Below are 92,302 nucleotides of genomic sequence, written 5' to 3'. Positions count from 1 at the left end.
AACGCTTTGGGCATATTCCCAGATGTGCTTCAACTGCTGTTTCATCTTCTCCTTATTGGTCGCAATCGCTTTTCGCCAAACAAAAGTATAGCGGTTAGCATTGGCTTCAATCTTGGTACTGTCAATGCAAATCTCCTCAATGCTTAATAAACCTTCCTGCGCCAAAAGTAGAACCACTTCTTCAAAAACGCTTCTGAGTGCCTCTTTTAAACGAATACCTCTAAAACGGTTGATCGTGTTATGATCCGGATAGCTCATACCGCTGACCCACATAAAGTAGATGCTCTCTTTACAGGCAGCTTCTAATTTTCGGCTGGAATACACATTACTTACATACCCGTAAACCAACACTTTGAGCAGCATCTGTGGGTGATAACTTGAAGCTCCTGTTGTTTTGTAAGCTGAATTTAGAGGGCCCAGGTTGACTTTGTTAATCACCTCGTTAACAACACGAACCGGGTGAGATTTTGGAACCAACTCCTCCAAACTGGGTGGTAACAGCATGATTTGCTGCTGGTTGTATGGTTTAAAAGTAGGCTGTTTTCCTGCCATTGTTCATAATTATTTATACCTAAAGATATAAAAATCAAGCAAATAGACAAAAAAATAAGTCAGAATTTTGGAACCATAATCTAAAATATATTAATATATAAAACAAGCAAAGAGGATGCCTTTCTGAGACACCCTCTTTGCTTTGATGTCCTGACAAGTTTAAAACTCGCCAAACTGGGTATACATTTCTTTGAGTTTCGGTTCTGTTTCTTTTGCCCGGATATCTTTTCTGATCGCCGCTACACCTTGTATATCGGTGAGCAGTCCCAGTGCCTGATAAGCGCCGAAACGGACGAAATAAGACGGGTTGTTGCGGGCCATCCCTTCCAGTACAGGGATACTTTTGCGCTGAACATCCTGCTTGGATTTAATCAGATATTTTCCGAACACCTGTAAGAAATTATACTTCTCACTCGGTTTCATACGCTTCATCTTTTCCAGGAACCAGTCATAACGTTCTGGCTGGGCCAGTCCTGCGTAATAATTACCAACGGAAGTTACGATCGCATCATTCGGTGAATTTTCAAACTGTGCGGCAACATCGTTGGCGTCTGCGGGCTGGCCTACCAGATATTTGTCGATGGCGACAGAAACGACCTGATAAGAGCTGTCACCCAGTGCTTCACGGAAAACAGGATCATTATTATTATCACCAAAGGATGCCAGCGTTATAATGGCCTCCGCTCTTACCTGTGGATGGCGATCGGTACGGGCACGGCTTTGAATGATCTTTTCAATTGCGGCAAAACCTTCCCCGTCATATTCAGCAAAGTTTGATATTGCCATCTGACGCAGTTTCCAGAAAGGATCCGTCATGGCTTTGATCAGTACATTTCTGACCGTTGAGTCCTGTAATTTGCCTTCCAAAGCGGCCAGCGCTTCATACTTTGGCAGGAACTGTTCTGCGTGGTTGTACTGGTAAACAAGTTCAGGCCGGTCTTTATCCTGCTCGATATTGGCTAGAAGTTGAGACTCCGCATCGAAAATGACCAGGTCAGGTTTCTTAGCTGAAGGAAATTCAAGGGTCTGATTTACCTTATCCACGATCACATCATACCGGGTTTTTTTGCCACCTGCCCAGATGTCCACTTTAAGCGGCAATCGGTAAACCGTTGTCGTAAGCGTGTCCTGTGCCTGTGTTATTTTCAACTGAATCTTATTGGTAGCCGTAGAATATTCCTGTTTGATTTTCAAAAGGGGATGCCCCGGACGTAAAAACCACTGATCAAAAAACCAGTTCAGATCCTCACCGGTCACCTTTTCAAAAGACATCCGCAAATCATTGATTTCAGCGGTACCCAAAGCATGTGTTTTTAGATAATATTGCAGCGATTTGAAAAATGCATCGTCACCAACATATTTTCTCAGCATATGCAAAATCCTTCCGCCTTTGGCATAGGAATGGCTGTCAAACATATTTTCAGCATCCTTGTAGAAATAACGGATCATCGGAACCTGTTTCGCTTCAGCTTCCGTCAGGTATTGTTTTAGCTCCTGCAAGTTTTGCCAGTCAGCCTCATTTTTACCAATGTAATATTCGCTCCAAAGGTATTCTGAGTAATTGGCAAAGGATTCATTGAGCGGTAGTTGTCCCCATTCCTCGGCTGTTACATAATCGCCAAACCAGTGGTGAGCCAGCTCGTGGGCAATAACGGCGTCTGAATTGCCATCCAAAATAGAACGTGAATCTGTTTGGACACCTTCTTCATGAACCGTAGCGGTGGTATTTTCCATCGCACCGGCCACAAAATCCCTTACCGCAATCTGAGCATATTTTTCCCATGGATATTCCACCCCAAAAATGTTGGAAAAGAAAGCCATCATTTCAGGCGTACGTCCAAAAATGGCATGCGCATCACCGCCATATTGCGGTTCGACGTAATAGCTAAGTTCCATGCCGTTTGGCATCATATCTTTGGCCACCGCAAAATCACCAACGGCGAGCATGGTCAGGTAAGGCGCGTGGGGAATTGACTGCTTCCAGTGGTCTGTTCGCTGTCCGCTTTGATCCGGTACCTGCGAAACAAGTAAACCGTTCGATAAAGTCTTATAGGTACTGTCGACCGTGATGTAGACATCCTGCGTAAACTTTACATTCGGTGCATCAACGGTTGGAAACCAGCATGAGCTGCCTTCTGTTTCTCCCTGTGTCCAGATTTGTTTTGGTTTTCCTTCTTCCAGCCCATCTGCATTGATAAAATACAAACCTTTGTCATTCGGGTTATCGCCCGCCTGGTCTCTCGGGATTTCATTCGGTTTGGCAACGTAATCTATTTTTACATAAATCGTGTCTTTTACGCTGTATTCGCGGCCAAGTTTGATGGTTATCTTACGTTTGTCGTAAGTATAGTCCAGTTTTTTAATGGTTCTTTTGGTCAATTCTTTTGTGGAGACAGACCCGAAATTATGAAGCGTATCAAGCTGTGATATCCCTTTGATGTCAAAACCCTTTGCGTCCAGCTCAATGGTATTCTGAGCGTAAAAATGTGGTTTAAACTGAATAACGGCTGAGCCATGGACCTGCTGACGCAGCCAGTCAAATTCCACATCCAGGCGGGTATGAATGAGGTCGTGTTTTAAAGTCCGGGATGGACGATAAGGTCCCTGTTTGGAGACAACACCCGGATTTCTTCTGGAAACGGTGTCTCTTTCAATAAAATGATCGCGTGCATTTACGTTGAAAGCTACAAATAACAGTGCTATTCCAAAAAATTTGCAGAAACCGTTACGCATTAATACGTCATTTTTCTTTTCGGTCATTTCTGCTTGTGGTTTGGACATAATTTAAATTTAGTCAAGTGTTTTGGTATTAAGTCGGATTATTTATTAACCGGTTTATTCGTCAAACGATTAGGGCCTGACCGGATAAAGCAGCCCTTCGTGCCGGGATATAAGACACAGCCAAGGTTATGATAACGATAATGATACCGGTAAAGAATATATCCTGCCAGATTAATTTAACCGGATAGGCATCAACAAGGGCGGTTGTCATACCCATTGAGACTAATCCGTAGGTGGTTTGCAACCAACAAATGAGCACGCCGAAAACAATACCCACGATCGCACCGGACAATGCAACGATCGCTCCTTCTGCAAGAAATATTTTTCTGATCAGCGAAGGCGTAGCGCCAAGGGCATACAACATGGATACATCTTTTTTCTTCTCGATGGCTAACATGCTGAGCGAGAAGAAAATGTTGATTGCAGCCACTAAAATAATAAAGGATAATGTAACCGCAACAAACAATTTTTCCACCCGTATCGCACGGAGCAGATCTGCATTCATCGCATCGCGGTCGCGCACAGTATAATTTTTACCAAGTTTTTGGGCAATATCTTCTCCGACCTGCCGCTCCGTAAAGCCAGACGATGCTATTTTAACTTCCAGTGAAGAACGTTGGCCATTGTATTGCAGTAGCGATTCAACGATTGGCAAGGGTGCAATGACATAATCATCATACCGGTTCTCAATAAAAAACACGCCACCCGGACGAATGACCGTCTGGTTAAAAGCTTCTGTCGAAGTAAGATTCAGCGTTTTTGTCCCCGTTCGCGGATACCACAATTCCAAAGGAGTCAGGATATCTTCCAATGAAACCGACAAGGCATTTCTTACCCCCTCGGAAATCACCGCGAAAGGCGTTCCGTTGGCACCATACAATTTCAGTGATCCTTCGATTAAAGCGGTGTCGAGCTGGCCGCGTTGTGAAAAAGTACTGTCAACGCCTTTTAACCGGACAATGGTCTGCTGATTTCCGTATCGGGCCAACGCATTGTCTTCAATAACCTGCGTGATCAGTTTTACGCCGTCAACAGATTTAATCGCTTTCAGGACTGAGTCTGAAACCGGGAAGCGCTTTCCTTCCGAAGGCGTGATCGTAACATCAGCATCAAAAGTTTTAAACATTTTCCGGTTGAGATCTTCCATGCCGTTAAATACAGAAAGAACCACGATCATCGCCATGGTTCCGACAGCGACGCCGGCCATGGCGATGCGTGCGATCACGCTAATGAAACTACGTTTATTACGGGAAAAGAAATAGCGAATGGCAATTCTATACGAAAGATTCATTGTCAGTTACGCTAAAGATCAATTCGTTTCGTCTTCGTCTGGTTGAGCCGGAGGAATAATCAAATCCGCAAACAGAAGATCCATCTTCGCTGCATACTCGGCAGTATCATCAATGTAAAATTGCAGATGCGGCACGATACGAAGCTGATGGCGAACGCGTTCGGCTAGTTTTTGTCTTATAAACTTGGTGTTTTCTTTGATCGTTTCCAGTAAAAAACTCTTATTCTTATCCGGCAAAAAGCTCAGATAAGCACGCGCTATGCCTAAATCCGGCGAGACGCGTACGGCCGTGATCGTCACAAACGAGCCGCTTATCAAATGTTTTGCATCTTGTTGAAAAATTTCCCCCAAATCCTTCTGGATTTGTCTCCCTACCTTTTGTTGTCTCTTCGATTCCATCTTGTTCTGATTGCGGATGTTGATTCTGAAATTTTGGATTTATTCCACATTCCATACCCAATTCCCATACCTTCCTTGTTCTATTTATTCTTCTATCCCTTGTTGACGAAGCAACTTGCCTGATAACTAAAATTTCACGGCTTTAACTCCTCTTAGCTACTATATTTAACACAAATATCCATACTTATTTTGTTTTTGTAGACCCCTAGGTTGTAATTTCGTGAAAGTATTCATGTCATCCTATCTAACCATCCAGTTTCTTGCTTAGTTTTTTTCGGGTAAATGCGGCTTATCAAATGATCAGTCTGGTGGTATTTTTTCTGCTGCTGAGGCTACCATTCTTTTTTGGTGGAATCCCTTTGCTGATACCGGAATTGAGCTGGATGCTTGTTGGAGAGCAAATGAACCATGGTTTTATGCTTTACCGGGATGTCTGGGATAACGTCAGTCCGTTTTCCGGGCTCACGTATTGGCTGATCGATTCGCTCTTTGGCCGTGCGCAATGGGCTTACCAGCTGGCTGCCGCCGCTCTGGGAATTATCCAGATTCTTTATTTTAATTATGTCATTTATTCGAGGGAAGTTTTTCCGGAGCGGACTTACATTCCGGGTGCTTTGTATGCGATCTTCCTCAATATTTCTTTCGACCTGGGGACGCTTTCTCCGATGCTCATGGCAAATACATTTTTGCTTTTTGCCTTCGGTCTTATCGTCAAAATCCTGGTAAGGCGTGAAGCCACCAACCAGGTTTTTGAAATGGGGCTGTACATCGGCATCGCGACTTTGTTTTACCTGCCGGCATCCCTGTTCATGGTCTGGGGATTTTTAGCTTTATTATTTTATACGGGAGCCACCATTCGCCACCATTTACTGGGGTTTTTCGGCTCGCTGTTTCCGTTGTTGATGGTGCTGCTGTACTTTTATATGAATGATGGTATTGAAAGCTTAAACCGCAATTTGCTGACTTCCGTTTTTCAGGTTAAACAGTATAACCTCACCGACTTTTCTTCCCTGCTGGCATCTTTGCTTTTACCGCTGGGGTTTGGGATTTTAGGTTTTACACGGATTTTTACAACGTTGCGTTTTGTGAACTACCAGACAAGAATTCAGCAGGTGATGGCCCTGTGGTTTATCGTTTCTGTCTTCACCATACCGTTAATGCAATATCTGGCACCGATGCAATTTGTGATTTTCATTCCGCCGGCAGCATTTTTTGCGACACATTATTTTCAGAGCTTTAAGCGGAAAAGTTTTGGGGACGAATTGCAATTCATGCTGATGACTGGGGCCATTGTGTTTATTCAATATCAGGGAACGAGGGGGATATTACCGGGAATCTCCATGGGGAAACTTGAAAATTTGCGTTCTAAATCCGCATCCTTGCCCGCTGAAATTAAGAATAAAAGGATTTTGGTGCTTGGCCAGCATGCAGGTGAATACATGGAAAACTTTACGGCCACACCCTATCTGAACTGGGATCTTGCTAGTTATGACCTGAAAAATCTGGACAACTTTGACAGCGTGATACATGTCTACGATAATTTTCGCAAGGATCCGCCAGATTATGTTATCGACAAAGCCAACATCATGCCAAAGCTTTTAGACCGTGTTCCCGCACTGAAAAGTCAATACAAACTGAGCCAGTGGAAGGGGATTTATAAGAGGAATTAATTTAGTTGAAAGTTAGTGGAGTGACGGAGTCTATCCGATCACTCCACTAACTTTCAACTCTCCACTTTCAACCGCGCGGACCGCTCTCAACTAAATCAGCATGCAATTTTATCAACACGCAACTGGTGTCTTCCACCTTCAAATTCTGTATTTAGGAAAGCTTCCACGCTTGCGATGGCTGTTTCCAATGTGATAAAACGCACCGGGATGCAAATGACGTTGGCATCGTTATGCTGACGTGCAAGGGCCGCCAAAGGCAGGTCCCATACCAAAGCAGCACGGATTCCCTGGTGTTTGTTGGCAGTAATACATACGCCCTGGCCGCTGCCGCAAAGCAGGATGCCTTTTTCAAATTCTTTATTTTCGACGCCGCTGGCTACCGGATGTGCGAAATCTGCATAATCTGCTGAATCGGCGCTATACGTTCCAAAATCTTTTACTTCATAACCGTTATTGGTAAGCCAGGTGGTAATGGGTTCCTTGTATGGAAAACCAGCATGGTCGGAACCGATAGCAATTTTTTTCATTACTTTTTTGTTAATTGTGTCTTGGTGGATAACAATTCCGTTTAAGGTTTTGTTAAATTTTTCAGAATTATTTAGACTGGAAAACAAAGGTAACAGCAAATCAATGAACTAAAATTATTTTCAAAATATGAATGACGAATTAAAGAATGAAAGTTCGAAATTAATTGACGTATCTCTACTGAATCCCGCGGTACCCGAAGATGAAAAACAAATAAAAGCTGCATTTGAAGACCGCAACTGGAGTGAAATTAAAAGTGCAGATTCCTGGGTCATATTTAAAGTGATGGCCGAGTTTGTCGAAGGTTTCGACAAGCTGGCGAAAATCGGCCCCTGCGTTACCATTTTTGGTTCTGCGCGTACAAAACCCGATAACCCATACTATAAAATCACGGAAGAAATCGCTGCCAAACTGGTACGCCACGGCTATGGTGTGATTACGGGTGGTGGACCGGGTATCATGGAAGCAGGTAACAAAGGTGCGCACACACAAGGTGGTAAATCAGTTGGTTTGAATATTAAACTTCCCTTTGAGCAACACAGTAACCCGTATATCGACCACGATAAAGACATTAATTTCGATTTTTTCTTTGTTCGTAAAGTAATGTTTGTCAAATACTCTCAGGGGTTTATTGTCATGCCTGGTGGGTTCGGAACCCTGGATGAATTGTTTGAGGCGATGACCTTGATTCAGACCAAAAAGATCGGCCGTTTCCCGATTGTTTTGGTTGGTAGTAAATATTGGTCGGGTTTGATGGACTGGATTAAGAGCACAATGCTTACCGAGGGAAATATTAATCCGGAGGATTTAAAACTTATGAGTATTGTCGATACCCCGGATGAAGCGGTACATGTGATTGATGAATTCTATTCCAAGTATTTGCTGAAACCGAACTTCTGATGAATTTCAAAGAAGTCAACTTTTCAAAAGTTGACTTCTTTAAGTTGTTCCGACCGATTTTGATAATGATCAAAGGAATTCGTTTTCTTGAACTGATAATTTGTCATGACGTAAAAGTAACTCATGGAAGCTCTTTTTATCTTATTGCTGATCTATTCAGTCTTTCTCGTTTGCGTGACAATAGGTTCATGGAGGAAGCTGTTGCGTGCTGCAAAACGCAATGGAGCCCGAACCATCGGGGCAGTAGCAACTGCAATTTTTGTTGTCGGTATCGCTTGGGAGTTATTTGGATTTATCAAAAATGAAAATGGTAAATCTTTTACAGTCGGATGGTTTGCGTTAGGCTTTTTTATGATTCAAGTCCTTTCGATTTATACGTTTTTATGCTGGCTACTCGTCAGGTTTTCAAAGTAAGATCTGCTCGAAACTTATTGTAAAGGAATAGTTCTTTCCATATGTTCAGTCGATTTAATCCTTGTTGAAAGACACTCAAAACACCAAATAAGGCCCAATCTTCTCAATCATATTTTCATCCAAAACCTGTATTTTTTTCAAATCATCAACAGATTGGTAAGGCCCGTGTTGGGTCCTGTAATTGATAATGACGGCATTGATCTTTTTATTTCTCAGGTAAGGATGCTGGCCCAATTCGTCTGCGGTGGCTGTGTTGATGTTAATTTTCTTAACCGGGCTTTGAATTCTCGCAAACCGATTCAGCTCAGATAAAGCCAGCGAATCCAGCCCGAAGATTTCAGAAAACTGACTGGTGGAGTGAAAGCCACCCAAAGCTTCTCTGAATTTTAAAATACGTAGGGATAATTTGCTGCCAATACCTTTCAACTTAATCAGTTCAGTTGTATCGGTGCTGTTGATATCAAAAGGGACGATAACCGGCTTGTTGTAAGCTTTGATTTCTTTGGGTAGCGGATTATTGAGGAAAGTTTTTTTAGGAAAATTTGGGACATAGGTTTTAGGATTGTGTGCAGGTAACGATATGTATGATTCCAGTTTTTTGTAGACTTCAGTTGGGAAATCGTAAATGTGCAGCAAATCTTCTTTTTTCCTGAATTTACCACCCTTGAATCTGTACTTATCAATTCGTTTGGCTATAAATTGCGGAATCCCGAGTTCCTGTAACTGATCCACTGAGGCGGTGTTGGGGTCAAAAGTAAAAAGGCGGACAGGGCGATCTGGCGTATTTTTATATTCCTTTTTTGAATAATTATTTTCTCTTTCAACCGCTTCGGTTGAGGCATCTTTTTCCAACTGCGCCGCAATGCTGTCGAGTTTTTGTGTATTAACGGGTTCGGATGAGGTCGGGAAGTAAGGCAGAATCCAGCGCCGGAAAACGAATGGCGTCCAGACCAGCAGAAACGAAAACGTCATCAGGACGAAGGCGGCGCGGGCTTGTTTCCTGGAAATGCCGAAATAATCTTCAAGCTGATCGAGTATCCGCCGGATCATAAGTCAAAAGTTTAAGAGATAAATAGCAGTCTTGCTTTTGACGTGAGAAAGTTAAATTGGTTTCCAGATTTTTAAAGAAGTATTTTCTGTGATTTGCTCAAAGTCAAAATCGGCATGGCAGAGTTCCATGTCAAAATGAATGCAATAATGAGCAATCAGGCAATCGTTTGCTTTGCGTATGGTAATTCCTTTTTTGCGAAGAAGCCTGTATAGTTGCGCGGATCCATCATACAATTCGAAGGTGGGAGCAGGTAATGATGGCAAATTTTTAAAATGACTTTTAATTGAATCGTACTTAGAGTCAATTTTAACGCCTTGCAAAACTTCCTGAACAATAACCCCGATCATGCAAACCTGGTCATTTTCAAGGCAATAATCAAGAAAGTCGGTCCTGTGATCTTTTACACCATTAAAATAACCGATCCAAACGGACGTATCAAATATCCTGTACATCTTGTGTTCTCATATCATCTAAGTTCCCTTCCCATTCTACCTTTCCACGTAGCGACCTTAATTGTTTACGATGGGTTGCCGAGATAAACTCTTTCAAGGCCGATTCTATGACCTGTTTTTTTGTTTTGATTTGGGTGAGTTGCATGGCTTCTGCCATTAAGGAATCATCAATTTCCACATTTGTTCTCATAATATCGGGATTTTGAATACACACAAATATACAAAATTTATACACATGGTTATGCTTTGCCATCAAATTCCCTAATTTTGCGAACCGATTGCAAAACATGTAAAATTTGCCGTCTCAAAACCTTACGTTTATTAATCAATTGTCTGAATCAATAATGAGCCAATCACCTGCTACCTCTTTACAAGACATTGTAGGGCATGCCAAAGAATACGGATTTGTGTTCCCTTCTTCTGAAATATATGATGGATTGCAAGCCGTTTATGACTACGGTCAGAATGGTGTGGAATTGAAAAATAACCTGAAAGCAGTGTGGTGGAAGGCCATGACGCAGCTGAATGACAATATCGTTGGTATTGATGCTTCCATTTTCATGCATCCGCTTACCTGGAAAGCGTCGGGGCACGTTGACGGGTTCAGTGACCCGATGATTGATAACAAGGATTCGAAAAAACGTTATCGTGCTGATCAGCTTCTGGAAGCGAAAGCAGAACAATATGAAGCGGAAGGCCAGCCTGAAAAAGCGCAGGCTTTGCTTGCTGAAATGGGGCGTCTGTTAAGTGCGGAAAACCTTGAGGCGGTTCGTGAGTTAATTATTGCTGAAAATATAAAATGTGCTGTTTCTGGCACGGCTAACTGGACAGAGGTTCGTCAGTTTAACCTGATGTTCAGTACACAGGTTGGTTCGGTTGCAGAAGATTCAAGTTTGATTTATCTGCGTCCTGAGACGGCTCAGGGAATTTTTGTAAACTTCTTGAACGTGCAGAAAAGCGGTCGTATGAAAGTTCCTTTTGGTATCGCCCAGATTGGAAAAGCTTTCCGTAACGAGATCGTTGCGCGCCAGTTCACTTTCCGTATGCGTGAATTTGAACAAATGGAAATGCAGTTTTTCGTACGTCCTGGTACTGAAATGACCTGGTATGCAGCATGGAAAGAATCCCGTATGAAATTCCATAAAGCCATTGGCTTACCGGCCGATAGCCTTAAATTCCATGATCACGAAAAGTTGGCGCATTATGCCAATGCAGCGGTCGATATCGAATATAAATTTCCTTTCGGTTTCCGCGAAATGGAAGGAATTCACTCACGTACTGATTTTGACCTTCGTAACCACCAGGAATTGTCCAAGAAAAAGCTTCAGTATTTCGACGCGGACCTTGACGAAAATGGCAAACCTTATGGAAATTACATTCCTTATGTTGTGGAAACTTCGGTTGGAGCGGACCGCCTTTTCCTAGCCACTTTCTGCAATGCTTACACCAAGGAAACAGTAGGCGAGGGAGATGCTGTAAAGGAGCGCACTTATTTGAAACTACACCCGGCTTTGGCGCCATTTAAGGTTGCTGTTTTGCCTTTGGTGAAAAAAGATGGTCTGGCTGAAAAAGCACAGGCGATTACCAATTCCTTAAAATCGGCTTTCCGTACAACCTACGATGATGGGGCTGCCATCGGAAAACGTTATACCCGCCAGGATTTGATCGGAACTCCTTTCTGCGTCGTGGTTGATTACCAGACCATGGAAGATGACACCGTTACGATCCGTCACCGTGATTCGATGGAGCAGGAGCGTGTTGCGATCAGTGCACTGAAAGAGAAAATCGGATATGAGGTTTCTATCGAGAGAATTCTTGAAGCGATCTGATAAAACGTATAGCTTTATAAAGTAAAAGAGGATTTCCGATATCGGAAATCCTCTTTTACTTTATATTAAGTCCTGATTACGCAAGCTTAACATTAACGGCGTTTAGTCCTTTGCGACCTTCCTGAAGATCAAAGGTAACATCATCGTTTTCGCGAACTTCGTCTACAAGACCTGAGATATGTACGAAATAATCTTGCCCTGTTTCTGCGTCTTTAACAAACCCGTAACCTTTTGCGTCATTAAAGAATTTAATTGTTCCTTGATTCATAAAAATATTAAATTGGATTTTTTGAAGCAAATATAATGATAAGGGTTACTTATTTACAATACTTAATAATAAAATAATGAAGTATTTTCTTTGCTAAGCCATAGTGTTGAGGAATATTTCATTTGTTTTTTGAAATTTTTCTTTCTCTCACAGTAAAACTTTACCTTTGCGGTTTATATCGCATTTTCTATGACTGAACAGATTCTTATTCTAGATTTTGGCTCACAGTACACGCAATTAATTGCGCGTCGGGTTCGAGAACTCAATGTTTATTGTGAAATCCATCCATACAATAACTTCCCGGAGATTACTCCGAATATCAAAGGTGTTATTCTTTCAGGTAGCCCCTGTTCCGTGAGGGACGAGAATGCGCCTTATGTTGATCTCGAAAAATTCAGGAAAATTGTTCCTGTTTTGGGCGTTTGCTACGGAGCTCAGCTTATGGCGCAATTGCTTGGCGGTGACGTGAAAGCATCGCAGCACCGTGAGTATGGAAGGGCTCGCTTGGAAATAGACGATGAAGATTCTTCATTGCTTGCTGGACTTTCGACGACGTCTCAGGTTTGGATGTCACACGGGGATACGATTGTCAGCATACCTGAAAATTTCCGGATCATTGCTTCTACGGAATCTGTAAAAGTGGCTGCCTACAAACTTGAAGGCGAGCTAACGTACGGTATTCAATTCCACCCGGAAGTTACGCACTCTACTGAAGGTAAGAAGCTGATGCATAACTTCGTAGTCAATATTTGTGGCTGCAAGCAGGACTGGACTTCTGAATCATTCGTTGAACAGACAATCCATAACCTTCGTACCAAACTGGGTGATGACCGTGTGGTGATGGCCCTTTCAGGTGGTGTAGATTCTACCGTAGCGGCAACATTGGTTCATCAGGCCATCGGAGCGAATCTGTTCTGTATTTTTGTAGATAACGGTTTGTTAAGAAAAGACGAATACGATCAGGTACTTCACTCGTACCGTGATATGGGTCTGAATATAAAAGGGGTGGATGCAAAAGACCTTTTCTATGGCGCACTGGACGGCTTGACCGATCCGGAAGCAAAAAGAAAAGCGATCGGTAAAGCATTTATCGATGTTTTTGATCAGGAATCGCATTTAATTGAAGACGTTAAATGGCTGGGTCAGGGAACAATTTACCCGGATGTGATCGAATCGGTTTCGGTGAAAGGTCCGTCTGCAACGATCAAGTCTCACCACAACGTAGGTGGTTTGCCTGATTTTATGAAACTTAAAGTGGTTGAACCGCTGAATACTTTGTTCAAAGACGAAGTACGTGCAGTGGGTAAAACTTTGGGTATCGATCCTAATATTTTAGGCCGTCACCCATTCCCGGGGCCTGGTTTGGCGATCCGTATTTTGGGTGATATTACACCTGAAAAAGTAGCGATTTTACAGGAAGTTGATGCAATATTCATCGGCGGATTGCGGAAATGGAACTTGTACCATGAAGTTTGGCAGGCCGGTGTTATGCTTTTACCTGTTAAAAGTGTTGGGGTAATGGGCGATGAGCGTACTTACGAAAGTGTAGTAGCGTTGAGAGCAGTTACTTCCATTGATGGCATGACCGCCGACTGGGCGCATCTGCCTTTTGATTTCCTTGCCGAAGTTTCAAACGATATTATCAACAAAGTGAAAGGCGTTAACCGCGTCGTTTATGATATTTCGTCGAAACCACCAGCAACGATCGAGTGGGAATAATAGCATTTAGTTTGTAGATATAAAAAGGAAAGCGGACTGAACAGTCCGCTTTCCTTTTTAGCATGATCTATGTAAAAGTCCGTCAGGATCGCCCGATTCCACGGCTGATCAGACTTAAAACGAATAAAACTAAAAAGACGAAAAAAAGTATTTTAGCAATTCCGGCAGCACCTGCTGCAATTCCACCAAATCCAAGTACTCCGGCAATGATGGCTACGATCAGAAATATTACTGTCCATCTAAGCATAATTGACAAATAGTTAGTTGATTAAAAGTATAATCAAATTTTACTAATTATGTGCCAAACTGCATGGGGGCGGAATCAGGTTATTTTGCATGTTTTATGTAGAGATTGCTACCCAAATTTATCCTATTTTAACCATATCAGTGACAAGTGATATCTGATTCAATCAATAATTGAAATATTTTAATTATTGATAGGATTTTAAATTGTAATTAATGCGATTATTCGGCTAGTTGGCTGATTTGGGTTAATTTGCAGGATATTTTAAATGAAATTTTAGTTTTTACGAATGAATAGATTGCTTTTTGTTTTATTGGCTGGTTTGAGTTGTACAGCCGCATTTGCTCAGTCGGACAGATGGCAGCAACGTGCCAAATATCAGATGAATGTAGATTTTGATGTTACTACAAATCAGTATAAAGGCGTACAGAAACTGGTTTACAGTAATAATTCCCCGGATACGCTGACCAAGGTTTTTTATCATCTCTATTTAAATGCATTTCAGCCGGGCAGTCAGATGGATGTTCGTTCCAGGACGATCAGTGATCCGGATCCTCGTATGAAAGACCGTATTTCGAAGCTTTCACCGAGTGAAATCGGTTACGAAAAAGTCCTTTCTTTAAAACAAAACGGCAAACCGTTGCAGTATGAAGTGGTGGGGACAATTCTGGAAGTTACGCTCGCGGAGAAAATTCTGCCTAAAACACAGCATACTTTCGACATGGAATTTGAAGCGCAGGTTCCCATCCAGATTCGTCGTACGGGTCGTGATAACAGTGAGGGCATTGATTATTCGATGGCGCAGTGGTACCCGAAATTGTGTGAGTATGATTACGAGGGATGGCATTCCAACCCGTATATCGGGCGGGAATTTTATGGCGTTTGGGGTGATTTCGATGTGAAAATTACACTTGACAATGCTTACGTTGTGGCAGCGACGGGTTATTTGCAAAATCCTGAAAAGATCGGATATGGTTATAGTAAGAAAGAGGTGAAACATAAAGCCGGCGAAAAACTTACCTGGCATTTCATTGCGCCGGAAGTACATGATTTTATGTGGGCTGCCGACCGTGATTACAAGCACGACGTGGTGAAAGTGGATGACAATCTTGACCTGCATTTTTTCTACCAAACGGATACACTGGCAAATGTCTGGAAGGAAATGGAGCCTTTGGCAGTGGAGGCGTTCAAGATCATGAACGAGAAATTTGGCCGTTATCCTTACAAGCAGTATTCTATCATTCAGGGCGGTGACGGCGGTATGGAGTATCCGATGGCTACGCTGATTACAGGTCGTCAGAATTTGTCAGGTTTGCTGAGTGTGGCGGTGCACGAATCGATTCATAGCTGGTTTCAGATGATCCTGGGAACGAATGAATCCAAATATTCGTGGATGGACGAGGGTTTCACAACCTATGCGCAGAACATCGTTTTGGCGGAATTGTTTCAATCAAGACTCGATCCTCAGCGCGGTACGACCAACAGTTACCGCAATCTGGTGAAATCAGGATTGGAAGAACCGTTGACTACCCATGCAGACCATTACAATACCAACCGGGCTTACAGCATCGCGAGTTATTCCAAAGGCGCTGTGTTTTTGAACCAGCTTGGTTATATTATCGGAAAGGATAAGCTGGAAACGGGTATGAAACGTTATTTCAATGAATGGAAATACAAACACCCAAACCCGACGGATCTGAAACGTATCATGGAAAAAGAATCTGGCCTGGAGTTGGACTGGTACTGGGAGGATTTCATAGGAACGACCAAAACGATTGATTACGGTATTAAGGAGGTGGTTTTAAATGCAGGAAAAACGGATATCGTATTGGAACGCATCGGGCAGATACCTATGCCTCTGGACGTGGTTGTTAGCTACAAGGACGGAACGCAGGAAAATTTTTACATTCCGTTAGAAATAATGCGTGGTGAGAAAAGTGAAAAAATATATGCCAAAACCACTTTACTGGCAGACTGGGGATGGACGTATCCGGAATATACTTTCAGAATTGACCGGGCTGATATTGATCGCGTCGTGATTGATCCCAGCCAGCGCATGGCCGACATCAATCTTGAAAACAATACGTATCCTTCGTTGCCTAAAACTTTGCCAAGGATGAAAGGCGAGAGAACGAAGTAGCAAAACAGTATCATTTGAAAAACCGGATAACTTTCAATCAACGAAGGCTATCCGGTTTTTTGTTAAAAGGTTATCGCAAATCGGATAATCTGAACGTAGTACCGATTCGGAATTCAACCTTGTGTAATTTTGAGCCGTCAAACTGGGCAACCGTCTCCACTCTGAAGAAACGCAGAATATCATCCAGTCCATATACGATTTCCGAATAATGGCGGGAGGTTGGGGAGAACAAGTAATGGACCTGTACTGTTTCTTTGAGCCCAGATAAGCGAAATACGGGTAATTGCGTAACCAAAAAGCGTTGCATGGACCATAAGGCGTGGCCTTCGATAAACCAGGATCGGGTGCTGTGCGCATAATAAGGCAGGCTGCGGAACTGTGCCAGCGGGTCTCCCATTCTGAAAAAAGATTCGTTCCCGAGGAAATGACGGAAGTCGGGGAAATAAAGCTCTTTTTTACTCAAAAATCCCCCTCCCTTAACCGAATAACGTATTGTGTTTCTGGGACCTAAATCAATCGACTGACGTATCCCGCCCTGAAGGAACTTATAATCCACATCACCTGCAAAAGGCAGTCCGCTCTTATAAAGAACACTAAGTGCCGGTTTTGTACTTTGTAAATATCGTTTTTCGCCGTTCCTGACCAGATATCTTCTCCAAGGACGGATATCCGCGCTAAACTGGAAAATCAGGGCATCATGGTTCGGGAAGCCTGTGTTTTCAAGTTCGTCATTAAGCGGACGGTTGGGGGAAAATGTTCTGTTTGACCAGTTGACGTACGATTTCAGGTTTTCCATATCAAACAATTCCTGTCGTTTTTCATATTCCAGACTGGAGTTAATGCTGAGTATGTCAAAAATATTACGGAAGGAATATTCCGCTTTCAAGAACTTCGATTGGTATAATTTCGCGCGGTTACGTTCAAAAATCAGGGTTGAAATCGTATTGCCAAAAGGCGCTATCGGGTTGTCCCGGTTAATCTGATTAACCATTTCTCCGCCTGTGAGCAGCAGGTTGGATCTTTTATTGCCAATATTTGCCTGTAAATTTCCATTGAAGCGGTTGCGGCCGAAGGTGTACCGCGCATAAGGACGAATATTGAAATAACTTGATTTTCCCCATCTCTTCTGATATTCCGCAGCCAGGTTAAGGGCATAACCTTCCACGGTGTTGTAATAAAAAGCCAGGAGCGGACTTTCGATGTGTAATGAATTTTGTTTTTTGAAATGGTACGTATTGCCGATCAGCAGGTGATATCCTTTAAAGTAAGCAGAATCGGGCCGGCTCTTTTCTTTTGCTGCATCCTTAACGACTTTAATGCTGTCCTGCATGGCATAACTCTGGACCTCTGAGTTGGTCAGTGGAATAGGACGAAGATTTTCCCAATAAACCGTGTCCCTTTTGTTTGCCATGGAATCAATAACAATGGAATCTTCGCGGACGACCCTTGTATTTTCACCGTTCTTTTTGCGTTCTTTTTTTAATTCCTTTTCATATTCTTTGGTGAATTTTTTCAGGTTTTTGGTCGAAAATTCCTTCTGGTCACGAATCATTTTTTCCAGATTTTTCTTTCTGATTTTTTCCGATTCCTCGGCGTCGACTTTGGGATCGTGCACGACAATCTCTTCTTTTAAACCCGGATCGATATCCATCTTCTGATACGTAAGCGAAACCAGGTATTTGAATTCACCGGCAAACCCCAGATAACTTCCCTTGATCCTGAACTGCTGATTAACGGGTAACCAGATATTTTGAACAGGATTGAAGAGCTGTTTGGCAGAAATATCGAGCCCGCTCGTTGTCGTTTCGAGGTCATAGCTATGAATGGCCCAGCGCTCGTCGATGATGTACAAGCTGCCGCGGAAAATGCCTTCGCCATAGGCTTTCGGGATCACTTTGATTTTGTTAATGATCTGCCCACGATCCTCGAAGTAACCTTCGTACTCAAACTTGTAATAAGCAAAAGATTTAGGCGAAAGTGGGGAAATGGTGCCTGCAATTTCAGGGCTGTATAGGCTGGCTAAAATGTATTCATTGGGCGAAGGAATACTATTGTCCAAACTATTGCGGGTCGAAATAATATGCTGTTTGAAACTGTTTGGCCGACGGTACTGAATTTCGGCAACACTTTCATTGATAATGGCTTTTCCTTCCTGAACACCTTCTTTTTTCAACCGCCGTTCCACGAGATAAGGGATTTTTGTAGGCAAAGCGGTGCTTCTTGAATAGACTTTCGCCGTGTAAGACCGGACTTGTAACTGGTGAAAACGCGCCTTGGAAATGGCTTTCCGCATGATGGTGTAGGCAGGATCTTCCCGTTTGTTGTCGACTTTAACTTCTTCCAGATTAAGTGCCTGCTCTTCGAGGGTAATGTTTAACTCCTTAAAATCATTGCCGACGACAACGTTTTGGGTCAATGTTTTAAAACCAAGATATTGAAAGATAACTTCATAAGAACCAGCCGGTAAACTGAACTCATACAATCCTTCCTCATTGGCAATGGTGCCTTCGCCCGTGCCTTTGACTAAGATTCCCGCATAGGGCAAAGCTTCTCCTTTTTGATTGGCAATACGGCCTTTTATCCCTCCCGCTTGTGATAACGAAACGATGAAACAAAACAGAAAGGAAAAAAGGAAAAAGCGCATACAGTTAAGTTCGGGATGTTCAGGTTTTTATCAGATACGCAAATGAAACTTTATTCCTTGAGGGAATGGCCGCAATTGCTGCAAAAATTTGCATTCAAGGGCATTCTTTTTCCGCAAGACAAGCATTCCGTAAGATCACTTTTCCTGGGAAGCGGCTGGGATCTTGACATTTCCACCGTCACAATCCCTGTCGGGACTGCAATAATTGCATATCCCATGATCATCACCAGCGAAGAAATGACCTGACCAAGCGGTGTTTGCGGGGTAAGATCGCCATAACCTACGGTGGTTATCGTTACAATTGCCCAATAAATGCTTTGTGGGATGCTTGTAAAACCATTTTCTTCCCCCTCTACTACATACATAACCGTGCCTATGATTAAAACCAGGGCCAGAATAAAGAGCATGAACACCGTGATTTTTTGCAAACTGGCCGCTATGGCGGTTTTTAGAACCTGCGCGTGATGGACGAAACTGCTTAATTTGAGAATTCTGAAAACACGTAAAAGTCTTAAAATTCGTATCGTGATCAGATAATGCCCCGACGGCATGAAATAGGTAAGGTAAAACGGAATAATCGAGAGAAGATCGATGATACCGTAAAAACTCAATAGATATTTTAATGGCTTGGGATGACTGTAAACTCTTAGAAAATATTCTATCGTGAATGCGATGGTGAAGAAGGTTTCAAGATAGAAAAAAATGGATTCATAACTGGCTCTGATTTTAGGGACACTTTCCAGGCAGACAACCAGGATACTAAGCAAAATAAACCAAAGCAGGACGACGTCAAACAATCGTCCTTTTCTTGTATTTGCTCCAAAAATGATAATAAAAAGTTGTCCCCGTAACGAATTACGATCTATGGCCATGACACTACAATTGAGATGTAAGCCGGCAATGTAGTAAAAGCCCGGGTCTTGCACAAAATGCAAGGGCCCGGGCTTTGGGTTTTATGTTGGTCTGAAAGCTGTTTTAACAGTTCCCGTCGGTGGTGCAGCTATCTCCTTCGGCGTAGGTCAACAGAGGAGCTGGGTTTTCCTTTTCCCATTCCTGAAATGATTTTTGCAAAGCGCCCAAAAATGTTTCGGTCTGTTGCGCGCCCGAAACCGCATATTTTCTGTCGAGTACGAAAAAGGGAACACCTCTGGCGCCAACCTGCTGTGCTTCGTAAACATCCTTACGTACATCTTCCGCAAACTGGTTACTGGTTAACACATTTTTTACATCCGTCGCTTCCAGGCCAATTTTTGTTCCAAGGTCGGCTAAAACGTCGTGATCCGCCGTGTTTTTCCCTTCGGTGAAATAAGCGTGGAACAAGGCTTCTTCGGCTGCCGATCCCAGTTTATTTTTCTTGGCAAACTGAATAAACCGGTGACTGTCAAAGGAGTTGGCCAGTACGGTTTTATCCATATGATATTCCAGACCTACCTCCTCGGCAATGCTTGTAACATGGTCGAGCATTTGCGTGGCGTGGTCGGACGTAATGCCTTTTGCTTCAATCAGATATTCGACAATGCTCCGATCCGGATCGGTTTCCATGTCGGGATTTAACTGAAAACTTTTCCATTCTACTTCAATCCGGTCTTTTTGTGGAAATTGTTCCAGTGCTTTTTCAAACTTGCGTTTGCCTATATAACACCAGGGGCACATCACATCACTCCATATTTCAACTTTCATTGTTGTTGTGTTTTAGTTTTGGCCATGTTTACCATCCAAAATCAGATGGTAACAAAAAGCGCTTCATGTGTTTTTCTTACTTTTTTGGCGCTGGCCAACGGGTCGTTTTCACTGTCGCGATAGCCCAACGTCATGATCACAACACTGTTCAGCCCTTTTTCGTTTAAGCCTAAAATTTCATCCAGGCCTTTTGCGTCAAATCCTTCCATGGGTGTTGCGTCAATCTGCTCAGAAGCCGCTGCGACAAGCGCATGGCCCAAAGCAATGTACGCCTGGCGAGCAGCCCACTGTGCATTTACTTCTTCGCTGCGACTTAGCAAGCCCGCACCGATTGAATTTTTGAAACCGTCAAGCGACGCAACGGGTATGCTGCGCGTATCGGCGATCAGATTCATGTAATCGGATACATTTTCAGAGGTCAGTTTATTGTAAGCCGCAAAGACCAAAACATGTGAAGCTTCGATAATCTGGGGCTGAGAATAGGCCACTTTATGGATTTTTTCTTTTACTTCCTGATCTTCAATAACAAAGACGGTGTAGGGTTGCAGGCCGGCCGAAGATGGGGAAAGTTTGATGGCTTCCAGAATTACATCCAGCTTTTCGGATGGAATTTTATTGCCATTCATTCTTTTTGTAGCGTAACGCCAGTTTAATGTTTCTATCAGGTTATTCATTGTAGCAAAATTTTATTTAAATTTGGTGATGCAAACTTAAATAAATAAACTATACATTTGTAAGTACTATACAAAAGGATAGTAATAAAGTTTTTAGACAACCATCATGGAAGCGAAAGAAGCATTTTTGGAGAAAAGATTGAGTCACAGTGATTGCACGAAAAGCCTGCTGCCTGTTCGTGATGCACTGGACGCGTTGAACGGCAAGTGGAAATTACAGATCATCATTTCGCTGATGTTTGGAAACAAGCGTTTTACCCAGATTGCGAAGGAAATTCCGAATATTACGGACAAAATGCTGTCAAAAGAATTGAGAGATCTGGAAGCAAATGAGCTTGTGAAACGTACTGTTTACGATTCGATACCGGTTGTTGTGGAATATACGCTGACGGAACATGGCCATTCACTGCGGGAGTTAATCGATGTGCTGCGGGTATGGGGCGTTAAGCACAGGAATATGGTAATGGGACGGGAGGTTGTTGAAAGTTGATGGGTTTAAAATAAACTGAGAGTTGAAAATTGAATGTGAGCAACCTCACCGCGCGGCGGACCGCTTTCAATTCTCAACTCTCAACCGCGCGGCGGACCGCTTTCAACTAAAAAACTAAGCCAAACGGTTGATGCAGTTCAAGTCTTCGAAAGCTACTTTCAAACGAGCGATCATGCTTTCTTCACCTTTACGCAACCAAACGCGTGGATCGTAATATTTCTTGTTTGGAGAATCAGCGCTTTCAGGGTTTCCTAATTGAGACTGAAGATATCCTTCTTTGTCTTTGTAATATTTAAGAATTCCTTCCCAGGTTGACCACTGAACGTCAGTATCGATGTTCATTTTGATCGCACCGTACTCGATCGCTTCACGAATTTCTTCACGTGAAGAACCTGAGCCACCGTGGAATACGAAGTTAACCGGAAGTTCACCTGTTCCGAATTTCTCCTGGATATAATGCTGAGAATTACGAAGGATTTTCGGCTCCAATTTCACGTTACCTGGTTTGTAAACACCGTGAACGTTTCCAAATGCTGCTGCAATGGTGAAGTTAGGGGAGATTTTGCTCAATTCTGCGTAAGCATAAGCAACTTCTTCAGGCTGCGTGTAAAGTTTCGAGCTGTCAACATCGCTGTTATCAACACCGTCTTCTTCTCCACCAGTTACACCCAATTCAATTTCAAGTGTCATGCCTAATTTAGACATACGTTCGAAATATCTGCTGCAAATTTCGATGTTTTCTTCAAGCGGTTCTTCAGACAAATCGATCATGTGCGAGCTGTACAAAGGCTTGCCATATTGATCAAAGTGACGCTCACCAGCATCCAAAAGACCGTCGATCCAAGGAAGAAGTTTTTTAGCGCAGTGATCCGTATGTAAAATTACAGGAACGCCATAAACCTCAGACATAAGATGTACGTGCTGAGCTCCTGAGATACTTCCTGCAATAGCAGCTTTTTGATTCGTATTTGATACACTCTTTCCTGCGTAAAAAATTCCACCACCATTCGAAAATTGAACAATAACGGGACTGTTTACGGCCGCAGCCGTTTCCAATACTGCATTCACTGAGTTAGTGCCTACAACGTTAACAGCCGGAAGGGCATAATTATTTTCGTTGGCATGACGGAAAATTTCGCTAACTCCGTCTCCGGTAATAACACCGGCAGGAAAGCGCTTTGTTGTTTCGCTCATAGTAAAATAAGATATTTTATCAAGAAATAATTTTACAATTCGGGCATTGAAGCCCAATTGTACAGGAATTGCTGCAAGTTAACGATTTTACAGAAAATGGGAGGGATATGTAAAGGATATTATAGCGTCGGCAGATCATTTTAATGACCGTGACCATTTTGATTCATTCTGTGTATATTTGAAAAAAGAATAGCATAGAACGACGTCTTGAGTGTCACCAGGCGTTATTAAGTTACAAAATTAAAATTGCATGTCTCCAAAATTAACCCGAACCATTCTTCTTGCCGGCACCGTCGGTTTTTTAATTGTATGGGTTCTCGAATTTCGCCGCACCACGTTGTTTGATAGCTACTGGCTTTTATTATTGAGTATTACTTGCCTGTTGTTTTTCCAGTTTAACCGGTTAAAATCGTCATTGGCTGCGAAGAAAAAAGCAGAGGAAGAGGAGCTGTCAAAAACGGCGAAAAAAGCAGGTGTATCTAAAACGATCAAAAAATGAATGTTCTGTTAGTCGGTTTTGCAATATTTTTCTTCGTGCTGGCGGGTTACTATGGGGCGGTTCGCGCCGTGGTGCTGGGTGTTTCGATTGACCGGTATTCGTTGAGAAATGAAAATGCAACGCAGATTTTTCAGGCGCTGTACTGGCGCCGGATTTTGCGCATGATCCGGCTGGCTTTTGTAGCGCTCGGCTGTTTTTATGCAGTCGCTTTTGTTTTTCCGATTTTGCGGGATTCTCTTGGTCTTGCTGAGGAGCTTACGGTGGCGGTGCTTTTTGTAGGGCTTGTCATTTTATGGATATTCTGTTATGCCTCCTGGGTAAGGATCGGGCATAGTTTTCCCAAAGTGCTGGATCTGAAATCTTTTCCGGTTCGTTTTGCCGAATGGGTAATGACACCGCTTTACTGGTTTGTTGAGCCTTTTGTGAAGGAAAATGCCTTGTCATACTATTTGCGGGATGAAGCAGCCTCAGCCGATGATCCGGATTTCGACGATCATAACATTGAAGAAAGGATGTTTATCAATGCGTTGGATTTTAAGGATCTGCGGATTCGTGATTGTATGATTCCAAGAACTGAAATTTCGGCAGTCAATGTGAATGATACCATTGAAGATCTGAAAAGAGCGTTTCTGACGAGCGGGCATTCCAAAATAATTGTTTACCGCGAATCCGTGGACGATATCCTGGGTTACTGTCATGCCTTGTCTCTTTTTCGTAAACCTAAGGAAATCAGCAGCATCGTAACGCCGATTTTAATCGTGCCGGAAGCCATGCCTGCCAGTGATCTTATGCTCCGTTTTCTGGAAGAAAGAAGAAGTCTGGCTTTGGTGGTGGATGAATTTGGCGGAACCTCGGGTCTGGTGAGTGTGGAGGATGTTGTGGAGCAGATTTTCGGTGAAATTCAGGATGAATATGACTCAACGGAAGACTGGACGGAGCGTAAAATAGACGAGAATACCTACATCCTGAGCGCAAGGCATGAGGTTGACTATCTCAATGAAAAATATGGCTGGGAGCTTCCGGAGGGAGATTACGATACTTTGGCAGGGATGCTGATACAGGTGCACGGGGATTTGCCGGAAGTGAATGATGAAATTGATATGCCGCCATACTCTTTCCAGATTATATCCATGCAGGATACCAGAATTGAATTGGTCAAGCTGACCCGTGTCCGAAATGGAAGCGGACCGGTGAGTGTAGAAAGTAGTGAAATTTAACGATAAATAACGCCCAGAAACTTATCCCGATGACCACCCGCAGCCAATTTAAAGTACTCTTTTTATCCGCCGTTGTTTTACTGTCAATAGCCGGTCGCAGCGTTTTCGCTCAGAAGCAGGCTGACGATTTTCGCAGGAAAATTGAAAAGATTATTCCCGAAGCAAAAGGTACGGTCGGAGTGGCCATTATGGGCCTGGAAGACAGGGAGACGTTTTTATTTAACGAAAGCCTGAGATATCCCATGCAGAGCGTGTACAAGTTTCCGCTGGCCATGGCCGTATTGGATCAGGTTGACAAAGGTAAATTATCACTAAATCAGAAAATCCGTGTTACGCCTAAGGACTTACTGCCTAATACGTGGAGCCCGATCCGGGAAAAATATCCGAAAGGAAATGTAGATTTGAAACTGTCAGAAATTCTGTCATACACGGTTTCGCAAAGTGATAATAACGGTTGTGACATTTTGTTCCGTTTGCTGGGAGGTCCTAAAAAAGTGGATGCCTACGTGCAAAGTATTGGGGTTAAAAGTATTGTTATCGCTGCGACGGAGGAAGAGATGCACAAGGCATGGAATGTACAGTTTACCAACTGGTGTAAACCGCGTGCGATGCTGCGTTTGCTGGATATACTTTATAAGGGAAAAGCACTATCAAAAACCAGCAATGATTTTCTTTGGAGGATCATGACCGAAACGACTTCTGGCCCCAATAAAATCAAAGGTTTATTACCCAAAAATGCATTGGTTGCGCATAAAACGGGTTTGTCGGATACAAAGGACGGGATACTGGCTGCCACCAATGATGTAGGAATTATGACGCTTCCAAACGGTGAGCATGTTGCCATCGTTGTATTTGTGTCCAATACACCGGTAGATGAAAAAACGCGGGACGGTGTGATCGCGCAAATTTCAAAAGCTGCCTGGGATTATTTTTTAGCTAAAAAGTAGCGTTTGAGTCACCTCATTCACTGCTTACTCATTGATTAAATTGTGCAAATAATAGTAGAAAACATAGGTAAAAAATTCATTCAGGAATGGATTTTCCGTCGGGCGAATTTTGTGTTGGAAGGGGGGCAGAAATATGTTTTTGTCGGTCCGAACGGAAGCGGAAAATCAACGTTGCTACAATTGCTGACGGGTATGACCCCGGCGACCGAGGGCACGATCCGTTATCTCGGAAAATCCGGAAAGGAAATTGATGTTGAAAAATGGTATAAACATCTGGTGATTGCGGCGCCTTATCTGGAATTGATTGAAGAGTTTACATTGAGGGAGCTGATTGATTTTCACAAAAAATTCAAACCGTTAAAAAACAATATTTCAACGGCTGATTTCGAAGATTTTATACAATTGCCTCATGCCAGTAGCAAAGTGATCCGTCATTTTTCATCCGGCATGAAACAGCGGGTAAAATTGGGACTGGCCTTTATGTCCGATGTTCCGGTTATTTTTTTGGATGAGCCTACGACAAATTTGGATGTAACCGGTATAAACTGGTATCTTGACAACGTTATTTCTGCCACTGAAAATCAGCTCGTTTTACTGGGCTCCAATGTGAAACAGGAATATGAGTTTTGTGAAAATATCATCTCGGTTTCTGCGTTCAAATAGAAACGGAATAAGTTCGGATTATGGCGAAAACTATACAATGTCTTTTGATTTTGGTACTGGTTTTTTTTGGAGCGATCACAACATCGTCCGGTGCCGGAATGTACTTTATCCAGAACAAAGGTCAATGGGAGGCCGATATTTTATTCCGTACAGAAATCCCCGGAGGTTTTTTATTCCTGAAAAATAAATCACTGGTTTATGTACTTTACGATGCTTCAAAAGTATCAGCCCTACACGCCAAGACACCCGTTTCGTCTTCAATAGCAAAAGCCCCGGCACCAAAAGGTTCTGTTATTGATGCCCATGGCGTGGAAGTCCGGTTTGAAAACTGCAATACCGAGATTAAGTACATCACAAAAAATCAGGTCAAACCCCGTTTTAATTATTTTCTTGGCGGAAATGCCTCGCTTGCCGGTGATGCCGGTGCTTATGAAGAAGTGATTTATCAGGGCGTTTATCCGGGTATTGATCTGCGTATCTACATTTACGACAGCACACTGAAATATGAGTTTATTGTCCATCCCCAGGCAGATGCTTCGCGGATCCGGCTGAAATATGAAGGAGCCAGCGACATTAGTATCAATGAATCCGGGCAGACGATCGTAAAAACTTCTGTTGGACAGTTCAAGGAGGCTCAGCCTTATTCTTACCAGATCATCAATAAAAAAACGCAGGACGTAGCGTCCAAAATAATTCTGACCGAGAAGAATAACATTCAGTTTTCTTTGCCCAAAGGGTATAACAAGTCAGAAATGCTGACGATTGATCCGGAGCTTATTTTTTCAACCTATTCGGGTTCAACGGCAGACAACTGGGGACACACCGCAACTTATGATGCTGCCGGAAATCTTTATTCGGGCGGTACTGTTTTTGGCGTGGGTTTTCCGGCGACTACCGGTGCGTTTCAGGTGAAATATTCAGCTGTGATTGATGTAGGTATCCTCAAATTCAGTCCCGATGGAAGCCAGTTACTTTACGCGACTTATCTGGGAGGAAACAATACGGAAGTTCCCAATAGTCTGATCGTAAACAGTAAGAATGAGCTGCTGATTTTTGGAACAACATCTTCGACCAACTTCCCGACTAGTACAACGGCCTATCAGAAAGTATTTGGCGGAGGCGTATCTGTGGAACCCGTCGGGGGTATTGAATTGGGAAATGGGAGTGACATCTTTGTCTCAAAATTAAGCGCGGATGGGAAACAACTCACGGCGTCCACCTATGTTGGCGGGAGCGGCAATGACGGATTAAGCAACACGGATATTGTTAAAATCAGAAATTACGGCGATAGTTTTCGGGGGGAGATCGAGCTGGATGACCAGGATAATGTCATCGTGGTCACATCGACCAATTCAGAGAATTTCCCGCTGCAAAATCCTGACCAAAATAAGCTTTCGGGTATTCAGGATGGCGTTTTGATTAAACTTTCACCGGAATTAAACGCCATGTTGTGGGGGACTTATGTTGGCGGAAACGGTTTTGATGCTGTTTTTTCGGTTAAGCCGGCGAAAAACGGAGACGTTTATCTGACGGGAATAACCCAAAGTAATAATTTACCGGCAAGCAGCACGTCTTATCAGCCTAAATTAAGTGGTGTGGAAGATGCTTTCGTTGCCATTTATAGCAACGGAAAGTTGAAGGGACTGACTTATCTGGGGACCAGTGCCGCGGATGGGGCTTATCTTTTAGATCTGGATCCTAATGAAAATGTCTTTGTTTACGGACTTACTTTGGGCGAATATCCGGTTAGCAAAGGCGTGTACAGCAATGCCAAAAGCAATCAGTTTATTCACGCGCTGGATCATTCACTTTCTAAGTCTATTTTTTCTACTACCATCGGGGCGGGAAGAGGAGTCCCGGACATTTCTCCAACCGCGTTTCTTGTTAGCGAATGTGGTAATATTTACATTGCGGGCTGGGGTGGTGATGTGAATATTACAACAAGATATAATCTGACGAGCAGCACTTTGGGCCTGCCCGTTACTGAGAATGCGATGCAACCCATAACGACGGGTAATAACTTCTATATCGCGATACTTGAAGAAGGGGCGAAATCACTTTTGTATGCGACTTTTTTCGGTAGCAGCGACCGCCAGGCCGAAGGCGACCATGTGGATGGCGGAACGAGCCGGTTTGATAAAAACGGTATCATATATCATGCGACCTGTTCCTGTGGAGGTAGTAATTTTCCGATAGCCCCGCAAGCCTGGTCGAAGACAAACAAAAGTCCTAATTGTAATAATGCAGCATTTAAAATAGATATCGACAGGCTGAAAGCAGACTTTGATGTTTATGCAGGAGAGAAAAAAAATGTTCTGGCCGGATGCGTGCCATTAACACTGGATTTTATCAATGCCAGCGAAGGTGGTGTGGAGTATTTTTGGGAGATTAATGGGAATGGTATATCAAGGGAAGAGGATGGCGGGAGTTATACTTTTACGGAAGCTGGCGAGTATAAGGTGACGCTTAAAGCCTACAATAAGCTGAGTTGTAAGCGTATGGATATGGCTGAGAAAATCATTAAAATTGAAAGTGTAAATGCCAGGGTAATTGCGGATACAACGGTTTGTGAGAACAAAACCATAAGCCTTTTTGCGAGCGGGGGCACAAAATATCAATGGTCGCCGGGGACGGGATTGGATAACCCGGCAAGTGCAACGCCTAAGGTTACGACTGATAAAACAACGGAATACAACGTAACGATTAGTACGGCCAATGGCTGTTCGGTAACAAAAAAGGTGGTTGTTCATGTGGAAGAGAACAGGGACTTTGTAGCACAATCGGGTCTTACTGCCTGCGCCGGTGCTTCGGTTGCTTTGACGGTTTCGGGCGAGGCATCGGAATATCATTGGACGGGCGATTCTACATTAAGTGAGACGAGCGGGAAATCGGTTACGGTCAGCCCTATGCAAACAACGACTTATACGATTGAAGGTATTTATTCAAATGGCTGTCACCCGAAAAGACAGATTACGGTAACGGTTGACAAAGGGCATGCACCGGCTTTCGAAATTGTGAGGTCGGGTGGAGAATGCAACAAGCCGGTAAAATATTCCATGTTGAACAAAACGGCGAATGCACAGCGATATGAGTGGAATCTGGGTGCTGCGGGCGGTATTACAACGGCCAGTATCGAAAATTATACCTATGAAACGCCGGGGAAATATATTGTCACGTTAACTTCCTTTAACACTGCTGGTTGTTCTCTTTCTGTGTCCAGGGAATTGGCCGCTGAGCCTGCACTTGTCATTGCCAATGTGATAACTCCAAACGGTGATGGCAAAAACGATACGTTTGTAATACCAATGCCGGGATCTTCTCTGGAGGTTTATAACCGATGGGGGAAAAGTATTTTCAAGACGACAAATTATAAGGACGACTGGGGGAAAGGAATCGCCAATGGAACCTACTTTTATGTCGTAGATACACCCGGTGGTAACCATTGCAAGGGATGGTTTGAAGTTTTACAGTAGTCATGAAAGTTTTTAATTGAAAATAATTAGCTTTTAATAGCATTTCCCGACAGTGAGATCCGGCGGCAGAGCCGTTTGGTTAAATCAGTAATTTTCAGATATTCACAGGCGGCTCCGACGGAGCCGTGATCTTGATGTATTTGTCGTTTTTCTATAAACAGGTAGCTCTGATGGAGCAGTCACTACCGGCGGCATCGACGCCTCCTGTTTCTAGCTATCGTTTTCTCTCTCTCAGTTTTGACTCTGTGAGGAGTCCCCTGTTTGGAATCGATCATTTTAGGATATTCACAGGCGGCTCCGTCGGAGCCGTGATCTTGATTTACTTGCCGTTTTTTCTATAAACAGGGAGCTCTGACGGAGCTGTTGCTACCGTCGACAGCACCGTCGCCTGTTTCTAGCTATTATTTTCTCGCTCTCAGTTTTGACTCCGTGAGGAGTCACCTGTTTGGAATCGATCATTTTAGGATATTCACAGGCGGCTCCGTCGGAGCCATGATCTTAATGTATTTGCCGTTTTTTCTATAAACAGGGAGCTCTGATGGGGCTGTTGCTACCGGCAGCATCGCCGTCTCCTGTTTCTAGCTATTATTTTCTCTCTCCCAGTTTTGATTCCGTGAGGAGTCACGTGTTTCGAATCGATCATTTTCGGATATTCACAGGAGGCTCCGTCGGAGCCGTGATCTTGATTTACTTGCCTTTTTTTCTATAAACAGGGAGCTCTGATGGGGCTGTCACTACCAGCGGCAGCACCGCCTCCTGTTTCTAGCTATCATTTTCTCTCTCAGTTTTGATTCCGTGAGGAGTCACGTGTTTCGAATCTATCATTTTCGGATATTCATAGGAGGCTCCGTCGGAGCCATGATCTTGATTTATTTGCCGTTTTTTCTAGAAACAGGGAGCTCTGATGGGGCTGTCACTACCAGCGGCAGCACCGCCTCCTGTTTCTAGCTATCATTTTCTCTCTCAGTTTTGATTCCGTGAGGAGTCACGTGTTTCGAATCGATCATTTTACGATATTCACAGGAGGCTCCGACGGAGCCATGATCTTGATTTATTTGCCGTTTTTTCTGTTAGCAGTGAGCCCCAAGGGAACTGATCAATGGATCTTTTATTATTTTTTCGATAAAACCTCAATAAAACAATTAACGGTTAAGTAAGAAATACCACAGTAAGCTCTTTTGTAACCATACATCCTGTTCTTTTTCCCTCATATGAAAACCAGACTTTTTTACCTCCTAATATTTTTCTTAACCGCTCGATTATCTTTTGCGCAAACCACACAATTCACATGGTGGAACCCTGCCAGCAGCACGTTTCCCGTTATTGAAGGACAAGCCTGGGCCAACGAAGTTAAAAACCGATACGACCGATTGCCTGCGCGGGCGGAAAAACTGGTAAGAGATCAGGTCTGGAATTTGTCGATGCAGGGAGCCGGGCTGATGATACGTTTCAGGGCAAACTCCGGAGAAATTAAAGTCAGATACCAGGTAGGAGGCAAACTTTCTCTGCCGCACATGCCATCAACCGGTGTAAGCGGGGTGGATTTGTACGCCATAACCAACGATGGCGACTGGCGCTGGTCAGCCGGAAAATATGCCTTTGGCGATACAATTACGTACAATTTTAAGAATATAGACCCGGTCGACGGGGGACATAAGCTGGGAAGGGAGTACCGTTTGTTTTTACCATTGTACAACAATGTAAAATGGCTGGAAATAGGCGTACCGGAAGGAACGAGGTTTGAGGCACTGCCTGTTCGTCCTGATAAGCCAGTAGTTATCTATGGCACTTCCATTGCTCAGGGGGCCTGTGCCTCGCGTCCGGGAATGGCCTGGACATCCATTTTAAGCCGGAAACTGGATGATCCGCTGATCAATCTGGGCTTTTCAGGAAACGGTCGTCTCGAAAAAGAGGTGGTGGATATGGTTTCGGAAATTGACGCAAAAATTTATGTACTGGATTGTCTCCCAAATCTGGTTTCCAGCGTCAATATTCCATTGGAGGAAGTGAAAAAACGCATTCTGGATGCGGTGCATGGGATCCGAACCAAGAGGCCCGTGACGCCAATTTTACTGGCGGAACACGACGGATATACCGATGAGGCCATAAATCTGGTAAGCCGTAAGAGTTATCAGGACGTGAATGTTGTCATCCGGGAAGCCTTTGGACAGTTGAAATCAGAAGGAGTAAAAGATATTTATTTATTGCCTAAAGAAGATTTTCAGCAGGATATCGAAACGATGGTGGATGGAGTCCATCCCACCGATCTGGGTATGATGCGATATGCGGAAGCTTATGAGAAGCATATCAGAAGTATTTTGCATGAGCCTGTTGGCGTTGTTTCGACGACCAAACCAACTACACAATTGAGAGAGCTTAACAACTATGATTGGGAAGTTAGGCACAAAGAAATTCTCAATTTGAATAAAATCGACCAGCCTAAGATTCTCATCATAGGTAATTCTATTACTCATTTTTGGGGAGGAGCGCCAAAAGGACCCAGAGCGGCAGGAGAAGAATCGTGGAATAAGACTTTTGGTGAGATCGGATCAAGAAATTTGGGTTATGGCTGGGACAGGATCGAAAATGCGCTGTGGCGGGTTTATCACGGAGAATTGGATGGCTTTAATGCAAAACAAATATTTGTTAATATCGGTACTAATAATCTTCATCTCAATACAGATGAGGAAATTATGGCTGGCTGGCAAGTGCTGATTGAAGCGATCAAATTCAGGCAGCCCAATGCGGCTGTGACAATGGTGGGAATTTATCCGAGGAGAGAGAAAGAAGAGCGCGTGGCTAAATTAAACGCACAATTAAAGCAGCTGGCCAAAACGACCAAGGTGGGTTATGCGGACCCGGGACTGGTCTTGGCAGGGAAGAATGGGAAGATTGACGAGTCGCTTTTTTCGGACGGACTGCATCCTAATGCGAAAGGATATCAAATGCTGGGAAAAGCTTATGAACCATTCATTAAATAAATGGTTCATAAGTTTCATTTATAAAATCACGCCGATGCCAAACAGGATTACAAACAGCAGCGTCGATAATGCCATCTGTTTAAGATAAGGATCCAGTTCGCTGGCTTTTTGTAATTTTGAAACAGCCAGTCCGTTTTTGATAAAGAACGGAAAACTCAGCAAAAAGATCAGGCTGGTATAGCCGGAAAAGTGCTGAACGGTGTAAACAAGGACGCAGGACATACCGATCAAAAGTATTGCCCAATGGTAAAGAATTGCTTTTTCCCGACCCAAACGGACAGGGATTGAGTTTTTGCCTGTGGCTCTGTCGGAATCAATATCGCGGATGTTGTTGATGTTCAATACACCCACAGCAAACAGTCCGCAGCTCGTGGCCGGCAGCAATAAATCCCAGTTCCAGACATGGGTATGCAGATAACTGCTTCCCAAAACGCCAACCCAGCCAAAGAAAATAAGTACTGATAAGTCGCCAAGTCCGACATATCCGTAAGGACGTTTTCCGGCTGTGTACGTAATGGCCGCAATAATACAGGCAATCCCGATTCCTAAAAACACCCAGAAAGCATTTGCAGGGGCGTTTTTTAAAGCGATATACAACAGCGAAAGTCCTGAAACCAGTGACAGGATTGAGAACAGAATGATTGCCTTTAACATCGTTGAGGCTGGGATGCTTCCGGAATGAACGGCTCTGCGTGGTCCTTCGCGCAGCTCGGTGTCTTTCCCGTTTACCGCGTCGCCATAATCGTTGGCAAAGTTGGAAAGTATCTGCAAAAGTGTTGTTGTCAATACACTTAACAAAGCAACGGGCCAGCTGAACTGACCCGTTGATGCCGCTAAAAAACAGCCCATTAAAATACATGAAAGCGCCAAAGGCAACGTACGTGGTCGGGCTGCTTCTATCCAGAATTTCATTTTTACTTATAAACTTAAATTAAGCCCGGGCCTTTTGTTCAACCCAGGCAATTATTTTTTCGGCATCTGCACCGGATTTTACGATCAGATACCTACCGCTTTCAGGAATTCAGGATCTGTCGGCAATATTTTTGACGCGAAGAAGTTTGTAAGTTCTCCTTTTTCGTTCACTACATATTTGCAGAAGTTCCAGGTTGGTACTTTATCATTCCATCCGTTCAATTCTTTGGTAGAAAGCCACTTGTAAATAGGGGCCTGATCGTCGCCAAGAACTGAAACTTTCTCAAACATCGGGAAAGAAACACCGTATGTTTTTGAGCAGAATGTAGCAATTTCTTCGCTTGTACCTGGTTCCTGGCCACCAAAATTATTGGCAGGGAAACCCAGAACAACTACTTTATCACCATGGTCTTTGTTGAATTTTTCCCAGTCGGCATACTGTTTTGTATAACCGCATTTGGAAGCAACGTTGAGAATCACCACTTTTTTTCCTTTGTATTTGCTCAAATCAACGACCTGATCTCCCACAAGGGATTTGACTTTGAAATCATACAGCGATTGTTTGGCAACAATGTGCTCGGCAGGTTTTTGTGCAATTTCACTCTTGTCGGCAAAAAGGCCTGCGATAAGCGAGGTAATCATAATGAATACTGATTTTAATAAGTCCATAACAAATTGATTTGGTTAAGCAATAGGTGGAAAACGTGAGTTACAATATTGGGTACTGACCAGATTGAATGCTCGCTATAAAATTAAACGTAAAAATATGCTTTTACATTCTTTCAGGTACATTTATTCCTAACAACCCCAAAGCTTTATGAATCGTTTCGGCCACCACTTTGGACAACGCCACGCGGAATTTAACGGCTTCCGGATCGGGATCCGCGAAAATCGATACTTCGGCGTAAAACTGGTTATAAACCTTTGCCAGCTCATAGGCATAAAATGAAACGACAGAAGGAGCAAATTCATTCCCCGCAGCCAGCACGCGCAACGGGAATTGCGACAATGTGAAAATCAACTCACGCTCTGCCTGGTGCAATTGATAACCAGATGCCGGCAACTGGATGTTGATACCCGATTGTTCTGCCTTGCGGATGATGGAACGGATACGGGTGTAAGTATATTGAATGAATGGTCCTGTATGTCCTTGGAAATCAATGGATTCTTCGGGGTTGAAAAGCATACGTTTTTTAGGATCCACCTTCAGTAGAAAATATTTTAATGCGCCCATCGCGAGCGTATGGTAAAGCTGAGTCGCTTCTTCTTTTTCGAAATCGTCAATTTTACCTAATTCCTGCGTACGGTCGGCCGCCGTTTGCGTCATTTGGCTGACAAGGTCGTCGGCATCCACCACGGTACCTTCACGAGATTTCATTTTACCCGAAGGTAGATCCACCATACCGTAACTGATGTGGTAACATCCCGACGCATAAGGGCGTTCCAGACGTTTCAGAATGGCAAACAATACATTGAAATGATAATCCTGTTCGTTTCCTACTACCCATAAATAACGGTCGTTGTGGAAGTCGCCGAATTTAAGTTCCGTTGTGCCAAGATCCTGTGTGATGTAAACGGATGTGCCATCGCCACGAAGCACCAGTTTCTCATCCAGCCCTTCGGCAGTGAGGTCTATCCAAACAGAGTTATCTTCTTTTTTGTAGAAAACACCTTTTTGTAAACCTTCTTCAATAATGTCTTTTCCTAACAGGTACGTGTTTGATTCGTAATATGTTTTGTCAAAACCTACACCAATTTGCTTGTAAGTCTGATTGAAACCGGCATAAACCCAGTTATTCATTTTTTGCCAAAGCGCTACCGTTTCGGCATCACCTTTTTCCCAAAGTAAAAGCAATTGCTGCGCTTCCAGAATCCACGGCGCTTTTTTGGCAGCTTCTTCCGGACTCATGCCTTTTTCGACAAGTTCGGCGATCTGCTTTTTGAATTCGATATCAAATTTTACATAATATTTTCCAGCCAAGTGGTCGCCTTTGATGCCCGACGATTCTGGCGTTTCGCCATCGCCCAGTTCGCGATAGGCAAGCATGGATTTACAGATATGAATGCCGCGGTCATTCACCAGGCAGGTTTTTACTACATCATACCCGTTTGCTTTTAAAATCCGGGAGAGCGAATCGCCAAGGAAGTTATTACGCAAATGGCCCAGGTGAAGCGGTTTGTTCGTATTGGGCGAAGAAAATTCTACCATGACAGACTTGCCGTTCGCAGGAGCAATGCCAAAATCAGCATCCGAGAAAATACCTCCGAATAATTCAAGCCACGTAGTATCGCGAAGACCGATATTCAAAAATCCCTGAACCACATTGCAACGGTCAACAACGGAAGAGCTGGCCTCCAGTTCGGCGCCGATTATCTGCCCGATTTCTGCCGGTGCGCGTCGTGTTGCTTTGGTTAAAGGGAAGGTTACGAACGTGTAAAAGCCCTCAAATTCCTTTTTGGTGGGCTGTAAGAGGATGTCTTCAACGGTAATGTCGAAATTCTTTTGGATCGCTTTTTGAATGTCAGCTTTCAGTATTGCTTCAATCGTCATGTATATTGCTTTTATAAAATTATAGAAGTGTTAATCAAATATTAAATAACATTTCTCTAAGTTTTTATTTGATTAAAAATATTTTTACATTAATGATGTATTACTCGTTTTGACGCAAAATTAGGGTAAATATTGAACACACTCACACCCGGCCCCAAGAACTTATGAAGAAGCGTTTGCTATTTCTCATACAAAGTTGTTTGATCATACAATTTTGCCTATTTGTACCAGCGAAAGTGCAGGCACAATTGGAGCAGTCTCATCGGCTTGAGATTCCTGTAAATTCGTCACGCTCCGAGTTGTTTGAGGTCTTCACTTTGGGTAATTCAGGGTTATTGTCATTGATTCGGGGGGATGAAAATTTCGGTAATAGAAATGAAAACTGGGAGTTTACCCGGTACGATACTTCGCTGAGTCCGATTTGGAAAATGAGTTTTAAGCTCGATTTTCGTTTTATCCCCGTGATGGCTTACCAGGGCGAACATTTTGGCTATTGGTTATTTGCACAACCCGATACGGATCATTTTCTCTTTCTGCAGGTAAATTTCAGCGACGGAGCGGTCGAGACTTATAAGGGGAATCTTTTGTCTGGCATAGACGTCAACCAGTTCAAGGTTATTGGTAGTAAAGCGTTGGTTGCAGGGTATCACCGCTCGCGTCCGGTGGTGCTCGTTCATTCCTTTTTTGATCATACGACGAGGGTTTTACCCGGACTTTATGAAAAAAATACAGAGTTAAATAACGTTGACATCAATGAACGGGACGGTATTATCAATGTCATCACGTATGCCTACCGCAAGAAAAACTGTGTTTTTGAAATCAAAACGTATTCTTATGAGGGGAAAATGTTGAAAAAAACTTCTCTGAGTGACCCTAGAAATAGCCTGATATCCGGGCAAATTGTGCCTTTGAATGCAGATGATTCGTATCTTATCGGTAATTATTCTGTGGGTTGTACCCCTTATTCGCAGGGTTTGTACATTACGCACATTGCGGACAACGAGCCTGAAAGTCCTTCATTTATTGAATTTTCGGAACTTCAGAATTTTTTCAATTATATGAAACCGAAACGGCGGGAGCGTGTGATGGAGCGGATTGGGAAGAGAAAAAGTATGGGAAAGGAGAACCGGTTCCGTTATCGGCTGCTGGTTCATGAACTGATTCAAACCGACGACGAAATTGTGCTGGTTGCCGAAGTTTATTACCCCAACCAGCGTGCCGGCTCGCCGATGGTGACCAATGGCATCACGCGCCCGTACTATGCCCGTTCCCTGGAAGGGTATCGCTACACCCATGCGATCGTTTGCGGCTTTGACAGGAATGGCAAGTTTAAGTGGGACAATTGTATTCCGATCAAGGACTTAACCAGTTTCGAGCTTCAGGAAATGGTCCAGCTGACACCGGTGAATGATTATTTTATTCTCGCATATCCGCAGGAGGGCACTATACACACCGAAGTGATCGACAGAAACAAAGTGGTTGTTGAAAATGAAAAATTCAAGATCAGTGCCAAATCTGAATCAGATAAAGTGCTGAACAACGAAAATGCGTACCTGGCTCCCTGGTACGGGCAGTATTTTCTGGCTTATGGCATGCAGCGGGTTGGTCCATCGTCCATCGGGCAGGGGCGCGAGGTTTTTTACATCAACAAGCTGACCTATAAAACGGAGAATATCAGCAAGGCCGAAAATCGGGATGTAAAGGATATGCCCAGATAGAGGGAGCAGGACAGCATGATGCTGAGCCTTCAATTATTCCTCATTGATCTAATCTACCATCCAGATGTGGTCGGTTTCAAAACCTTGTTCTTTCCATTCAACAAGCACACGCTGACTTTCGAGCGTATTTACTTTCATGCCGAAATAATCAGGCTCTATCGGTAGCTCGCGGTTGTAACGACGGTCGATCAGCACGAGCAGTTCTACCATTTTAGGCCGTCCAAAGGCTGTCATGGCGTCCAGAGCCGCACGAACCATGCGTCCGCTGGCAAGTACGTCATCGATCAGGATCACACGTTTTCCCTCGATAAGAAAAGGCACGTTCGTTTTATTGGGCAAAAGCGGAGAGTCCCGGCGGCGAAAATCGTCACGATAAAAAGTCGCATCCAGATGTCCAAGCGGAATATCTTTTCCGGTACGTTCACGCAATTCAGCCACAACACGCTCTGCGAAGAAAATTCCCCTGGGCTGCAAACCCATGATGACGGTATTGTCAAAATCCTGGTGATTTTCAATAAGTTCTTGACATAACCGGCTGGTCATGATCTCCAATAGCGGGCTGCTTAAAATAAGTCGTTTGATAGACATGGTATTATTTTCCTGAATTTTAGCCTAAATTAAGCTCACATTTATGAAATGTAAAACTTTTCCCTGCAATAAGTATTATTCCTGGATGAAAAGAATATGAATTCTGCTCATGGACAGCCTGATTAATTCTTCGGAAAAACGGCCAATTGATAACTAATTTTATTCCAGACACAGATTACTGTAACTTTGAATCCGCAATTAATAAACTGATTGTCGACGGATGTTTTTATTATTTTCAATTTAATACGGATGAAATACCTGATAGCAGGACTGGGAAATATTGGCCCGGAATATGCTTTTACAAGGCATAATATAGGATTTATGGTGCTGGACAGGCTGGCTGCTCAGAACGACTTTAAATTTTCTTTTGAAAAACTCGCATTTGTCGCCGAGTGGAAACATAAAGGACGGCAGTTTTATTTTATTAAGCCAACCACGTACATGAATCTGAGCGGGAAGGCGATTCGCTACTATATGGACCAGTATAAAATACCAAAAGAGAACTTACTGGTGATTGTCGATGAATTGCAGCTGCCTTTCGGGACTTTAAGGATAAAACCCAAGGGAAGCCATGGCGGACACAACGGATTGAGGAATATTGAGGAAATTCTGGGCACTTCCGAGTATCCGAGACTACGATTTGGCATCGGAAATAATTTTCCTCGTGGAAGGCAAGTAGATTATGTTCTAAAACCTTTTTCCAAGGAAGAAATGGATGAGTTGCCCATATTTTTAGACACCGGATGCGATATGATCATTTCGTTTTGTACTTTGGGTATACAATATGCGATGAATAATTACAACCAATGATTGTATTTTTTAAAGAATATATAAATATTTCAAGATGTGTGTTTGTTTGGTAATTTTTTTTATATTCAGAATATAATTTTTAAATGTTGGTGATAATCAATCGTTAATTGTTAATTTAATGCTTTTTATTTTAGAAAATTCCAAACAATATTCTGTTTTGTATTTTTTAGGTAATTTGTAATATCAAAATTTATATGGACATTTGTATATCGAATGACTGAAATAAAAATTGAATAAATCCATGACGCTGAATTAAATATATATTATATTTGTATTCATATAAAGGAGATTTATTTTTAGAGGACTTAGGGTTGTCTAAGTTTATGTGCAGAGAGGTCGGGGAATAGTTTTTTTGATAAATCTGAAAACGGATTCACATCGTATATTGATTGAATAAATTTCAATTTTGTAAAATAAGAAAATTGAAGTATTATTGAGAAAATTGTGACTTTGTAGAATAATGATAGTCCAATGTTAGAAATGATTAACAAAGGATTTTAATAAAACGAAATAATTTTGACCTGAATGGTCTGACACCTGGTAACAAATTTGAAGCTATCAGTCTGTAATTCGGGCAAATAAAGATAAGAAAAGGTTAAGGGTTTAGGAATAGTCAGTATAAAGCCGTCTTCATGAGATGGCTTTATCTTTTTATAGGCTCCGCCCAAACTTCCACCCGGCGGTTTAATTTTCTAAGTTCTTCCGACAAATTCTTTTGACTGGGCCTGGTCGAGCCATACCCAACGCCTTCAATACGGTCTGCACTGATCCCTTTTTCCATTAGATAGTTTTTTACCACACTAACGCGCTGGCCGGACAATTCGATATTCTTGTCAAAATCTCCGATGTTATCGGTATGCCCTTTCAGCATGATTTTAAGATCTGTCCGGGTCTGGAAATAGGCAATAATGTTATCGAGCTGGGATCTCGCCTGACTTTGAAGCGTGTCGTTGCTCTGGTTAAACAAAATGGTTGCCAAAGGACTTTCAAATGTTTCCGGGCTTAGGCTTACCAGTGATTTAACCTCGGTGGCGCGGGCAGTTGTCCTGACCGGAATGATTTTAGGCTGAAAACCCGCTGATTGAACGGTTATCCGGTAAGATTCATGCGGTTTTAATTCAAAAGAATAGCTGCCTTTTTGTACCGTGGTTTTGGCTACAAGTGAGTCATTGAGGGATTTTCGGACCGAAACTTCCGCTTGCTCAACCGCATTGAGATTCCTGCCGTCAAATACTTTTCCCGTAACCCGAACGAGATTTTTATTGATCGTCGGCGTTTCTTTTTCAATCGTTTTGGGTTCTTCTTTGACTTGCTCAACCTCTGCCACAGATTCCTTTGGTAATCTGCTGATTGTTTGAAAACTTCGCCGGATAAAAACAGGCGTCATAACGCGATCATACAGACGGATCAACGCGACGGATCCGGCACTCGCTTCATGGTTTGCCACCAGATCGTCCTGGAAAAGATTTAATACCTGATCGTTATCCAGCATCCCTTCCGTTCCCGGATCTTTAAATTCAACTTTTGACAAACCATTCACGTACATTTTGATGATTTTCGTCTCGAAATCCCTGGAATACACATAGTGAATATACTGATTAGCCCTGACAGGTGCTTTTTCACCGATCGCGAAATCGTAGAAATTTAACTTTCCGTCATAAATATAACTTCCGTAATCGCTTTTGCGGTTTTTAAAATCGAGGACACGCTTCCAGCTGTCAAGTTCTGTAAGCTTAAAATAAATTTCTACGGTAAATGATTTGTTTAGAAAACCCTTCGTCTCCTTGTTGTCAAACTGTAATCCGGAATTTTTTTCAAACTGATAAATAGTCCTGATTAATTCGGGGACGCCTTTCTCACCGCTTCCCGGTACCTTTTCCTGGATCAACTGACCGGACTGTCCTAATTTATGTAAAACCGGACCTCCTTTTTCAATAGGGGCGAGGCCGTTATTGAAATCATAAGTCCACTGGTTTTGCGAAAACGCGGAATAACAGGAGTGGCTAAGAAGAAAAACAAGAAGCCACTTTGCATTTTTTTTACTAATCATCTTCAAAAATATGAAAAAGAGAGGTCGAAGCCGAAATGCTTCTTGTATTTTTGAAACATAATTACTTTTTGAAGTGAAAAATATTTTTATCGGTCTCGTCTTTTCCATTCTTTGGGCCTCGGCTTCTGTTGCAACCAAGTTCGGTGTTCAGTCTGCTTCTCCGTTGATATTAGCAAACGTTCGTTTTTTTATCGCCGGTATATTATTGCTCGGTTTTTCTTACACTTTTGGCAAAAATGCCGCCTACCGGCTTCCCAATGGGAAAGAATTTATACAGCTGGGTTTATTCGGATTTCTTAATACAACGCTGTACCTCGGTCTCTACGTGTGTGCGATGAAATATACTGCGGCCGGGATCGGAAGCCTCGCCGTTTCTGTCAATCCATTGATTATTGTCCTGTTGTCTGCGTGGTGGCTTGGCCGAAAACCGGCGAAGGCAGAATGGCTGGGAATTGTCCTTGGTATGTCAGGTGTTGCCATTGCCACGTACCCGCTGCTGCGTGAAAGTCATACGACAATGCTGGGTATTGTGCTGCTTCTCGTGAGCATGATCGCTGTTTCTGCAGCCAGTGTGTATTATGCAACGGTGCAATGGGAGCTTCCCAATCTTTTGATTAATGGCTGGCAAGTTATGCTTGGGGGGATTTTCCTGCTTCCCGTCACGATGCTATTCGGAGATTTTTCTGTTACCCGATGGGACGGACAATTTTGGGCATCGGTGCTATGGCTGAGCCTTGCCGTATCGATTTTGGGGTTGATATGTTGGTTTTACCTTTTAAGACTTGATACCGTCCGGGCTTCTTTATGGCTTTTTCTTTGTCCGCTATTTGGGTTTTTCTTTGCCTGGTGGTTGATGGATGAACCCGTTACGATTTACACGGTTATAGGAACACTGTTTGTAATTGTCGGGCTTTATGCCGGTCAAAAAGCGAAGTTAAGCGGGCAACAGTTAGCTAAAAAATAGCGATCCGACATTTTAATAAAGACCGGATCGCTGAATATTATGTCAAACAGAATTGTCTCAGTCAATCTCAATTTCTCCGTGAAGATATATTCTGGCCTGTCCGCCGATGTTTACCCGCTCGCCATCCAGTTCACATTTTAAATAACCTCCGCGTTTTGAAAGTTGTTTGGCAGTAAGTTCTGTTTTCGAAAGCTTTTCTGCCCAATACGGGATCAAAGTGGTATGCGCGGAACCTGTCACAGGATCTTCATCGATACCGGACTGTGGTGCAAAAAAGCGGGAAACGAAATCAACTTCGTCGCCAGGAGCCGTTATGATGATACCTCTAGCCGGAATTGTGGAAAGTATGATAATGTCAAAATCAAGATCGCGTACCTCTGCTTCACTGTCCAGGACAACCATATAATCGGTTTTTCCCTTGTACACTTCCAGAATACTAACCCCGTTTAGGCTTTCCATCAACGCCGGAGGCGGAACGGCCATATTGTATTGATCTATCGGGAAATTAAGCGTCAGCCAACTGTCTTTGTGAAGCACGGTAAGTTCGCCGCTCAGCGACTCAAAACGGATCAGATCTCCATCGAATCCCTGAATGTTGAAAATAACATAGGCGGAAGCAAGCGTGGCATGGCCGCAAAGCTCCACTTCGACCGAAGGTGTGAACCAGCGGATGTGGTAACCCGTTTCGTTGGGGACATAAAAAGCAGTCTCAGCCAGATTATTTTCCGCCGCGATGTTCTGAAGTACTTCGTCTGGGAGCCAGTTTTCCAGGGGAACCACGGCAGCCGGATTACCGGAAAAAAGCTGATCGGTAAATGCGTCTATTTGGTATATTTTTAATTTCATGGAATTGGGCCCAAGGTGTTAATTTACAACAAGGTATTAATTTTTTTTTCGATAAAACGTAGCCAAGGTCGTAATTTTTCAAGAATTTTATTGCAATCTGATAAATTACGCGATTCCAAAACATCAGGAATACTTGCCGAGAATATCCTTAAAACTTTCTTTTCCCACCGTCAACTTTTTCAGGTTTTCGATCAGGGTTACGGCACGTTCGATGCGCAGCTGACTACTTTTTACACTTGTGATAACGCGTATAATAAAGCGCTGTTTACCGGCAACCAGCTGATGAAAACGTTTGTTGCCCTCTGGATCTTGTTCAAGCAGTTCTTTTAATTCTTCCGGGACTTCCAGCCCGAATTCGCTGTCATCTTTTTCGAGCGATAACGTTACCTCGTCACCCGGTTTTGCCTTGAGTTGTTTGAGTCGCTGCGCATTTAAACTGATGTAAGCATCTCCGTTTCCAAGGGCCGTCAGACCGCATTGCCATTTTACTTTTTCATTGGCCGTGCACCAAAGCCGGATTGAAAACGATCCGCCAAGCTGCATGACAATTTCATTTGGTATCAGTAGGTACCGCATGTTGGCCATGTAATCCAGGCAATCGATTTTAGTTTTGAAAATAATCGGCATGGCTATCTTTTCCTGTTTTTCATACGAAGATAAACACCGTTGGTCCATCCAAAACCTTCCTGAACCTCATATTCTCCGCCGCCAGCTTCCAGATTGGTATCCGAAACATTATACTTTTCCATCATTTTTCCGGTTCTCTTAAATTCTTTTTCATTCAGTGAAAGCCATTCGGCACTGAGTTCGTTGGCTGTTTTATGAAAATTATAATTTCTGAGACCCTTGTAAGTAATCCATTGCAAAGGTGCCCAGCCGTTTGGCGCGTCCCACTGCTGACCGGTTTTAATCGCGGTTGTAAGTAATCCGCCCGAACGCATAAAGTTCAGTCGTATATATTTTCTAACGTAATGCGACTGCTGTTTTTTTGCCAGTTTGAAATACAACGGAAATGTTCCGGCCAGGGTAACGGCCTTGGTGAAATCTTTTTTTACAAAATTATAGTCCATGTAATAATTCCGGTTATTATCCCAAAAGTACGTTTCCACGGCCTCACACCTTTTTTTCGCTTTGTCTTCATAAAGTTGAAAACACTCGTATTCGTCATTAAGTAAATAGGCCTCAGCCAGGGTTTTTTCCAGATGGTGCATCAGACAGTTCAGATCAACCGGGATAATATCGGTGGTATGGATCGACGAAAAATCATTCTCATCTTCAAACCACCGGCTGCTGAAATCCCAGCCGGATTCTGCCGCCGCCCGGAGATGTCGGTAAATGGATTCAGCCGAAACAGGATAGCTTTCGATAGCCAGAGCCGCCAGTTCCACGTCTTCCTTGAATGCTTCCGGCCTTGGTGAGGACTTGTCATCCCAATACCGGTTAAGCAAAACGTCGTTTGGCAAGCGAACAACACGGCGGTGCGCGGTAAAATCCGCTCTTTCGGAATTGCCTTCATCCATCCAGTAATCGTATTCCCGCTGCATCTGCGGGAGATATCTTTTCAATATCTTTTTTCCTTTCATTTCACTGTACAACCGGATCATCAGCGAAAAAAACGGTGGTTGTGATCTGCTCAGATAATAAGTCCGGTTTCCGGTTGGCACATGGCCGAAGGTATTGATCAGGTAAGCGAAGTTGTTGATCATGTTTTCGATCAGATCGACACGGCCGCATTCCCTTAATCCCAACATGGTAAAATAGCTGTCCCAGTAATAAATTTCCCTGAAACGGCCGCCGGGCACTACGTAGGGATTGGGTAAGGGGATCAATGAACCTCCGCGTTCCTGGTTTTCGGGCTGGCGGGTCAGATAGGGCCAGAGTTTTCGGATGTGCTCTTCCGTGGAAAGGCTGGTATCGGCGATAAAACCGACTTTTATTTCAGCAGGAATTCTAAAATGCTGATAAACGAAGTCGGCGAGATCGAAGTCGGGGTCGTTTTTGTCGCGATAATATTTTTCAATGATCAATAACGGATCGTCCAGCGGGATACAATCTGCAAAGGTTTTCGAATCGCTGAAAATATGACTGTTTTGTATATCATTAAACAGGCTCCCAAACAACTCTTCCGGAGAAGTCAGGGCCTGACCGAACGTAACTGAGGGGGCAATGAATCCGAACAAATCTTGTGGAATTTAAGGTTCACAATTATTTAAACGCAACTACGCCGGTTATGGTAAATATAACACATAACCAGCGAAATTATCGGATCGAATTCACTTATAAACTTGATACAATCAGTTTTTAACCTCCGTGAAATGAAGCTTCGGGAGCTTCATTGCGCTTTCAATAATCTGGATTTCAATGTTCAGAATACCTGCTTCCGACTTGGAATCAACTTTTTCTGCGTCATCCGACGGTTTGTGATAATCATCGTGGCCTCCTGTGTGGAAAAACAACACGGGAATTTGTTTCGCATAAAACGAACCATGGTCCGATCCGCCGCTTCCTGCCGCGTCAGTGAAAAATTTGATATCACTCTTTACCGGTTTGAAAACCTCCGGCCATTGATCACTCGTTCCAAACCCGCCAATGCCAACACCGCGATCCGGATTATAGCGGCCAATCATATCCATATTGCTCATAAAACTGATTTTGTTCAATGGCAACGTGGGGTTATTTACAAAATGTTTCGATCCTAAAAGTCCCAGTTCCTCTGCACCAAATGCGATGAAAAGAAAATTGTAAGGCTCTTTAATATGGTTTCCTGAAAAATAACGTGCCAGTTCAAGCAAGCCGGCTACGCCCGAAGCATTATCGTCTGCACCGTTGTGTATTTTTCCCTCAGGATGTTCATCTTTTGAACTTCCCTGTTTTCCAAGTCCCAGATGATCGAAATGAGCACCGATAACGATAGTGAACTCAGCACCATTATCAAGAAATCCGATAATGTTCTGGGCTTTACGTAAACTGTCAGGAACGACAACACGACGTACTTTTGCAATAAATTCTTGTTTGAAACCGTCGGTACCCAGCGGTTTGAGATTGTATTTTTTGAATTCTTTGATCACATATTGGGCTGCCTTGGCATTTTCCTTACTTCCGGTGCCACGCCCTTTCATTTTGTCTGAGGCAAGTTTATAAACGTGTTTTGAGATAATTTCAGGAGAGGGCGAGATGTTTTGTGCCCATGCTTTTGCAGCAAAAAATAGCAGGAATAAGGAAAATGCGTACTTCATTGGATTGTGTTTGGTAAATAACGGGGCAAAGGTAAAACAGAAAGGGAGGCCCGCTAAGACCTCCCCGATTTTATTTTTAAAATATTTTATTATCTACTTTTTTCTCAGCGCTTCATACACGACATCCATGATGGCCGTGCGGATATTCAGTGTCGATATTTTAGGATTTTCTCTTGTTGGATAAACCCGGTTTGAGAGGAACACGTAGTTCAGGTTAACCGAAGGGTCAGCCCAGACCATGATGCCCGTGAACCCGGTATGTCCGAAACTCATTGGATGGGCATATTTTGGCGCATTGCCCGAATATTTGAATGTCGGTTTGTCAAATCCCAAACCCCGGCGACTGCCCATTTCAGGATATTGATAGCGGGTGAATTCAAACAAAGCGTCTTTGCTTAACAGTTGCTTGCCGCCATAATAGCCATTTTGCAGATACATCTGCCAAACTTTCATGACGTCATTGGCATCGCCGAAAAGTCCGGCGTGTCCGCTTAATCCGCCGAGCATAGCCGCAGCTTCGTCGTGTACCTGCCCGTGGATCAGCGTCTGACGGAAGAACGTGTCACGTTCGGAAGGAACGATTTCGTCCAGTTTGTAAAAACGTTTCGGGTTGAAAGTAAGGGAAGTTGCGCCCAGTTTTTTGTAAAAATTATTTTTAAGATAATCTTCAAACTCAACGCCGGTCAGGCTTTTGACAATCTGCGGATACAGGATGAATGACAGGTCGCTGTACACATAACCTTCTTCGGGATTAAGCGGTGAATCAGCAATTTCCTTGTAAAGCTTTTTGTTGTAATTTTTACGAATGAAAAGGCTGTCGCCAACCACGGACGTGGGATACTTCGCCGACTGTTTTGTATGAAAAACTTTCTCTTTCAGAGTACCGTCAGGATTTTTTACTTCACGCCAGAACTGGATGTATGATTTCAAACGTGCGTTATGCGTCAATACGCGGCGCCAGATCAGGTCTGCTTTGTTTGACTTTTTGAAATCAGGGAGATAATCCTTCATCGTCGCATCCAGATCAAACTTTTTCTGATCATAAAGACTCATCAAGGCAAGCGTAGAAGCGGTGATTTTGGTTACGGAAGCAAGGTCGTACAAGTCCGTAAGTTTAACTGTGGCAGCACCTTCGTAGGTGTGTTTGCCATAAGCCTTGCGGAAAAATACTTTGCCGTCTTTGGCCAGCTGAACAACACAGCCTGGTGTTGCTTTTTGCGTGATCGCAAGATTGGCAATCGAGTCAATTTTAAAAGTAATCGCTTTCGAATCCAGCCCGATTTCTTCCGGAATGGTATATTTCAGACGTTCCAGTGCCGGGGTTTCAATACCTGCCCCATACGGGAATTGCGCATTGACAGTTACCGGTAGTTTTCCCTTGGCCGGGATCGCACCGAAAATCAGCTGCGCGGACAAATCCTGTGTATAAGGTGTAAGCTGGTAAGCCATGACGAGCGCCCTGGCGTTTTCCGGTTTCTGGATTTTATTCAGGACATAAGGATTTCCAAAAATCGAAACGGCCGCCTTTTTGGTTGCAATCAGGTCCTGCAAAAGCGTGCTCATCTGATCCGTCAGGCCATAGTTCACGCGTGGGGAAATACTGCTCAGATGCAGGCCAACGAGCAATACATTATAATCTTTCAGTCTGGCCCGGATGGCGTCAAGCTGCGCAGGTGTTGCCTTCGCAGGAACTGAAAAATGATCCATTTTGGTATAAAGATCCAGCGTGTTCTGGAAAGTCGTGATGCTGTCGGCACCGAGTGAAATGGATGCAATTTTCAATGTATCCATTTCACGCAATGGAAGAATGTTGTTATCGTTCTTTAAAACCGTTAGCGCTTTTTCTGTCAACAAGCGATTGGTTAGCTCCGCCGCTTTCGGGTTAAGGTCTTCGTATAAGTTATTCAGATCAACCGGTTTGTAGTGATTCAAACCCACCCAGGCTTTCGCTTCCAACACTTTTTTGCAGCGGAAATCGATTTCAGCCTGAGAAATTCGTCCTTCGGCAATACTCTTTTTAATCTCTGCAACGGCTTTTGAAACATCTTCTGTAAATTCGAGAATGTCCATTCCTGCTTCAATACCCATGGCATCGGCTTTCCCATCCGCAAAATATTTGGTTACCCCTTTCATGTTCATCGCATCGGAGTAAATCAATCCCTGATAACCCAGTTTGCTGCGTAACAAATCAGTAACGATCGGTTTGGAAAGCGTTGATGGTAAATTCGGTGTTTTATCAAGCGCCGGAATGCTCAGGTGCGCAATCATCATACCCGTTAAGCCGTTATTCATCAATACTTTAAAAGGATACAATTCCAGGGTATCCAGCCGCGTCAGGTTGTGGTTGATAAGGGGAAGATCGTAGTGAGAATCAACGCCGGTATCACCATGTCCGGGAAAATGTTTTGCACTGGTCAACAATCCGTTATCCTGCATGCCCTTCATGTACGCAAGTGCTTTTTCGGCTACTTTGTATTTGTTTTCTCCAAAAGAACGGAAACTGATTACGGGGTTATTGGGATTGTTATTAATGTCGGCGACCGGAGCGAAATTGATGTGCATGCCCAGTCTTTTCGCCTGCTGCGCGAGCTGTTTACCCATTTGGTAAATCAAGTCATCATTCCCCTGAATCGCTCCCATGGTCATTTGATAGGGATAACGAACGGTGCTGTCGATGCGCATAGCCAGGCCAAATTCTGCGTCCATCGCTACCAAAAGCGGAACTTTTGAAATGGATTGATAATAGTTTGTCAGTTTTGCCTGTGGAACCGGTCCACCCTGAAAAAACACGATTCCGCCGATCTTGTTTTCACGAATCAGCTTCTCAACAAAAGCCGGATTACTCGTCTTGGGGTCGATCAGCGCGCGCTTGACATCTGAAACGGCCGCGACCATGATCAGCTGTGAAATCCGCTCATCGGGTGTTAATGTTGCAAAAACAGAGTCAACCCATTGACGATTTTTATTTAAAAATTGAGGGGGCGTGGTCGTTTGCGCCCTTACTGCCAGTGTGGCAAATAAAGAGAGTTGAAAAACGAAGAAAATTATAGGCTTTTTCATGAATTGGGACAGAAATAGTATCAAGTATCCAAAGTTTGGAAAACAAATGGACTAAAACAAAGACTGCGGTTTTTAGACGGCAGAATGCAGCAGCGGGATGATTTATATTCACTATGCAAATGCCAGTCCGAGTATAAGTCCGGCAAGTATCAGCAAGTAAGAAGGAATTCGGGTAAAGAAAAGTAATAACAATGTTCCAGCAACGGTTAAAACGGGCTGCCAGCTTATTGCCATTGGCTCAAACATGGAGATAGCTGCAGCGATGGTAAGACCGCAGCTGGTGGCGTGGATACCATCCAAAGAGGCTCTTATACCGCGATATTTTTTTAACTGGCCCCAGATCGGATAAGCGAAAAAGATAAAAAATGTTCCGGGAAGAAAAATTCCGGCCGTTGCTACGAACCCGCCGATGATCTGTCCCGTAATACCATAGTCCTGCATGGACAAACTGCCCACATACGTAGCGACGGAGAATACGGGACCGGGCACCACCTGGGTTAAGGCCATCCCCGAAAGAAATTCCTGATCGGTGAGGTAATGTTTAAATTCGACAAACTCATTGTAAAGAATGGGGATCAGGACTTGTCCGCCGCCAAAAACAAGGCTTCCGTTACGGTAAAAGTTCTCAAAAAGGCGAACGGGCAATGATTTGGTTACGGTACCGATACCGGCTGCGACAATCAGTACGGATATCCAGAAAATAAGCGGCCGCCAGGTAATCCTGATTGGTCCGCGTTCCATTTTTTCGTGTTTGCTGAAATTAAAATAAGAAGCAGCCACGCCTCCCGAAACGATCAGGAGCGGCGTCATGTACGGCGATGGAAATAGATAGGCAAGAATTGTCGAGATAATTAAAAACGACCAGCCTTGTAAATTATGGATCACTTTTCTGGCGATGGCATAGCCGCCATGCATCAGAAAAGCGACGGCCATCGGACCTACAAACCGTGTGAATGACAATGAGATTTCCTTTTGTTCCAGCATGTGAACGCCTATTGCAGCCAATGTCATCAGGATCATGGCCGGCAAGGACCAAACCACGAGCGAAAGATAGGCTAGCGGCTGTCCACCGATTTTCAATCCGATCGCGGTTACAGTCTGGGTGGAAGTCGGGCCGGGTAAAACCTGACAAAGCGCCTGCAATTCGAGCAGTTCTTCCTCGGTGATGTACCGTCTCTTTTTTACCAGCCGTTCGATCATCATCATAAGATGTACCTGTGGGCCTCCGAATGCCGTAAAAGAGAGCAAGAGGATGTCCAGAAGGTAAATGATGTACCGAAAACGTCGGATGGGGTGACTCAAGTGAATTGGGAATAAAGTTGAGGGTTTTCAGCGCACAGTCGCAAAACTGCATGCTGCACACTGGCGTTTGCCAGGAGCTGACTTATTTTTTTAATCCCAATTCACGTAAACGCTCATCCAGAAACTCACCTGCCGTCATGTTAACGTACATTTTTGGATATTCACTGGTTACACAGTTTTCCAGGCTTGTCAGGTCCATGGCTGCGCGCGGGTGCATAAAGAAAGGAATAGAAAAGCGGGACGTTCCCATTTTTTCACGCGGAGGATTAACCACGCGGTGAATCGTAGATTTTAACTTATGGTTGGTAAGTCGGTCGAGCATATCGCCCACATTGACGACAATCTGGTCTGGCAAAGCGGTTATCGCGATCCATTTTCCATCACGTCTCAATACTTCAAGTCCTTCGGCGCTGGCTCCCATCAACAGGGTGATCAGATTGATATCCCCGTGTGCAGCGGCTCTCACGGCTCCATCCGGCAAGAGCTCAGGATTTTCGATCGGGAAATAATGCAGGGCGCGCAAAATACTGTCGCCGTTTTTAACTTTATCTTCGAAATAATCTTCCGGCAGGCTGAGGTAAAGGGCAAGCGCTTTCAGTAGCGTTTTTCCTGCGTTTTCAAAAGTTTTGTAAACTTCAACGGTGTATTGTTTAAACGCTGGCAGTTCGTCAGGGAAAATGTTTTTAGCCATATCACCAACCGGCTCCGGCTGGCCAACGTGATAAAACTCTTTCAGGTCAGCCACTTTAAATCCTTTGGCCGTTTCCTTCCCTTTGCCGATATATCCACGCTGACCAAACAGCTCAGGAAACTCGTATTTTTTCTTTTCTGCTTCCGGAAGTGAGAAAAAATGCTGAACGATATCGTAGAGTTTGATCCTTAAATCATCACTAAGTCCATGGTTTTTAATCGCGACAAAACCTATATTGGTAAAAGCAGCACCAAGGTCTGCTACAAATTTTTCTTTCTTTTTGGCATCACCTGAGGTGAAATCTGCCAGGTCCAGCGACGGTACTTCGTCCAATAATGCAGGTTCCATATTTGTTTTTTATGCAAAGTATAAAACAATCTGTTGTTCATGCAACTAATTTCGACGAACATTGATCATATTTATAACCATCAGGCTATTATCTTTCCCCCTCCGGACTATATGTTAATGAAGGAGATCTGACCTGATAATCTTCTTAATCAGCGCCGTATCTTTTTGTTTGGAGAACCGATCAATAGAAATCGTACTATTAATATCGCTGAAAAGTATGACGAATTGCGAGATAGGTTCTATCTTTACCGCCACGAAAAACCCGAATTTAGCGCAGTTTGGTCTGATTTGGCTTAAAATTTTACCATTTACCTGTCAAGCGAATGCTCTTTAATTCTTTACATTTTTTACTATTTTTCATTTTTGTTACCACTTTTTATTACACACTTCCCTGGAAGTTCAGGTGGGTACTTTTATTAGCGGCAAGTGCCTATTTTTATGCTTCGTTCATCCCGGTTTACCTGGTCATTCTGGGTGTCGTTATTGTTATTGATTACTTCGCGGGGATCTGGATTGAGAAGGCATCAGGGCATAAACGACTGCTTTTGCTTGTACTGAGCCTTATTGCCAACGTTGGATTTCTGGCTTTCTTTAAATATTTTGATTTTTTAAATAACAACATTACCTATGCCCTTCAGCTGATCGGGCAGAAGAACGGAATGCCGCCGCTGCGGGAAATGTTCCCTTCCCTGATATTACCGATCGGACTGTCTTTTCATACTTTCCAGTCCATGAGCTATACCATTGAGGTATATCGTGGAAACCAGAAGGCGGAATACAATTTTGGGATATACTCTTTGTATGTGCTTTTTTATCCGCAGCTCGTAGCGGGGCCGATCGAAAGACCGCAAAATGTACTCTGGCAGTTTCGCGAAAAGTTTGATTTCGAATGGGAAAACATGAAAACCGGGCTCACATTAATTGCCTGGGGATTGTTAAAAAAGGTAGTGATAGCTGACAGGCTGGCCCTGGTGACCGACGCGGCTTATGGCGATGTGGCAAATCAAAGCGGCTCAGCGCTTTTAATTGCCACGTTTTTCTATTGCTTTCAAATCTATTGTGACTTTTCCGGCTATTCCGATATCGCCATTGGTACTGCCCGGGTCATGGGTTTTAAATTGATGACCAACTTTAACGCACCGTATTTCGCCGAGTCCATTTCGGAATTCTGGAAACGCTGGCATATTTCTTTGTCCACCTGGTTTAGGGATTATGTCTATATTCCACTCGGAGGCAACAGGAGAGGCAAAAGCAGGGTTTATTTTAATACGCTCATCGTTTTTTTATTGAGCGGCTTATGGCATGGCGCCGACTGGAAATTCATCATCTGGGGTTGTATTCATGGCGTTTACTTAATCATGGCGCAGATTTTTAATACCCACGCCATATTTCGTCCTGAACATGCCGGTAAAGGCGGATCGATTCCGGTGCGGTTATTTCATATTTTCTGGACATTCCTGCTGGTCGCGTTTGCCTGGATATTCTTCCGTGCAAACAGCGTTTCAGAAGCGTTCGAAATCATTAGGAAAATCTTTACGTTCGCGGATTATGGCGTCCCGGAAATTGCGATGAACAGTGGTGAGTTTTTATTCTCGCTTGGGCTGTTGCTGCTGCTTGTGATCAAGGATAAATATTTTGCCAAATTCATTCCGGAAACAAAATTGTTCTGGGTGTTATTTCCGCTGGTTTGTCTGTGCTGTTATCTGTTCGGTGTTTTTACGAGCAACCAGTTTATTTACTTCCAATTTTAAGCCATGGGCTATATGAATACGTTAATTCGCTATATCGTTCTGGCTTTGTCGGGGATTATTTTTGCAATCAGTTTGTCGCCCGTTTTGCAGCGCAAAATAGCGGCAAAAGGCTGGATTCCCGATCAGTATCGTTTTGGAGATCTTTACAATACTTCGAATTTGAAGAAATTCAAGGAACTTGACTATCGCCAGAATGCCACGTTGCTTCCTTCGGATAAACCCAAGGAAAGATCTTCAAATATTGACCTTTACACCATTGGCGACAGCTTTACACCAATGGATACGAGCTTTTATGCCGGGCATAAAAACTTCCATATCTGGCTGGGTATGTCTGTTGATACCGTGAAACTGGATCCTTCCAAGAAATCCATTCTCGTCATTGAAGTGATTGAAAGGACGATTCAGGAGCGTTTGCGGAGCGATTATAAGGCTTTGTATTTTGATAAGGGTTTTCAGATTGAAGGGAGACATAAGGCTGTCGTTGCTGAAAAACAGGAAGAGGAACCGTCTTTCTGGTGGGATAAGTTTGGGGACGAGATCAACCAGCGTATTGAATTCCTGCTTTTCAATTTTGAACCGTTTTTAAAGTTGAAGGAATTCAAGTCGGATATCATGCTATCGTGGTTTGATCGGACGCATACCGGCGCGGTTATTTCCCGGAATCATGACTATTTGTTTTACAATGTCGAGGCGGATCCGAAAATAGGGTTGTCTCCTTTTTATACAATTGCGCCCCAGTCGGTCGATACGGTTGTGACGAATATGAACAACATCAGGGACTATTATAAAGAAGCGGGTTTTGAGGAAGTGTACTTTTGTTTTGTACCGAACAAGGTGACGGTTTGCGAGAATGACCGCTATCTGTACAATAACCAGATTTCAAGAATTGAATCACATCCTGATCGGAAAACGCCGGTGCTGTCAATTCAGGATACGGTTAGAAGTCACCCCGACTGGTATCATTTGGGTGACGGGCACTGGACTGTAAAAGGTCAGCGTTACTGGCTCAAAACGGTGAACCAGCTGGTGAAAGAATGGGATGAAAAGGAAAGTGCCCGATAACGGTTTTCATAGCACCACCTGAGAACATAAGCTGCATTTTAGTGCTCAGGTGATGGGTGAAAATATTGGCGAATACCTATTATTCTTTAAGTCCCTTGATGTACGCAATGGTTTGCGGAACTTGTTTCATGAACGAAGGGCTTTCATCCTCAATGAAATAGTGTTTGATACCGGCTTTTTTGGCCGCTTTTAAAACACCCGGGATATCGATTGATCCGGTTCCCAGCGCAACATCATTTTCGACCGGAGTTCCGCCGGATAAATCTCCTTTCACGCCTTTTCGTAAATCTTTCAGGTGCATCAGTTTCCAGCGGCTTCCGTATTTATTCAATAACGCAACGGGGTCCTGGCCAGGGAATGCGGTCCAGAGTACATCCATCTCGAAAGACACATATTTGGGGTCTGTATTTTTAACAATGTAATCAAAAAGTGTTCCTCCCTCGTATGGCACGAATTCATAACCATGGTTGTGATAACAAAGTGTAATGCCGTTTTCTTTGAGGATTTTGCCAGCCTTGTTAAAGTCTGCCACGGCTTTTTTCGCGGTTTCCAGATTGAAATTACCCTTTTCATGAGGAATCCACGCGACCATCACAAAGTTTGCACCAAGGATTTTGGCATTGTCAATGGTTTCCTGCGGGTCTTTAATCAAGGCTTCATAACCCGCGCCGATTGATGGCATTTTGATGTTTCTTTTATCCAGTTGTTTTCTGAGCTCCACAGTGGTCATACCTTTTTGTGGGCCGCCTTCAAGCTCGGTGATGCCAAAGGCCTGAATGGAATCCAGGGTCGCTTCAATTCCTTTTGGAAAGCTGGATCGGAAAGTATAAGCCTGGGCGCCAATTGGTTTTGTGTACAACGGCTTGCCTGATTGCGCGTAAGAGGTGCTGCATGCGAGCGCCAGAGCGATCAGAATCTTAGAAAAACAGGCGATTTTATTCATTTCTTCTATATCTTAATGATTAAATGTACCGGTATCCGAATTCATGTGACAGACCCGTAAAATGTCGGATTTGTCGTCTGTGATAAAAGAAATGATCAGAACAAAAATACTGCAATTGCCCTTTCAAATCCTTGACTGAGAATACCTGAAAGTACCTGACGGTAATTTTTTTAATTGATAAACGCTGACTGGAATCGCGTCAGGCGATCCTCGCCGAATCAGGCCATTCTAATAACCATCGGCCTTAATCTGCTTTTCAGAAACTTCTCCGTACTTTTTAACCTGCTCTTTGATTTCAGAGGCTTTTCCGACCATTACAAATTGCAGTTTGTCTTTCGGGAAATACTGGGCTATAATTGATTTTGCCTGTGCCGTTGTCAATCCGTCCACTTTTGCCTGAAAGGTATTGATGAAGTTTTCATCAAAGTTGTAAATGAACATATCTGTCAACAAACCTGCCAGCGCGCCGGAAGATTCATAATCAGGAGGGAAATCGCCTTTTACATAAGCCTTTGCGGAAGCGAGAACCTTGTCGTCGATCCCGGTTTTATGTAAGCTGTCCAGAACGTCGAGCGCCATGTCAACGGCTGGCACCGTGGTGGCGTTTTTCGTAAATGTACTGATCACAAAAGTCCCGGCCATTTTATAACGGCTAAACCGGCTGCTTGCACCGTAGGTAAGTCCCGAGTTGACGCGAAGCGCATCATTTAGCCATGAAGTAAACCGACCGCCTAAAACCGTGTTTACCACCAAAACAGGAATATAATCGGGAGAACTGTAAGGAATACCTTTGCCGCCGATGTAAAACGTGGTTTCGCGGGCGTCGTCTTTGTTAACGAGTAAAACACGGCTTTTATCAAAATTGAGTTCAGGAACTACACGCTTTACCATTCTGGCTTCGGCGGTTTTCCAGTCGCCAAAAAGGGTCGTGATTCTTTTCTTCATATCGGCCGTTTTGAAATCACCCACCACGGCGATAGCGCCTTTGCCGGTTGTGTAATTACTCTGGTAAAATTTCTTCACATCCTGGACCGTGATCTTATCGACAGTGGATTTTGTACCGCCTGTTGGTGTTGCATACGAATGTTTATCAAATACAAAACCGTTAAAATAATTGCCAATAACACTGCGTGGGCTCTCTTTGGCCTGCGCGAGTTCCAGTAATGTACGCTGCTTGTGTTTATCGAATTCAGTTGCATCAAAAACAGGATACATGATAACCTGCTGTATTACATCAAAAAGTTTATCCTGATCTTTCACCGCAAAAGAGGACCGTACACTAGCACCTTCCTTGCCTGCCGCGGTAGACAGGTTCGCGCCTACGTAATCTGTTATTTCTTCAATCTGGGATTTTGTATATTTCTGTGTCCCAAAAACGACGGCATCGGCAGTTAAGGATGCCAAACCATATTGGTCGCCATCACTAATCGACCCCGCATCGAACACCGCTGAGACATTGATCAACGGAACCTCATGCTGCTCCATCAGATAGACGGTCAGCCCGTTTTTAAGCTTGAATTTTTCGTATTTGGGTACTTTGAAATTATTCTGCGCCGATGCGGACAAGGTCGTCAGAGTCAGGAGCAAAAGGAGTATGTTTTTCATCTTGGAATTTTTAAGTCTTGGATTAACTGAAAAGGAACTCGGAGCACTTTTACGCTTTTTTCTCAGGTAACAAGTAGCCTACGGTCCTGTTTCTTTCAGTAAAATATTTAGCAGCAACACGCTTGATATCCTCTATGGTAACTTTTTCGTACAGTTTTGGCGCGTCGAACATTTTGCGATAGTCACCGAAAAATACGTCATAAGTGCCCATGCTGTTGGCTTTCCCATTGATCGTTTCCATACTTCTGTAAAATTCCATCAGTTTCTGGTTTTTCACTTTTTGCAGTTCACTGTCGGTTACTCCGCTTTTTATGACGGCGTCAATTTGTGTGAGAATTGATTTTTCAAGATCCCCGGCAGCAATATTATCTCCCGCGATGGCATAGACGTTAAACAGTCCCGGATCAAAATCTTCACTCATGAAAGTATAGACCTGCGACGCGATGGTTGTGTCCATCACCAGCGATTTGACAAGTCTGGAAGAATTTCCGGAAGTCAGCAAACTGCTTAACAAATCAAGTGCATAGTAATCTTCGTGGCCCGTTTGCGGCGTATGATACGACAATAACACGTTTGGCGTCGTGATATCTTTGTAGGCATTAACCCGTCGTTCGCCATTTTGCTCGGGTTCGATTGTACGCAATTTCGGAGGTAAACCTCTTGCCGGAATTGGCGCCATGTATTGATCCGCAAACTTTTTCACCTGATCCACCGTGATATCTCCAACGACAACCACCGTCGCATTGTTGGGCGAATAATAGGTTTTGAAATAATTTTCCAGGTCACTTTGTGTCCAGCTTTTGATATCGGATTCAAATCCAATAACGGGGAACATATAAGGGTGCTCCTGAAAAGCAACCGACTGTACCAACTCGCTTAACATACGGTAATTGCTGTTTTCCAAACCGGTACTTCGTTCAGACAACACAACACCGCGCTCGCTTTCAACCATTTTCGGGTCAATGGTCAGGTCGGCAATCCGATCGGATTCCAGCTTGAAAATTGTTTCCAAAGCATCTTTTTGAAACCAGTCTGTATAAACCGTTACATTTTCAGAGGTATAGGCGTTATTGGATCCGCCGTTTGCTTCCATGACCCGGTCAAATTGTTTGGGACCATAATTTTTGGAGCCGTTGAACATCATATGTTCAAAAAAGTGGGACAGGCCGGTGATGCCATGAACCTCATTTCTTGATCCAACTTTCCAGAACAGATACATATTGGCGTTCGGTATGGAGTGGTCTTCCAATACCAGAAATTTCATGCCGTTTGCAAGGATAAATGTCTTTACGTCTTCGGGCTTGCTTTGGGCATTGGACAAACCAATACCAGCCATCATCGCCGCTCCGAATAATAGTTTAGGTAGCCTCATACAGGAGTCAATTTTTTTGTTTTTGTAATAATAACCAAAAATCTGAAACGGGAGCCAGCAATTTGATGAATGGTAAGTAAATGTTGCCGCAATCGCCGGGGAAGGGCTAATTATTGACAGTTTGAACCAATTTTGACGGTGAAATAATCGGATTTGGAATATTTGTCGCCTTGGATAAAATAAATACTTGAAGGCCTGTTACTTAAACGAGGTTAATCCGTCTGTAATGTTAATGGGATGCCTTTTTATGAAAGGACAAAATGCCCTGAGCACTATTCACTCACTTATTCATTGGTTTATGAAAAAACAAATTTTACTCACGGTACTTCCATTGCTCTTGCTCTGTCTGTTAAGGTCGGCGTCTTATGCGCAGGAAGTGAAGAATGCCAATTGTCCCAATCCGGCTGGGGGCTGTGACACCATTGCCATAGAACAGAAAATAAGCCCCTGGAGAGTAGGTGGTTTTATCGGTCCGGCGGCGGCCTTCTGCGGAAAATGGTCGAGTACATTTAACTCGTCTAAATATCGTGACAAATCATTGTTCAACGGAATCGGGTTTCATGCAGGATTAAATGCGGATTATTTTTTCAATGTAAAAAGGAAGAAACAGTTCAAGTTTGGGGTGGGAGCCGTGGCGGGTTTGCAAATGTTTTTTTTAAGAAATGATCTGGATATTTTTCTGGATAATATTATTGCCCAATCCGGATCCAGCAACGCGGTAATCCGCAAGGGATCGTCAGAGGATCATTATCTGGCCGCGGGGCCTGTGATCAGTTATGCCTTTGGCAAGAAACCCAGATCGCCTTTCATTGAAGCATCGGTGCGCGGAGGTGTTTTTCGTACGACGCCGGCCGCTATTTTTGTGTACGACGGGGTTACCTCAAACAATATTTATTCCGTGACGGCAACGGATAAGCGTTATCACGCAGGCTTACTGGCTACGCTCGGAGTATTTTTCCCAAGTAAAAAAGGTCTTTGGTCATGGGGCGTCGAAGCAGCCGGATTCAGAACCAAAGTGGATTATATTTTTCCAGGCGCTACCATTTACAGTTATCAGCGAAAACATGGCGGATTCACTGCCGGACTTGCGTTTCGCCGTAATTTTGTTCGTGATATTCCGATTAAAAAGGACCCGACACCGCCATTATTGTGTGAAGCGCCGGACCTTGAACTGATGATGAACGGGAAGTCGATCAAAGGACTTATTTTTAGCACATTGGATTCTACCAAGGCCGACAGCATTCAGATTACCTGGAAAAGTCGCAGTATTTTGGATAGTACAAAAAGTGAAACATTTACGGCGCGTTTGCACCAGCTCAATGGTGGGATGGACAGCGTGATTGCACAGGTAATTTGTCAGAAAGAAACGAAAATGGCCTGGCCCGCAGCCTATCTGAACCCGGCGACAGGACGACCGGTTGAAGGACAGTATTATATTACCGTGCAAAGCCAGCAGATTTCCTCTTGCGCTTCTTGTATCAGTGAAGCTGCCACGACCGGGTTTTCGGTTCAGAAGCCGGATGTTATCAAAATCAAGGAACCTAATTGTTTCAAACAATGCTTCCTGGAAGTGTATGCGTATAAAAAGGTTAAAGTTAAACGGGTTAAATACGGAAAATCGCCAACGTCTTGCGTAGGTTGTATTTGCCCTGTGGATACGATTTCGAAAACAATCTCCCAATACCACTTATTGGGAACAGTAAAGAAAGACAACTGTGACGCTTCCAAATTGGATCTTAACAGCGAAACTGCCAATATTAAAATTCCGAAGTGGGCAACTACCATTTATACCTCCGTGGAAACTGTGGTTGCAGGCGATTGCGATGGCATACCGCAAGGAAAGAATAAAATCAACTATTCAGCGCCGGTGAAAAAAGGAAAAGTAGGCGTGTTCAACAGGGCTTATCAGAAAAAGTAGATAAGGTTTGTTATTGAATCGTAAAACGGGCTCTCAATTTTCGGGAGCCTGTTTTATCATATTTCGTCCTTAATCCATTTCACCCGCACAATCCGACTTTTAATGTCATGGTCGGCAAAAAAATGGAGCCAGTGTAGCTGACGGGAAGACAAATGATCTGTCGGTGATTTTATTTCAATAAATGAATATTCGGTTTCATCCCAAACCAGCAGATCTGGGAAGCCGCGTGTATTTTCACGAAGATTATAAGCCATTTCCAATAAAACAGCATGAATTTGCTGAGGACTCAATAAAGAAATTAATTTCAGAACCGTTTCGAGCATGCCCGGGTACCAGCTTACAAGTACATTGGTAGTCCCAAATTTTTCCTGAAAAGTTTTCTCAACGACCGCCGAAATTGCCTCGGTTGAGTCAGCATCTTTCATTCGTGCCAAAAGCTGTTCTGATCGTTTTAGGTAAAAATCAGGTAAGAAGAAATCTGACGGGACGCGTTGGAGCGGATTATGAATGGCCTTCACGTTGGTGTCGTAAATGATATCCCAGAATAATAATCCGAACAAAGCACGCCAGGGTTCATTTTCGCTGAATACAGCCTGAGCTCCTAATTCCTGGTAATAGTCGATAGCGCCTCTTTCCACTCGAAAGCGATAAGAAACCGGAATGTCGATGCTGCTGGCGTCTTTCAATGCCTGGGTGGTGCGTTTTACGGCACGTTTTTTCTTGTTGATAATTTTTTCTTGGAAATCCTGCGAAAAGTATCTTTCATCAGCATTTTGGGGATTTTCTGCTATTTCTTCACATAGTGACAGGGCCTCTTCAATTTCACCGAGGTTATACAAAAGCCGTACGCGACGTTCCCGGGAAGGTGCGTCATTGGTTAGCTGGTAAACAGTAAGGGCTTGCGAGAGCATTTTTTTGCGTTCGAGCCAGGCGCCAACTTTCACTACAAAAAGATGGTAAGAAGGCAATGCTTTTGTACTCAGGTTTGCTGAAACGCCGGTTTGCCAGTTCATAAACCAGTCGAATATTTCTTCCGGCGGAGCTTCATTTTTCAATACATTAAAAGTCTCCTTCATCAGTGAAACCATCAGCGTATCATCCACATCTTTTCTGCTTTCAAACTGGATCGCCAGATGTTCTTCGTCGAATGACTGGAAGCGGACATGGCCAAGATCCCGGACTACAAATTCAGTCATATCGGCATAACGGTTTCCGAAAAACAGGAATTTCATCATCATGACCTCCATCTCATAACCGACTTTTACGACCGGTTCGGTTTCCTGAATGATTTCGCAGATAGTCTTAAAATCATATTCATACAAAAGCCACCGGATCAGATCAGGTTTTCGGATCGACTTGGAGGGCATGATTTCCGGTTCCAGAATTTTGGTGAAAGCCAGGTGTTCCGGTTTTGTAAAGAGATCCATAACTTCTTCAAACCGTTCCTCATGCAGTTCACCAAGCGACTGGATAAATTGTTTGTCATGCAACTCATTAAGCGCTGCCGGAATATCGGTGATCTCCGTGTACGAAAGGTTGTTAACCCGGAAGAACGATTTGCTCCGGTTGCTGAAACGGATGAAAAGACATTGCGCGTCTTCTGAAAGCGCTTTGTACTCATTCAAAAAACCGATTTCAAAGCTATTCAGTAACGGTTCGTACATTTTTCGTACAAAATCCAGCACATAGCCAAAGTAGTCGTGGTAATATTTGGGTGGAAGATCCTTCGGGAACTCGTTATTCTGCACAGTGCTTAGAGAGGAATGTTAAGGCTGAATACCTGTAAAGTTTGTCCAAATATAACGAGGGAATTATTGAAATATGTGTTCGCTATAATCTTTTGTATTTTCGGTCCGGTTTCATTTTTGCTTTATTAAAAGGTACTTACTGAATATACATTTTTAATGGCAATTGGTCAATTTTTGGAAAAATAAATGGTATAAATTGCATTATGACAATACAAACATTCCCCATTTTTCATTAACGTAGTATTTTATGGAGAATTGAATTACATTTGTTTCGAATGGAAAACAACTTTTAGAGCCCATGACAACATTAGATTCGTATAATTTTTCCGGCAAAAAAGCCTTGGTTCGCGTTGATTTCAACGTACCTCTTAATGACAAGTTTGAGATCACGGATGATACCCGTATCCGTGCCACCATACCTACCATTAGCAAGATTCTTAGTGAGGGAGGATCTGTAATTTTGATGTCCCACTTAGGGCGTCCGAAAGATGGGCCGACGGAAAAATATTCATTGAAACATCTTGTAAACCCGCTTTCTTTAATTTTAGGTAAAACCGTAAAGTTTGCTGACGATTGCATCGGAGCAAGCGCAACAGAGCTTGCCGCAGCTTTACAGCCGGGTGAAGTTTTGCTTTTGGAAAACCTTCGTTTTTATAAAGAAGAAGAAAAAGGAAATGAAGAATTTGCTGAGAAATTATCTAAACTTGGTGATGTTTGGGTGATGGACGCATTTGGAACGGCTCACCGTGCGCACGCTTCTACGGCGGTTATCGGTAAGTTTTTCACTGATAAAGTTTGTGGATATGTGATGCAGGCTGAACTAGATAACGCAGAAAGACTTCTGGAACATTCTGAACGCCCTTTTACAGCGATCATGGGTGGTGCCAAAATTTCTGATAAAATATTGATCATCGAACGTTTATTGGATAAAGTTGATAATCTGATCATCGGCGGTGGGATGTCATATACTTTTACGAAAGCGTTGGGTGGAAATATAGGAAAATCATTACTTGAAGCTGATAAAATGGATTTAACACTTGAGTTGCTTGAAAAAGCGAAGCAAAAAGGTGTAAATCTTGTATTGCCGGTTGATACTGTCATTGCAGACAAATTCAGTAATGATGCAACCCGTCAGACTGTACCGGCTGGTGAAATTCCGGCAGAGTGGGAAGGTTTGGATATTGGCCCTAAAACGGTTGAATTGTTTGAAGGAATCATCGCTTCTTCGAAAACCGTTCTTTGGAATGGCCCGATGGGTGTTTTTGAATTCCCGAACTTCGCAATTGGTACGAATGCAATCGCTGAGTCAGTAGTAACTGCGACGGAAGATAACGATGCATTCTCATTGATCGGTGGTGGTGATTCCGCTTCTGCTGTGAACAATGCAGGTTATGGTGACCGTGTAAGTTATGTTTCAACTGGTGGTGGTGCTTTGCTGGAATATATGGAAGGTAAAGTTTTGCCTGGCGTTGCTGCTTTGGAAAAATAGTATTGTGGCAGTCGGCTGGGCGTCCCCGGCTTTCGGCTGTCAGCTTTCAGGCACAATTAGGTTAGATGTTTGGACAAGAGCCTGCTGGGTTTAACTGACAACTAATTTTGTCAATAATAATGAAATTGAGAATTGAACGCTTGTCGTTTGGTTCTCAATTTTTTTTAGAAAAAATAGATTTGAGTACTTATTTTAGATAGACTGTGGGTTTTTCTTGCGCGAAATCCAGGCATTATCCATCATGTCTGAAAGCCGATTGCCGACTGCTGAAAGCCCAAAAAAAGAAATCCATCCCTCAAACGAAGCATGGATTATCTGTATTATTAACCTAACTAATTTATAAATAAAGTCACAACCTGACCTGTATTTTTCTTTTTAACTTCCGCTTTTCACGCGCGACTGGATGTCGTCAGACCCCGTGTTGCGTTGTCTTGTTTTCACATTCTGGTTACCAAAACGATAGGTAAATGTGATGCGGGCCTGGCGGCTTGGCCATGTACTTTTTACACGCAGATCGATATCCTCGAATTTTGTCGTTCCCCTGAATTTGTTAGACCAGAACGGGTCCTGAATACTCAGACGAATCGTTGCCTTCTTGTCCATTAACGATTTTTGCAAACCCAGGTTAATAGCTCCCTGCGACTTGGATGACAGCAGTCCATAAATAGCCGGGCTGTTAAACCATCCCGAAATCTCGGCTGTCCAGTTTTTGGGTAATGTAAATGTGTTGTTTACGTAAGCATTCCAGGTAAAAATGTTCATGTTAAACTGCGCATTGCGGTAGAACGTTTTATACTGGTTATATGCTCCTGTTACGTTGGTTTGCACATTCCACCATTTTGTTACGGGAATCGGGGCGGAAATGGTTAAACTCACATAGTTTTGATGATCAAGGTTTTCCGAAGTTACATAAGTCTTGTTTTCTTCCGGAATCAACATCGGCACTTCATCGGCGATCATATCCTTGACACGACTGTACGCCAGCGTTGTGTTCAAAAAACTTTTATAAACGTGTACGAGCTGGAACGAATGCGTATACTGGGGACGAAGATTTGGGTTCCCTTTTTGGAATGTATAAGGATCCAGGTAGTATTCAAAAGGATTCAGCGACTGGTAGTTCGGACGGTCGATACGATAGCTGTATGACAAATTCAACACGTTGCTACTATCCAGGTTTCTTGACAGGAAAACACTCGGGAACAGGTTGAAATAATTACGGTCACGTATGCTGTTTAAGGTTACCGAGTTACCGATGGCGTGGGTGTGTTCAGCCCGTAAACCCAGTTGATACTTGGTTTTGGAATTAATCTGGCCGTTAAAATTAGCATATCCCGCGTTGATATTCTCGGTATATTTAAACTGATTGGTACGTGACGGATCCAGTTGCCAGGTATCTCCAAACGTTTCGAAAATCATATTGTTGTCAGATTTTACATAACTTGATTTCAAACCTGCTTCAAATTTTCCTTTGCCAATAGGCTGCGTGTAATCCATTTTCGCCACGCCGATGTTAATCAATGCGGGCATATTATTGCGAATAATGTCCGGCGTTCCTTCTGGTTTTCCCTCTGGACTGAAATATCTCGTATCCAGTGAATTAAATCCTTTGCTGTCGTAACGGACATAATCGGCGTCAAAAGTCAGTTCTTTGCCTTTGTCGTTAAACTGGTGCTTAAGGTTAACATTGGCGCTGATATTATTCATGGTATTATGTGCCCTGGTATCGGTGTGATAGGTCTGGCGCAGGCTAAGGTCGTCATTTAATATTTCAGCATTGGTTGCACGCAACGGATTTTTCCATGAGTTATAGAACCCTGAAAACAGCACACCGATTGTCGTTTTGTCCGTAGCAAAATAATCCATTCCTACCCGATAATTATAGTTTCTCGCACGCCAGTCACTTTTGGAGATCATATTAAAGGTGGTTGTTTTACCCTCATATGGAATCGCCCGGTAGATGTCCTGGCTATTAAATCCTTCACCTTCAAATGCACTTCCTGTGCCAAACAAACTAATTTTTCCTTTTCTGTTGTTCAAAGCCAGAGACGCGTTGCCTCGTCCATATCCCGGAGAAGCAATACCCCCGCCGATTGAAAAATTACCATTCGTTCCGAAATTTTTATTTTTCTTAAACTTTATATTGATGATCCCCGAATTTCCGGCTGCATCATATTTTGCAGATGGATTGGTGATCAGCTCAATTTTTTCGATGTTATCACTCGGTGTGTTCCTTAACAAATTAACCAGTTCTGCCTGGGTCAGGTAAGTCTGTTTACCATCGATTTGCACAATGACACCATCTTTTCCCCGAAGTTGCAGCTTATCATTTTGTTGATCTACGGTTACACCAGGAGAACGCTCCAAAACTTCCAGTGCCGTAGCACCTGCGGAGACAATACTATTTTCGACATTAATAACCGTGCGGTCTATTTGTTGCTCAATAAAGGGCTTTTTGGCCGTAACAGTTACTTCATTCAGTGCCTGTGATTCGGGTTGAAGTTTGAAAGAAGGAACGTTTACGGTTTTTTCAGATACTGTAAAATTTTTGCTATAAATTTTTTGATAGCCAACCATTGACACCAGTGTAAGGTAATCGCCGGCATCTATCTGGTCGAAAATGAATTTTCCGTTTTCATCAGTAGCAAGTCCTTTGGATAGGGTGGAGTCCTTTGCTTTAAGGAGCAAAACGTTAACAAAAGGAAAAGGTTGGGACTTTTCATCCTGAATGGATCCCGAGACCTTTCCTTTTGTTGACGGAGATTGAGCGAGCACAAAGCTAGCGCTCAGTAGCAGGGCTACAGTTAGATTAATAAAGATTTTCATGGCTAATAGATCGTTATATTTTCAAGCGATACTGCTTGGACTGTCTGGAATTTTATAATGCTGTTGTTCTCCGCGTATCGACTACATTGCAAAGATAAGTACTTGGTATAACATAGAACCTTAGATTACATAAATGGTAATTATGTTGTATGAACGGAAATACAAGTGACCAACTTACTTTTGATAGATACAAATAGAAGCAGGAATGTTGCACGAGGAAAGAAAAAAAGTTTAAAAGGTAGGATTATCAAGATGAATAGGCCTAAAACCAGGATAATTTAGTAATTAGATGTTCTGTTTTAACGAAACAAAAAAATGAAATGATCAACAGGCTGTATGATACCTCACTGAGTCTTCTTACCGATTTATACCAACTGACGATGGCCTATGGTTACTGGAAATCGGGTAAGGCGGAGCAAGAGGCGGTTTTTAATCTTTATTTCAGAAAACACCCGTTCCAGGGAGGTTTTACGATTGCCTGCGGTTTAAGCAGCGTGATTGATTATTTAAACGAATACCGGATCGATGAGGAAGATCTGGAATATATAGGGTCCATTACCGGCAGTGATGGGAAGGCCTTATTCGAACCGGCATTTCTGGACTATCTCCGCAGCATGGAATTTAAGTGTAATGTAGATGCGATTCCGGAAGGTACGGTCGTTTTTCCGAATCAACCCTTACTTCGTATTCAGGGGTCGGTTTTACAGTGTCAACTGCTGGAAACACCGCTGTTGAATCTTATTAATTTTCAGTCGTTGATCGCGACCAAAGCCGCAAGAATGCGCCTGGTCGCGAATGATGATGCCCTTTTGGAATTTGGTTTACGAAGAGCCCAGGGGCCGGATGGAGGGATGACCGCCAGCCGGGCAGCTTACATCGGTGGTTTTGATGCGACTTCCAACGTGCTGGCGGGTAAGCTTTACGGTATTCCTGTAAAAGGTACGCATGCGCATAGCTGGGTCATGTCATTTGAAACGGAGCTTGAAGCGTTTGAAACCTATGCGCGTTATCTGCCGAATAATGTAACGTTGCTGGTCGATACCTATGATTCAATGCAGGGTGTGGAACATGCGATCACCGTCGGAAAACAGCTCCGGGAGCGGGGATACGAATTGGGAGGAATCCGTCTTGATTCCGGCGACCTTGCTTATTTAAGTATAGAGGCACGAAAGCTGCTGGATGCCGCCGGATTTGAGAAAACAAATATCGTTGCCAGCAATGATCTCGATGAATATATCATGGATAGTTTGAAAATCCAGGGCGCGAAAATCAATGTATGGGGGATAGGAACCAAACTGGTTACGGCATTCGATCAACCGGCATTGGGAGGGGTTTTTAAGTTGGCTGCGATAAAAAGTGAATCGGGTGGGTGGGATTATAAATTGAAATTATCAGAGCAAGCCATTAAAGTTTCCACGCCGGGAATTCAGCAGGTACGCAGGTTCAAGGATGCTAAGGGTTTTATTTCAGATATGATTTTTAATATTGAAACACCGCTCATAGGAAAATCGACGATGGTGGATCCTTACGATTTTACGAAAACCAGGTCTTTTTCTGAGACGATTGCTTACGAAGATCTATTAGTTCCGATTTTTGCAAAGGGTGTTTTGATATATCATTTGCCAACCATTCATGAAACCAGAAAACGTGTTGAACAACAACTTTCGCATTTTCATCCGGGGATTAAACGTTTTGTCAATCCGCATACGTACCCTGTTGGACTTGAAAATGAACTATTCGACTTGAAAACGGATCTGATCGTAAAGTTGAGGGCAGCAAAGTAACAGATCTAACGATTGAAACATGAGCGATGAAATTCCAAAACCGGATACTAAAATTTTAAAAGAACTGATTTTATACCGGATGCCATTCGGGAAGTATAAAGATTGGCTGATAACAAACTTGCCTGTTTCTTATCTTGAATGGTTTGAATGTGAAGGTTTTCCGGCGGGGAAACTGGGTATGATGCTGAGTACGATGTACGAAATCAGGTTGAATGATCTGATGTTCTTAATCGATGGACTGAAGAAAATTTATAAAAAATAATTCTGATTCTTTTTGAATAAAAGATTTTAGGTTGTGACAGAAACTTCAAAAGAAATATTCAGTCTAACGGATATTGAAGTATTTAACAACCGAAAATATGTCATATGTCAAAATCTGGATTCATGCGGTTTGGGGTACGAAAAATAGAGAGGCTATTTTAAAACCAGTCGTATTAAAGAGTCTGTGTAGTCATATTCTGGCCAATGCGAAGGAAAAGGGAATTTTTATTGATAGGATCAATGGATATGATGATCATATCCATGTATTGATGCTGCTCAATCCGGACTTTGGAATATCAAAACAAATGCAGTTTTTGAAAGGTGAAAGTACTTATTGGGCGAACAAAACGCATTTAACGAAAGACAGGCTGTATTGGGCGGATAAGTACTTTGCTGCTTCTGTCAGTAATGACAAAATTGATTTCGTCAGGCGGTATATTGACAATCAGCAGAACCATCATCAAAAACAAACCTTCGCGGAAGAGTACAGAATTTTTGTCAACAGTCTGGGATATTCGGAAGAAGACTTTGGCTAAAGCCTGCTGGTACGGGAGAGCTTTGCAGACCCAAGGCTGAAGCCTTGGGTTAACGTGCTTTCTTTTATCGGAAGCTTTGGCGTTTGCTGGCTAGGATACTTGTAGGAGGACTTTGGCTAAAGCCGAGAGATATGGTTGGGGGCTTCTGAGCTTCCCAAGGCTGAAACCTTGGGTGAATGTGCTTTCTTTTGTCGGAATCTTTGGCGTTTACTGGGTAGGATACTTGTAGGAGGACTTTGGCTAAAGCCGAGAGATATGGTTGGGGGCTTCTGAGCTTCCCAAGGCTGAAACCTTGGGTGAATGTGCTTTCTTTTGTCGGAAGCTTTGGCGTTTACTGGGTAGGATACTTGTAGGAGGACTTTGGCTAAAGCCGAGAGATATAGTTGGGGGCTTCCGAGCTTCCCAAGGCTGAAGCCTTGGGTAAATGTGCTTTTTGTTTTGTGAAATCGTCCCGCTGATCAATCAGGTTCCTGCAAAAAAATAACCCAGGGTTTTAGCCCTGGGTCAAAAAGTCACTATATGCCTGGATTTCAATTTACTAACCCAAGGATTTAGCCTTGGGGAGATGAGTTCCCGGTAGCCAGTCGGGCTTTAGCCCGAAGTACTACTTCTTCTCGGGCATCAGCACTACTTTGATGAAGTTATCATCCGAAAAATACTTGTTGGCAGCAGCTTTTGTACTTGCGACGGTAATTGATTTTAAAAGTTGATCCTCTTTTAGAATCTCGTCCAGATCATCACCAAGGAACGTATTTTCGTCGATATAGTTAATCCAGAAATTATTGGTTTTAAGCGCAACCTCAGTTTTACGTTTGGTTTCTGCTACAAACTTTTCAATATCTTTTGGATCAGCTCCGTTTTCTTTGATTTTCTTCATTTCCGCAACACTGCGACTTACCAGTTTTTCAACATTCTCAGGCGCACAGCCAAATCCGATCGTGAAACGGTAATGCCCGGACGGGAACTTATCTACGTCCTCTGACACTCTTACGCCGTACACACCGCTTTCTTCCTCACGAAGCGCTTCAATCAATTTAATTTGTAAAACCTCCTGCAAAGCCTCAATCTGGATATTGTTTTCCGGACTGTAATCGTATTCCCCGCTGTTAATCAGGGTTACCTTACTTTTCGGTTCCAATCCCTTGTAGATTGTTTTGTCAATGCGACCTTTTGGTGGGAATATATTCGGGTGTTTGTAAGTATCGTCACGGTCAGTAGAGGGTAATCCGCCAAGATACTTTTCAAGCAAAGGTTTTATCGCATCTTCTTTGAACGCTCCCACAAATGTGAAAACAAAGTCAGAAGCATCAGCGAAGCGGTTTTTATAAATTTCTACGGCACGATCAAGGCTAACCTTATCGATACTTTCCGGCGTTAGCGGACGGCGATCAGGGTTATTGCTTGTCAGCACCGCGTTCAGTGAATCCGAATAAACCTTGTCCGGCGTCAAAGTCTTGCGCATATTTTCCAGATATGATTTTTGGTTTGCCAGCATACCGCTTACCACTTCTTTATCTTTACGCGGTTCTGTAAAATAAGCATACATCAGTTGCAAAGTAGTTTCCAGATCCTTTGGACTTGTGCTGCCTTCCACGCCTTCTTTTAGCTCCGTTACGAAAGGACCGCCGCTTACCGTTTTTCCGGCCAGAAATTTCTGAAGCTGTGTCTGATTGTAAGGTCCGACACCACTGGACTGGATCATATAACTTGTGAAAATTCCAGTTTCACGCTCACCAGGGAACAGTGAAAAACCGCCTTTCCCGGTCGCCTGAATCAATATTTCGTCATTTTTGAAATCTGTAGGTTTAAGCAAAACTTTTACACCATTCGACAAAACGAGCTCTGTAATGCCCAACTTTTCGTTTTTCTTTTCACTAACCAATTTCCCGGCCTTAGGTTCGGTAGCAAGCAATGGAGAATCCAGAACATCGTCAACATAGGCAGTGACATTTTTGCCAGATTCTGCCAGTAACGTACGGATTTTAGCCTCTGTTGGCAAGGCGTCCTTTGCTTTTTCCGGTCCCATGAGAACCACAGAACGGTTTTTATCCGTAATATATTTTTTTGCAAGACCGTTAACCTCTTCCAGTTTTACACCATCAATATGTTTTTGTAAAAAAGCATAGTACGCTTCAATACCCATATAAGGTTTTTGGTGCAGAAAGTGATTGAGGTATTCAGAAACGTAGTTTGCTGATTTCGTTTTATCTTTTTCCTTATAGGCCTGCTCCATTTGATTCATAAAATCCTTTTTGGCGCGATCCAGCTCGGGAGCGGTGAAGCCGAATTTTTGAACACGTGCATTTTCTTCCAGCAAAGCCACCAAAGCAGTTTCAACGGATCCCGGGTCCTTGGCCAATGCCACAGAAGTATAAGAATCAAGATCACCCAGGAAATCGCTGTAATTGCTGGCACCGTAAAGGAACGGTGGATTTGCTTTCTGCGTAAGTTCCTGCATACGCTGGCCCATCATGGCATTGTACAACCCTTGGGCAATGTTATTTCGTACATCCTGCAAAGACTTTTCTTTGGAATTCGGTTGTTTATAAATGACCTGGATGACATTTTGAGGATATTCCGGATCCGTTACGATCGCCACATTGGTACTTCCATCCAACGGAATGGCGTATTCTGTACGTTTTTTAGGTTTAGGCGTAACAGGGATCTTGCCAAATTTCTGGCTGATCAGCGCCTCTACTTTTGCTATGTCAAAATCACCCACAGCAACGACCGCCATCAAATCAGGACGATACCAGTCTTTGTAAAATGCTCTGATCGTTTCCGGTTTGAAAGATTTCAGGATACTGTCCTTCCCGATCGGCAAGCGGTCGGCATATCTGGAATTGTTGAGGATCATTTTGAGGTATTTATCGCGCATACGCTGCTGTGCGCCGCGACCCATCCGTGATTCTTCCAGAACAACCCCTCTTTCTTTTTCAATTTCGGCAGGGTCCAGCAATGCACCATGTGCCCAGTCGTCTAAAACCTGAATCCCTTTTTCCAGCAATCCTGCCGAATCCGTTGGAATCGGAAGCATATATACGGTTTCGTCAAAACCGGTATAAGCATTTAAGTCTGCACCAAAGCGTACACCTGTTTTTTGAAGGAAGTTAACCAGCTCATTTTTCGGGAAGTTGGTCGTTCCATTAAAATTCATGTGTTCCATAAAGTGCGCAAGTCCTTGCTGCGCATCGGTTTCCAGAACGGAGCCTGCCTTAACGATCAGCCTTAGTTCCGCACGATTTTTGGGTTCGGCATTTTTTTTGATATAATAAGTAATGCCATTTTTAAGCTTACCGGTTTTAACAGAGGGGTCTAATGGAACTTTCTGTGTGTGTAAGTCTTGTGCCATTGACGGTAACACAGCCGCAAGCGACATACCAGACATGCACAAAATCATGAGAGATTTTTTCATTTCACTTATATTAAGTTGATAAAATGTATAAGAAACGAAAGATATAGTTAATCGCTTCGATTGCAAAGAGACACGGTTAAAATATTTTCGTTGCCTGAAAGATTAAAGATTTGACGCAGAGCCGAAAGAGCCGGGTGAATCTGTTTCAGGAGGGGCCGATTTTAAAAATAGATGATTCAGGTGCCAAGAAACAGACCGTTAATTTTATCGGGAAATTCAATTATACTTTGCACACATTTTTTTCATAAATGCAAGGCTGTCTTTTGCCAGATCTTCGGCATTGTATTTTGAAGCGCGCCATAAGGAAGTCGGGCCGATCAGCTCTTTAATTTCCGACGAAAAATTTTCCAGAACCAGCGCGCCTGTATAGTTGATTTTTGATAAACCCTTAAAAAGTTCGTCCCAGTGCACGTTGCCTTCTCCCAGCATCCCCCGGTCACTCTCCGTCATATGGACATGAAAAAGTTTATCGCCAGCTTGCACAATCGGATCATGGAAATTTGACTCTTCGATATTCATATGGAAGGTGTCCAGATGTAAACCCAGGTTAGCTGCGTTTGTTTTTTTAATTAAATTCAGGGTTTCACCGGCAGCCGTGCAGATATAGCTTTCGTATCTGTTGACGGGTTCGATCCCGATTTTTATTCCGAGCTTCGCTGCATAGGCGGAAACTTCCGTCCACACCTGGCAGATGATCACCTCCTCTTCCTTTGTTCGGGGCAGACCTGTGAAAACGCCGATGCCGGAATGCAAAACACCTCCAAGAAAATTGACACCAAGCTCAGCGGCTTTATCCAGAGCTGCTTTTATTAACGTCGTTGCCTCCAGTGGATGAAACGGGATATGACAGTTTTTGGGCAGGTTTAAAGAACAAATGGCTTCGATGTTATGATCGCGGAGTTGTTTTTTAACGGTGGCGGCATCGAAATCCATGGAGACGGGAAGCAGAATTTCCAGTATATCAAATCCTGTTTTCGCTGTTTTTTTTATCGCATGAAGCCCGGATTCTGGTGTCCAATGGGGTGGAATCCAGGATAATATTGAAGCTCCGAATTTTGGATTTAACATAAGTCAGTAAAGTTTAAATTTCTTATTTTATTGAAAATACGATGTCCGCAGGTTAATCAGGGACAGTTTATTTTCTTAAATGACAGGCCTTTTTTGAAATTAATTTTAGAGCGGTCCAGGAAGCTGAGCTTTCCATTCTTCTCCGATACGTCACCAAATCCTTCAATAAGATCACTTCCTTTTTTTATCAAAACAATCTCTCTGACCGATTCATGCCCTTCGGAAGAAAATACATAATCGGCTAACAATGTGTCGCCTGACATTTTACCCCGCACCGTTCCCTTGTTGCGGTCTTTTTCAAATAACTTATATTCAAGATCGCCCGTAACGATATTGTTAACCGTATTGATGTGTAAAAAAGCGGTGTCTTTTTTTGCAATATAGGTGAAGCAGTCATAGTGCTCGAAATCACTGATCAGCTTGTCAGGTGCTGTTGTTTTGGTATAGGTAATTTCTTTCCCACCAGTAACTTTTAAGACCATTGTGCTGTCATTGACAGAGACGATTTTGAGCGTATCAATAAAATTCGTTCCCTTGCTCGAATCCTGGTACGTACCGTAAAGAATCAGGCGGTCTCCGAATTTTTCCCATTTATCATAACGTTTATCACCAAGGTTGATAGCCGCGGCAGTCCCTTCGTCTTTCAGCGTAAATCCGCTTTGATGCTGTGGCTGGTCTTCCATCGGCGTGGCCCAGCTTCCTGAAATGGAGCCTGATTCCTGGCTACACGAAGCCAGCGTAATGCCAATGCCGAGAATAAAAAAAGATAGCTTTTTCATTGAAAATACGTTGATGGATTTGTTAACTAAAAGAGTATAAGCTCCCCTTTAACGCATCAAGGTATCATTCAATTTTGAGGAAGTTATGATATTTACTGATTTTTATTTTCAAGATCCAGCAGCCATTGTTTCCGCCAGATACCACCGCCATAACCCGTCATCTCACCGTTTCCGCCAATAACTCTGTGACAGGGAACGAGAATCGATATCCGGTTCATGCCGTTTGCATTGGCGATTGCACGAACAGCTTCGGGCTTTCCCAACGCAATGGATTGCTGTTTGTAGGACCGTGTTTTGCCATAAGGAATATTTTGCAGTTCTTTCCAGACAGCCTGTTGAAAATCTGTTCCGGGCATAAATAATGGAACTGAAAAATCTTTTAGCTCACCTTCAAAATATGTGGTTAATTCTTTTTGTAACAGGTCAAAATGAACATTTTCGCCCTGGACAATCGTGGCGTTGAGTAGCCTTGCCAGGGTTTTAAATTCGGTTTCCAGCATGCGCCGGTCCGTAAATTCAAGCAGACAAATTCCCTCTTCAACCGCACAGGCAAACATCGGACCCAACGGGGTTTCCAGTCGGTTTATGTTGATGATCCGTTTGTTTTTGCTTAACGTTGGCGCAACACCAAAAATGGATTTGAAAGAGTCATTGAAGCCACTCAGGGATTCATAACCAGCGTCAAAGGCCACGGATGTAATGCTTTGCCCGTCCTGAATTTTCCTGAAAGCAGAGTTAATCCGGAACATCCGCTGATAGGATTGAAAAGTAATCCCATGATTTTTTATAAACCACCGTCGGATTTTGCTCGGTTCAATTCCCCTCTGGCTCAAATCCCAGTCCTTGAATTTATGTGAGGGATCGAGGCTTAATGCGGCCAGGATTTCGCGTATGTAGTCAGGTGTTTCACCCATTTTGTCGAGCGGATTACAAACCTTGCAAGGCCTGTAACCATGAAGAATCGCGTCTTTGGTCGTTTTGAAGAACTCAACATTTTCCTGTTTCGGTTTTCGGGCGGTACAGGTCGGACGGCAAAAAATACCCGTTGTTTTGACAGCTGCTATAAAACTCCCTTCATAGGAAACATCTTTGTCGAGCAGCGCCTGATACATGATTTCGTTTGTAAGCATAGGTGTTTTTTCTTACAAAAATAGAGACGGCCAGAAGCGGCTGCAACCGGAAAATTGACAAGCATTTTTTTGATTTAAAATGGTATAAGGGACCACTAACTTAGGATGAAATGATTGCATTTCGATCTTTGTAAGATCTTGATATTAAAATGATACCTGTAATAACAAAAGGTATGCTCAGTATTTGTCCCATGTTAATAAGCAATTCGTTCTCAAATGCTTCCTGATTGATCTTTAAAAATTCGTCAAGGAAGCGGAAGCTAAAAAGAGTGGTCAGAAATATGCCGAGCAGAAAGCCATCCCGGATCTTGTCGCCTTTTATTTTCCATATTAAAAACATAAAAACAAAAAGAAAAAGACAAAAAATGGATTCGTACAGTTGAGCAGGATGTCTTGGGATATTGTCGGCTGATGTGAATACAAAGGCCCACGGTACAGCGGTCGGAATCCCGATCATTTCAGAATTTATTAAATTTCCAAATCGGATAAATGCGCCTGTTAAAGCGACTGCAATCGCGATTCTGTCCGCGATTTGGAGATAACTTTCCTGATATTTTCTGCAATAAAGATAAATTGACACAAAAACGCCCAGACCACCGCCATGACTTGCCAGTCCGGATAATCCTGTAAATTCAAAAGATGGTGACAGGCGTATCGGGAGAATTTCAATCGGGTGATGCCAGTAGTAGGTCGGGTCGTAGAAGATAATATGCCCGAGTCTGGCTCCAAGTAAGGTTCCAACCAATAAGTAGGTCGCCAGGATATCCAGCTGGTTTAAGGCTTTTCCTTCCTTTTTATATATATAAATCATAATCTGATAGGCTAGGAAAATTCCTGCTGCCCAGCATAGTCCATACCATTTTGGAATTTCCAGATTTGGGAATATGTTGGGACTGACAGTCCAGAGTATATAGGAAAGCGATGCAGGAGCCATTTAAAGATAACAATTTTGGCAAAACAGGATTAGAAAAGAAAAAATAGCGGTATTACGGAAAATCCTGTCCGCTGAGAAATGGAAGGACTTTTCCTTTTCTATGATGTTAAGAATTTCATCGCCATTGATTTCGTTCAGGCTGTTTGAAATCTTAAAATTTTTCCAAGATGTATTAAATCGATCTGAATTCATGATAGGCAGCTGAAAAGATTTCTTTTAGTTTATTCTTAATCCGGTTCATACGGGTGCTGATATTGGTTACCGACAGGTTCAGCGTTTCTGCAATTTCCTTGTGGCTATATCCTTCAAAATGTAAGATCATGATGGCTTTGTCGTTAACTTCAAGTTGATCGACAAGAAACAGCAGTTGCTGAATATCATCATTTGGAGGGTCAGTATTGAAACCTGTATTCAGATGGATGTCTGACAACGGGTCATTTAATGCATTTTTCTTATCTTTTTTGATTTTAGTAAGAATAGTATTCAGTGCCACTCTGTAAAGCCAGGTGCTGATTTTAGCTTCACCGCGAAAGGTTGGCAGCGATTTCCATAATTGCAAAATAATATCCTGTCGTGCATCTTTTACATCTTCATCGTCGGTATAATAGACGTGGCAGATGCTATTGATGATACCCTGATGTTCCTGAATGATTTGTACGAAATACGTTTTGGTTACAGAATGCATCGCTATTCATTTTGATGGCAGAACATTAGTATCTATTGAAACGTTAAATGTCACAAACGGAATAGAGAAATGGCAATAAAATTCTCTGAATCGATTACCGCAATGCCAAATCCATCCGTACAATCTCAGTCACTTCAATACTTAGAAATCCAAATTCATCAACCACTTTTCCGTAAATTTTATAAATACCTTTATTTGATAAATTGTACTTTGCCGCTACCGGAGGGAAATGTACAGTATCAATAAATTGACCTTCCTGATCCAGAAACGTGCCAAACTGCATCCGTTCTCCTTTTGATGTCCGTGTATTTTTGATAGCCACAAGATAGCCGTACTGTATTACATCCTGATCGACGTGCTTATACAGATCTTTTGACATCACACTTTTTGACATCGGATTTTTTAGCAGTTCAAATGGGCTGCAAAGCGGGTAGCCCAGTAATTCGATCTGATCATAAGCTTCGTCGGTGGAAGAAGTTTCAAATGCCGGCAAATCAAATTCTTTAACATCAACCTGAAATAATTGCTTTTGAGGCACTTTGTTTTGAGTCTTACTTAACCGGAAATGCGCTTTCCAGAGCAAGGTCTTTTTATCGATTTTAGTAAACCGGAAAGCATTGATACGGATCAGGATCGTCAACTGCTCGATTGAAATAGCAACCCGGTCCAGAAAATTATTTAATGAGGTGAAGTCACCTTCGTTCTCCCGGGCTTCGATGATGCGGGTGATTGTTTTCTCTTCGATTTCATTTAATGACTGCATGCCCAGATAAATGTCATTCCCCTTGATCACGCTCTGGGCCTGGCTGTGATTCACACAAGGTGCAAGTATATTCCCGCCGAGCATCCTGGCTTCATGGACATATAACTCCGGTGCGTAAAAACCGCCGCCATTATTCAGCACGGCCACCATAAATTCGAGCGGATAATAAGCTTTCAGAAAAAGCGTCTGATAACTTTCTACGGCATAAGAGGCAGAATGCCCTTTGGCGAAAGCATAACCGGCAAAGCTGGCGATCTGCCCCCAAATCTCTTCTGTTATTTTAGAGTCGTATTTTTTGTTCCTGCAATTTTTGAAAAACTTGGCCTTAACCTGCTCGAATTCATCTCGCCCGCGAAATTTTCCGCTCATTCCCCGACGAATTACATCGGCTTCTCCCAAAGTTAAATCGGCGAAGTAATGGGCTACCTTGATCACATCTTCCTGATAAACCATGATGCCATAAGTCTCAGGCATTAAATCGAGCAAAACCGGATGCGCATTTTTCGCTCTGTCATGATCCTGGTGCCGCAAAATATACTCCCGCATCATGCCGCTTTTGGCAACACCGGGGCGGATGATCGAGCTTGCAGCAACCAGACCCAGATAATTATCCACTTCCAGTTTTTTCAAAAGCATACGCATCGCCGGCGATTCCACGTAGAAACAGCCGATGCACTGCGCCTGTTTGATGAGGTCGTTGATCCGGGGATCGATTTTAAACTGCTTCACATCATCAATATCAATTTTTGGGGCTTCGGGCTTGTTGTATGCGATGATTTCCAAAGTTTCCTTGATTTTCGCCAAGCCGCGCTGGCTAAGGATATCATATTTGTTCAGGCCGACATCTTCGGCGATCACCATGTCAAACTGGGTTGTCGGAAAACCTTTAGGCGGAAGATCGGTAGCGGAAAAATAATGAATAGGCCGCTCGGAGATCAGAATCCCGCCCGCATGGATACTTAGGTGATTCGGCTGTTTATTTTCCTGAAAATACTGGGCATATTTAATCACCAGCGCTGATAGCTGATCGAGTTTTTTGGGATCATATTTGCCATCACTGAGTGCATCAATTTCGTAGGTTGGCAAACCGAAAACTTTGCCCAGCTCTCGTACAGCAGCACTGTGCTGAAAGGTACTGTAAGTGCCTAAAAGCGCTGCCTGGCCTTTTTTGCCAAAAGTGTCAAAAATGTATTGGGTAATATCCTCCCGATCTTTCCACGAAAAATCGATGTCAAAATCAGGAGGATTTTTTCTATGGATGTTGATGAAGCGTTCAAAATAAAGATCGAGTTCGATAGGGTCCACATTGGTTATACTAAGCAGATACGCAACGATGCTGTTTGCCCCGCTTCCGCGCCCGACATAGTAATAGCCTTTTCGTTTTGCATAACTTACAATATCATGGTTGACCAGGAAAAACGGGACAAAATTCTGTTTCTGGATAATTTCAAGTTCTGATGCGATCCGGTCAAAAATCTTGTCGTTAATATCGTTTCCATAGCGGTAGCCGAGCGCTTTATAGGTCAGCGAAGTAAGCAGTTTATAATCCTCAGCCTCACTTTCTTTGTATAATTTAAGATTCTGATGCTGTCTTTCATCCCCGAAAGTAAAATGGATGTGGCACTGATCCATCAGTTTTTCGGTATTGTAAACGATCGTGTCGAGGTTTTTAAAATGATATTCCAGAACCTTGGCGGGTAATATCTGCTCGGTTTCTTCGCCTGTGGTAAAATTTGAAAGTTTACTCAACAGCGTATTTTCATCAATGGAGCGTAAAAGCCGGTGCGCACTGAAATCCTTCTTATGCCGGAAACTCACCGGATGTAATATGACAAACCGATCATCGTATTTAGCCAATGGAGAAAACCGGATGCGGTTTAAATCCTTGATGGTGATGCCGATGTATTCGTTGCTGGCAAACGATTCTTTTTTTGTTTTTAGTAATTGCTCGAAGGCATAGATGAAAATAGCATTTTCGAGAGCAGGCGCCTGATCCGGAAAATTTGTTTTGTCATGAGAATGCCTGGATAAATAGGCGTTCAGTTCCTGAAAACCTGTATTGTTTTTAGCCAATCCTATAAATTGCTGTTGCATACCGTTTCTGAAATCAATACCCAGAATAGGTTTGATATCATATTTGGAAGCAGTGCGCACAAAATTCAGACAACCGGACGTGTTGTTGATATCGGTAAGCGCGATGGTATGGTAATCATGCTGCACGCAAAGTTTAAGTAATTCTTCCTCCGGTATCATCCCGTAGCGAAGACTGAAATAAGAGTGACAGTTGAGTAACATGATGTTTTTTGGGGGACGTTGGCGAATCCCTAAGGGATGAAAGTTTATGGTGAAAATTGTGAAGCGCGAATCTAACCAGGAACGGATGAAAGGGTTTTAGTCAGTATGGTTTATGGTTGCTATAAGTTATCAAAAGCTCCGATGGAGCCTGGGGTTTTTTGATCCACTTTTGCTAGAAACAGGAAGCTGTTATGCAGCCTGAAATTTACTGGTAAACTTCTCCATTATCCTTCCCTTACGCATTCCTGTGTGCCGGAATGATCGGCGGCTCTCCGTTGAAGGGGTTTCCCATGCTGGATATGTTGGCAATGCCCAGCGTCGTGCCCCAGCTTACAATGGAATTCCCTCGTTTGTCTGTTCCGTAGCGGTTCCGCAAAAGATCCATCGCCTGATACAGATTTAGTTTTTCTTCTGAATCGTCAAACATATTGATCTGGTAATTTCCGTTGGCCAGATCGCTGAATGTAACGCCCACAAGCCGTACCATCATCCTGCGGTTATGCAGCTGATCGAATAATTTTTCAATTTGGGGTATCAGCATATGATCTGCTGATGTGTATGGGATTTTCATTTGTCTTGAAAAAGTGTTGAAGTCCGAATAGCGTATTTTAACCGCAATGCAGGACGTTAATTTATCCCCGTTTCTCAGTTGATAGGCAAGGTTTTCGGCCATAGCTCTGATCATTTCCCGCATTCGTCTCACGTCCCCTGTGTCTTTTCCAAAGGTGCGCTCATTGGAAATTGATTTTCGTTCATGAAAGGGGATAATGGGCGTGTCATCCCTTCCATTTGCGCGGTTCCAAAGTACAATGCCATTTTTACCCAATACTTTCGCCATCATTTCCACAGGCATTTCCTGTATTGTTTTCACATGTTTTATGCCCAGGTTATAAAGAATCTGGTTTGTTTTATCGCCCACCATCGGGATTTTCTGTACCAGCATCGGCGCCAGAAAGGATTTTTCCGTGCCAAAATCTATTTTTCGCTCATTGTCTGGTTTCGCAGTCCCGGTTGCTACTTTCGAAACCAGTTTATTGGCAGAGAGTCCAAATGAAATTGGAAGTCCTGCTTCTTTTTTAATGCGCATCCGTAGCTCCTGCGCCATTTTGTAAGATGATCCCTGGAATCTGTCCATACCTGATAAATCTGCGTAAAATTCATCGATACTGGCTTTTTCAAAAACTGGGACTGCTTCCCGGATAATTTCAGAAACGACTTTTGAATGCTCGGAATAAACACCGCCTTCGCCGCGTATAACCGTAGCCTCCGGGCAAAGGTTTTTTGCCATTTTCATGGGCATTCCTGAGTGCACACCGAATGAACGGGTTTCATAGCTGCATGCCGCCACGACGCCGCGGTCGCCAATGCCTCCTACCAAAATGGGTTTTCCTTCCAAACGATTGTCAATTTTACGTTCAACAGACACAAAAAATGTATCAAGGTCCATGTGCAGAATGGTTCGTTCCATGGCGTTTTGGAATTTTTACTAGTTAATGGATTATTTCCAAAATTATGGATTTATTCCTGAATATGCAATGGAAATATTCCAAAAAAATTATATCTTTGAAAATATTAGCCAGTTAACCACAAGTTTGTCAGACCTATGCCGATCGAAGAAGAAAGCAAACGTTTCAAGCAAATAAGAGAGGAGTTGAGCCTTACTCAGGCTGCATTTGCCGAGCAACTGGGTATTAATGCGACCACGGCGGATATTGAGCGGGGGCGAACAAGAATACCGGGGCAGGTTGTTAAGGAGCTTTTGAAGCAGCACCATATCAACCCGTTGTGGCTTTTTGGAGAAAGCGGACAAAAATATCTTCGGATAGGAGAGCCCGTGATGAGTCCGAAAGTGGTGACTGTCGATAATGTCGGCCAGGATAATATTGTCCTGGTCAGTGCAAAGGCTGCGGCTGGTTATCCCCATAACATTGGGGACGCTAACTGGTTTGAAAATTTACCGGCTTTTGGCATCCCTTTACCGGAGTTCCGGAATGCGACTTTCAGAGGATTCCAGGTGGACGGCGACAGCATGACGCCGGTCTTGCAGTCGGATGAATGGATTGTAGGAAAGGCTGTTGAAGGCTGGGAGCATGTGAAAAGCAACCGGATGTATGTCGTTGTGACGGCTGACAGCATTTTGGTGAAAAAAATTCAGAAGGATGACAAAACAACTTTTGTAAACCTGGTTTCCCTTAATCCCGAATATGGCCCGATTCCTGTTGACAGGAGCGAGGTCAGGGAAATCTGGCAGGTCCATAGTAAGCTTACTTTCGATATGGAAACCGATTCAACCTCTGTAAGTTTGCAAAACCTGCATCAGGAAATGAAGGAGTTGAAAGAGGAGGTGAGGAAGCTGGTGAAAGAATGATATTTTTCAATAATGAAAACGACATTGTAAAATATGAATAACGTTCGTCTTTACTTCGTAAACAAGCCGGTGTTCATCAGTTATTCGACGAGACCAAAGGCCGCTAAGATTTCGTTTTAACGGTTCAGGTTTGCCTTTTCCATCGAATGGGGTACGGAGACATTCCTTGATAAGCTCATTTATTTTCTTTAGTACTTTTTTATCGGTATCCTGCCAGTACAGGTAATCAGTCCAGGCATCGTGATCCCAGGACAAAGTCATTCTTTAAATAAATTATGGTGCTCAATTATCCCTTGTTTTGATCTTTCTAAGGCATCAGAAAGACGTTGCTCATTGGCGGGGGTGCTAAGCAAATAATTGGTGGTATCCATTTTGGACGCCACATGGATGTCCGTTTTTTTTACTTTAATAAACGGTATACTTTCCAGCAATTCCATTATAAACGAAACTTTACTGTCGGGCACTTCAAGTTCAATTTTCATTGGTAAATTCATATTAGTGCTTCATTAACAAAAATAGTGATAAAAATTGTAAATTTTCTGACGCTATGATTTTAGAAAGAATGAAAAAGTGACCTGTATAACTAAGACGTTTCTTCGTTATATAGGTCACTCATTTTTAATTTTCTCGTGGAAGAGGAAGTTAAGGCGGTTAAATCACTTTAAACCTCTTCTGCCATCAATTGTTTCTCATACAATTCCTTATAAGCGCCATTTTTGGTCATCAAGTCGGCATGAGTGCCTTGTTCTACAATTTTTCCTTTGTCCAGCACGACGATCTTATCAGCCAGCTTGGCAGAAGAAACCCGGTGTGAGATAATCACGGAAGTCCGTTCATCCATGATGCGTTTGAGGTTTGTCAGGATAATGTTTTCCGTGTTTGTGTCAACCGCCGAAAGGCAGTCGTCCAGAATAAGAACCTTTGGGTCACGGGCAATGGCGCGGGCAATCGAAAGCCTTTGTTTTTGTCCGCCTGATAAGGTGATACCGCGTTCGCCCAAACGGGTTTCAAAACCCTGGGGGAAATCCTGGATGTTACGAAGCAAATCAGCGTCTTTAACTGCCAGTTCGATGCGTTCCTGAGACATGTCTGTACTTCCAAACCGAACATTGTTGGCGATTGAATCTGAAAATAAAAATACGTCTTGGGGCACATAACCCAACTGACGGCGATAGGCATGCACGTTGTAATCCCGAAGCGGGGTGCCGTCAACCAAAATTTCGCCTTCGGTAGGATCGTAAAGACGACAAAGCAAATGCGCCAGCGTGCTTTTTCCGGAACCAGTTGTGCCTAAAATCGCTACACTCTCACCATGTTTTATTTCCAGATTGAAATTTTCTATCGCCTGTATGCCTGAATCCGGATACACAAATCCCACATTTTTAAAGGAGATAATTCCGTCCAGGGTTTTCTCGACATTCTTATCGGAAACAATGGTATTTTTCACATTCAAAAATTCATTGATACGCGTCTGGGACGATGCCGCGCGCTGGATCTGGCTGGTCGTCCAACCCAAGGCCATCACCGGCCAGGTGAGCATGTTGACATACAGGATAAACTCGGTAATATTTCCCGGCGTAAGATTTCCGTTCATGATCTCTTTACCACCAACAAAAATGACCAGGATATTGCTGATCCCGATCAGCAGCACAATAACAGGGTAAAAGAAAGCATCGACTTTGGCCAAACGAAGCGACTTGTTTTTAAAATCTTCCGCTTCCGTTTTGAAATTGGTAAACGAATGTCTTTCCTGAACGAAAGATTTAATAACCCTGATGCCCGAGAAAGCCTCCTGCACATACGTGGAAAGTGCTGAAAGTTGTTTTTGAATCTCCTGGGAGCGTTTCATCATCATGCTGTTTACCACATAAATACTGATGGAAAGCAGTGGTAGCGGCAACAATACGTAAAGGGTCAGTTTTGCATTGACCGTAAGCATGTAGGAAATAACGAGGATGAAAAGTACGATCAGGTTAATCCCGTACATTAAAGACGGTCCGACGTACATCCGGACATTGCTCACATCTTCGGAGATTCTCGCCATCAAATCGCCGGTGTTATGGCTCCTGAAAAAACTTGTGGGTAAAGTCTGGTAATGATTGTAAACGTCATTTTTGAGCTCATACTCAATATGTCTCGACATGACGATAATGGTTTGTCTTACCAGAAATAAGAATATTCCTTTAAGCAAGGCCATCGCCAGAATGAGCAGTCCGTATAACAAAATCGTGAAAGCAAAGCTGTCGTATAATTCGGACTGCAAGGCTGCGCCGTCAAATAAATAATAGACGTCGAGGGTTTCACCGACCAGATCCAGTGCATAACGAACAAGTTGCGCCGGAATAATTCCAAAGAGATTAGAAATTATAGTAAAAATTATTCCTAAAATAAGATACCATTTATACTTCAAGAGGTACTTATTGAGGTACTTAAGTGCTTTCACGTGGTAATGCGGTTGATTTGGTCTTTGCGTTATTCTTCAGTGATTTATTTGGTCGTTAACCTTTCTTACTGAAATGATTATCCGCAATGAAGAAATTACTAAAATTAAATACGCCGGTTTTTTGCCGGTAATCGAAATTTCGTCAGATTCTGGTGTGTTTAAATACCAACATGCAAACGTTTTAAAACGTTGCAAAATTAAAAAGCCTGGCTTGCATTTTTCCATTTCTAAACAAAATAGTCTAATTTTGCGGTCAATTTTAATATTAACGCGGGGTATTGTAAAATAAAAAACCTTGCTTAACACGCAGATACGTTCTTTGGTTTACTGTACCTTTTATCCAATTAGTGTTCCGGCTTATGCTGAATAGAAGATTATTACGAACAAAAGCTGTTCAAGCTCTTTATGCGCGCAAATTAACTGCTGATGCCAACCGATTACTTGCTTTGGATCAGATTGAGGAAGCATTTGCCCCTGATTTGAACTCTATGGAGTTTCAGGATAAGCAGAAATTAAACAACAATAAGCGTTTGGCGGGACTAGCGTTGGATGAACTTATTAAAAGCGGCGAAGTGAAGGAGAATGAGGAGTTTACTGCCGAAGTACTGAAAGTTGCCGAAAGCGCATTCAGAGCGTATAAGAGACAGACTGAGGGAGACGGAGAGAAGATGGTTCGCCGGGTGTTGAATGAAACGGAATCTATTTACGTTGATTTTATCCGGGTTTTGTCGATGTTGCTGGAACTGGCACATCAGGCGAAAATGGACCGTGAGCGCAGATATGATGATCCCGAAGCACCTTTCCCAAAGGACGGCGGTTTGAACACCAATCGTGTAATCAATGTTCTTCAGGCAGACAAAACGCTGGAAGAAGAAATCATCAGAAACGGTATCAACTGGAGTAATGACATGAACATGATACGTAAAACCTATCGTGAAGCATTACGTAAGAATGCCGAGTATGAGGCATACTGCCACAAAAAGGAACACACCGAAGAAGAGGATCAACAGATCATCCAATACATTTTACGTCAGATCATTTTAAAACATGAAGTTCCCCTGGATTTCCTGGAACAGCGTGATTTATATTGGGTAGATCACAGTGAACTTATCCGAGGACTTGCAATTAAAACGCTTAAGTCGGCTGATAATGCAGCTACTTTTGGTCTTGCACCGTTGACAAAAGACTGGGAGGAAGATCGTTTCTTTGTAGAAGAACTATACAAAACGGTGATCGAGGAAAGTGATCAGTATGATATTTATCTTGACGAACAGCTGAAAAACTGGGAGCTTGACCGTATTGCCTTGGTCGATATGATCATCCTGAAAACGGCTTTGGCCGAGCTGATCCACTTCCCGGGAATCCCAGTAAAAGTGACGATCAATGAGTTTATTGAAATTGCAAAAAGGTATAGCACGCCAAAAAGCGGCAAGTTTATAAATGGTGTACTGGATGTGCTTTCAGTCAAACTGGCGGCAGAAGGTGTTGTCAGAAAAAGTGGCCGCGGATTGATCGATAATAAATAGGCACAGAATTTTTAGGCTGAAGGGCAGAGGGGAAACCCGAAAAATTTGTTTATTGTAAATAATTTAAAAGCTAACCACCAACATTTGCGGCTAACCGCTATAAATTATAATGCCATGAGTAAATCAAGCCGTAGTTTAATTGCATTTTTGACAGGATGTGCCACAGGAGCAGCGTTGGGTATTCTTTATGCTCCCGATAAGGGAAATGTACTTCGTACACAGCTGACTTACCGGTTGTCGAAATACCGTGAAAAGTTGCAAGCTGTTATTGAAGACCTGATCGAAGGTAAAAATCAGCCTGACAGCTTTGCAAGGGCCGAGGGAGAGCGTGTCGTGAATGATGCGCGTGAAAAAGCAGAAAAATTGCTTGAAGACGTTGATCGTCTGATGGCGCAGATAAAAGGTCAGACCAACTGATTTAACTTAACGTATGAAAAAAATTGCTGCATTCGTAGTTCTTTCGGGAATTGCTTTCATGCTTGTTAATTGTTCAGGTTCCGAAAAAAAGACTGAAACGAAAAACGGAGACATTAAACTTCCGGTTTTTACACTGACGGACAGTTCGTCCTATGATTTCGGTACTATCCAGGAAGGTGAAATTGTGGAACATGTTTTTTATTTTAAAAATGACGGACCATATCCGCTGATTCTGAACAATATTACGTCATCATGCGGCTGCACAACGCCGGAATGGCCCCGTGAACCGATCAGCCCGAATGCTGCTTCGAGCATAAAAGTTCGTTTTAACAGCAAAGGCAAATCGGGTCCGCAGGTGAAAACAGTAACGGTGTATGCCAATACAGATCCTGCCTATTCGGAGTTGCGTTTGAGAGGTATTGTAAATGCAGCACCAAAACCGGAAGCAGCAAAATAAAGTGGGAATTTATTTCCCGACAATGTATCTGCATTGATCTCGTTTTAATTATCTAAATAACCCTAATTTAATAATGACACTTTCAATTTTATTACAAGCAGCAGGTGGCTCACAAGCCATGATTTATCAGGTCGTGATGTGGGTTGGGATTATAGGGGTATTTTATTTCTTCATGATCCGTCCGCAGCAAAAGAAACAAAAGGAGCAGAAGGCGCTTCTTAACAGCATTAAAAAAGGAGATCAGGTTGTTACAATCGGTGGAATCCATGCAAAAGTTTACACGGTGGAAGAAACTTTAGTAACACTTGAGCTGGATAAGGGTGTAAAATTGACTGTTGACAAATCGGCGATTGCCCGTACTGTTGCAGAATAATAGAATTAACAGAAGAACGTTATCTATTTGAAATAATATTCATAGTGGTGTCAGGGGTGGCCTTTATAGTTGATATAAGGTATTTACATCAAATCCCTGATACCGCTATTTTTGTATAATACTTAACTGTACATTTTAATGTGCAATTTTTAAAAACCAGCTGTGAGTAACATTCCTTCAGGTCGGAATAAGATTAAAACTTTTATAGGGTGTTTTTTGGCGGCTACATTTTTCTGGTTGATGAATGTGCTGAACAAAGACGATTACTCCATAAGGCTCAGCTATCCGCTGACGGTTGAGTATGATGCCACTGCCTTCGTGCCGTTACAGCCATTGCCTAAGCGAATTTCGGTCAATGTGACGGGGGATGGATGGAATCTGCTCAGGAAATCCTGGCTGAATTTCAACGCTTTGCCCGTGGTTTATAAAGTACTGAATCCTACCAAAGCAAGTTTTATCAACTCAACATCACTGACAGACCAGATCACAGAGCTTTTTCCGGATGTAAAGGTTAACTATGTGGTTTCCGACACATTTGAATTGAGTTTTGAAAGAAAGATCCGCAAAATTATCCCGATCCGTATTGACAGTGCTGGGATTAATATGCGTGAAGGGTATGTGATTTCAAGTATCATAAATATTTCGCCGTCATTAATTTCAATTGATGGTCCTATTTCCCTGGTGCGGGGTTATCCGGATACGATTCGTATCGGAATCCCTACGACGAAAATCCAGAATAACTTTGATGAAAGTCTCCAGATTCCTCTTCCTGTAACCCCTTTGGTGGAAGTCAGCCACCGGGATGTATACGTAAGTTTTGAAGTGGCGCAAGTGTTGGGTAACATAAAGTAATTTGATTTCTCTGGCTTCAAAAGTTCCTGATTCTTGTTATCAGATCTGCAACCACCAAACGTTAATCATTAACCTTCAATGAAAGTGAATATAGGCGTAACAGGTGGAATCGGCTCGGGTAAAAGCATTGTCTGTAAATTATTTTCCTGTCTTGAGATTCCTGTTTACGACGCTGATACCCGGGCAAAATGGCTCACAAATCATGATGTGACCATACGAAAGGCTGTTGTCGAATTACTAGGTGCGGAATCTTATACGGAGTCTGGTGAATACAACCGTTCTTATGTTTCCTCCAGGGTTTTCAAAAACCCTGATCTTCTCAAAAATCTGAATGCCATTATTCATCCGGCCGTGGGTAAAGACACAGCGGACTGGTTGACAAGAAATAGTGAATCTCCTTACCTGATCAAGGAAGCGGCTCTTATGAATAAAGCCGGCGTTAATAACAATCTTGACTATGTGATTGTAGTGCAGGCCCCCATTGCACTTCGAATTCAGAGGGTAAAAAATCGGGATGAAAACCGTTCGGAAGAGGAAATCAGAGCGATTATCGCAAGACAAATTTCAGAAGAAGAACGCGAGGCGATCGCCGATTTTACGATCAATAATGATGAAAATGCCGCTTTAATTCCTCAGGTTCTGCATCTTCATCAATTATTCCTGCAAATTGCCGGTGCAAAATAAATTAAAAATCAACATCCAGTCCCAGGGCTTGTTTTAATTGCAGCAAGTAAGGGTTTTTCTCAGCCATATAGTTGAATTTTTCCGCAGGCGTGTATGGTAACCTTTGCACCTCATGGGGAGCGACACGCGCGTTAATATCCAATTTTGGCGCATTAAACCTGCTTTTTAGATAGCCCAGCAAATCATAACGCATGCCCTGTATCGCATCCATCTGCGGATCATTGTCGAGCGCAATCTGGATGGTGAAATCTACCAGGTCAACGGCCCGGTTTAGGGCTATGCCTTCCGTTGTAGAATCTTTGGTTTTTCTCCTGTGCTCCGCAAATTCCTGCCAGACCTGTTGTAAATTTTCCAGCGTCAGCTCCAAAGTCGCCATCGGAACCGGCTCAGGATTTTTGTTTTCCTGTAATGTGGCGACTTCCTTCACCGGTAAAGTTTGTGCCGATGGCGTGGAAGGAATAAGCTGCGTTGTACTGCGTAATTTTGAGGGTTTCGCTGCGACAGGCGCTATTTGTTGCGCATTGTTGGTAGCAAAACCGCCATTGGTCTCGCTTGCCGGACTTTCATAAGCCGACGCCTTTGGTTCATTATTTACGGATTGCTGTTGAGGCTCAACTTTTTTTTTTGCCGTTTCATCAACGGCTGCATGAGAATTAAGTTGAAGAACATGGGGTAAATTTGCGAGTTTCATGAGGCATAACTCCACATGCAACCGCTGATTTTTCGCAGCCTTGTAATTGACGTCACATTGGCTGGCGACACTTAATGCAGATAGCAAAAAGCTCATATCCGCATTTCGGGACTGATCAACATATTTCCTCTCCGCAGATTCGGAAACTTGCAACAGGGAAACCGTTGCGGCATCTTTGCAGACCAGAAGATTTCTGAAATGTTCCAGTAAACCGACGACGAACAAATGTCCGTCAAAACCTTTTCTTAATATTTCGTCAAACAAAACCAATGAGCGTGCGACACTCGCAGCCGTTAAGGCATCCGTTATTTTGAAATAATAATCATAGTCAAGAATATGCAGGTTTTCTAAAACGGCTGCATAGGTCAGATGGTTATCGGTTGAAAAAGTGACATTTAAATCAAACATCGAAAGGGCATCTCGCAAACCGCCGTCGGCTTTTTGGCCGATGAGTTCGAGTGCTTCTTTTTCCGTTTCAATGCCTTCCTTTTTCGCAATATCAGCCAGGTGATAAGCGATGTCTTTGGGCTGGATACGGTTGAAATCAAAAATCTGGCAGCGCGATAAGATCGTCGGCAGGATTTTATGTTTTTCAGTGGTAGCCAAAATGAAAATCGCGTAGGCAGGCGGTTCTTCCAATGTTTTCAGAAAGGCGTTAAAAGCCGCCGGAGAAAGCATGTGGACCTCATCAATGATATAGATTTTATATTTTCCGGTCTGAGGCGGATAGCGCACCTGATCGATCAGGTTACGAATATCTTCCACAGAGTTATTGGAAGCAGCATCCAGTTCGTGGATGTTGAAAGAAGCGTTGTTCTGAAAACTGATACAGGATTCACATTCGCCACAGGCTTCTACGTCATCGCCAAGATTCTGACAGTTAATTGTTTTTGCTAAAATCCGGGCACAAGTCGTTTTCCCAACACCACGCGGACCGCAAAACAGAAAAGCCTGCGCCAGGTGATTGGTACGAATTGCATTTTTAAGCGTAGTCGTAATATGTGATTGGCCAACCACCGAGTCGAAAGTGACTGGACGATACTTTCTGGCCGAAACAACGAAATGATCCATGGGTGCAAGTTAGCTCCGTGCGGTGGAATTTCAAATTACTTTTTCACAGCCAACGGGTAAACACGGACATAATCAATCTCCATTTTTTGAGGGAAAATGCTGTCATCCACACCTTTCTGTCCTCCCCAGTCGCCTCCGACAGCCATGTTTAATAATAGGTGAAAAGATTTATCAAAGGGCCATTGCTCCCAGGAATAGCCGGATTCTTTGACAAATCTGAAATATTCCTGCCCATCGACAGCGATGGAAACGTAGCCTTGAGTCCATTCGCAGGAATAAATGTGAAATGCGGTCGAAGCGTCGGTTAACACAATCTGGTTTCCTTTATTTGTTTTCAGTACGTGGTTGAATGCTTTGGTGTGTATGTTGCCATGGATACGGTTCTGATCAAAGCCGACGTGTTCCATAATATCAATTTCGCCATTGTCGGGCCAGCCTTTATTGCCATAAGATTGCTCAGTTCCAAGCATCCAGATCGCAGGCCAGGTTCCCCGGCCCTGAGGCAGCTTCGCCCGGATCTCAAATTTTCCATACAGGAAATCAGCCTTGCCTTTTGTTACGAGCCTGGCTGAGCTGTAAGGCTGCTTCCCAGATTTTTCTTTTCTTGCTTCAATAATCAGATTGCCGTTTTCAACGCGGGCATTTTCTAAATTCTCGGTGTAGTTTTCCAGCTCATGATTTCCCCATCCGTGTCCACCCAGGTCATAACCCCATTTTTTTGCATCCGGTTTTCCTGAGTAATCAAATTCGTCTTGCCAGATTGGTTTGGAGTCAAATTTGTATTTGTCCGAAATCGGCGGTGCTGGAACGGTTTGTGATTGCGAACAATCCACAAACCCGATCAGGAAGAGTAAAAAGAAATACAGTTTTGGAGGTGAATATTTTTGCATATTTTTAAACAGACTAACCTTGATTTTTAGCAGTTCGTTGCGGTAATTTTGAGAAGTCCATTTTTCTTAACATTGCATTGGCTTCATCCAACTTTTTTTGAACAATCTGTTCACCTGTAAGTTTTTGCTCGGGACTACTTTTCTTTGTTTTCATGGTTTTTGTTATTTTAATTTAGAGTATGTTTTGGATTGTATTAAACTAATAATGAGAGCCAGTCGTTAAACTTGTTGAATCTCACCTCAAACAAGTTTATGAAATCGAATTTCAAAGAAATGACTGACTCTCAATGGCAATTTGTCGAAAAAATAGTTGACAACAAAAGGGCAAGACAACATTCCTTAAGAACCGTTGTAAATTCTATTTTTTGGCTTGTTGAAACTGGAACGCAATGGCGA

At 43.1% G+C, this 92,302-nt stretch carries 77 protein-coding genes; 31 read left to right on the top strand and 46 right to left on the bottom strand.

Annotated features, from left to right (window positions below; genetic code table 11):
- The 4 genes from RB622_RS22640 to rbfA all read right to left on the bottom strand — a co-directional run.
- A partial coding sequence (locus tag RB622_RS22640; protein ID WP_308048969.1) for a transposase occupies positions 1-552 on the bottom strand: 552 nt, incomplete at its 3' end.
- Positions 553-711: 159 nt separating this feature from the next.
- Positions 712-3,333 (bottom strand): M1 family metallopeptidase, encoded by a 2,622-nt coding sequence (locus RB622_RS22635; RefSeq protein ID WP_308048968.1) that lies wholly within the window; start codon positions 3,331-3,333, stop codon positions 712-714.
- A 61-nt stretch (positions 3,334-3,394) separates the two neighbouring features.
- Positions 3,395-4,624 carry an FtsX-like permease family protein gene (locus RB622_RS22630; RefSeq protein WP_308048967.1) on the bottom strand — a complete coding sequence of 410 codons (1,230 nt, stop codon included), beginning with the start codon at positions 4,622-4,624 and terminating at the stop codon, positions 3,395-3,397.
- Between the two features lie 18 nt (positions 4,625-4,642).
- Positions 4,643-5,023, bottom strand: coding sequence for a 30S ribosome-binding factor RbfA (gene rbfA, locus RB622_RS22625; RefSeq protein WP_308048966.1), 381 nt, complete (start codon positions 5,021-5,023; stop codon positions 4,643-4,645).
- A gap of 260 nt (positions 5,024-5,283) precedes the next feature.
- Here rbfA and RB622_RS22620 point away from each other — a divergent pair, with 260 nt between their 5' ends.
- Positions 5,284-6,693 carry a hypothetical protein gene (locus RB622_RS22620; RefSeq protein ID WP_308048965.1) on the top strand — a complete coding sequence of 470 codons (1,410 nt, stop codon included), beginning with the start codon at positions 5,284-5,286 and terminating at the stop codon, positions 6,691-6,693.
- 95 nt (positions 6,694-6,788) lie between these two features.
- Here RB622_RS22620 and rpiB read toward each other — a convergent pair whose 3' ends face one another.
- Positions 6,789-7,220 carry a ribose 5-phosphate isomerase B gene (rpiB, locus tag RB622_RS22615; RefSeq protein WP_308048964.1) on the bottom strand — a complete coding sequence of 144 codons (432 nt, stop codon included), beginning with the start codon at positions 7,218-7,220 and terminating at the stop codon, positions 6,789-6,791.
- 127 nt (positions 7,221-7,347) lie between these two features.
- Here rpiB and RB622_RS22610 point away from each other — a divergent pair, with 127 nt between their 5' ends.
- Positions 7,348-8,118, top strand: coding sequence for a TIGR00730 family Rossman fold protein (locus RB622_RS22610; RefSeq protein ID WP_308048963.1), 771 nt, complete (start codon positions 7,348-7,350; stop codon positions 8,116-8,118).
- Between the two features lie 123 nt (positions 8,119-8,241).
- Positions 8,242-8,532, top strand: a complete 291-nt coding sequence (locus RB622_RS22605) for a hypothetical protein (RefSeq protein WP_308048962.1) — start codon at positions 8,242-8,244, stop codon at positions 8,530-8,532.
- Positions 8,533-8,607: 75 nt separating this feature from the next.
- Here the strand turns inward: RB622_RS22605 and RB622_RS22600 are convergent, their stop codons facing one another.
- Genes RB622_RS22600 through RB622_RS22590 form a run of 3 tightly spaced genes read right to left on the bottom strand, consistent with a single transcriptional unit; the run spans position 8,608 to position 10,225 of the window.
- Positions 8,608-9,582 (bottom strand): helix-hairpin-helix domain-containing protein, encoded by a 975-nt coding sequence (locus tag RB622_RS22600; protein WP_308048961.1) that lies wholly within the window; start codon positions 9,580-9,582, stop codon positions 8,608-8,610.
- Positions 9,583-9,633: 51 nt separating this feature from the next.
- Entirely contained in the window at positions 9,634-10,035 is a 402-nt protein-coding gene (locus RB622_RS22595) for a PIN domain nuclease (protein ID WP_308048960.1), read from the bottom strand.
- A complete protein-coding gene (locus RB622_RS22590; RefSeq protein ID WP_308048959.1) occupies positions 10,019-10,225 on the bottom strand; it encodes a type II toxin-antitoxin system VapB family antitoxin in 207 nt (68 codons plus the stop codon). The genes RB622_RS22595 and RB622_RS22590 overlap by 17 nt, the downstream gene beginning before the upstream one ends.
- Before the next feature lie 154 nt (positions 10,226-10,379).
- Here RB622_RS22590 and RB622_RS22585 point away from each other — a divergent pair, with 154 nt between their 5' ends.
- Positions 10,380-11,864: a glycine--tRNA ligase gene (locus RB622_RS22585; protein ID WP_308048958.1), complete on the top strand. Its 1,485-nt coding sequence runs from the start codon at positions 10,380-10,382 to the stop codon at positions 11,862-11,864.
- Between the two features lie 76 nt (positions 11,865-11,940).
- On the opposite strand, the gene RB622_RS22580 is transcribed toward RB622_RS22585, so the two are convergent.
- Entirely contained in the window at positions 11,941-12,132 is a 192-nt protein-coding gene (locus RB622_RS22580) for a cold shock domain-containing protein (protein WP_308048957.1), read from the bottom strand.
- 189 nt (positions 12,133-12,321) lie between these two features.
- On the opposite strand from RB622_RS22580, the gene guaA reads away from it, so the two are divergent.
- Entirely contained in the window at positions 12,322-13,851 is a 1,530-nt protein-coding gene (guaA, locus tag RB622_RS22575) for a glutamine-hydrolyzing GMP synthase (RefSeq protein WP_308048956.1), read from the top strand.
- Positions 13,852-13,933: 82 nt separating this feature from the next.
- Here the strand turns inward: guaA and RB622_RS22570 are convergent, their stop codons facing one another.
- Positions 13,934-14,098: a DUF1328 family protein gene (locus RB622_RS22570; RefSeq protein WP_308048955.1), complete on the bottom strand. Its 165-nt coding sequence runs from the start codon at positions 14,096-14,098 to the stop codon at positions 13,934-13,936.
- A gap of 286 nt (positions 14,099-14,384) precedes the next feature.
- Here RB622_RS22570 and RB622_RS22565 point away from each other — a divergent pair, with 286 nt between their 5' ends.
- Positions 14,385-16,235: a M1 family metallopeptidase gene (locus tag RB622_RS22565; RefSeq protein ID WP_308048954.1), complete on the top strand. Its 1,851-nt coding sequence runs from the start codon at positions 14,385-14,387 to the stop codon at positions 16,233-16,235.
- A gap of 70 nt (positions 16,236-16,305) precedes the next feature.
- Here the strand turns inward: RB622_RS22565 and RB622_RS22560 are convergent, their stop codons facing one another.
- The 4 genes from RB622_RS22560 to RB622_RS22545 all read right to left on the bottom strand — a co-directional run bounded on the left by RB622_RS22560 (position 16,306) and on the right by RB622_RS22545 (position 21,233).
- On the bottom strand, positions 16,306-18,879 hold the full coding sequence (locus RB622_RS22560) for a DUF5686 and carboxypeptidase regulatory-like domain-containing protein (protein WP_308048953.1): 2,574 nt from the start codon (positions 18,877-18,879) through the stop codon (positions 16,306-16,308).
- 50 nt (positions 18,880-18,929) lie between these two features.
- The gene (locus RB622_RS22555; protein ID WP_308048951.1) at positions 18,930-19,751 is read right to left on the bottom strand and encodes an ion transporter; all 822 of its coding nucleotides are present in this window, start codon (positions 19,749-19,751) and stop codon (positions 18,930-18,932) included.
- Positions 19,752-19,854: 103 nt separating this feature from the next.
- Positions 19,855-20,559: a DsbA family oxidoreductase gene (locus RB622_RS22550; protein ID WP_308048949.1), complete on the bottom strand. Its 705-nt coding sequence runs from the start codon at positions 20,557-20,559 to the stop codon at positions 19,855-19,857.
- Between the two features lie 41 nt (positions 20,560-20,600).
- Positions 20,601-21,233, bottom strand: coding sequence for an NAD(P)H-dependent oxidoreductase (locus tag RB622_RS22545; RefSeq protein WP_308048947.1), 633 nt, complete (start codon positions 21,231-21,233; stop codon positions 20,601-20,603).
- Between the two features lie 106 nt (positions 21,234-21,339).
- Between RB622_RS22545 and RB622_RS22540 the strand changes: the two genes are divergently transcribed.
- Positions 21,340-21,723, top strand: coding sequence for a helix-turn-helix domain-containing protein (locus tag RB622_RS22540; RefSeq protein WP_308048946.1), 384 nt, complete (start codon positions 21,340-21,342; stop codon positions 21,721-21,723).
- Between the two features lie 114 nt (positions 21,724-21,837).
- On the opposite strand, the gene fbaA is transcribed toward RB622_RS22540, so the two are convergent.
- Complete coding sequence (fbaA, locus tag RB622_RS22535) at positions 21,838-22,917, bottom strand: class II fructose-bisphosphate aldolase (protein WP_308048945.1); 1,080 nt, start codon at positions 22,915-22,917, stop codon at positions 21,838-21,840.
- 250 nt (positions 22,918-23,167) lie between these two features.
- Between fbaA and RB622_RS22530 the strand changes: the two genes are divergently transcribed.
- From RB622_RS22530 to RB622_RS22505, 6 genes are all read left to right on the top strand, one after another.
- On the top strand, positions 23,168-23,416 hold the full coding sequence (locus tag RB622_RS22530; protein ID WP_308048944.1) for a hypothetical protein: 249 nt from the start codon (positions 23,168-23,170) through the stop codon (positions 23,414-23,416).
- The gene (locus RB622_RS22525) at positions 23,413-24,633 is read left to right on the top strand and encodes a hemolysin family protein (RefSeq protein WP_308048943.1); all 1,221 of its coding nucleotides are present in this window, start codon (positions 23,413-23,415) and stop codon (positions 24,631-24,633) included. The genes RB622_RS22530 and RB622_RS22525 overlap by 4 nt, the downstream gene beginning before the upstream one ends.
- Before the next feature lie 29 nt (positions 24,634-24,662).
- Positions 24,663-25,580: a class A beta-lactamase, subclass A2 gene (gene bla, locus RB622_RS22520; protein WP_308048942.1), complete on the top strand. Its 918-nt coding sequence runs from the start codon at positions 24,663-24,665 to the stop codon at positions 25,578-25,580.
- A 42-nt stretch (positions 25,581-25,622) separates the two neighbouring features.
- On the top strand, positions 25,623-26,243 hold the full coding sequence (locus tag RB622_RS22515; RefSeq protein ID WP_308048941.1) for an ABC transporter ATP-binding protein: 621 nt from the start codon (positions 25,623-25,625) through the stop codon (positions 26,241-26,243).
- A 20-nt stretch (positions 26,244-26,263) separates the two neighbouring features.
- On the top strand, positions 26,264-29,716 hold the full coding sequence (locus RB622_RS22510; protein WP_308048939.1) for a gliding motility-associated C-terminal domain-containing protein: 3,453 nt from the start codon (positions 26,264-26,266) through the stop codon (positions 29,714-29,716).
- A 1,211-nt stretch (positions 29,717-30,927) separates the two neighbouring features.
- Entirely contained in the window at positions 30,928-32,697 is a 1,770-nt protein-coding gene (locus RB622_RS22505) for an SGNH/GDSL hydrolase family protein (RefSeq protein WP_308048938.1), read from the top strand.
- A gap of 18 nt (positions 32,698-32,715) precedes the next feature.
- Here the strand turns inward: RB622_RS22505 and RB622_RS22500 are convergent, their stop codons facing one another.
- The 3 genes from RB622_RS22500 to argS all read right to left on the bottom strand — a co-directional run bounded on the left by RB622_RS22500 (position 32,716) and on the right by argS (position 36,160).
- Entirely contained in the window at positions 32,716-33,609 is an 894-nt protein-coding gene (locus tag RB622_RS22500; RefSeq protein ID WP_308048937.1) for a 1,4-dihydroxy-2-naphthoate polyprenyltransferase, read from the bottom strand.
- 84 nt (positions 33,610-33,693) lie between these two features.
- Positions 33,694-34,251, bottom strand: a complete 558-nt coding sequence (locus RB622_RS22495) for a glutathione peroxidase (RefSeq protein WP_308048936.1) — start codon at positions 34,249-34,251, stop codon at positions 33,694-33,696.
- Between the two features lie 130 nt (positions 34,252-34,381).
- Positions 34,382-36,160, bottom strand: a complete 1,779-nt coding sequence (gene argS, locus RB622_RS22490; RefSeq protein ID WP_308048935.1) for an arginine--tRNA ligase — start codon at positions 36,158-36,160, stop codon at positions 34,382-34,384.
- Between the two features lie 200 nt (positions 36,161-36,360).
- On the opposite strand from argS, the gene RB622_RS22485 reads away from it, so the two are divergent.
- Complete coding sequence (locus RB622_RS22485; protein WP_308048934.1) at positions 36,361-37,878, top strand: hypothetical protein; 1,518 nt, start codon at positions 36,361-36,363, stop codon at positions 37,876-37,878.
- 48 nt (positions 37,879-37,926) lie between these two features.
- Here RB622_RS22485 and pyrR read toward each other — a convergent pair whose 3' ends face one another.
- The gene (pyrR, locus tag RB622_RS22480) at positions 37,927-38,466 is read right to left on the bottom strand and encodes a bifunctional pyr operon transcriptional regulator/uracil phosphoribosyltransferase PyrR (RefSeq protein WP_308048933.1); all 540 of its coding nucleotides are present in this window, start codon (positions 38,464-38,466) and stop codon (positions 37,927-37,929) included.
- A gap of 249 nt (positions 38,467-38,715) precedes the next feature.
- Here pyrR and pth point away from each other — a divergent pair, with 249 nt between their 5' ends.
- Positions 38,716-39,276 carry an aminoacyl-tRNA hydrolase gene (gene pth / locus RB622_RS22475; RefSeq protein WP_308048932.1) on the top strand — a complete coding sequence of 187 codons (561 nt, stop codon included), beginning with the start codon at positions 38,716-38,718 and terminating at the stop codon, positions 39,274-39,276.
- A gap of 643 nt (positions 39,277-39,919) precedes the next feature.
- Here pth and RB622_RS22470 read toward each other — a convergent pair.
- On the bottom strand, positions 39,920-41,326 hold the full coding sequence (locus RB622_RS22470) for an OmpA family protein (protein WP_308048931.1): 1,407 nt from the start codon (positions 41,324-41,326) through the stop codon (positions 39,920-39,922).
- Between the two features lie 73 nt (positions 41,327-41,399).
- Here RB622_RS22470 and RB622_RS22465 point away from each other — a divergent pair, with 73 nt between their 5' ends.
- Positions 41,400-42,290 carry a DMT family transporter gene (locus RB622_RS22465; protein WP_308048930.1) on the top strand — a complete coding sequence of 297 codons (891 nt, stop codon included), beginning with the start codon at positions 41,400-41,402 and terminating at the stop codon, positions 42,288-42,290.
- Between the two features lie 57 nt (positions 42,291-42,347).
- On the opposite strand, the gene RB622_RS22460 is transcribed toward RB622_RS22465, so the two are convergent.
- The 7 genes from RB622_RS22460 to RB622_RS22430 all read right to left on the bottom strand — a co-directional run bounded on the left by RB622_RS22460 (position 42,348) and on the right by RB622_RS22430 (position 51,773).
- Positions 42,348-43,136, bottom strand: a complete 789-nt coding sequence (locus RB622_RS22460) for a PhzF family phenazine biosynthesis protein (protein WP_308048929.1) — start codon at positions 43,134-43,136, stop codon at positions 42,348-42,350.
- 123 nt (positions 43,137-43,259) lie between these two features.
- A complete protein-coding gene (locus tag RB622_RS22455) occupies positions 43,260-43,763 on the bottom strand; it encodes a YdeI/OmpD-associated family protein (RefSeq protein WP_308048928.1) in 504 nt (167 codons plus the stop codon).
- Positions 43,764-43,765: 2 nt separating this feature from the next.
- Positions 43,766-45,316 (bottom strand): alpha,alpha-trehalase TreA, encoded by a 1,551-nt coding sequence (treA, locus tag RB622_RS22450; RefSeq protein ID WP_308048927.1) that lies wholly within the window; start codon positions 45,314-45,316, stop codon positions 43,766-43,768.
- Positions 45,317-45,430: 114 nt separating this feature from the next.
- The gene (locus RB622_RS22445) at positions 45,431-46,372 is read right to left on the bottom strand and encodes a M20/M25/M40 family metallo-hydrolase (RefSeq protein WP_308048926.1); all 942 of its coding nucleotides are present in this window, start codon (positions 46,370-46,372) and stop codon (positions 45,431-45,433) included.
- Between the two features lie 93 nt (positions 46,373-46,465).
- On the bottom strand, positions 46,466-49,432 hold the full coding sequence (locus tag RB622_RS22440; protein WP_308048925.1) for a glycoside hydrolase family 3 N-terminal domain-containing protein: 2,967 nt from the start codon (positions 49,430-49,432) through the stop codon (positions 46,466-46,468).
- Positions 49,433-49,543: 111 nt separating this feature from the next.
- Positions 49,544-50,734, bottom strand: coding sequence for a chromate efflux transporter (gene chrA / locus RB622_RS22435; RefSeq protein WP_308048924.1), 1,191 nt, complete (start codon positions 50,732-50,734; stop codon positions 49,544-49,546).
- Between the two features lie 82 nt (positions 50,735-50,816).
- Entirely contained in the window at positions 50,817-51,773 is a 957-nt protein-coding gene (locus RB622_RS22430; RefSeq protein WP_308048923.1) for a 2-oxoglutarate and iron-dependent oxygenase domain-containing protein, read from the bottom strand.
- Between the two features lie 323 nt (positions 51,774-52,096).
- Here RB622_RS22430 and RB622_RS22425 point away from each other — a divergent pair, with 323 nt between their 5' ends.
- Both RB622_RS22425 and RB622_RS22420 read left to right on the top strand, forming a co-directional pair.
- Entirely contained in the window at positions 52,097-53,524 is a 1,428-nt protein-coding gene (locus RB622_RS22425) for an MBOAT family O-acyltransferase (RefSeq protein WP_308048922.1), read from the top strand.
- Positions 53,525-53,536: 12 nt separating this feature from the next.
- The gene (locus tag RB622_RS22420) at positions 53,537-54,586 is read left to right on the top strand and encodes a hypothetical protein (protein ID WP_308048921.1); all 1,050 of its coding nucleotides are present in this window, start codon (positions 53,537-53,539) and stop codon (positions 54,584-54,586) included.
- 79 nt (positions 54,587-54,665) lie between these two features.
- On the opposite strand, the gene RB622_RS22415 is transcribed toward RB622_RS22420, so the two are convergent.
- From RB622_RS22415 to RB622_RS22405, 3 genes are all read right to left on the bottom strand, one after another.
- Positions 54,666-55,529 carry a sugar phosphate isomerase/epimerase gene (locus RB622_RS22415; RefSeq protein WP_308048920.1) on the bottom strand — a complete coding sequence of 288 codons (864 nt, stop codon included), beginning with the start codon at positions 55,527-55,529 and terminating at the stop codon, positions 54,666-54,668.
- A 228-nt stretch (positions 55,530-55,757) separates the two neighbouring features.
- Positions 55,758-57,134 (bottom strand): pitrilysin family protein, encoded by a 1,377-nt coding sequence (locus RB622_RS22410; protein ID WP_308048919.1) that lies wholly within the window; start codon positions 57,132-57,134, stop codon positions 55,758-55,760.
- A 49-nt stretch (positions 57,135-57,183) separates the two neighbouring features.
- Entirely contained in the window at positions 57,184-58,506 is a 1,323-nt protein-coding gene (locus RB622_RS22405) for a pitrilysin family protein (protein ID WP_308048918.1), read from the bottom strand.
- 298 nt (positions 58,507-58,804) lie between these two features.
- Between RB622_RS22405 and RB622_RS22400 the strand changes: the two genes are divergently transcribed.
- Positions 58,805-60,424, top strand: coding sequence for a hypothetical protein (locus RB622_RS22400; RefSeq protein ID WP_308048917.1), 1,620 nt, complete (start codon positions 58,805-58,807; stop codon positions 60,422-60,424).
- Between the two features lie 56 nt (positions 60,425-60,480).
- Here the strand turns inward: RB622_RS22400 and RB622_RS22395 are convergent, their stop codons facing one another.
- Positions 60,481-62,172, bottom strand: a complete 1,692-nt coding sequence (locus RB622_RS22395; RefSeq protein WP_308048916.1) for a VRR-NUC domain-containing protein — start codon at positions 62,170-62,172, stop codon at positions 60,481-60,483.
- A 298-nt stretch (positions 62,173-62,470) separates the two neighbouring features.
- On the opposite strand from RB622_RS22395, the gene RB622_RS22390 reads away from it, so the two are divergent.
- Entirely contained in the window at positions 62,471-63,661 is a 1,191-nt protein-coding gene (locus RB622_RS22390; protein WP_308048915.1) for a phosphoglycerate kinase, read from the top strand.
- A 375-nt stretch (positions 63,662-64,036) separates the two neighbouring features.
- Here RB622_RS22390 and RB622_RS22385 read toward each other — a convergent pair whose 3' ends face one another.
- On the bottom strand, positions 64,037-66,484 hold the full coding sequence (locus RB622_RS22385) for an outer membrane beta-barrel protein (protein ID WP_308048914.1): 2,448 nt from the start codon (positions 66,482-66,484) through the stop codon (positions 64,037-64,039).
- A 320-nt stretch (positions 66,485-66,804) separates the two neighbouring features.
- Between RB622_RS22385 and RB622_RS22380 the strand changes: the two genes are divergently transcribed.
- The 3 genes from RB622_RS22380 (at position 66,805) to tnpA (ending at position 69,065) form a co-directional block, all read left to right on the top strand.
- On the top strand, positions 66,805-68,268 hold the full coding sequence (locus RB622_RS22380; protein ID WP_308048913.1) for a nicotinate phosphoribosyltransferase: 1,464 nt from the start codon (positions 66,805-66,807) through the stop codon (positions 68,266-68,268).
- A gap of 19 nt (positions 68,269-68,287) precedes the next feature.
- On the top strand, positions 68,288-68,530 hold the full coding sequence (locus RB622_RS22375) for a DUF3820 family protein (protein ID WP_308048912.1): 243 nt from the start codon (positions 68,288-68,290) through the stop codon (positions 68,528-68,530).
- Positions 68,531-68,627: 97 nt separating this feature from the next.
- Entirely contained in the window at positions 68,628-69,065 is a 438-nt protein-coding gene (tnpA, locus tag RB622_RS22370; RefSeq protein WP_308048911.1) for an IS200/IS605 family transposase, read from the top strand.
- Positions 69,066-69,669: 604 nt separating this feature from the next.
- On the opposite strand, the gene RB622_RS22365 is transcribed toward tnpA, so the two are convergent.
- The 8 genes from RB622_RS22365 to dinB all read right to left on the bottom strand — a co-directional run bounded on the left by RB622_RS22365 (position 69,670) and on the right by dinB (position 81,602).
- The gene (locus RB622_RS22365; protein ID WP_308048909.1) at positions 69,670-72,480 is read right to left on the bottom strand and encodes an insulinase family protein; all 2,811 of its coding nucleotides are present in this window, start codon (positions 72,478-72,480) and stop codon (positions 69,670-69,672) included.
- 216 nt (positions 72,481-72,696) lie between these two features.
- Complete coding sequence (locus tag RB622_RS22360) at positions 72,697-73,548, bottom strand: sugar phosphate isomerase/epimerase (protein WP_308048908.1); 852 nt, start codon at positions 73,546-73,548, stop codon at positions 72,697-72,699.
- Between the two features lie 56 nt (positions 73,549-73,604).
- Positions 73,605-74,327: a lipocalin family protein gene (locus tag RB622_RS22355; protein WP_308048907.1), complete on the bottom strand. Its 723-nt coding sequence runs from the start codon at positions 74,325-74,327 to the stop codon at positions 73,605-73,607.
- Between the two features lie 92 nt (positions 74,328-74,419).
- The gene (locus RB622_RS22350) at positions 74,420-75,457 is read right to left on the bottom strand and encodes a trifunctional transcriptional activator/DNA repair protein Ada/methylated-DNA--[protein]-cysteine S-methyltransferase (protein ID WP_308048906.1); all 1,038 of its coding nucleotides are present in this window, start codon (positions 75,455-75,457) and stop codon (positions 74,420-74,422) included.
- A 100-nt stretch (positions 75,458-75,557) separates the two neighbouring features.
- Positions 75,558-76,391, bottom strand: a complete 834-nt coding sequence (lgt, locus tag RB622_RS22345) for a prolipoprotein diacylglyceryl transferase (protein WP_308048905.1) — start codon at positions 76,389-76,391, stop codon at positions 75,558-75,560.
- Positions 76,392-76,563: 172 nt separating this feature from the next.
- Positions 76,564-77,076, bottom strand: a complete 513-nt coding sequence (locus RB622_RS22340; protein ID WP_308048904.1) for a sigma-70 family RNA polymerase sigma factor — start codon at positions 77,074-77,076, stop codon at positions 76,564-76,566.
- 94 nt (positions 77,077-77,170) lie between these two features.
- Positions 77,171-80,134, bottom strand: coding sequence for a DNA polymerase III subunit alpha (locus tag RB622_RS22335; protein WP_308048902.1), 2,964 nt, complete (start codon positions 80,132-80,134; stop codon positions 77,171-77,173).
- 235 nt (positions 80,135-80,369) lie between these two features.
- On the bottom strand, positions 80,370-81,602 hold the full coding sequence (dinB, locus tag RB622_RS22330) for a DNA polymerase IV (RefSeq protein ID WP_308048901.1): 1,233 nt from the start codon (positions 81,600-81,602) through the stop codon (positions 80,370-80,372).
- Between the two features lie 135 nt (positions 81,603-81,737).
- On the opposite strand from dinB, the gene RB622_RS22325 reads away from it, so the two are divergent.
- Positions 81,738-82,502 (top strand): LexA family transcriptional regulator, encoded by a 765-nt coding sequence (locus tag RB622_RS22325; RefSeq protein ID WP_308048900.1) that lies wholly within the window; start codon positions 81,738-81,740, stop codon positions 82,500-82,502.
- Between the two features lie 6 nt (positions 82,503-82,508).
- Here RB622_RS22325 and RB622_RS22320 read toward each other — a convergent pair whose 3' ends face one another.
- The 3 genes from RB622_RS22320 to RB622_RS22310 form a co-directional block, all read right to left on the bottom strand.
- Complete coding sequence (locus RB622_RS22320) at positions 82,509-82,763, bottom strand: Txe/YoeB family addiction module toxin (RefSeq protein ID WP_308048899.1); 255 nt, start codon at positions 82,761-82,763, stop codon at positions 82,509-82,511.
- A complete protein-coding gene (locus RB622_RS22315) occupies positions 82,760-82,984 on the bottom strand; it encodes a hypothetical protein (protein WP_308048898.1) in 225 nt (74 codons plus the stop codon). Before RB622_RS22315 ends, RB622_RS22320 begins: the two co-directional genes overlap by 4 nt.
- Positions 82,985-83,163: 179 nt before the next feature.
- Positions 83,164-84,945 carry an ABC transporter ATP-binding protein gene (locus RB622_RS22310; protein WP_308048897.1) on the bottom strand — a complete coding sequence of 594 codons (1,782 nt, stop codon included), beginning with the start codon at positions 84,943-84,945 and terminating at the stop codon, positions 83,164-83,166.
- 359 nt (positions 84,946-85,304) lie between these two features.
- Between RB622_RS22310 and nusB the strand changes: the two genes are divergently transcribed.
- The 6 genes from nusB to coaE all read left to right on the top strand — a co-directional run bounded on the left by nusB (position 85,305) and on the right by coaE (position 89,254).
- Entirely contained in the window at positions 85,305-86,471 is a 1,167-nt protein-coding gene (gene nusB, locus RB622_RS22305; RefSeq protein ID WP_308048896.1) for a transcription antitermination factor NusB, read from the top strand.
- Positions 86,472-86,585: 114 nt separating this feature from the next.
- Positions 86,586-86,888, top strand: coding sequence for a YtxH domain-containing protein (locus tag RB622_RS22300; protein WP_308048895.1), 303 nt, complete (start codon positions 86,586-86,588; stop codon positions 86,886-86,888).
- Positions 86,889-86,901: 13 nt separating this feature from the next.
- Entirely contained in the window at positions 86,902-87,345 is a 444-nt protein-coding gene (locus RB622_RS22295; RefSeq protein WP_308048894.1) for a DUF1573 domain-containing protein, read from the top strand.
- Between the two features lie 73 nt (positions 87,346-87,418).
- Complete coding sequence (yajC, locus tag RB622_RS22290; RefSeq protein ID WP_308048893.1) at positions 87,419-87,718, top strand: preprotein translocase subunit YajC; 300 nt, start codon at positions 87,419-87,421, stop codon at positions 87,716-87,718.
- A gap of 216 nt (positions 87,719-87,934) precedes the next feature.
- The gene (locus RB622_RS22285; protein ID WP_308048892.1) at positions 87,935-88,570 is read left to right on the top strand and encodes a hypothetical protein; all 636 of its coding nucleotides are present in this window, start codon (positions 87,935-87,937) and stop codon (positions 88,568-88,570) included.
- A 78-nt stretch (positions 88,571-88,648) separates the two neighbouring features.
- Entirely contained in the window at positions 88,649-89,254 is a 606-nt protein-coding gene (gene coaE, locus RB622_RS22280; protein WP_308048891.1) for a dephospho-CoA kinase, read from the top strand.
- 1 nt (position 89,255) lies between these two features.
- Here coaE and RB622_RS22275 read toward each other — a convergent pair whose 3' ends face one another.
- From RB622_RS22275 to RB622_RS22265, 3 genes are read right to left on the bottom strand one after another with little or no spacing between them, the layout of a single operon-like run.
- Positions 89,256-91,016: a DNA polymerase III subunit gamma/tau gene (locus RB622_RS22275; protein WP_308048890.1), complete on the bottom strand. Its 1,761-nt coding sequence runs from the start codon at positions 91,014-91,016 to the stop codon at positions 89,256-89,258.
- A gap of 35 nt (positions 91,017-91,051) precedes the next feature.
- Complete coding sequence (locus RB622_RS22270; RefSeq protein ID WP_308048889.1) at positions 91,052-91,906, bottom strand: glycoside hydrolase family 16 protein; 855 nt, start codon at positions 91,904-91,906, stop codon at positions 91,052-91,054.
- A gap of 13 nt (positions 91,907-91,919) precedes the next feature.
- A complete protein-coding gene (locus RB622_RS22265) occupies positions 91,920-92,060 on the bottom strand; it encodes a hypothetical protein (RefSeq protein ID WP_308048888.1) in 141 nt (46 codons plus the stop codon).
- Positions 92,061-92,158: 98 nt separating this feature from the next.
- Here RB622_RS22265 and RB622_RS30385 point away from each other — a divergent pair.
- On the top strand, positions 92,159-92,302 hold a 144-nt coding region (locus RB622_RS30385), incomplete at its 3' end, for a transposase (RefSeq protein ID WP_409021812.1).

This window comes from Dyadobacter sp. LHD-138 (genome assembly GCF_030929615.1).
In the GTDB taxonomy this organism is placed as follows: Bacteria; Bacteroidota; Bacteroidia; order Cytophagales; family Spirosomataceae; genus Dyadobacter.
This window is presented reverse-complemented; position numbering and strand designations above follow the sequence as displayed.

Bases quoted from the DNA above. Each gene is read 5' to 3' on its own strand.
- RB622_RS22635 (WP_308048968.1), bottom strand. From the start codon at position 3,333: ATGTCCAAACCACAAGCAGAAATGACCGAAAAGAAAAATGACGTATTA.
- RB622_RS22630 (WP_308048967.1), bottom strand. From the start codon at position 4,624: ATGAATCTTTCGTATAGAATTGCCATTCGCTATTTCTTTTCCCGTAAT.
- rbfA (WP_308048966.1), bottom strand. From the start codon at position 5,023: ATGGAATCGAAGAGACAACAAAAGGTAGGGAGACAAATCCAGAAGGAT.
- rpiB (WP_308048964.1), bottom strand. From the start codon at position 7,220: ATGAAAAAAATTGCTATCGGTTCCGACCATGCTGGTTTTCCATACAAG.
- RB622_RS22610 (WP_308048963.1), top strand. From the start codon at position 7,348: ATGAATGACGAATTAAAGAATGAAAGTTCGAAATTAATTGACGTATCT.
- RB622_RS22605 (WP_308048962.1), top strand. From the start codon at position 8,242: ATGGAAGCTCTTTTTATCTTATTGCTGATCTATTCAGTCTTTCTCGTT.
- RB622_RS22600 (WP_308048961.1), bottom strand. From the start codon at position 9,582: ATGATCCGGCGGATACTCGATCAGCTTGAAGATTATTTCGGCATTTCC.
- RB622_RS22595 (WP_308048960.1), bottom strand. From the start codon at position 10,035: ATGTACAGGATATTTGATACGTCCGTTTGGATCGGTTATTTTAATGGT.
- RB622_RS22590 (WP_308048959.1), bottom strand. From the start codon at position 10,225: ATGAGAACAAATGTGGAAATTGATGATTCCTTAATGGCAGAAGCCATG.
- RB622_RS22585 (WP_308048958.1), top strand. From the start codon at position 10,380: ATGAGCCAATCACCTGCTACCTCTTTACAAGACATTGTAGGGCATGCC.
- RB622_RS22580 (WP_308048957.1), bottom strand. From the start codon at position 12,132: ATGAATCAAGGAACAATTAAATTCTTTAATGACGCAAAAGGTTACGGG.
- guaA (WP_308048956.1), top strand. From the start codon at position 12,322: ATGACTGAACAGATTCTTATTCTAGATTTTGGCTCACAGTACACGCAA.
- RB622_RS22570 (WP_308048955.1), bottom strand. From the start codon at position 14,098: ATGCTTAGATGGACAGTAATATTTCTGATCGTAGCCATCATTGCCGGA.
- RB622_RS22565 (WP_308048954.1), top strand. From the start codon at position 14,385: ATGAATAGATTGCTTTTTGTTTTATTGGCTGGTTTGAGTTGTACAGCC.
- RB622_RS22560 (WP_308048953.1), bottom strand. From the start codon at position 18,879: ATGCGCTTTTTCCTTTTTTCCTTTCTGTTTTGTTTCATCGTTTCGTTA.
- RB622_RS22555 (WP_308048951.1), bottom strand. From the start codon at position 19,751: ATGGCCATAGATCGTAATTCGTTACGGGGACAACTTTTTATTATCATT.
- RB622_RS22550 (WP_308048949.1), bottom strand. From the start codon at position 20,559: ATGAAAGTTGAAATATGGAGTGATGTGATGTGCCCCTGGTGTTATATA.
- RB622_RS22545 (WP_308048947.1), bottom strand. From the start codon at position 21,233: ATGAATAACCTGATAGAAACATTAAACTGGCGTTACGCTACAAAAAGA.
- RB622_RS22540 (WP_308048946.1), top strand. From the start codon at position 21,340: ATGGAAGCGAAAGAAGCATTTTTGGAGAAAAGATTGAGTCACAGTGAT.
- fbaA (WP_308048945.1), bottom strand. From the start codon at position 22,917: ATGAGCGAAACAACAAAGCGCTTTCCTGCCGGTGTTATTACCGGAGAC.
- RB622_RS22530 (WP_308048944.1), top strand. From the start codon at position 23,168: ATGTCTCCAAAATTAACCCGAACCATTCTTCTTGCCGGCACCGTCGGT.
- RB622_RS22525 (WP_308048943.1), top strand. From the start codon at position 23,413: ATGAATGTTCTGTTAGTCGGTTTTGCAATATTTTTCTTCGTGCTGGCG.
- bla (WP_308048942.1), top strand. From the start codon at position 24,663: ATGACCACCCGCAGCCAATTTAAAGTACTCTTTTTATCCGCCGTTGTT.
- RB622_RS22510 (WP_308048939.1), top strand. From the start codon at position 26,264: ATGGCGAAAACTATACAATGTCTTTTGATTTTGGTACTGGTTTTTTTT.
- RB622_RS22505 (WP_308048938.1), top strand. From the start codon at position 30,928: ATGAAAACCAGACTTTTTTACCTCCTAATATTTTTCTTAACCGCTCGA.
- RB622_RS22500 (WP_308048937.1), bottom strand. From the start codon at position 33,609: ATGAAATTCTGGATAGAAGCAGCCCGACCACGTACGTTGCCTTTGGCG.
- RB622_RS22495 (WP_308048936.1), bottom strand. From the start codon at position 34,251: ATGATTACCTCGCTTATCGCAGGCCTTTTTGCCGACAAGAGTGAAATT.
- argS (WP_308048935.1), bottom strand. From the start codon at position 36,160: ATGACGATTGAAGCAATACTGAAAGCTGACATTCAAAAAGCGATCCAA.
- pyrR (WP_308048933.1), bottom strand. From the start codon at position 38,466: ATGTCTATCAAACGACTTATTTTAAGCAGCCCGCTATTGGAGATCATG.
- pth (WP_308048932.1), top strand. From the start codon at position 38,716: ATGAAATACCTGATAGCAGGACTGGGAAATATTGGCCCGGAATATGCT.
- RB622_RS22470 (WP_308048931.1), bottom strand. From the start codon at position 41,326: ATGATTAGTAAAAAAAATGCAAAGTGGCTTCTTGTTTTTCTTCTTAGC.
- RB622_RS22460 (WP_308048929.1), bottom strand. From the start codon at position 43,136: ATGAAATTAAAAATATACCAAATAGACGCATTTACCGATCAGCTTTTT.
- RB622_RS22455 (WP_308048928.1), bottom strand. From the start codon at position 43,763: ATGCCGATTATTTTCAAAACTAAAATCGATTGCCTGGATTACATGGCC.
- RB622_RS22445 (WP_308048926.1), bottom strand. From the start codon at position 46,372: ATGAAGTACGCATTTTCCTTATTCCTGCTATTTTTTGCTGCAAAAGCA.
- RB622_RS22440 (WP_308048925.1), bottom strand. From the start codon at position 49,432: ATGAAAAAGCCTATAATTTTCTTCGTTTTTCAACTCTCTTTATTTGCC.
- RB622_RS22430 (WP_308048923.1), bottom strand. From the start codon at position 51,773: ATGGAACCTGCATTATTGGACGAAGTACCGTCGCTGGACCTGGCAGAT.
- RB622_RS22425 (WP_308048922.1), top strand. From the start codon at position 52,097: ATGCTCTTTAATTCTTTACATTTTTTACTATTTTTCATTTTTGTTACC.
- RB622_RS22420 (WP_308048921.1), top strand. From the start codon at position 53,537: ATGAATACGTTAATTCGCTATATCGTTCTGGCTTTGTCGGGGATTATT.
- RB622_RS22415 (WP_308048920.1), bottom strand. From the start codon at position 55,529: ATGAATAAAATCGCCTGTTTTTCTAAGATTCTGATCGCTCTGGCGCTC.
- RB622_RS22410 (WP_308048919.1), bottom strand. From the start codon at position 57,134: ATGAAAAACATACTCCTTTTGCTCCTGACTCTGACGACCTTGTCCGCA.
- RB622_RS22405 (WP_308048918.1), bottom strand. From the start codon at position 58,506: ATGAGGCTACCTAAACTATTATTCGGAGCGGCGATGATGGCTGGTATT.
- RB622_RS22400 (WP_308048917.1), top strand. From the start codon at position 58,805: ATGAAAAAACAAATTTTACTCACGGTACTTCCATTGCTCTTGCTCTGT.
- RB622_RS22390 (WP_308048915.1), top strand. From the start codon at position 62,471: ATGACAACATTAGATTCGTATAATTTTTCCGGCAAAAAAGCCTTGGTT.
- RB622_RS22385 (WP_308048914.1), bottom strand. From the start codon at position 66,484: ATGAAAATCTTTATTAATCTAACTGTAGCCCTGCTACTGAGCGCTAGC.
- RB622_RS22380 (WP_308048913.1), top strand. From the start codon at position 66,805: ATGATCAACAGGCTGTATGATACCTCACTGAGTCTTCTTACCGATTTA.
- RB622_RS22375 (WP_308048912.1), top strand. From the start codon at position 68,288: ATGAGCGATGAAATTCCAAAACCGGATACTAAAATTTTAAAAGAACTG.
- tnpA (WP_308048911.1), top strand. From the start codon at position 68,628: ATGTCATATGTCAAAATCTGGATTCATGCGGTTTGGGGTACGAAAAAT.
- RB622_RS22365 (WP_308048909.1), bottom strand. From the start codon at position 72,480: ATGAAAAAATCTCTCATGATTTTGTGCATGTCTGGTATGTCGCTTGCG.
- RB622_RS22360 (WP_308048908.1), bottom strand. From the start codon at position 73,548: ATGTTAAATCCAAAATTCGGAGCTTCAATATTATCCTGGATTCCACCC.
- RB622_RS22355 (WP_308048907.1), bottom strand. From the start codon at position 74,327: ATGAAAAAGCTATCTTTTTTTATTCTCGGCATTGGCATTACGCTGGCT.
- RB622_RS22350 (WP_308048906.1), bottom strand. From the start codon at position 75,457: ATGCTTACAAACGAAATCATGTATCAGGCGCTGCTCGACAAAGATGTT.
- lgt (WP_308048905.1), bottom strand. From the start codon at position 76,391: ATGGCTCCTGCATCGCTTTCCTATATACTCTGGACTGTCAGTCCCAAC.
- RB622_RS22340 (WP_308048904.1), bottom strand. From the start codon at position 77,076: ATGCATTCTGTAACCAAAACGTATTTCGTACAAATCATTCAGGAACAT.
- RB622_RS22335 (WP_308048902.1), bottom strand. From the start codon at position 80,134: ATGTTACTCAACTGTCACTCTTATTTCAGTCTTCGCTACGGGATGATA.
- dinB (WP_308048901.1), bottom strand. From the start codon at position 81,602: ATGGAACGAACCATTCTGCACATGGACCTTGATACATTTTTTGTGTCT.
- RB622_RS22325 (WP_308048900.1), top strand. From the start codon at position 81,738: ATGCCGATCGAAGAAGAAAGCAAACGTTTCAAGCAAATAAGAGAGGAG.
- RB622_RS22320 (WP_308048899.1), bottom strand. From the start codon at position 82,763: ATGACTTTGTCCTGGGATCACGATGCCTGGACTGATTACCTGTACTGG.
- RB622_RS22315 (WP_308048898.1), bottom strand. From the start codon at position 82,984: ATGAAAATTGAACTTGAAGTGCCCGACAGTAAAGTTTCGTTTATAATG.
- nusB (WP_308048896.1), top strand. From the start codon at position 85,305: ATGCTGAATAGAAGATTATTACGAACAAAAGCTGTTCAAGCTCTTTAT.
- RB622_RS22300 (WP_308048895.1), top strand. From the start codon at position 86,586: ATGAGTAAATCAAGCCGTAGTTTAATTGCATTTTTGACAGGATGTGCC.
- RB622_RS22295 (WP_308048894.1), top strand. From the start codon at position 86,902: ATGAAAAAAATTGCTGCATTCGTAGTTCTTTCGGGAATTGCTTTCATG.
- yajC (WP_308048893.1), top strand. From the start codon at position 87,419: ATGACACTTTCAATTTTATTACAAGCAGCAGGTGGCTCACAAGCCATG.
- coaE (WP_308048891.1), top strand. From the start codon at position 88,649: ATGAAAGTGAATATAGGCGTAACAGGTGGAATCGGCTCGGGTAAAAGC.
- RB622_RS22275 (WP_308048890.1), bottom strand. From the start codon at position 91,016: ATGGATCATTTCGTTGTTTCGGCCAGAAAGTATCGTCCAGTCACTTTC.
- RB622_RS22270 (WP_308048889.1), bottom strand. From the start codon at position 91,906: ATGCAAAAATATTCACCTCCAAAACTGTATTTCTTTTTACTCTTCCTG.
- RB622_RS22265 (WP_308048888.1), bottom strand. From the start codon at position 92,060: ATGAAAACAAAGAAAAGTAGTCCCGAGCAAAAACTTACAGGTGAACAG.